65 protein-coding genes and 1 pseudogene (2 of these 66 only partly in view) are annotated in these 115,343 nt (G+C 73.2%); 22 read left to right on the plus strand and 44 right to left on the minus strand.

Annotation, left to right across the window (positions count from 1 at the left end; translation table 11 throughout):
• From ACQP17_RS01825 to ACQP17_RS01835, 3 genes are all read right to left on the minus strand, one after another.
• Positions 1-112: the start of a hypothetical protein gene (locus ACQP17_RS01825; protein WP_364881857.1), read on the minus strand. 818 nt of this gene lie to the left of the window's left edge; 112 of the gene's 930 nt are visible here — the first part of the coding sequence; the start codon lies at positions 110-112; the stop codon falls past the left edge of the window.
• Positions 113-115: 3 nt separating this feature from the next.
• Positions 116-1,171, minus strand: coding sequence for a 3-oxoacyl-ACP synthase III family protein (locus ACQP17_RS01830; protein WP_433854601.1), 1,056 nt, complete (start codon positions 1,169-1,171; stop codon positions 116-118).
• Between the two features lie 487 nt (positions 1,172-1,658).
• Positions 1,659-2,408: a thioesterase II family protein gene (locus tag ACQP17_RS01835; protein ID WP_433854602.1), complete on the minus strand. Its 750-nt coding sequence runs from the start codon at positions 2,406-2,408 to the stop codon at positions 1,659-1,661.
• A 951-nt stretch (positions 2,409-3,359) separates the two neighbouring features.
• Between ACQP17_RS01835 and ACQP17_RS01840 the strand changes: the two genes are divergently transcribed.
• Positions 3,360-3,797, plus strand: a complete 438-nt coding sequence (locus tag ACQP17_RS01840; RefSeq protein WP_433859809.1) for a VOC family protein — start codon at positions 3,360-3,362, stop codon at positions 3,795-3,797.
• 48 nt (positions 3,798-3,845) lie between these two features.
• Here the strand turns inward: ACQP17_RS01840 and ACQP17_RS01845 are convergent, their stop codons facing one another.
• Positions 3,846-4,838 carry an amidohydrolase family protein gene (locus ACQP17_RS01845; RefSeq protein WP_433854603.1) on the minus strand — a complete coding sequence of 331 codons (993 nt, stop codon included), beginning with the start codon at positions 4,836-4,838 and terminating at the stop codon, positions 3,846-3,848.
• Positions 4,839-4,908: 70 nt separating this feature from the next.
• Entirely contained in the window at positions 4,909-6,540 is a 1,632-nt protein-coding gene (locus ACQP17_RS01850) for an FAD-dependent monooxygenase (RefSeq protein WP_433854604.1), read from the minus strand.
• Positions 6,541-6,894: 354 nt separating this feature from the next.
• On the opposite strand from ACQP17_RS01850, the gene ACQP17_RS01855 reads away from it, so the two are divergent.
• A complete protein-coding gene (locus tag ACQP17_RS01855) occupies positions 6,895-8,148 on the plus strand; it encodes a cytochrome P450 family protein (protein WP_433854605.1) in 1,254 nt (417 codons plus the stop codon).
• A 106-nt stretch (positions 8,149-8,254) separates the two neighbouring features.
• Here the strand turns inward: ACQP17_RS01855 and ACQP17_RS01860 are convergent, their stop codons facing one another.
• From ACQP17_RS01860 to ACQP17_RS01885, 6 genes are all read right to left on the minus strand, one after another.
• Positions 8,255-8,767 carry a GNAT family N-acetyltransferase gene (locus tag ACQP17_RS01860; protein ID WP_433854606.1) on the minus strand — a complete coding sequence of 171 codons (513 nt, stop codon included), beginning with the start codon at positions 8,765-8,767 and terminating at the stop codon, positions 8,255-8,257.
• A gap of 804 nt (positions 8,768-9,571) precedes the next feature.
• Positions 9,572-9,775, minus strand: coding sequence for an MbtH family protein (locus ACQP17_RS01865; protein WP_093488359.1), 204 nt, complete (start codon positions 9,773-9,775; stop codon positions 9,572-9,574).
• Between the two features lie 260 nt (positions 9,776-10,035).
• Positions 10,036-30,048 (minus strand): non-ribosomal peptide synthase/polyketide synthase, encoded by a 20,013-nt coding sequence (locus tag ACQP17_RS01870; RefSeq protein ID WP_433854607.1) that lies wholly within the window; start codon positions 30,046-30,048, stop codon positions 10,036-10,038.
• An 11-nt stretch (positions 30,049-30,059) separates the two neighbouring features.
• A complete protein-coding gene (locus ACQP17_RS01875; protein ID WP_433854608.1) occupies positions 30,060-48,698 on the minus strand; it encodes a non-ribosomal peptide synthase/polyketide synthase in 18,639 nt (6,212 codons plus the stop codon).
• Positions 48,699-48,845: 147 nt separating this feature from the next.
• A complete protein-coding gene (locus ACQP17_RS01880) occupies positions 48,846-50,198 on the minus strand; it encodes a serine hydrolase domain-containing protein (protein WP_433854609.1) in 1,353 nt (450 codons plus the stop codon).
• A 178-nt stretch (positions 50,199-50,376) separates the two neighbouring features.
• Entirely contained in the window at positions 50,377-51,585 is a 1,209-nt protein-coding gene (locus tag ACQP17_RS01885; RefSeq protein WP_433854610.1) for a cytochrome P450, read from the minus strand.
• Between the two features lie 2,098 nt (positions 51,586-53,683).
• Between ACQP17_RS01885 and ACQP17_RS01890 the strand changes: the two genes are divergently transcribed.
• Entirely contained in the window at positions 53,684-55,621 is a 1,938-nt protein-coding gene (locus ACQP17_RS01890; protein WP_433854611.1) for a trypsin-like peptidase domain-containing protein, read from the plus strand.
• Positions 55,622-55,705: 84 nt separating this feature from the next.
• Here ACQP17_RS01890 and ACQP17_RS01895 read toward each other — a convergent pair whose 3' ends face one another.
• Positions 55,706-58,033 (minus strand): bifunctional glycosyltransferase/CDP-glycerol:glycerophosphate glycerophosphotransferase, encoded by a 2,328-nt coding sequence (locus tag ACQP17_RS01895; protein WP_433854612.1) that lies wholly within the window; start codon positions 58,031-58,033, stop codon positions 55,706-55,708.
• Positions 58,034-58,401: 368 nt separating this feature from the next.
• Between ACQP17_RS01895 and ACQP17_RS01900 the strand changes: the two genes are divergently transcribed.
• Both ACQP17_RS01900 and ACQP17_RS01905 read left to right on the plus strand, forming a co-directional pair.
• On the plus strand, positions 58,402-58,914 hold the full coding sequence (locus ACQP17_RS01900) for a VanZ family protein (RefSeq protein WP_433854613.1): 513 nt from the start codon (positions 58,402-58,404) through the stop codon (positions 58,912-58,914).
• Between the two features lie 98 nt (positions 58,915-59,012).
• Positions 59,013-60,098 (plus strand): hypothetical protein, encoded by a 1,086-nt coding sequence (locus ACQP17_RS01905; protein WP_433854614.1) that lies wholly within the window; start codon positions 59,013-59,015, stop codon positions 60,096-60,098.
• A 12-nt stretch (positions 60,099-60,110) separates the two neighbouring features.
• Here ACQP17_RS01905 and ACQP17_RS01910 read toward each other — a convergent pair whose 3' ends face one another.
• The 8 genes from ACQP17_RS01910 to gvpO form a co-directional block, all read right to left on the minus strand.
• Positions 60,111-60,428 carry a gas vesicle protein K gene (locus ACQP17_RS01910; RefSeq protein ID WP_364881817.1) on the minus strand — a complete coding sequence of 106 codons (318 nt, stop codon included), beginning with the start codon at positions 60,426-60,428 and terminating at the stop codon, positions 60,111-60,113.
• Positions 60,425-60,655, minus strand: a complete 231-nt coding sequence (locus ACQP17_RS01915; protein WP_364881814.1) for a gas vesicle protein — start codon at positions 60,653-60,655, stop codon at positions 60,425-60,427. The genes ACQP17_RS01910 and ACQP17_RS01915 overlap by 4 nt, the downstream gene beginning before the upstream one ends.
• A gap of 2 nt (positions 60,656-60,657) precedes the next feature.
• Complete coding sequence (locus ACQP17_RS01920) at positions 60,658-61,503, minus strand: GvpL/GvpF family gas vesicle protein (protein ID WP_433854615.1); 846 nt, start codon at positions 61,501-61,503, stop codon at positions 60,658-60,660.
• Complete coding sequence (locus ACQP17_RS01925; protein WP_433854616.1) at positions 61,500-61,862, minus strand: gas vesicle protein; 363 nt, start codon at positions 61,860-61,862, stop codon at positions 61,500-61,502. The genes ACQP17_RS01920 and ACQP17_RS01925 overlap by 4 nt, the downstream gene beginning before the upstream one ends.
• A gap of 103 nt (positions 61,863-61,965) precedes the next feature.
• Positions 61,966-62,214 (minus strand): gas vesicle protein GvpG, encoded by a 249-nt coding sequence (locus tag ACQP17_RS01930; protein ID WP_433854617.1) that lies wholly within the window; start codon positions 62,212-62,214, stop codon positions 61,966-61,968.
• The gene (locus ACQP17_RS01935; RefSeq protein ID WP_433854618.1) at positions 62,192-62,938 is read right to left on the minus strand and encodes a GvpL/GvpF family gas vesicle protein; all 747 of its coding nucleotides are present in this window, start codon (positions 62,936-62,938) and stop codon (positions 62,192-62,194) included. The genes ACQP17_RS01930 and ACQP17_RS01935 overlap by 23 nt, the downstream gene beginning before the upstream one ends.
• Before the next feature lie 5 nt (positions 62,939-62,943).
• The gene (gene gvpJ, locus ACQP17_RS01940) at positions 62,944-63,405 is read right to left on the minus strand and encodes a gas vesicle protein GvpJ (protein ID WP_433854619.1); all 462 of its coding nucleotides are present in this window, start codon (positions 63,403-63,405) and stop codon (positions 62,944-62,946) included.
• Between the two features lie 35 nt (positions 63,406-63,440).
• On the minus strand, positions 63,441-63,764 hold the full coding sequence (gene gvpO / locus ACQP17_RS01945) for a gas vesicle protein GvpO (protein WP_433854620.1): 324 nt from the start codon (positions 63,762-63,764) through the stop codon (positions 63,441-63,443).
• A 142-nt stretch (positions 63,765-63,906) separates the two neighbouring features.
• Here gvpO and ACQP17_RS01950 point away from each other — a divergent pair, with 142 nt between their 5' ends.
• Complete coding sequence (locus ACQP17_RS01950) at positions 63,907-64,527, plus strand: L-threonylcarbamoyladenylate synthase (RefSeq protein ID WP_433854621.1); 621 nt, start codon at positions 63,907-63,909, stop codon at positions 64,525-64,527.
• Positions 64,528-64,656: 129 nt separating this feature from the next.
• Here ACQP17_RS01950 and ACQP17_RS01955 read toward each other — a convergent pair.
• Positions 64,657-65,345 (minus strand): annotated as a pseudogene (locus ACQP17_RS01955) (peptidoglycan bridge formation glycyltransferase FemA/FemB family protein).
• A gap of 131 nt (positions 65,346-65,476) precedes the next feature.
• Here ACQP17_RS01955 and ACQP17_RS01960 point away from each other — a divergent pair.
• Complete coding sequence (locus ACQP17_RS01960) at positions 65,477-66,664, plus strand: glycosyltransferase (protein ID WP_433854622.1); 1,188 nt, start codon at positions 65,477-65,479, stop codon at positions 66,662-66,664.
• A gap of 86 nt (positions 66,665-66,750) precedes the next feature.
• Positions 66,751-67,395 (plus strand): TetR family transcriptional regulator, encoded by a 645-nt coding sequence (locus tag ACQP17_RS01965; RefSeq protein WP_433854623.1) that lies wholly within the window; start codon positions 66,751-66,753, stop codon positions 67,393-67,395.
• Between the two features lie 23 nt (positions 67,396-67,418).
• Here ACQP17_RS01965 and ACQP17_RS01970 read toward each other — a convergent pair whose 3' ends face one another.
• Positions 67,419-67,598, minus strand: coding sequence for a hypothetical protein (locus ACQP17_RS01970; RefSeq protein WP_433854624.1), 180 nt, complete (start codon positions 67,596-67,598; stop codon positions 67,419-67,421).
• 136 nt (positions 67,599-67,734) lie between these two features.
• Between ACQP17_RS01970 and ACQP17_RS01975 the strand changes: the two genes are divergently transcribed.
• Together ACQP17_RS01975 and ACQP17_RS01980 are read left to right on the plus strand one after the other, a co-directional pair.
• Positions 67,735-68,328 carry a carbonic anhydrase gene (locus ACQP17_RS01975; protein WP_433854625.1) on the plus strand — a complete coding sequence of 198 codons (594 nt, stop codon included), beginning with the start codon at positions 67,735-67,737 and terminating at the stop codon, positions 68,326-68,328.
• Between the two features lie 49 nt (positions 68,329-68,377).
• Entirely contained in the window at positions 68,378-69,841 is a 1,464-nt protein-coding gene (locus tag ACQP17_RS01980) for a SulP family inorganic anion transporter (RefSeq protein ID WP_433854626.1), read from the plus strand.
• Between the two features lie 89 nt (positions 69,842-69,930).
• On the opposite strand, the gene ACQP17_RS01985 is transcribed toward ACQP17_RS01980, so the two are convergent.
• From ACQP17_RS01985 to ggt, 5 genes are all read right to left on the minus strand, one after another.
• Entirely contained in the window at positions 69,931-71,181 is a 1,251-nt protein-coding gene (locus ACQP17_RS01985) for a GNAT family N-acetyltransferase (RefSeq protein ID WP_433854627.1), read from the minus strand.
• Between the two features lie 157 nt (positions 71,182-71,338).
• Entirely contained in the window at positions 71,339-72,016 is a 678-nt protein-coding gene (locus tag ACQP17_RS01990) for a DUF305 domain-containing protein (RefSeq protein WP_433854628.1), read from the minus strand.
• A 91-nt stretch (positions 72,017-72,107) separates the two neighbouring features.
• On the minus strand, positions 72,108-72,545 hold the full coding sequence (locus ACQP17_RS01995) for a DUF6153 family protein (RefSeq protein ID WP_433854629.1): 438 nt from the start codon (positions 72,543-72,545) through the stop codon (positions 72,108-72,110).
• Between the two features lie 79 nt (positions 72,546-72,624).
• Positions 72,625-73,428 carry an N-acyl homoserine lactonase family protein gene (locus tag ACQP17_RS02000; protein ID WP_433854630.1) on the minus strand — a complete coding sequence of 268 codons (804 nt, stop codon included), beginning with the start codon at positions 73,426-73,428 and terminating at the stop codon, positions 72,625-72,627.
• Positions 73,429-73,599: 171 nt separating this feature from the next.
• Positions 73,600-75,444 (minus strand): gamma-glutamyltransferase, encoded by a 1,845-nt coding sequence (gene ggt / locus ACQP17_RS02005; protein WP_433854631.1) that lies wholly within the window; start codon positions 75,442-75,444, stop codon positions 73,600-73,602.
• 433 nt (positions 75,445-75,877) lie between these two features.
• On the opposite strand from ggt, the gene ACQP17_RS02010 reads away from it, so the two are divergent.
• The 4 genes from ACQP17_RS02010 (at position 75,878) to ACQP17_RS02025 (ending at position 80,187) form a co-directional block, all read left to right on the plus strand.
• The gene (locus tag ACQP17_RS02010; RefSeq protein WP_433854632.1) at positions 75,878-77,839 is read left to right on the plus strand and encodes an amino acid transporter; all 1,962 of its coding nucleotides are present in this window, start codon (positions 75,878-75,880) and stop codon (positions 77,837-77,839) included.
• A gap of 179 nt (positions 77,840-78,018) precedes the next feature.
• Complete coding sequence (locus tag ACQP17_RS02015) at positions 78,019-78,546, plus strand: universal stress protein (RefSeq protein WP_433854633.1); 528 nt, start codon at positions 78,019-78,021, stop codon at positions 78,544-78,546.
• Positions 78,547-78,669: 123 nt separating this feature from the next.
• On the plus strand, positions 78,670-79,086 hold the full coding sequence (locus ACQP17_RS02020) for an STAS domain-containing protein (protein WP_433854634.1): 417 nt from the start codon (positions 78,670-78,672) through the stop codon (positions 79,084-79,086).
• Positions 79,087-79,329: 243 nt separating this feature from the next.
• Positions 79,330-80,187 (plus strand): RNA polymerase sigma factor SigF, encoded by an 858-nt coding sequence (locus ACQP17_RS02025; protein ID WP_433859810.1) that lies wholly within the window; start codon positions 79,330-79,332, stop codon positions 80,185-80,187.
• Positions 80,188-80,279: 92 nt separating this feature from the next.
• On the opposite strand, the gene ACQP17_RS02030 is transcribed toward ACQP17_RS02025, so the two are convergent.
• On the minus strand, positions 80,280-81,122 hold the full coding sequence (locus ACQP17_RS02030) for a DUF1206 domain-containing protein (protein ID WP_433854635.1): 843 nt from the start codon (positions 81,120-81,122) through the stop codon (positions 80,280-80,282).
• A gap of 190 nt (positions 81,123-81,312) precedes the next feature.
• Between ACQP17_RS02030 and ACQP17_RS02035 the strand changes: the two genes are divergently transcribed.
• Both ACQP17_RS02035 and ACQP17_RS02040 read left to right on the plus strand, forming a co-directional pair.
• Positions 81,313-82,014: a class I SAM-dependent DNA methyltransferase gene (locus ACQP17_RS02035; RefSeq protein WP_433854636.1), complete on the plus strand. Its 702-nt coding sequence runs from the start codon at positions 81,313-81,315 to the stop codon at positions 82,012-82,014.
• A gap of 47 nt (positions 82,015-82,061) precedes the next feature.
• On the plus strand, positions 82,062-83,855 hold the full coding sequence (locus tag ACQP17_RS02040; protein WP_433854637.1) for an ATP-binding SpoIIE family protein phosphatase: 1,794 nt from the start codon (positions 82,062-82,064) through the stop codon (positions 83,853-83,855).
• Between the two features lie 28 nt (positions 83,856-83,883).
• On the opposite strand, the gene ACQP17_RS02045 is transcribed toward ACQP17_RS02040, so the two are convergent.
• The 5 genes from ACQP17_RS02045 to ACQP17_RS02065 form a co-directional block, all read right to left on the minus strand.
• On the minus strand, positions 83,884-84,552 hold the full coding sequence (locus ACQP17_RS02045; protein ID WP_433854638.1) for a DUF5825 family protein: 669 nt from the start codon (positions 84,550-84,552) through the stop codon (positions 83,884-83,886).
• Between the two features lie 22 nt (positions 84,553-84,574).
• Positions 84,575-86,506: a RiPP maturation radical SAM C-methyltransferase gene (locus ACQP17_RS02050; RefSeq protein WP_433854639.1), complete on the minus strand. Its 1,932-nt coding sequence runs from the start codon at positions 86,504-86,506 to the stop codon at positions 84,575-84,577.
• A 249-nt stretch (positions 86,507-86,755) separates the two neighbouring features.
• Positions 86,756-88,624, minus strand: a complete 1,869-nt coding sequence (locus ACQP17_RS02055) for an alpha/beta fold hydrolase (RefSeq protein WP_433854640.1) — start codon at positions 88,622-88,624, stop codon at positions 86,756-86,758.
• Complete coding sequence (locus ACQP17_RS02060) at positions 88,621-89,832, minus strand: MFS transporter (RefSeq protein WP_433854641.1); 1,212 nt, start codon at positions 89,830-89,832, stop codon at positions 88,621-88,623. Before ACQP17_RS02060 ends, ACQP17_RS02055 begins: the two co-directional genes overlap by 4 nt.
• A gap of 453 nt (positions 89,833-90,285) precedes the next feature.
• A complete protein-coding gene (locus tag ACQP17_RS02065) occupies positions 90,286-92,346 on the minus strand; it encodes a SpoIIE family protein phosphatase (protein WP_433854642.1) in 2,061 nt (686 codons plus the stop codon).
• A 251-nt stretch (positions 92,347-92,597) separates the two neighbouring features.
• On the opposite strand from ACQP17_RS02065, the gene ACQP17_RS02070 reads away from it, so the two are divergent.
• A complete protein-coding gene (locus ACQP17_RS02070; protein WP_433854643.1) occupies positions 92,598-94,103 on the plus strand; it encodes a glutamate synthase subunit beta in 1,506 nt (501 codons plus the stop codon).
• A 71-nt stretch (positions 94,104-94,174) separates the two neighbouring features.
• Here the strand turns inward: ACQP17_RS02070 and ACQP17_RS02075 are convergent, their stop codons facing one another.
• The 3 genes from ACQP17_RS02075 to ACQP17_RS02085 form a co-directional block, all read right to left on the minus strand.
• Complete coding sequence (locus tag ACQP17_RS02075; RefSeq protein WP_433854644.1) at positions 94,175-94,420, minus strand: hypothetical protein; 246 nt, start codon at positions 94,418-94,420, stop codon at positions 94,175-94,177.
• 102 nt (positions 94,421-94,522) lie between these two features.
• The gene (locus tag ACQP17_RS02080) at positions 94,523-95,662 is read right to left on the minus strand and encodes an anion permease (RefSeq protein ID WP_433854645.1); all 1,140 of its coding nucleotides are present in this window, start codon (positions 95,660-95,662) and stop codon (positions 94,523-94,525) included.
• 230 nt (positions 95,663-95,892) lie between these two features.
• Positions 95,893-97,530, minus strand: a complete 1,638-nt coding sequence (locus ACQP17_RS02085; RefSeq protein WP_433854646.1) for an APC family permease — start codon at positions 97,528-97,530, stop codon at positions 95,893-95,895.
• A gap of 1,159 nt (positions 97,531-98,689) precedes the next feature.
• On the opposite strand from ACQP17_RS02085, the gene ACQP17_RS02090 reads away from it, so the two are divergent.
• On the plus strand, positions 98,690-101,449 hold the full coding sequence (locus tag ACQP17_RS02090; protein WP_433854647.1) for a SpoIIE family protein phosphatase: 2,760 nt from the start codon (positions 98,690-98,692) through the stop codon (positions 101,447-101,449).
• A 195-nt stretch (positions 101,450-101,644) separates the two neighbouring features.
• Here the strand turns inward: ACQP17_RS02090 and ACQP17_RS02095 are convergent, their stop codons facing one another.
• From ACQP17_RS02095 to ACQP17_RS02110, 4 genes are all read right to left on the minus strand, one after another.
• Positions 101,645-103,003: an LCP family protein gene (locus ACQP17_RS02095; RefSeq protein WP_433854648.1), complete on the minus strand. Its 1,359-nt coding sequence runs from the start codon at positions 103,001-103,003 to the stop codon at positions 101,645-101,647.
• Positions 103,004-103,020: 17 nt separating this feature from the next.
• Positions 103,021-105,120, minus strand: coding sequence for a bifunctional polysaccharide deacetylase/glycosyltransferase family 2 protein (locus ACQP17_RS02100; protein WP_433854649.1), 2,100 nt, complete (start codon positions 105,118-105,120; stop codon positions 103,021-103,023).
• 147 nt (positions 105,121-105,267) lie between these two features.
• Entirely contained in the window at positions 105,268-105,498 is a 231-nt protein-coding gene (locus ACQP17_RS02105; RefSeq protein ID WP_433854650.1) for a hypothetical protein, read from the minus strand.
• A gap of 1,491 nt (positions 105,499-106,989) precedes the next feature.
• Positions 106,990-107,529 (minus strand): hypothetical protein, encoded by a 540-nt coding sequence (locus ACQP17_RS02110; protein WP_433854651.1) that lies wholly within the window; start codon positions 107,527-107,529, stop codon positions 106,990-106,992.
• 18 nt (positions 107,530-107,547) lie between these two features.
• On the opposite strand from ACQP17_RS02110, the gene ACQP17_RS02115 reads away from it, so the two are divergent.
• The 3 genes from ACQP17_RS02115 (at position 107,548) to ACQP17_RS02125 (ending at position 110,617) form a co-directional block, all read left to right on the plus strand.
• Positions 107,548-107,694, plus strand: a complete 147-nt coding sequence (locus ACQP17_RS02115; RefSeq protein ID WP_433854652.1) for a hypothetical protein — start codon at positions 107,548-107,550, stop codon at positions 107,692-107,694.
• A gap of 143 nt (positions 107,695-107,837) precedes the next feature.
• The gene (locus tag ACQP17_RS02120) at positions 107,838-109,082 is read left to right on the plus strand and encodes a PP2C family protein-serine/threonine phosphatase (RefSeq protein WP_433854653.1); all 1,245 of its coding nucleotides are present in this window, start codon (positions 107,838-107,840) and stop codon (positions 109,080-109,082) included.
• 161 nt (positions 109,083-109,243) lie between these two features.
• Positions 109,244-110,617, plus strand: coding sequence for a hypothetical protein (locus tag ACQP17_RS02125; RefSeq protein WP_433854654.1), 1,374 nt, complete (start codon positions 109,244-109,246; stop codon positions 110,615-110,617).
• 15 nt (positions 110,618-110,632) lie between these two features.
• Here ACQP17_RS02125 and ACQP17_RS02130 read toward each other — a convergent pair whose 3' ends face one another.
• Together ACQP17_RS02130 and ACQP17_RS02135 are read right to left on the minus strand one after the other, a co-directional pair.
• Positions 110,633-111,256: a CBS domain-containing protein gene (locus ACQP17_RS02130; protein WP_433854655.1), complete on the minus strand. Its 624-nt coding sequence runs from the start codon at positions 111,254-111,256 to the stop codon at positions 110,633-110,635.
• A 204-nt stretch (positions 111,257-111,460) separates the two neighbouring features.
• The gene (locus tag ACQP17_RS02135) at positions 111,461-112,357 is read right to left on the minus strand and encodes a universal stress protein (RefSeq protein ID WP_433854656.1); all 897 of its coding nucleotides are present in this window, start codon (positions 112,355-112,357) and stop codon (positions 111,461-111,463) included.
• Between the two features lie 416 nt (positions 112,358-112,773).
• Here ACQP17_RS02135 and ACQP17_RS02140 point away from each other — a divergent pair, with 416 nt between their 5' ends.
• Positions 112,774-113,178: a VOC family protein gene (locus ACQP17_RS02140; protein ID WP_364882174.1), complete on the plus strand. Its 405-nt coding sequence runs from the start codon at positions 112,774-112,776 to the stop codon at positions 113,176-113,178.
• A gap of 125 nt (positions 113,179-113,303) precedes the next feature.
• Here ACQP17_RS02140 and ACQP17_RS02145 read toward each other — a convergent pair whose 3' ends face one another.
• Positions 113,304-115,145, minus strand: a complete 1,842-nt coding sequence (locus ACQP17_RS02145; protein WP_433854657.1) for a phospholipase C — start codon at positions 115,143-115,145, stop codon at positions 113,304-113,306.
• A 168-nt stretch (positions 115,146-115,313) separates the two neighbouring features.
• On the minus strand, positions 115,314-115,343 hold the final stretch of the coding sequence (efeB, locus tag ACQP17_RS02150) for an iron uptake transporter deferrochelatase/peroxidase subunit (protein WP_433854658.1). It continues 1,227 nt past the right edge of the window; only the last 30 of its 1,257 coding nucleotides appear in the window; the start codon falls outside the window, past its right edge; its stop codon occupies positions 115,314-115,316.

The following is a 115,343-nucleotide window of genomic DNA, read 5'->3' on the forward strand; positions in this document are numbered from 1 at the left end:
CGGTCCCGGTCAGGCAGTCACGGGCGGCCCGCCCGGCGAGTTGCACCGTGGTGGCGCGGGCGTCGGTGGGTCGCGGCAGCGCGACCGAGGCAGCGGCGATGACGGTACCCATGGTTCACACCCCCATCGTGGAGATCGTGGCGGACAGGGCCCCGGCGACCACGCCCGAGGCGGCGGGCACCAACAGGAACTTGCCGCCCTGCCGGGCCGTCCCGGCCTTCAGGTGCTCGCGCAGCGTCAGGAAGTGTGAGGTGGTGGCGGTGTTGCCGAAGCGTTCGACCACCGACAGCGACTGCGGCATGTCCGTACCGAACATCTCCTCGCCGGTGCGGTTGACGAACTCGACGAAGCGGGTGCCGACCTGGTGCTGCACGATGTAGTCGAACTCCTCACCGGCGAAGGAGCGGCCCTGCTTGGCCAGCACGTCCCCGTGGAAACTGGGCCAGAGCCGGAGCCGGTCCCGTTTGTGCATCTGCTTGTTGTCCGTGTAGAGGGCGATGCCGTCCGTGCGGTCGCTGGGCATGCCCAGGCACAGATGCGAGTACTCCGAGCAGGTCATCATCTCCACGTAGTGGATGCGGTCGGCCTCGTCGACCGACTCGTCGAGGATGACGGCCGCCGCGGAGTCGCCCACCGAGAGGGAGGCGAACTGCGGATCGTAGGAGTCGGTGATCTCGGCGGCCGCGGTCTGCGCCACCTTGGTGGCCTGTTCGCCGCTCACCACCATGCCGTTCCTCGCCACACCGGCCCGGATGAGCCGGTCCAGCAGATACACGCCGGTCAGCATCCCGGCGCAGGCGTTGGACACATCGAAGTGGATGGCCCTGCGCGCCCCCAGCTCGCCGGCCAGCTGCCGGGCGAAGGACGGCTCGAAGGCGAAGCGCCCGCCGTCCTGGAAGCGGGTGATGGACGCGGAGATCACCACATCCAGCTCACCGCCGGTGTAACGGGAGTTGCCCAGGCAGTCCCGGGCGGCCCGCAGCGCCAGGCCGTAGGAGTCCTCACCCGCCTCCGGACGGGGGTCGTGGACCCTCCGCTCGGCCACCCCCGTGATGCGCTCCAGGTCGAATTCCTGCGTGCCGGACACCTGCGCCACCAACTCCGCGGTCGTCTGCACGGCGGGCGGCAGATAGGCGCCGAGCGCCTCTAATCGACTGCTCCTGCTGGTCATGTCCTCACTCCTTTTCCTTGCCCCTGTGACGGGTGCCGACGGCGAGCCGGCGGGCACCGCAGGGGCCGCACGGCGGGAGCGTGCTCCCGCACCGCCACCGAGGCAGCGCGAAGCGGGTGCCGGCCGTCGCACGACCGGGCACCGGCGTACGGCGCGGCGATTCTCGGTGGAGGCCCTGCCCGGGGTCATGGCCCCGTTACGGCAGGAAGACTGCTGATTCCTACGGAGGCGGCGTCAGCGGCGCACCCCGCGATGCCGCGGCCGGAGGGGACCGTCGGGTCCTGCCTCGCCGCGGCGTCGATATTTACCGTATCCCGTGATCTGACGGCATGACCTGACATGACGCATGACGATGATCACTGGGGAGATGTATGGACATCCGGAACCAAAACCCCGCGCCGAACGACGTGGGGGCGCGCCGCACCTCGCGCCGTCAGCGGGGCGAGATGCGGGACAGGGGGTCACCGGGGCGACGGGCTCCAGGTGTTCACAGGAAGTCCGAGACGAGTCCGGTCACGTCACCGGCCCGGTCGTCCACGAAGAAGTGGCCGCCCCGGACCTGGTGCAGGGCGAACGACGCGGTCGTCCGGTCGGCCCAGCCCGCCATCTGTGCGGCGGTGGCCCGGTCGTCCTCGGTGCCCGCCAGCGCGAGGATCGGCAGGTCGAGCGGCGGCTCGTCGCGGTGGCGGTAGGACTCGACGATCGCGAAGTCGGCACGCAGGGCCGGCAGCAGCAGGCTCATCAGATCCGGCTGGGTGAGCACCGCTTCGGGCGTCCCGCCCAGCTCACGCAGCGCCTCGGTGAACTCCTCGTCGGGCAGTCCGCTGACCGGCCTGAACCGCCACGGCAGACCCGGCGCCTGACGGGCGGACACCACCAGCCCCTGCGGCATCGGCAGACCGCGCCGTCTGATCTCCAGGCACAGTTCATAGGCGACGGTGGCTCCGAGGCTGTGGCCGAACAGGACGTACGGCCGCTGCGGGATCCGCGGCAGGGCGTCCACCAGCGGCGTCAGCAGCGCGGGCAGATCGTGGCAGGGCTCCTCGGAGAAGCGGCGGCCGCGGCCGGGCGGCGTCATGGCGAGCACCTCGACCGAGGGGCCGAGCAGCTCGCCCCAGCGCCGGTAGGTCTGGGGACCGCCGCCGGCATAGGGGAGACACAGGAGGGACCGCTCGGCGAGCGGGGCGGGCTCCCCGGTCCACCAGGGAGCGGCCAGGGAACCTGTGATGCCGAACATCTGCGCGTCCTCGTTCCGACGGCGGCGGACCGGCCGCCAAGTGGACTACTGCTCGTCGTGGTGCACCACGAGGAGGAAGCCGGCAACGCTTCGCGCCCGAACACTTCGGCCAGCACTTTACACGTCAGGGAAGCGCGCGACGGGGTCAAAGACGCCTGGGGGAAAGGGACTCGGGGACCTCGAACCTGCGGGTGAGGCGCACCCGCGGCGGGTCAGGGGCGGTGTGCGTCCCGCGTCGTCAGCCGGTAGGGGTTGACGTGGAGATGGTCGCCGCGGTGGCGCGCCAGTGCCTCGCACGGGTTCCCACGCGCGCACGGGGCGACCGGTCCAAGGCCGTACGGGATTTCTCGTGGTATGCCCGTGGGGAGGGAGCGGTCCGTACGAGGCGGAGGTGGGGTTGTGCGAGAGAGTCGGGCATCCGGGGTGCGGGGTCTGCTGAGAATCCGTCCGACGCCACGGTGGATCGTGCCGCTTTTCACCGGGCTGGGTCTGGCACTCGTTCCCTGGACGCTCTATCTGGCGCTCACCCTTCCCCGACGGGCCACGCTGGATTCCTACGACGCCCCCTGGGTGGGATTCGACATCGGCCTGTCCGGGCTCATTCTGCTCACGGCCGTGCTCGCCCACCGCCGACACCGGCAGGTGAGTCTCGCGGCCGTGGCGGTCTCGACCATGCTGGTGGCCGATGCCTGGTTCGATGTGACGACCACCCCCGGCGGGGAAACGCGGGGCATCGCGGTGGCCCTGGCCATCGCCTTCATCGTCGAACTCCCCCTCGCGGGGCTGTCGTTGTGGCTCGCGCTGACCGCCGGTGATCTGATCGGCGGGCCGCTCCCGGACCGCCCCACGGCGGCAGCGGCCCCCGGCGGGGCGCGGCCCGCGCTCCGCCGGACCGACGACGAGACCGGGCGCCTGCGCGGCGGCGGCCGCCGCTCACGGCACAGTGGGGGCATGAACGCAGACGACAGGGAGATGCTGGCCCGGGGACGTGTGGCGACCCGGCTGCCGGCCCAGGACCTGGACCGGGCGCGGCGCTTCTACGCCGAGCGGCTCGGGCTGGAGCCCGTCGACGAACGGCCCGGTGGGCTGCTGTACCGGTGCGGGGGCGTCGACTTCGTGCTGTTCCGGTCGACGGGCGCCTCACCCGGCACGTTCACCCAGATGGCCTGGGAGGTCGAGGACATCGAGCGCGTCGTGTCGGCGCTCGAACGGCGCGGTGTGGTCTTCGAGGAGGTCGACCTGCCCGGTCTGCTGGGCGGCGGTCGGACGACGGACGGCATCGCCGAGATCGACGGGAACTACCCGAGCAAGGGCGCGCGCGGTGAACGCGGCGCCTGGTTCCGGGACAGCGAGGGAAACCTGCTGGGCATCGGCCAGCTCGTCCTCTGAGCGGGCGGCCGTGCCAGGGCCCGCCGGTGTGCCGGAACCGCCGGCGGGTCAGAGCTGCGCGAGGCCCGGCATCAGGTGCAGCGCGTTGTCCCGGTTGATGCCGCGCCGCTGCTCGTCGGTGAGTGCCGGATCGCGGTCCAGGGCCGGGGCCACGACGTCGGTGATGATGTCGGCCGAGGTGGGCGGCCAGTCGGTGCCGTAGAGGATCCGGTCGGGAGCGACGGTGGAGATCAGGGTGGGAGTGGCCGCGGGGGACATCGGTGCGGCGGTGTCGTAGTAGAAGCGGTGCAGGTAGTCGCGGACCCGGGCGGGTTCGATCTTCGGGGTGAGCATGTGCCCGAAGAGTTCCAGGCGGGTGGCCATGTAGGGCAGGAAGCCGCCGCCGTGGGGAAGGATGAACGAGAGGTTCGGGTAGCGGTCCAGGGTCCCGTTCAGGATGAGGCTGACGGCCGCGCGGGTGGTGTCCAGCAGGAAGTCGCAGAGGAAGGGCGGCAGCCCCGGCATCACCGGGCCGGAGGGCATCTCCATGGGGTGGGTGCTGACGACCGCCGACCGTTCGTTGAGTTCGGCGAGCAGCGGTTCCTGGGCCGGGTTGCCGAGGTATTCGCCCTTCATGCTGGTGCGGGTGCTCACGCCGACGGCGCCGTAGTCGTCGAGGCCCTTGCGCACGGACCAGCTCGACGTCTCCAGGTCGTCGAGGAAGACCGGGGTGAAGAAGGCGAAGCGCCGGGGGTGGGCCCGGGCGAGGTCGGACATCGCCTGCAGCGAGATCTGCAGGCCTTCCTTGCGCTGGTGGGGGTCCTGTGCGGGGCTGCCCGGCATGGCGGCGGTCAGCACGCTGGTGCTGATCTGCGCCTTGCTCATCATGGCCAGCGTGGTGTCCTGGTCCCAGTGCGCCCACCAGGGCAGCTTCTCGCGTCGCGTCACCCCCTTGCTCTCGGCCCAGTCGATCCAGGCCGGTGCCGTGAAGTGGTGGTGGACGTCCACCCGGCCGTGCGCGGTGCCGTGGTCGGTGTGCTGCTCGGGCGAGGTCACGTGCATCTCCCTGCTCTGAACGGTCCGGTGGGCGGGGTGGGGCGTGGCTGCCGGGGCGTGGTGCGCGCCCGGGGCGCTAGGCGCGGTGCAGGACCGTGGTGAGCACGTCCGTCAGCGCCTGCTGCGGATCGGCGGCACCGCCCTCCGACTTCCATGCCACGAAGCCGTCGGGGCGGACGAGCACCGCACCGTCGTCGTGCGTGCCGTGCAACTGCGCCCAGTCCACTCCGGGTTCCGGGAGCAGGTCGCAGTCCGCGGCGGTGCCGATGAGGTGGGCGGCGAGCGGCACGTCCAGCTCTTCCGCCACGGTGCGCGCAGCGGCCCGCCACGGGCCGCCCGCGGCACCGCCGAGGAGCGTCAGGGACGTCTCGTAGAGGTCCAGCGTGGAGATCCGCTTGCCGCGGTGCTCGACCCACATGTGGGGTGCCCGGCTGCCGAGCGCTCCGCCCAGTGCGAACGTGCGGGGGACGACCTCGGCGGCCGGGTCGCTGCCCGGAACGGCGTCCGAGGCGTAGCGGTAGCACAGGGCGACGGTGAGCAGGTCGGCCGGGTCGTTGTTCCGGGAGGCCGCCGCGGTGTAGCCGGGGTGCTGTTCCTCCACGGCCTGCTGGGAGGCGCGCAGGGTGGTGGCCAGGGCGACCGACCGGCGTTCCGGCTGATAGGTGTCCAGCAGTGCGGGGCCGGCCCAGCCCTGCAGGACGGCGGCCATTTTCCAGGCCAGATTGTGTGCGTCCTGAATTCCGGTGTTCGAGCCGAACGCGCCCGTCGGGGGCATCTCGTGGGCCGAGTCGCCGGCCAGGAAGACCCGGCCCCTGCCGTAGCTGTCGGCCACTCTGTTCGCCGCGTGCCAGGGGGCCTTGCCGGTGATTTCCACATCGATGTCGGGGTCGCCGGCCGCGGCACGGATATGGGCGGTCAGGCGCTGGTCGGTGAAGGCGTCCAGGGTCTCACCGCGGTCGTATGCCCAGGGGACGTGGAATACCCACTGCTCGTCATTGTCGACCGGCAGCAACGCGCCCTCGCCGTCCGGGTTGGTGATGTAGCAGACGACGAACCGGCGGTCACCCACGACGTTTTTGAGGTTCTTGCTGCGGAAGGTGACGCTGACATTGTGGAACAGGGTTCCCGGGCCGGAATGCGTGATACCGAGAGTGCCGCGCACCGGACTGCGGGGGCCGTCGGCGGCAATGAGGTATTGGGCGTGCACCGCTTGCGACTCGCCGGTCTCCCGGTTGTGCAATTGGGCGTGGATGCCGCCGCCGTCCTCGGTGTAGGAGGTGAGTTCGGTGCCGAACCGGATGTCGCCGCCCTGGCCCCGGGCGTACTTCAGCAGCACCGGCTCCAGGTCGTTCTGGCTGCACAGACACCATCCGGAGGGGGTGATGCTGGACAGTGTGGAATCCGGGTCGATGCGCGGGATGATCCAGCGCTGCTCGTCGCCGGCGAGTCTTTCCGTCTGCAATACCCCGTCGTTCCCCGACAGCGCGGAGGCCGCCCTGCGGATCTCCGGCTCGACGCCCGCGGTGCGGAACAGCTCCATGGTGCGGATATTGTTGCCGCGGCCCCGCGGGTGAATGGACGTCTCCGCGTGCCGCTCGACCAGGAGGTGTTTCACCCCCAGACGGCCGAGGAACACCGAGGCGGACAGCCCGACCAGGGAACCTCCCGCAATGAGTACCGGCACGGATTCTGCGGCACTGTCACTCATGTTCGTTCCTCTGGTCGGCGTCCTGAAGGCCAGGGCTGACGGGTGCGGTCCCTGTGGGCTCAACTCTCGATCGGCGGCCTTTTGACGCGCGAGTTCTGCTGGTCCGATCGGGACCCCGACACGCCGGGTCCCGCTTTCCCTTACGGGCCCGGATAAGGCAGCCCGGTAAGTCGCTGGAGAGCCTCGAACGGGCTAATGCCGATGTTTCGTACGTGACGGCCCCGGGAACTTTTCGAACGGCCCTCAGCATTCCTTCCGCGGGTTCTTCCGCGGCGCATGCGAGGCCCGATCTCTCCGAATGCAGCATTCCTCCCGGCTGCAGTTCCAGCGGCAGCCCCTACTCCAGGATGAGCCGTGACAGACGTACATGAGTCCTCAGACGCCGCAGCTGCCGCCTCCGCGTGCACACCGGAGTTCCGCACGAACCCGCACCCCGTCTACGCGCAGTTGCGGGAGGACACTCCGGTCTGTCCGCTGCTCCCCCCGCACGGCGTGGAGACGTACCTGATCACCCGGTACGACGACGCGCGGGCCGCGCTGGCGGACCCCCGGTTCAGCAAGGACATGTACGGGGCCATGGACGCCTACCAGCGGATCTTCGGCGACTCCTCGGTGGCGCTGGACGACAACATGCTGTTCTCCGACCCGCCCAAGCACACGCGGCTGCGCCGGGTCGTCAACGGCGCGCTCACCCCGCGCCGGGTGGAGGCACTGCGTCCGCGGGTGCAGGAGATCGCGGACGCGCTGCTCGACCGGTGCTCGACCACCGAACCGGTGGACCTGCTGCCCTCCTTCGCCTTCCCGCTGCCGCTGAACGTGATCTGTGAACTGCTCGGCGTGCCGGAGCACGAGCGCGAGCAGGCCCACACCTGGTCCGTGACGGTGGCCAAGACCGGATTCGGTCCCGAGGCGAAGAAGGCGCTGGAGGAAGCGGAGGGGAATCTGCGCAATTACCTGGTGGAACTCATCGCCCGCAAGCGGCGCAACCCCGGTGAGGATCTGCTGAGCGCGCTGATCACCGCGCAGGACCAGGACGGGGCGCTGACCGACAGCGAATTGGTCTCGACCGCCTGGGTTCTGCTCTTCGCCGGCCACAAGACCACGGCCTACCTGATCGGGAACTCCGTCTACCATCTGCTCACCCAGCAGGACCAGCTGCGCATGATGAAGCAGGATCCGGCTCTTTTCCCGCAGGCCATCGAGGAATTGCTGCGGTATGAGGGGTCCGTCGAGAACTCGACCTTCCGCTACGCCACCGAAGACGTCAAGATGCGCAACGTGCTCATCCCCAAGGGCGCGCTCGTGCAGATCGCCATCTCTTCCGCGAACCGGGACCCGGAGGCATTCGCCGAACCGGACCGGCTCGATCTGATGCGCGAGGGTGTGCAGAGCACCCACATCGCCTTCGGCCACGGTCCGCACTATTGCGTGGGCGCCCCGTTGGCCCGGCTCGAAATGCAGATCGCGCTCACCACGCTGTTCCGCCGGTATCCCGACATCTCCCTGGCCGTTCCGCCGGGGGACGTGCAATGGCTCACCGTGCCGTTCCCGGCGTTCCGCGGACTGGTCGAACTGCCCGTCTCACTGGAGCCGGGCCGCACCCGCTGACGGACACAGGGAGGCGTGGCGCGGGCTGCTCGTGGCGGCCGCCGGCCGAAGCGGGCCGGCGGGCGAGGTCACGGCAGCCCGGCCACGGGGGCGGGACGGCCGGGCGTCAGGTGCGGACACCGACCGGTATCACCACCATCTTGGTCACCGTGCCGTCGTCCCCGACGACATCGCGGAGGTGGCGGGAGCCCATCTTGCCGGCCAGTCCCAGGCAGGCGGAGTTCTCGGCGCCGACCATGCCGTAGACCTCGCCGACCTTCAGGGTGTCGGCCGCGTAGTCCAGCAGCCCCTGCACGAGTTCGGTTCCCAGGCCCTGGCCCCAGTGTTCCCTGACGAGCGCGGCGACGGCCTCGTAGCCGTCGACATTGCCGGTCTTCTTGATCTCCGCGTGGCCCACATACACGCCGCCGGACCACACCGCCCATACGTCGAACATGTTCTTCGCGTAGACCTCGGTGAGGATGGACCGGAATATCGAACGGATCTCCTTTTCCGGTGCTCTCTCCTGACCCATCCAGCGACAGACGACCTCATCTCTGAGCAGGGCCACGAAGACCTCCTCGTCCTCGGGCCGGTAGGGGGCGAACACCAGACGGTCGGTGTGCAGGGTAGGAGTCATGGCGGAGTCCTTCGCATTCGTGGGTGCCGGGAGATCCCGGAGGCGTGAGAAGTGATGCCGAGCCAGTGGGGGGCCGGCGGAAGTTCGGGAAGTGCACCGTCGCGGAGCGGTCAGGGACCGTTCACCGGGGATGAGCGTGGGGGTGTGAGTCCTTCTTCACCGGCCGGTGGCAGAACTGCTCCGCGTTCACCGCAGCCCCCTCACCCCGTCAACGTCCTGAATTCCGCACTCAGGTACGTGTTCTGCGCGTGATGCACTCCACTGGTATAGCGCAAGAGGCCATCTTTCGTCACTAGCCAGCACCTAAGCGGAATGCCCGCCAATTTGGACGTACGTCAGCATCAGTAGGCGATCACTTACAGGGGTGGTAGGAGAGCGGTATTCAGCGGAACTTCGCCACTCACTTCGCGGGAACGAGAAACGTCCGGGCGGAGGTTGTGCTAGGGGGTGTCTTCAAAGTCCCGTCGTTCGCCCGTAGGCGGGACTTTGAAGACACCCCCTTAGCGCGGGCGCGGCACTCGTGGGGCCGACACAAGGGCAGGAGCGAGCCCGGCGCGGCGCCCATGGGTGTGGGGGCAGCCAGGGCGGAACAACTCCCGTAGGTGGCTCCTGAGTTCGCTGACGGGCCGCTCATGTGCGGTCCTCGGCAGGGCGGGGCGCGCACGGGGCCTCCGGGGCACGGTGGCTCTCCGGGGCGTGGGGGCGTGGGCGCGTGCCTTCGGGGCCGGGCGGAGTCGCGGGGCCCGCAAGGAGGGGGTGGAGAACGCGCGGGGCGCGGCGGGTTGCCGCGCCCCGCGGGGCGGTTCAGGAGCCGGCGTTCTCCATGCGCTCACGCAGGCTGCGCGGCCGCATGTCGGTCCAGACCTCGTCGACGTAGGCGGAGCACTCGTCCTGGGTTCCCTCCTTGCCGACGGCCTGCCAGCCGGCAGGGATCTCCAGGTCGGCCAGCCACAGCGAGTACTGGTCCTCGTCGTTGCGCAGCACCTGGTAGCGGGCGTTCTCGTCCATGTCGTGCTCTCCGATCGTTGGTTGCTTCACGGGGTGGATTCATCTGGTGGATTCACTCGGTGGTCTCGCACGGGCGCGCAACGGGTGGTTGCCGCGCTCGTGCAAGGCACCGGGCGTCTCATCGTGCGGCCGCGCGGCCAGGGCCGGTTCGCCGGGTGCGCGATCGACGACGTTCTGGGGGTCTCCGGCAGCCGGTGCACGAAGACGGGTGCGGGAGACCGGCGGGCGGCGCGAGGGGCAGCCCGCCGGCCTCCCCCGGGTCACACGCTGTCCCGGGCATGCCGGGCGATCTGACGGAGCGCTTCGGCGAAGTCCTCGGCGACCGCTGCCACGGTCGCCTCGTCGTGGACGCCGGGGCGGTAGTGCCAGGTGAAGGCGAGTCGGCCGTCCTGCACGGCGCCGACCGCCTCCAGCAGATGGGAGCCACCGTCGCGCGGATCGTGGTCCTGGCCGAAGGAACCGTGCTCGGCGCGGACGAGTCCGCCGCCGGACCCGTCCGACCGGGCATCCCACTGGCCGAGGTAGTTGAACACGACCTGCCCGCGGCCGGTGCGCTCCAGCCGCTCGCGCACCTCGGCGGGGCCGTGGGTGCGCAGGGCGCCGAAGCCCAGGCCGTTGCCGGGCACGGCGCGCAGCTGCCGCCGGACCGACTTGACCAGGGCCCGCCAGTCCCGTGCCGGACCGAGGTCGTCGCGGTCGGACACCGTGAGGCCCACCGGGTAGACGGTGGTGAACCAGCCGACCGTGCGGGAGAGGTCCACGCCCTCCAGGAGGTCCTCACGGCCGTGTCCTTCCAGGTCCACGCAGACCCGGTCGCGGCCGGTCCAGCGGGCCAGCGCCAGGGCCAGCGCGGCCAGCAGCACGTCGTTGATGCGGGTGCGGTAGGCGGTGGGGGCCGCGCGCAGCAGCGCGGTGGTGTCCGCCTCGTCCAGCGTCACGGTCACCGTGCGGGCCTGCGCGGCGGGCGCGGCGCCATCGTGGTCGACCGGGATCGGGGCGGGGGCCACCGCGTCCTGCCAGTACGGCAGTTCGTGGTCCAGGCCGCCTTCGGCGACGTAGGCGGCGAGGCCCCGTGACCAGTCCCGGAAGGCGGTGGTGCGCTCACCGAGGGACACGGTCGTGCCCGCTACGGCCTGCTGGTAGGCGGTCTCCAGGTCGTCCTGGAGGATGCGCCAGGAGACACCGTCGATGACCAGGTGGTGGGCCACCAGGAACAGGAAGGCGGGGCGGTCCGGGCCGCCGGTGAAGAGCGCCGCCCGCAGCAGGGGGCCCCGGGCGATGTCGAAGCCCGCGTGGAGGCCGTCGGCGGCCTTCTCCATGGCCGCGTCGGCCGCCTCGGGCGGCAGACCGGTCAGGTCGTGGCGGGTCAGCACGCCCGGGTCGGCGGCCGGCGGCGGGTTGTGCTGGCGCCGGTGGCCGTCATCCTCGGTGAAGCACATCCGCAGCGCGTCATGGTAGGTCAGCAGCGCGGCCAGGGCGGTCTGCAGAGCCGGGACATCGGGCACGCCGTCGAGTTCGAGGAGCACCGACTGGTTGAAGTGGTGGGGGTTGGCCCGGGGGGTGGCGAAGAACCAGTCCTGGATGGGGGTGAGCGGCAGGTCGCCGGTCACCGGGCCGTGGTCGGCGCGCTCGGGTTCGGTGGTGACCACGGTCGCCAGCGTGGCCACCGTCTGGTGGGTGAACAAGTCCTTGGTGGCCAGGTGCAGTCCGGCCCGGCGCAGCCGGGAGACCACCTGCATGCTGAGGATCGAGTCACCGCCGAGGTCGAAGAAGTTGTCGTCGGCCCCCACGCCGTCGAGGCCGAGGACATCGGCCCAGATCTGGGCGATCCGGCGTTCGGTGTCGGTGCGCGGGGCGACATGGGGGGCGGTGGAGCCGGACACCGGCTCGGGGTCGGGCAGGGCGCGCCGGTCGGTCTTTCCGTTGGGGGTGAGCGGGAGGGCGGCCAGCGGGACGAACACCGACGGCACCATGTGCGGCGGGAGGCTCGCGGCCAGGAAGTCGCGCAGCGCAGGGACGGGCAGCGGCTCCGCCGTCCCGGCGGCCGGGACGACGTAGGCGACCAGGCGGGCGGGGCCGGCCGGGCCGGTGGCGCGGACGGCGACCACGGCGTCGCGCACCTGCGGGCTGCGCCGCAGTGCGCTCTCGATCTCGCCGGGCTCGATCCGGAAGCCGCGCACCTTGACCTGGTCGTCGGCGCGTCCGGCGTAGCGCAGTTCGCCGTCGGCGCCCCAGCGCACCAGGTCGCCGGTGCGGTACATCCGGCTGCCCGGGGCGGCGAACGGGTCGGCGACGAAGCGGGCCGCGGTCAGGCCCGGGCGGGCCAGATAGCCGCGGGCGAGTCCGGCGCCGGCCACGTACAACTCACCGGTCACCCCGACGGGTACCGGGCGCAGAGCCGCGTCCAGGACGTAGGCCCGCGTGTTGTCGACGGGGCGGCCGATGGAGGGTGCGCCGGCCTCGGGGGTCAGCGGGCCGGTCCAGGTGGCGACCACGGTGGCCTCGGTGGGGCCATAGGAGTTGATCATGCGGCGGCCCGGGGCCCAGCGCTCCACCAGATCGGCGGGGCAGGCCTCGGCGCCGACGATCAGGGTGCGCAGGCCGGGCAGGTCGCCGGCGGTCTCGGGCGGCACGGTGGCCAGTGCCGCGGGCGGGATCAGGGTATGGGTGATGCGCCGTTCGGCGAGCACCCGGGCGAGGCGTTCGCCGAGCAGCGGTCCCTCCTCCCCCGCGATCAGGGTCGCCCCCGCGAGCAGCGAGATGCTCAGCTCCAGGAAGGAGGCGTCGAAGCTGGGCGAGGCGAACTGCAGGACGCGGTCGCCGGGCCGGACGTCGTAGCGGGCCGCGGCGGCCGAGACGAAGCCGGCCAGTCCGGCGTGGGTGACGACCACCGCCTTGGGGGTGCCGGTCGAGCCGGAGGTGTAGATGACGTAGGCGGGGTGGCCGGTGTCCAGCGGTGCACGGCGGTCCCGGTCGGTGGGTGCCGTATCGGGGCCGTCGGTGCTCCAGACGGCCTGCGGGTCGTCGAGGACGACGGCCGCCGCGGAGTCGCGGACCATGAAGTCCCGCCGCTCGGCGGGGTAGGCCGGGTCCACGGGCAGGAACGCGCCGCCGGCCTTGGCCACGGCCAGCTGTGCCACGGTCATCTCCGCCGAGCGGGGCAGCGCCAGGGCCACCAGGCTCTCGGGGCCGACGCCCCGGCCGATCAGCCGGTGGGCCAGTCGGTTGGCCGCGCGCTCCACCTCGGCGAAGGTCAGCTCGCGTGCGCCCTGGACGAGCGCCACCGCGTCGGGCGTCCGGTCGGCCTGCCGCCGGAACAGCTCGGGCAGGGTGGCCGGGGGCACCGGGCGGACGGCGCCCTGCCCCTCGGTGAGCACGCGCCGCAGGGTGTCAGGGGGTGCCAGCGGCAGGGCGCCGAGCGGACGGTGGGGGTCGTCGGCGATGCCGGTCAGCAGGGTGGTGAGCTGGTCGGCCATCCGCTGGGCGGTGTCGGGGTCGAAGAGGTCGGTGTTGTAGGTGAGCAGACCGTGGAGGGCGCCGGAGTCCGTCTCGGCGAATTCCAGGGTGAGGTCGAACGCGGCGTCGTCGCGGTCCGCCTCGATGTCGCTCACCTGGAGACCGGGCAGGTCCATCGCCTCGCCGGGCGCGTTCTGGAGCACCACCATGGCCTGGAAGAGCGGGGTGCGGCTGGTGTCGCGGGCGGGCTGGACCTCGTCCACCACCCGCTCGAACGGCACGTCCTGGTGCGCGAAGGCGTCCAGCACGGTGGTGCGGACGTCCGCGAGGAACGCGGGGAAGTCCTGGGCGGCATCGACCGTGGAGCGCAGGACCAGGGTGTTGACGAAGAAGCCGATCAGCCGCTGGGTCTCGGCGCGGTCGCGGCCCGAGGTGACGGTGCCGACCGCGATGTCCTGCTGTCCGGACAGCCGCGCGAAGAGCGTCTGGGCCGCGGCGAGAAGCGTCATGAACAGGGTGGTGCGCCGGGAGCGGCCGAACTCCCGCAACCGGTCGGCGGTCTCCGGCGGCAGGACCAGGCCCGTGGTCGCGCCGTTTCTGCTCTGCACGGCCGGGCGCGGCCGGTCGGCGGGCAGCTGGAGGGGTTCGGCGCCGGTCAACCGCTGCTTCCAGTAGTGGAGTTGACTGTCGGCCGCCGGGCCGGTGCGGGCGGTCCGCTGCCAGTGCGCGACATCGGCGTACTGCACCGGCAGCGGGGGCAGCGCGTCGGGTGTGCCGTCCAGCGCGGCCCGGTAGAGGTGGGCGAGGTCGCCGGTGAGGACGCCGGTCGACCAGCCGTCGGTGATGATGTGATGGAGCGTCAGGGTCAGGACGTGGTGGTCGGCGGCGAGCCGGACCAGTCCGGCGCGCAGCAGGGGGCCGACGCGCAGGTCGAAGGGGCGGGTGCGCTCCTCGGTCAGCAGCCGCTCCAGGGCGGCCGGGCGGTCGGCGGCGGGCAGTGCGGTCAGGTCGTGCAGCGGCAGGGGCACCTGTGCCGGGGCGTGCACGATCTGGACGCCCTGGCCTTCCACGCTGTCGAAGGTGGTCCGCAGCGACTCGTGCCGGGCCACCAGCGCCGTCAGGGCGGCGGCGAGCGCGGCGGCATCGAGCCGGCCGCGCAGCCGCAGGGCGAGCGGGGTGATGTACTCGGTGCTCTCCGGGGTGAACGCGTCGAGGAACCACAGGCGTTGCTGGGCGAAGGACAGCGGCAGCGGGGTGCTCCGGTCCACGGGGAGCAGAGCGCCGCCGTCCTCGGCGGGGGCGTCCCCCGCGGTGAGCAGCGCGGCGAGGGCGGCCGGGGTCGGGTGGGTGAAGACGGCCCGCGGGGTCAGCTCGGTGCCGAAGGCCTCCGCCAGCCGGGACGTGAGCCGGATGCTCAGGATGGAGTCGCCGCCCAGCGCGAAGAAGTCGTCCTCCACCCCGACCCGTGCCAGGCCGAGGACCTCGGCCCAGATCTCGGCGGTGCGGCGTTCGGCCTCGGTGCGCGGGGCGACCTGTTCCGGACGGTCCGTGGCGTCGGTGGGGGCCGGCAGCGCCGAGCGGTCCACCTTGCCGTTGGTGCTCAGCGGCAGCGCGGTCAGCGGCACGAACGCCGTCGGGACGAGGTAGTCGGGCAGGGTGCCGCGGGCGTGCTCGCGCAGCTCCTGGAGGTCGAGCCCCTCGTGGCCGACCACGTAGGCGACCAGGTGACGGACTCCGGGCCGGTCCTCGCGGGCCACGACGGCGAGGTCCGTGACGCCCGGGTGGGCGGCGAGTGCCGCTTCCACCTCGCCGGGCTCGACCCGGAAGCCGCGGATCTTGACCTGATCGTCGGCGCGGCCGAGGAACTCCACGGTGCCGTCGGGGCGTCGGCGGGCGAGGTCGCCGGTGCGGTACATCCGGGCGCCGGGGGGTCCGGACGGGTCCGCGACGAAGCGGTCCGCGGTGGCTCCGGCGCGGCCGAGGTAGCCGCGGGCCACACCCTCGCCGGCCAGGAAGAGTTCGCCCGCGGTGCCCGGCGGGACCGGACGCATCCGGGCGTCGAGGACGTGCACGCGCATGTCGTCCAGCGGGTGGCCGATGGGGACCGTGGCGGGTACCGCGGCGGCGTCGGTCATGGCGAAGGACGTGGCGAAGGTCGTGGTCTCGGTCGGGCCGTAGCCGTCCACCACGCTCAGGCCGGGGCAGGCGGTCAGCACCCGGCGCACGGCGGCGGCCGGTACCACGTCACCGCCGGTCCACACCTGGCGCAGCCCCGCGAAGCAGTCCGGCGCGTCCTGGGACAGCAGCCGGAACAGCCCGGCCGTCAGCCACAGCGCCGTCAGCTCTCCCCCGGCGGCCAGCCGCCGCAGGAGCGGGGCGTCCACCGGCCCGGGCGGCGCGACCACGATCCGGCCGCCGTTCAGCAGCGGCGCCCAGACCTCGAAGGTCGAGGCGTCGAAGGCCACCGGCGAGTGCAGCAGCACCCGGGCGAAGTCGGGTCCGGTGAACCGGCTGTCGGTGGCCAGCGCCGCCACGTCGCGGTGGCGCACCCCGACCGGCTTGGGGGTGCCGGTCGAGCCGGACGTGAACATCACGTACGCCAGCCGGTCCGGGTCGGCGGGCGGCAGTGGCCGCTCCCCGACCGGGTCGTCGGTGCGGGCCGCGGTGACGTCCTCGGTGGTGAGCCGTGCCACCACCGCCGCCTGGTCGAGCAGCATCCGGCGGCGTTCCGCGGGCGCCCGGCCGTCCACGGGCAGATAGGCGCCGCCCGCCTTGAGCACGGCCAGCTGGGCGACCACGAGCGCGGCCGAGCGGTCCATGAGCAGGGCGACCCGGTCCTCGGCGGCCAGGCCGCCGGCGAGCAGCCGGTGGGCCACCCGGTCCGACCAGTCGGCGAGCTGACGGTAGGTCAGTGGAGTGCCGTCGTGGTCGGTGAGGGCGGGTGCGTCCGGGGTGCGGAGCGCCTGTGCGGCGAAGCGCTCCACGGGGGAGCCGCCCGGGACCCGGCGCGCGGGGGTGTTCCAGCGTCGCAGCACCGCGCGGTCGGCGTCGGTGAGCAGTTCGAGGTCGTCCAGGGACCCGTCGGCGCCGTCGGCGACCGCGGTCAGCAGGGTCTCCAGACGGCCGGCGGCCCGCTCCACCGTCGACCGGTCGAACAGCGCCCCGTCGTAGGCGAGGTCGAAGCCGAGGCGGTCGGCGAGGTAGGCGCGCAGGCACAGCGGGAAGGTGGTGGCGTCCTCGGCGCGCACGTCCTGGATGCGGATGCCCGCACCGGTGGCGGCCGCCTCGTCGAAGGGGTAGTTCTCGAAGACCACCATGCTGTCGAACAGCGCCTCGCCCGGCGGGAGTTCGCCGAGGGACCGGATGCGGGCGAGCGAGACGAAGTCGAAGCGCCGCGAGTCGCTCTGCTGCTCCTGCAGGCCGCGCAGCCAGGGCAGCACGCCCTGGGCCCCGTCGAGCACGGCGCGGGTGGGGACGGTGTTGATGAACATGCCGACCATGGCCTCCACGCCCGGCAGTTCGGCCGGGCGGCCGGAGACGGTGGTGCCGAACACCACGTCCTGGCGGCCGCTGTAGCGGGCCAGCAGCAGCGCCCAGGCGCCCTGGACCACGGTGTTGACGGTCAGTCCGCTGCGCCGGGCCGTCTCGCGCAGCCGCTCGGAGACCTCGGGGCTCAGCTCCAGGTGCACCAGGTCGCCGGAGCGGGCCCGGTGCGCCTCGACGGGCTGCCGGTCGTAGGGCAGCGGGGTGCGGGCGGTGAACCCGGCGAGGGTGTCCCGCCAGTGCCGCTCGGCCTCCTCCTGGTCCTGGCCGGCCAGCCACTGGAGGAAGTCCCGGAACGGGCGGCGGGCCGGCGGCCGGACGGTGCGGCCCTCGACGGCCGCCGCGTACTGCGTGCACACGTCGGCGAAGAGCTGGCCGGTGCTCCAGCCGTCGAGCATCAGGTGGTGCGAGGACCACACCAGCACGATCTCGTCTCCGGGGAGCGCCGCCACCGCGATCCGGCTCAGCGGCGCGCGGGTCACGTCCAGGCCGCCCGCCCGGTCCTCGGCGAGCAGCTCGCGCAGCGCGCGGTCGCGGGCGTCGGGGGTCAGGTTCCGCCAGTCGTGGTGGGTGACGGGCAGGACGGCGTGCCGGTGCACGACCTGGACCGGGTCGGGCAGGCCCTGCCAGTGGACGCTGCTGCGCAGCGCCGGGGTGTGGTCGGCGACGGTCTGCCAGGCCGCGGCGAACGCCCGCGGGTCGGCGACTCCGGCGATCCGCAGGGCGATCTGGTCGAAGTAGGCGCCCGCGTCGTCGACCAGCCCGTGGAAGAGCATGCCGGCCTGCAGCGGGGTGAGCGGGTGGATGTCCGCCACGTGCCGGCCGTCGCCCGCGACCAGGTCCACCTGGTGCTGGTCGAGCCCGGCGAGCGGGAAGTCGGACGGGGTGCGGCCGCCGGTGTCCGGGCGGGCGCAGTGCGCGACGATCTCGGTGAGCGCGGCGAGGGTGTCCTCGGCGAGGCGGCGCACGGTGGACTCGTCGTAGCGTGCGGGCGGGTAGGTCCAGCCGAGTTCGAGCCGGCCGTCCTGGACGACGCCCGTCACGTCGAGCAGGTAGGTGCGCTCCTCGCCGGGGTCGGTGTCCGCTCCGGCGGGCGGCAGGGCGGCGCGGTAGAGCCCGTCGCCGGCCGGCCCGTCGCCCGCGGAGATGTCCCACTGGCCGTGGTAGTTGAAGCCGATCTGCGGGGACGGCGCGCCGGGCAGGGTGCCCGGCCGGGCGAGGTGGCGCAGCGCGCCGTAGCTCAGGCCCTTCAGCGGTACCGCGCGCAGCTGTTCCTTGACGGACCGCACGGTCTCGCGCCAGTCGGCGTCCGGGGCGACGGTCAGGGCGAGCGGGAACTCGGCGGTGAACCAGCCGACGGTCCGCGAGAGGTCCAGGTCGTCGAAGAGGTCCTCGCGGCCGTGGCCCTCGACGCCCAGGAGCACGGTGTCCCGGCCGTTCCAGCGGGCCAGGGTGCGGCCGAGGGCGCTCAGCAGGACGTCGTTGACCTGGGTGCGGTAGACGTCCGGGACCCGGCGCAGCAGGGCGTCGGTCTCGGCACGGCCCAGGCTCACGGTGAGCGTGGCGGCCTCGCCGTGGGTGTTGGCACCCTCCCGGTCGGTGGGCAGGCCGGCGGGTGCCGCGCAGACGTCGGTCCAGTACGCCAGGTCGCCGTCCAGGGCGCCGGAGCGGGTGTGCTGGGCGAGGCGGGCGGCCCAGTGTCCGTAGCCGGTGCTCGCCGGGGGCAGGCCGGCCGGACGCCCGGCGGCGGTGTTGCGGTAGGCGGTCTCCAGGTCGCCCAGCAGGATGCGCCAGGACACTCCGTCGACCGTCAAGTGGTGGACCGTGAGCAGGAGTTGGGACGTGCGGTCGGGTCCGCGGTCGAAGTACAGGACCTGTACGACGCGGCCCTCGGTGACGTCGAGGGAGGCCTGGGCCGCGGCGGCGGCGCGCTGGACGGCCTCCTCCTGGTCCGCCTCGCCGAGGCCGGTCAGGTCGTGGCGGGCGAAGACGTCGCCGGGGGCGGCGGGCAGCACCTCCTGGTGCCAGGCGCCGTCCGTGCGGCGGAAGCGGGTGCGCAGCGCCTCGTGGTGGGCCACCAGGGCGTCGGTGGCCTGCCGCAGCGCCGCCTCCGCGCAGCCGGGGGCCAGCTCCAGGCGGTGGGTCATGGTGAAGCGCAGCGCGTCGCCGGGGCGGCGGCCGTCGAGGTACCAGTGCTGGATGGGGGTGAGCGGGGCCGGTCCGGTGGGGGCCGGGGCGGCCCCGTCGGGCGGCGCGGTCACCGAGCCGGTGCGCAGGGCGAGTTCCGCGATGGTCTGGTGGCGGAAGACGTCCTTGGAGGTGAGGGCGAGTCCGGCCCGGCGGGCCCGGGAGACGATCTGGATGCTGAGGATCGAGTCGCCGCCCAGGGCGAAGAAGTTGTCCTCGACGCCGACGCGGGGGATGCCGAGCACCTCCGCCCAGATGCCGGCGAGGCGGCTCTCGGTGTCGTTGCGCGGGGCCACGTGGTCCGTCGCGGTGTCCGGCTGGGCCGGGGGCTCGGGCAGGGCGCGCCGGTCGGTCTTGCCGCTGCTGGTCCGCGGGACCCGCGCCAGCGCGACGAACGCCGCGGGGACCATGTAGTCGGGCAGGCTGCGGCGCAGATGGACGCGCAGCTCCTCGGCCGGGGGCGTCCGCTCCCCGGCGGGGACCACATAGGCCACCAGCCTTGCCCGGCCGTCGTGTTCCCGCGCGACCACCACGGTGTCGGTGACCTCGGGGTGGGCCAGGAGGGCCGCCTCGATCTCACCGGGCTCGATGCGGAAGCCCCGGATCTTGACCTGTTCGTCGGCGCGGCCCAGGAACTCCAGCAGCCCCCGGTCGTCGTGGCGGGCGCGGTCACCCGTGCGGTACATCCGGGTGCCGGGTGCGCCGAAGGGGTCGGCGAGGAAGCGGCCGGCGGTGAGGCCGGGCCGGCCCAGGTAGCCGCGGGTGACCTGGGCACCGGCGAGGTACAGCTCGCCGGGCACTCCGGCCGGCACCGGCCGCAACTGCCCGTCGAGCACATAGGCGCGCAGGTTGCGGCCCGGCCGGCCGATGACCGGACGCTCGTCGTGGTCGGTGAAGCGGCCGTAGACGGCGTCGACGGTGCACTCGGTGGGGCCGTAGACGTTGTACGCGGTGACGCCGTCGGTCTCCCGCAGCTCCCGCCACAGCGGCGTGCCGACGGCCTCGCCGCCCACCATGACGAGGCGGGGTCGGTGCTCGGGGCGGGTGAACAGGCCCGCGGCCATCAGCTCGTGCAGGAAGGACGGTGTCACGTTCACGCCGTCCAGGCGGTGCGCGACGACCTGGGCGACGAACGCGGCCGGGTCCAGGCGGACGTCCTCGTCGACGAGGTAGACCTGTTGGCCCAGCGCCAGCAGCAGCGGGCCCTCCCACGAGGTGTCGAAGGAGAAGGCGGCGCTCAGCGCGAAGCGCAGCTGTCGTCCGCCGGTGGTGTGCGGTGCGACGAGCCCGGCCCGGTGGTCGTGGACGAGGTTGACCAGCTGACGGTGTTCGACGGCGACGCCCTTGGGCCGACCGGTGGAGCCGGAGGTGTAGTTGACGTAGGCGGTGTGGGCGGCGCACAGCGGCGCGAGGCGGTCGGCGTCGGTGGGGTTGTGGGCGGGCAGTCCGTCGAGGGGCGCCTCGCGCAGCGCGTCGGGCGTCAGGACGGTCTGCGGCGCGGCGTCGTCGAGCAGGAACGCGAGACGCTCCGCGGGCAGTTCCGGGTCGAGGGAGAGCTGGGTGCCGCCCGCCTTGAGGACGGCGAGGAGGGCCACCAGCATGTCGGAGGTGCGCGGCAGCCGGACGGCCACCACCCGCTCCGGTCCGACGCCGAGGCCGATGAGGTGGTGGGCGAGCCGGTTGGCGCGGGTGTTCAGGGTGGCGAAGTCGAGGGTGGCGTCCCGCGCCACCAGGGCCGTGGCGTGCGGGGTCCGGGCCGCCTGCTCCTCGAACAGCGCGACGAAGGTGGTGTCGGGTACGGGCAGTCGCGCGCCCTGCCACTCCTGGAGCACCTGCCGGCGCTCCGCGTCGGTCTGCAGCGGCAGGGCGCCCACGGTCCGTCCGGGGTCGTCCGCGACCGCCTCCAGCAGCAGCCGCAGCCGGCCGGACATCCGCTCGATGGTGGCCGCGTCGAAGAGGTCGGTGTTGTACTCCACGAACGCGGTGAGGCCGCCGTCGCGCTCGACGAAGTCGAAGCCGAGGTCGAAGGTGGCGTTGCGGACCGGCGGCTGGATCGTCTCGACGTCGAGGCCGGGCAGCCGCGGCGCCTCGCCGCCGAGGTTGTGCAGCGCCACCATGACCTGGAACAGGGGGGTGCGGCTGGTGTCGCGCTCCGGCTGGAGGGCGTCGACGAGCCGCTCGAAGGGCACGTCCTGGTGGGCGAAGGCGTCCAGGACGGTGCCGCGCACGTCCGCGAGCAGCGCGCTGAACGGCCGGTCGGCGGGCACGCTGCTGCGCAGCACCAGGGTGTTCACGAACATCCCGGTCAGGTGCTCCAGTTCGGGGCGCTCCCGTCCGGAGGCGACGGTGCCGACCGTGATGTCCTCCTGGCCGGCCCAGCGGGCGAGGAGGACCTTGCAGGCCGCGAGCAGCGTCATGTACAGGGTGGCGTCGGCGCCGCGGCCGGTCTCCCGCAGCCGCTCGGTCAGCCCGGCGGGCAGCGAGAACTCCCGCAGCGCGCCGTTCTTGGTGCGCACGGCGGGGCGCGGCCGGTCGGTGGGCAGTTCCAGCGGGGCCACGTCAGCCAACTGCTGCGTCCAGTAAGTGAGTTGTTCCTCTGCCTCGGCGGTGCGGGCGCGCTGCCAGACCGCGTAGTCGGCGTACTGGACGGGCAGCGGGGGCAGGTCGGGCCGGCGGTCGTCCAGGGCCGCCGCGTACAGCTCGCCCAGGTCCCGGCCGAGCACGGCGGTGGACCAGCCGTCGGTGACGATGTGGTGCATGGCCAGGGTCAGCACGTGCTCGTCGCCGTCGAGGCGGATCAGCCGGGTGCGCAGCAGCGGTCCGGTGCCCAGGTCGAAGGGGGTCGCGCCCTCGCGTGCCAGCAGCGCGTCGAGCGCGGCGCCGCGGGCCTGCGGCGAAGTGGCCGACAGGTCGTCCAGCGGAAGGTCCACCGGGGCGGGGGCGTGCACCTGCTGGTGGGCGCGGCCGTCCTGTTCGGCGAAGGTGGTGCGCAGCGGTTCGTGCCGGGCCACCAGGGCGTCCAGGGCGGTGCGCAGGGCGGCCTCGTCGAGGCTGCCGCGCAGCCGCAGGACGAAGAAGGTCAGGTACTCGGTGCTGTCCGGCTCGAAGCGGTCCAGGAACCACAGGCGCTGCTGGGCGTAGGACAGCGGCACCTCGGCGGTGCGGTCGGCCACCGCAATTCCGGCGGCCGGCGCCGGGTGGTCCGCCGCCGGAGCGGGCAGGGCGGCGGCGAGCGCGGCCAGCGTGGGGCAGGTGAACAGCAGGCGGGGCGAGACCTCGGCGCCGAGGGCGGCGCGCAGCCGGGAGGTGACGCGGATGGCGAGGATCGAATCGCCGCCCAGCGCGAAGAAGTTGTCCTCCGCACCCGCCTCCCCGGCCTCCAGCACCTCGGCCCACACCCGGGCGACCAGGCGTTCGGCCTCGGTGCGCGGGGCGGTGCGGTCCTCACCGGCGGCGTAACCGTCGCGGCCGGGGGCGGGCAGCGCCCGGCGGTCCAGCTTGCCGTTGACGGTCAGCGGCAGCGCGTCCAGGGGGACATAGGCGGCCGGCACCATGTGCGAGGGGAGGGTGCGCTCCAGGTGGGCACGGAGCGCGGCGGCGGGCGGCGGGGCGTCCTGGCCGGTGCCCACGACGTGGGCGACCAGCCGCTTCACGCCGGGGGTGTCCTCGCGGACGTCGACCACGGCGGCGCCGATGCCGGGGTGAGCGTGCAACGCGGCCTCGATCTCGCCGAGTTCGATGCGGAAGCCGCGGATCTTGACCTGCTGGTCGGCCCGGCCGAGGTACTCCAGGGTGCCGTCGGGCCGCCACCGCGCGCGGTCACCGGTGCGGTACATCCGGGTGCCGGGCGCGCCGAAGGGGTTGGCGACGAAACGGGCGGCGGTCAGGCCGGGGCGGTGCAGGTAGCCGCGGGCCAGCCCCTCCCCCGCGACGTACAACTCGCCGACGGCGCCGTGCGGCACCGGGGCGAGGTCGCCGTCCAGGACGTGGACGCGCAGGTCGGGGATGCCGGAGCCGATGGTGCCGGCGGTGGCCCCGGTCACCGTGGCGCGGTCGAGCGGGGCGTAGGAGACATGCACGGTGGTCTCGGTGATGCCGTACATGTTGACCAGGACGGGTGCGGTGTCGGGGTGGCGCGTGTACCAGTCGGTCAGCCGTGCCAGGTCCAGCGCCTCGCCGCCGAAGATCACCGTCCGCAGGGCCAGGCGCGCGCCGGTGGCGGGGTCTTCGGCGTCCGCGCGCATCAGGGGGTGGAACGCGGAGGGCGTCTGGTTGAGGACCGTGACCCCTTCGTCCGCCAGCAGACGCAGGAACTCCCCGGGGGCCCGGGCGGTGTGGTGCGGGACGACGACGAGCCGGCCGCCGTGCAGCAGCGCGCCCCAGATCTCCCAGACGGAGAAGTCGAAGGCGTAGGAGTGGAAGAGCGTCCACACGTCGTGCTCGTCGAAGGTGAACCACTGGCGGGTGCGGGAGAACAGCCGGACCACGTTGGCGTGCGGGACCACCACGCCCTTGGGCAGGCCGGTGGAGCCCGAGGTGTAGATGACGTAGGCGGGGGTCTCCGGCAGTGGGCGGCGGGCCGTCTGCGGGCCGGTGGCCGGGCGTCCGGCCAGGTCGTCGCGGACCGCGGGGTCGTCGAGCAGCAGCCGGGGGGCGGTGGTGTCGGTGAGCCGGCCGGCCACGGCGGCGGTGGTCACCAGCAGGGCCGGGTCGGCATCGGTGAGCAGGTGGGCGATGCGGGCGCCGGGCAGCTCGGGGTCGACGGGGAGGTAGGCGGCGCCGGTCTTCAGCACCGCCACGATCGCGACGAGCAGCTCCGCCGAGCGGGGCAGGGCGAGCGCCACGAAGCGCTCGGGGCCGGCTCCGTACTCGGCCAGCCGGTGGGCCAGCCGGCCCGCCCGTGCGTCGAGTTCGGCGTAGGACAGGGCGGTGCCCTCGCAGGTCACGGCGGTGGCGTCGGGGGTGCGGGCGGCCTGCGCCTCGAAGAGGTCCACCAGGGTCTCGGCGGGCCGGCCGTGCTCGGTGCCGTTCCAGTCGACCAGCATCCGCCGGCGTTCCCCGGCGGTCGTCCACGCCAGGTCGCGCAGCGGGCGGTCCGTGCCGTCGGCCAGCTCCGTGAGCAGCAGACACAGCCGGTCGGCGAGCGTGCGGACGGTGGCGGCGTCGAAGAGGTCGGGGTCGTAGGCGAGGTCGAAGCCGAGGCGGTCGCTGTGGTGGGCGCGCAGCACCAGCGGGAAGTTGGTCGCGTCCCGGGAGGTGACCTGCGCCAGGCGTACCCCGGCGCCGGAGGTCCGGGCCTCGTCGAAGGGGTAGTTCTCGAAGGCGACCATGCTGTCGAACAGGGCGGTGCCGGCCGGTACGTCGCTGAACGAGGTGAGCTGCGCCAGCGAGACGGCCTCGAAGCGCCGGGACTCGGACTGGGCGTCCTGCAGTTCGCGCAGCCAGGCGGCGGCGGTGCGCCGTCCGTCGACCCGTACCCGGGTGGGCAGGGTGTTGATGAACATTCCCACCATCGACTCGACACCGGGCAGGGTGTCCGGGCGGCCGGAGACGGTGGTGCCGAACACCACGTCCGGCTCACCGCTGTAGCGGGCCAGCAGCAGTGCCCAGGCGCCCTGGACCACCGTGTTGAGGGTGAGTCCGCCGCGCCGGGCGGTGTGCAGCAGCTCCGCGGAGCGCTCGGCGGACAGGCTCACCGCCAGCACCTCGGCGGAGCGGGCCCGGTGGGCCTCGCGGGGCGGGCGGTCGCAGGGCAGCGGCGTCGGGGTGGCGAAGCCGGCGAGGGTGGCGCGCCAGTGCTCCTCGGCCTCGCGGCCGTCGGCGCCGGCCAGCCAGCGGACGTAGTCACCGAAGGGGCGGCGGACCGGCGGCGCCGGTTCGCGACCGGCGACCAGCGCGGCGTACTCCTCGCAGACCTCGGTCAGCACCTGGGCCAGGCTCCAGCCGTCCAGGATCAGATGGTGTGAGGTCCACAGCAGCCGCAGCGCGGAGCCGGGCAGCTGGATCAGGGTGAGCCGCATCAGCGGGGACGTGCCGAGGTCCAGGCCGCGGGCCAGGTCCTCGGCCTGGAGCCGGGCGAGTTCGGCGCTCTGCCGCTCCGCGTCCGCCGTGCGCAGGTCGACGTGGACGACGGGCACGGTCGCCCGGCGGTGCACCACCTGCAGCGGTACGGGCACGCCTTCCCAGACGACCGAGGTGCGCAGCACCGGCGTCCGGTCGGCCACCCGCTGCCAGGCCAGGGCGAACGCCCGCGGGTCGGACACCCCTTCCAGCAGCAGGCAGGCCTGGTCGAGGTAGACGTCGTCCGCGCCGCCCATCAGGCGGTGGAAGAGCATGCCCTCCTGGAGCGGGGTGAGCGGGTAGAGGTCCTCGATGCCGCGGCCGTCGCCGGCCAGCCGGTCCACACCGGCCTGGTCGAGGCGGGCCAGCGGGAAGTCGGAGGGGGTGCGGCCGCCGGCGTCCGGCAGCGCGCAGTGGGTGGCGATCGCGGTCAGGGCGCGGACCGTGCCGTCCGCCAGCTTCTCCACCGTGCGCGCGTCGTGCACCTGGTCGCTGTAGTGCCAGGTGAGTTCCAGGGCGCCGTCGGCCACCACGGCGGAGATGTCCAGCAGGTGGTCGAGGACCTCCCCGTCGGCCAGGTCACGGCCGGGGACCTCGCCGGCGGGGGTGAAGTCGCCGCCGTCCGCGCTGTCCCATTGGCCGTGGTAGTTGAAGCAGACCTGGGGCAGCGGCACCGCGCCGAGGGCGCGGGCGGCCGGGTCCGGCGAGCCGAGGCGGCCGAGCGCCTCGTAGCCGAGACCGCGCCGGGGGACGGCGCGCAGCTGTTCCTTGACCGCCTTGAGCGTGGCGCCCCAGTCCGGCTCGTGCGACGGCCCGGCCGGGGTGAGCGTGACGGGGTACTGGGTGGTGAACCAGCCGACGGTCCGGGACAGATCGGTGGAGTCGCCGGCCGCGGCGGCCGCCTCGTCGGTGTCGTGGAGCTCCTCGCGCCCGTGCCCCTCCAGGGCCATGGTGACCCGGTCACTGCCCGCCCAGTCGGCGAGCACCCGGCCCACCGCGCTGAGCAGCACATCGTTGATCTGGGTCCGGTAGACGCCGGGCACCCGGCGCAGCAGGGCCTCGGTGGTGTCGCGGTCGAGGCGGGTGCGGACGGTGCGGACCGATCCGGCCAGCGGGGTGCCGGGGCGGTCGGCCGGCAGCGGGGTGCGTACCGCCTCGGTCTCGGCCCGCCAGTACGGCAGGTCGTCGTCCAGACCACCGTCCCGGACGTGGCGGGAGAGGGTGGTGGCCCAGGTGGTGAACGGGGTGGTGGCGGGCTCCGGTTGGATCTGCTCGCCGGCGGCCGCCTGGTGGTAGGCGCGCTCCAGGTCGGTGAGCAGGATGCGCCAGGAGACGCTGTCCACGGCGAGGTGATGGACCGTCAGGAAGAGCTGGGGCCGGTCACCGGGGCCGGGCAGGAACAGCGCGGCGCGCAGCAGCGTGCCGGTGGTGAGGTCGAGGGCGGCGCGGGCGGCGTCGGCGGCCGCGGTGCGCGTGGCGTCCCGGGCGGCGCCGGTGGTCCCGGTCAGGTCGTGCCGGGTCAGCAGACCGGGGGCGACGGACGCGCCGGGGTGCTGCTGCCAGGAGTCGCCGGTGCGGACGAACCGGGTGTGCAGCGCCGGATGGTGGGCGGTCACGGCGTGCAGGGCCCGCTCCAGGGCGTCCGCGTCGAGGTCGCGGGGCAGGTCGAGCAGCATCGACATGGTGAAGTGCCGCAGCGGACCGTGGGTGGCGAAGAACCACTCCTGGATGGGGGTGAGCGGGGCCGGGCCGGTGTCCTCGGGCTGCCGCTGCGCGGGCAGCGGGGCGCTGCGCCGGTCCACGGCGGCGGCCAGTTCGGCGACGGTCTGGTGCTGGAAGACGTCCCGGCTGGTCAGGTGCAGTCCGGCGGCGCGGGCCCGGGAGACCGCCTGGATGCTGAGGATCGAATCGCCGCCCAGCTCGAAGAAGTTGTCGCCGACGCCGACCTTCGCGAGGCCGAGCACCGCGGACCAGATGTCGGCCAGGGTCCGTTCGGCGGGGGTGCGCGGGGCCACGAACTCCTGTGCGCGGGGCGCCGCGTCGAGGTCGGGGGCGGGCAGCGCGCGGCGGTCCAGCTTGCCGCTGCTGTTCAGCGGCAGGACGTCGAGGACGACGAGGGCGGCGGGGACCATGTGGCCGGGCAGCGTGCGCCGGAGGGCGGCCCGCAGCTCGGCGGCGTCGGGCGGCCCGTCCAGGGCGGCGGGGGTCACATAGGCGGCGAGCCGGGCGTGGCCGTGCATGTCGTCCACGGCGACGACGGCCGCCCCGGCGACGGTCGGCAGGGCCAGCAGGGCCGCCTCGATCTCGCCGGGTTCGATGCGGAAGCCGCGGATCTTGACCTGGTCGTCGGCGCGGCCGAGGTAGTCCAGCTGTCCGTCGGCGGTCCAGCGGGCGAGGTCGCCGGTGCGGTACATCCGGCTGCCGGGGGGACCGTAGGGGTCCGCCACGAAGCGGGCGGCGGTCAGGCCCGGGCGGTGGAGGTAGCCGCGCGCGAGCTGGTCGCCGGCGAGGTAGAGCTCTCCGCCGACGCCGGGCGGCACCGGCTGGAGCCGGTGGTCGAGGACATGGGCGCGGACGTTGGCCAGCGGCCGTCCCACCAGGGGCCGTCCGGTGCCCTCGATGCGGCAGGCCAGCGCGTCGACGGTGCACTCGGTGGGCCCGTAGAAGTTGTACGCGGCGACCTCGGGAAGCTCGCCCAGTTCCCGCCACAGCGCGGAGCCGACCGCCTCGCCGCCCAGCATCAGCAGCCGGGGGTGGTGGCGGGTGTCGGTGAGCAGCCCGGCCGGCAGCAGCTGGCGCAGGTAGGAGGGGGTCAGGTCGAGGAAGTCGATGCGGTGGGTGACGACGTACTCGACCAGGGCGGCCGGGTCGAGGCGGGTCGCCTCGTCGACCAGGTGCAGCCGGTGGCCGTCGGCCATCAGCAGCACGCCCTCCAGCGAGGTGTCGAAGGAGAACGACGCGGTCAGGGCGACCCGCAGCGGGCCGCCACCCGCCGCGGCGACGAAGCCGTCGCGGTGGCCGGCGAGCAGGTTCATCAGGGACCGGTGGGCCACGGCGACGCCCTTGGGGCGGCCGGTGGAGCCGGAGGTGTAGATGACGTAGGCGGTGTGCTCGGGCAGCAGCGGGGCGCGGCGGTCGGCGTCGGTGGGGTCGGTCGCGGGCGCCGAGGCGGGCACCTCGCGCAGCGCGGCCTCGTCGAGCACCAGCAGCGGCCGGGCGTCGGTCAGCAGGAACTCCAGCCGGTCCGCGGGGAGTTCGGGGTCGACCGGCAGGTATCCGGCGCCGGACTTGAGGACGGCGAGGATCGCCACGACCATGTCCGCGGTGCGCGGCAGCCGCAGCGCGACGAGCTGCTCGGGGCCCGCGCCGCGGCCGATGAGGTGGTGGGCCAGCCGGTTGGCGCGGGCGTTGAGCGTGGCGTGGTCGAGGGTGATGTCCCCGGCGACCAGTGCCGTGGCCTCGGGGGTGGCGGCCGCCCGTGCCTGGAACACCTCGGGGTAGGTGGTGGGCTCCACGAGCAGCGCGGTGTCGTTCCACTCGGTGGTCAGCCGCTGCCGCTCGCGCGCCGAGAGCAGCGACAGCTCACCCAGCGGGCGGTCCGGCTCGGCGGCCACGCCGTCGAGCAGGAGCAGCAGTTGCTCCGCCATCCGTGCCGCCGTCGAGGCGTCGAACAGATCGGTGCGGTACTCCAGCAGGCCGGTGAGCGCCTCGCCGTCGGGGACGAACTCGACGCTCAGGTCGAAGGTGGCGGCCTGCCGCGGCACGGTGACGTTCTGCGCGGTCAGCCCCCGCAGGCCGGGGGCCGCGGGCGGGGCGGGGTGCAGCAGCACCATGACGTCGAAGAGCGGGTTACGGCCCGCCTGGCGTACCGCCCCCACGGCCTCCACCAGCCGCTCGAAGGGGGTGTCGTCGTGGGCGAAGGCGTCCAGGACGGTGCCGGCGGCGGTATCCAGCAGCTCGCGGTAGGGGCGTGCGGTGTCGACGGGGCAGCGCAGCACGACGGTGTTGACGAAGAAGCCGACCGCGCGCTCCAGTTCGGTGCGCCCGCGGCCGGGGGTCAGCGACCCGACGGCGATGTCGTCCTGCCCCGACCAGCGGGCGAAGAGCGCCTGGCAGGCCGCGATCAGCGCGGTGAACAGGGTGGTGTGCTGCTCGGCCGCCAGCTCCCGCAGCCGGGCCGCGGTGCGCGGCGGGACCCGGAACTCGTGGATCGCGCCGCTTCCGGACTCCGCGCCGCTGCGGTGGCGGTCGAGCGGCAGCTCCAGCGGCGCGGCGTGGTCCAGCTGCTTGGTCCAGTAGGACAGCTGCTCGGCCAGCAGGGCGCCGGTGAGCCGGCCGCGCTGCCAGACGGCGAAGTCCGGGTACTGGGTCGCCACCGGCGCGAGCGCGGGCGTCTCGCCGTGCGCCAGCGCGTCGTAGGACGTGCACAGTTCGTCCAGCAGCACGCCCATGGACCAGCCGTCGGTGACGATGTGGTGCGCGGTGAGCAGCAGGACGTGTTCCCCGTCGGCCAGGCGCACCAGCAGGGCCCGCAGCAGCGGTCCGGTGCGCAGGTCGAACGGGCGGGAGTACTCGGCCTGCAGCAGCGTGTCCAATGAGCCGGGGCCGTCGTTCCCGGGCGCCTCGTGCTGATCATCCGTCAGATCGCGGACCGGCAGCGGCACCGGGGCGGCGGGGCGCACGGTCTGCACGGGGCGGCCGTCGATGTCGTCGAACGTGGTCCGCAGCGCCTCGTGGCGCTCCAGTACGGCGTCCAGCGCCCCGGACAGCGCGGCCCGGTCCAGGCTCCCGGTCAGCCGCAGCGCGACCGCGCTGTTGTAGCGGCAGTCGCCGGGGCGGAGCTGGTCGAGGAACCACAGGCGCTGCTGGGCGAAGGAGAGCGGCAGCGGCTCGGCGCGGTCCGCCCGCGGGATGGCCTCCCGGGCCTTGGCGGCCGCCGGGCCGCCCTTGCCCGCCAGACGGCGGCGCAGCGCTTCCTGGAGTTCCTGCGGCAGGGCCGCGGCGCGGCCCTTCTTCGAAGACGTCATGGGGTCGGTCCTCACCGTTCGTCGTGGTCGCTGTCGCCGTGTACGGCGTCTTCGAGTTCGCGCAGGATGTGTTCCTCCACCAGGTCCGCGAGGGCGGCGACCGTTCGGGAGGCCAGCACGTCGCGGGGTGTGAGGGCCACCCCGAAGGTCTCGTTGGTCCGGGAGGCGATGAGCAGGCTGCGCAGCGAGTCGCCGCCCCGTGCGAAGAAGTCGTCCTCCACGCCCACGGCCGCCTCCAGGGCCGTGGACCAGATGTCGGCGAGGACTTCCTCGGTGGGGGTGCGCGGCGCGACGTGCCCGGCCGGCTCCTCCTCGTCCCGTCCGGGTGCGGGCAGGGCCGCGCGGTCGGTCTTGCCGTTCTCGGTGAGCGGGAAGCGCTCCAGGGCGACGAACGCCGAGGGCACCATGTGGCCGGGCAGGCTGCGGGCGGCGAAGGCGCGCAGCTCCGGTCCGGCCGGCGCGTGGGAGCCGGGCGCCGCGAGCAGGTGGGCCACCAGCCGCGGCAGCCCGGGCTCGTCCTCGCGCACGGTCACCACCGCGTCCAGCACGGCCGGGTGCCGGGTCAGGACGGCCTCGACCTCGCCCGCCTCGATGCGGTGGCCGCGCAGCTTGATCTGGTGGTCGGTGCGCCCGAGGTGGTGGAGTTCGCCCCGCGCGTCGCGCCGGACCAGGTCGCCGGTGCGGTACATCCGGGTGCCCGGCGGGCCGTACGGGTCGGCGGTGAAGCGGGTGGCGGTCAGGCCGGGGCGGTGCAGATAGCCGCGGGCCAGCGAGGGTCCGCTGATCCAGAGTTCGCCGGGGACGCCGTCGGCGACCGGGCGCAGCCGCCCGTCGAGGACGTACACCCCGGTGGCGGGCAGCGGGCGGCCGATGGGGGGCGCGCTGCCGTCGGGCCGGAGCGGGCCGGACCAGGTGGCGACCACCGTGGTCTCGGTCGGGCCATAGGAGTTGATCATCCGGTGGTGCGGGGCCCAGCGGGTGACCAGGTCGGCGCCGCAGGCGTCCGCGCCGACGATGAGCGTGCGCAGGTCCGGCAGGGTGCCCGCGGTGGCGGGCGGCACGGTACCGAGCGCGGCGGGCGGCAGCAGGGTGTGGGTGATGCGCTCCTCGCGCAGCACCGCGGCCAGCTGGTCACCGAGCAGCGGGCCGGGCGGGGGGACCACCAGGGCCGCGCCGGCCGGCAGGGACATGCACAGCTCCAGCACCGAGGCGTCGAAGCTGGGCGTGGCGAAGGCCAGCACCCGGTCGCCGGGCCGGACCTGGTAGTGGTCCGCCTCCGCGGCGGCGAAGTCCGCGAGGCCGCGGTGGGTGACGACGACGCCCTTGGGGGTGCCGGTGGAACCGGACGTGTAGATCACATAGGCCGGGTCGTCCACGTCCAGCGGGCGGACGCGGTCGCGGTCGGTGGGCCGGTGGGCGGGTGCGGTGTCCTCCGCGTCCGCCAGGAGACGGCCGACCTCCGCGGCGTCCAGGGTGAGCGCCGGGGAGGCGTCGCGCAGCATCAGCGCGATCCGCTCCTCGGGGTAGCCGGGGTCCACCGGCAGGTACGCGGCGCCCGTCTTGGCGGTCGCGAGCTGGGCGACGGTCATCTCGGCCGATCTCGGCAGGACCAGGGCGACGAGGTCACCGGGGCCCGTCCCGCGGGCCATGAGCCGGTGCGCGAGGCGGTTGGCCCGCGCCTCCAGCCGCGCGAAGGACAGGGTCCCTTCCGGCCCGCACACGGCGGGCGCGTCGGGCCGGCGGTCCACCGCCGCCTCGACGAGTGCGGCGAGGGTGACCGGCGCGGCCGCCGCCCGGGCCGGACCGCCCGTGAGGCGGGCGCGTGCGTCCGGGGGCAGGACGTCGATCCCGTCCACGCACGCGGCGGCGTCGGGCGCCGCGAGGGCGGCGAGGGTGTGCACCAGCTGGGCGGCGAGGGACTGCGCGGTGGCGTCCTCGAAGTACCGTGGGTCGTAGCCGAGTTCGACGCTGAGTTCGTCGCCGGGCGAGATCACCACGGTGAGCGGGTAGTTGGTGGCCTCCAGGGCGTGCAGATCGCGTACCCGCAGGCCGTGTGCGTCGGCCGCGGCGTTGTTGATCGGGTAGTTCTCGAAGACCACCAGGCTCTCGAACAGCGCTGTCCCGGCGTCCAGTGCACTCCAGCCGTGCAGGTCGGACAGCGGGACGTGGTCGTAGCCGCGGGCGTCGGCCTGGCTGGACTGCAGGCCCCGCAGCCAGTCGGCCGGGGCGGCGCCGCCGTCCACGTCGACGCGTACCGGCAGGGTGTTGATGAACAGGCCGGTGATGGCGTCGGCGCCGGGCAGGTCCGTGGGCCGGCCGGAGACCGTGCTGCCGAAGCACACCTCGCGCTCCCCGCTCCAGCGCGAGAGCAGCAGGCCCCAGACCCCCTGGACGACGGTGTTGAGCGTGAGGTGGTGGCGCCGGGCGAAGTCGGTCAGCGCGGTGCTCCGCCCGGCGTCGAGCCGCTGGGAGTGCCAGGTGCCGGCCCGGGTGGCCGCGCCCTGCGCCGGACGCCGGTCGTAGGGCAGCGGGGTGGGGGCGGTCAGCCCGGCCAGCACCCGGCGCCAGTGCGCCTCGGCCGGGGCGGTGTCATGGGCGGCGAGCCAGCCGGCGTAGTCCGCGAACGGCCTGCGGTCCGGCAGCCGGGGCTCGGTGCCCGAGGCGAGCGCCGCGTGGCAGGCGAAGACGTCCGAGAGGACCTGGAAGACGCTCCACCCGTCGAGCAGTACGTGGTGGAAGGTCCACACCACCCGTACCTCGGCCGGGGCGAGCCGGATGAGGGCGACCCGCAGCAGCGGCGCCCGGTCCAGGGCGATCCCGCGGGCCCGGTCCTCGGCGAGCAGCCGCTCCAGCGCGGCCTCCCGCTCCCGCGGTGTCAGGTCGCTCCAGTCGTGCTCCGTCACGGGCAGGGTGACCGCGCGGTGCACGGTCTGGAGCGGCACCGGCACCTCGCGCAGCACCACCGCGCTGCGCAGCACGGGGGTCCGGTCCACGACCTGCTGCCAGGCGGCGGCCAGCACCCGCGGATCGCGCACGCCGTCCACGACGAAGGTGGCCTGCTCCACGTAGAGTCCCTGGTCGGGCTCGTCCATGCCGTGGAAGACCATGCCGGTCTGGGTGGGGGTCAGCGGATAGATGTCGGTGACGTCCCGGCCGTTGCCGGCGAGCCGGTCGACGCCGTCCTGGTCCAGGCCGGCCAGCGGGAAGTCGGAGGGGGTGCGGCCGCCGGCGTCCGGCAGGGCGCAGTGCCGCACGATGCCGCGCAGTTCGGCGGCCGTCTCCTCGGCCAGGCGGGCCACGGTCTCCCGCCGGTGCAGGTTCTTCGAGAACGACCAGGTGAACTCCAGCCGCTTGTCCGCGACCAGGCCGACGACATCGATCAAATGGGGCCGCCCGGCCGCCGGGTCCATGCCGCCCTCCAGGGCGCCGTACGGCGCGTGCAGCAGCCCGTCACCGGCCGCGGCGCTCCAGTCCTGCTGGCCGAGGTAGTTGAAGCCGATCTGCGGCAGGGGCGGGAGGCCGTCGGCCGCCGGGGTGCGCAGATGGCGCAGCGCGCCGTACCCCAGGCCGTGCCGGGGCAGCCTGCGCAGTCCCTCCTTCGCGGCCTTCAGCGCCGCCCCGAGGCCGGCCTGCGGCGGCAGGTCCAGGGCGAGCGGGAAAATGGTGGTGAACCAGCCGACGGTACGGGAGAGATCGACGTCGTCGAAGATCTCCTCCCGGCCGTGGCCCTCCAGCCCGATCAGCACCCGGTCGTGCCCGGTCCAGCGGGCCAGTACCCGGCCCAGGGCGCACAGCAGGACGTCGTTGATCCGGGTGCGGTAGGTGTCCGGCACCTCCTGGAGCAGCCGGCGGGTCTCCTCGGCCTCCAGGCGGACGGTGACCGTGTCCTCGGAGTCCGCGGTGTTGCGGCCCTCGCCGTCGGTGGGCAGCTCGGCGTGGCCCTGCGGCCCGTGCCAGTACGGGAGTTCGTCGTCGAAGCCGCCGGCGGCGGTGTGCTCGTGCAGCCGCTGTGCCCAGGCGCGGAAGGAGGTGGTCTTGGGGCCGAGTGCGACCCGGCCGCCGGTGCGTGCCGCGCGGTAGGCCGTGTCGAGGTCCTCCAGGACGATGCGCCAGGACACCGCGTCGATGACGAGGTGGTGGGCCGCCAGCAGCAGCACCGGGCGCTCCTCGTCGCCGAGCCGGCACAGTACGGGCTTCAGCAGCGGCCCGTCGGCCAGGTCGAAGCCGGCGTCGAGGTCGCGGGCCAGCGCGCGCAGCGCCTCGGCCCGCTCCCCCGGTGCCCGGTGGGACAGGTCGTACACCTCCAGCGCGGGCGCCGCGGAGGGCGCCGTGCCGATCTGGCGCCGGTGGCCCTCGCCGGCGTGCTCGTAGCGCATCCGCAGGGCGTCGTGGTGTTCCCAGACCGCGGCCAGGGCGGCGCGCAGCGCCTCCTCGTCGACCTCGGCGGCCAGCTGGAAGGACACCGACTGGGTGAAGTGCCAGGGGCTGTCGGGGACGGTGTCGAACAGCCAGTGCTGGACGGGGGTGAGCGGCACCTCGCCCACCACGGGGCCCTGTTCGGCGGCGGTCGCCGCGGCCGGCAGGCCCTCGGCGGCCGCGGCCAGGGCGACGACCGTCTGGTGGACGAACAGATGCCGCGGGGTCAGCTCGATGCCGGCGCGGCGGGCCGCGGAGACGATCTGGATGCTGAGGATCGAATCGCCGCCCAGGGCGAAGTAGTTGTCCTCGGCGCCCACCCGGTCCACGCCCAGTACCTGGGCCCAGATGCCGGCGAGCGTCTTCTCGGTGTCCGTGCGCGGCGCGACGTGGCCGCCGGCCGGGGCCGCCCAGTCGGGCGCCGGCAGGGCGCGCCGGTCGAGTTTGCCGGTCGCGCCCAGCGGCAGCCGCTCCAGCGGGACGATGACCGAGGGCACCAGGTGTCCGGGCAGGCTCTCCGCGAGGAAGGCGCGCAGCGCGGCGGGGTCGAGGCTCCCCGCGCCGCGGCCGACCGCATAGCCCACCAGCCGCTTGTGGCCGTCGGTCTCGACGACCCGGGCGGCGGCCTCGGCCACCTCCGGGTGGCGGGCCAGCGCGGCCTCCACCTCGCCCAGCTCGATCCGGAAGCCGCGCACCTTGACCTGGTCGTCGGTGCGGCCGAGGTACTCCAGTTGCCCCTCGGCGTCCCAGCGCACGAGGTCGCCGGTGCGGTACATCCGCTCGCCCGCGGGTCCGAACGGGTCGGCGAGGAAGCGCCGGGCGGTCAGGCCGGGCCGGGCGAAGTACCCGCGGGCCACGCCCGTTCCGGCGAGGTAGAGCTCACCGGGCACCCCGACGGGCACCGGCTGGAGGTGCGGGTCGAGGACGTAGGCGCGGGCGCCGGTGACGGGGCTGCCGATCGGCGGGGTGCGGCCGGGGTCGTCGGGGTCGCAGTGCCAGGCGGTGGCGTAGACGGTGGCCTCGGTGGGGCCGTAGATGTTCACGACCCGGCAGCCGGGCACGGCCGCGCGGACCTCTCCCACGGTGCGGACGGCGAGCCCCTCACCGGCCAGCACGACGGTGTCCGCGCCGACGTGGACGGTGTCCTCGGCGAGGAGCTGGCCCAGGGCGGAGGGGACTGCGCTGAGCAGGCCGGCGGTCCAGGGGCCGCGGCGTTCGGCCAGGGCGAGCAGGTCGGCGACCAGCTCGACGCAACCGCCGGACAGCAGCGGGCAGATGATCTCGAAGACCGACACGTCGAAGTTGAGCGAGGTGGACGCGACGACGTGGGACAGCCCGTGGTCGCCGAACTCGGCGGCCGCCCACTCGGCCAGCGCCACCACCGAACCGTGGGTGACCACCACGCCCTTGGGCAGGCCCGTCGACCCCGAGGTGTGGATGACGTACGCGGGGTGGGCGGGCAGCAGCGCGCCGGTCCGCTCGGCGTCGCCGAGGTCGGCGGCGGAGCGCACCGCGAGCCGCTCCGCGATCCCGGCGTCGTCCAGCACCAGACGCGTGGCGGGCCCCTCGGGCAGCCGGCCGGCCAGCGCGGTGGTGGTGAGCACGATGTCCGGGCCGATGTCGTCGAAGAGGAAGGAGATCCGCTCGGCCGGATAGGAGGGGTCGACCGGCAGATAGCCGGCGCCGCTCTTGAGGACCGCCAGCAGCGCCACCATCAGGTCGGCGGTGCGCGGCAGCGCGAGCGCCACGAAGCGCTCCGGGCCCGCGCCGGAGTCGATCAGCACCCGGGCCAGCCGGTTGGCGCGCTCGTTCAGCTCGCGGTAGGTCAGCCGGTCCGCGCCGGCCCGAACGGCCGGGGCGTCGGGGGTACGGGCCGCCTGCTCCTCGAAGACCACGGGCAGCACCCGCTGCGGCGCGCGCAGCGCCGCTCCGCCGAACCGCGTGAGGATGCGGCCGCGTTCGTCCCCGGTGAGCAGGGGCAGCTCGGCCAGCCGGCGGTCCGGGTCGTGCGACATCGCCGTCAGCAGGACGCGCAGGCACTCCCCCAGCCGCTCGACGGTGGCGGCGTCGAAGGCCGCCGGGTCGTAGTCGAGGGTGATGGCGAGGCGCTCGCCGGGGGCGACGACCACGCTGAGCGCGTAGTTGGTCGGCTCCAGGTCGCGTTCCTGCTGGATGCCCAGGCCGTGCCGGGCGAGCCCGTCGCTGTCGAAGGGGTAGTTCTCGAAGACCACGATGCTGTCGAACAGGCCGGTGCCGCCGGGGAGTTCGCTCCAGGTCTGGAGCTGGGCCAGCGAGACGAAGTCGTACCGCCGGGACTCCGACTGGGACGTCTGGAGCGCGCGCAGCCACTCCAGCAGCGGACGCTGTCCGTCGATCCGCACCCGGGTGGGCAGGGTGTTGATGAACACGCCGACCATGGACTCGACGCCCGGCAGGGCGGCGGGCCGGCCGGAGACGGTGGTGCCGAAGACCACGTCGTCGCTGTGGCCGTAGCGGGACAGCAGCAGGCCCCAGGCGCCCTGGAGGACGGTGTTCATGGTCAGCCCGGCCTGCTGGGCGGTCGCGCGCAGGCGGGCGGACTCCTCGGCGCCGAGGGTGACGCCGACCGAGCCGGACGAGGCGGTGCGGTGAGCCTCCCTCGGCACCCGGTCGCGGGGCAGTTCGGTGGGCGAGGTGAAGCCGGCCAGGGCGGTGCGCCAGTGGCGCTCGGCCTGGGTGGTGTCCTGCTCGGCCAGCCAGCCCAGATAGCTGCCGAAGGGGGCACGGGCGGGGAGTTCGGGGCGGCGGCCCGTGGTGAGGGCCGCGTAGCGCTCGCAGATCTCGTCGAAGACCTGGGCCGCGCTCCAGCCGTCGAGCAGGGTGTGGTGGAAGGTCCAGACAAGGCGGACCCGGTCGGCGGACAGGGTGATCAGGTTCAGCCGCATCAGCGGGGCGCGGGTCAGGTCGAGGCCGGCCGCCCGGTCCTCGGCGAGCAGCGTCTCCAGGGCGTGGGCGCACCGGTCGGGCGCCCACCCGGTCCAGTCGTGGTGGGTGACGGGAACGGTGGCCCGGGTCTGGACGATCTGCAGCGGCCGGTCGGTCTCCTCCCACTCCAGGCGGGTGCGGAGCATCGGGTTGGCGTCGGAGGCCTGCTGCCAGGCCGTGGCGAGCGCCGCGGGGTCCCGGACGCCGGTCAGCACCAGCTGGACCTGGTTGAAGTAGGCCTGGGAGGAGGGGTCCATCAGGCCGTGGAAGAGCATGCCCGCCTGCATCGGGGTCAGCGGGTAGATGTCCTCGACGGCGTGCCCGTCCGCCGCGATCCGGTCCACGCCCGCCTGGTCGAGGCCGGCCAGCGGGAAGTCGGAGGGGGTGCGGCCGCCGGCGTCGGGGGCGGCGCAGTGGGCGACGATGTCCTCCAGCGCCGTGCGCATGCCCGTGGCCAGCGCGGAGACGGTCTCCTCGCGGTGCACACCGCCGCTGTAGTACCAGGTGAGTTCCAGCTGCCGGTCCTCGACCCGGCCCACCACGTCCAGCAGGTGGGGGCGGGCCGACTCGGGCGCGGCGGCGCCGTCCAGTCCACCGCGCACCCCGCGGATCAGGCCGTCGCCCTCGGTGGACCAGTCGAACCGGCCGAGGTAGTTGAAGCTGATCCGGGGCTGCGGTGCGGCGGCGAGTTCCCGGGCTCCCGCGAGGTGGCGCAGTGCCCCGTGCCCCAGGCCGCGGCCGGGTACGGCGCGCAGCTGCTCCTTGACGGACTTCAGCGCCGTGCCCCAGTCGCCGTCCGGGACGTCGAGGGCGACGGGGAACAGGGTGGTGAACCAGCCGACCGTGCGGGACAGGTCGACGTCGTCGAAGAGGTGGTCCTCACGGCCGTGCCCTTCCAGGCCGACGGCGACGGTGCGGCGGCCGGTCCACTCGGCCAGCACCCGGCCGAGGGCGGTGAGCAGCACGTCGTTGATCCGGGTGCGGTAGACGCCGGGGACCTGCTGCAACAGGGCGTCGGTGCGCTGCCGGTCGAGGCGGACGGTGACCGAACGCAGGTCCGCGATGGTGTTGGTCCCGGCGGAGTCGTCGACGGGCAGCGCGGACGCGCAGTGTGCGGCCACCGCGTCCCAGTGGGCACGCTCCTCGTCGAAGCCGCCGGCCTCGGTGCGGGCGCGCAGCCGGTCGGCCCATTCCTGGACGGAGGTGGTCCGGGCGGGCGGGGTCACCGTCTCCCCGGCCTGTGCCTGCCGGTAGGCGCTCTCCAGGTCCTCCAGCAGCACCCGCCAGGAGACGCCGTCGACCACGAGGTGGTGCACGGTCAGGAACAGTCGTGGCGGCCGGCCCTGGGCGCCGGTGAAGAGCCGGGCGGCGAGCAGCGGTCCGGTCGCCAGCCGGAAGCCCGCGTGGGCCTCGGCGGTGGCGGCTGCCACCGCGGCCTCGCACGCGTCCCCGGTCAGTCCGGTCAGGTCGTGCGTCCGCAGCAGGTGCGGTTGCGCCGCGTCCGGTGCCGGGCAGTGCTGGTGCCAGCTGCCGTCCGCCCGCTGCACGAAGCGGGCGCGCAGGGCGTCGTGGTGCGACCACAGGGCGTGCAGGGCCGCTTCCAGGGCCGGCGGGTCGGGGTCCTCGGCCAGTTCGATGACCACGGACTGGTTGAAGAACTCCGGCCGCTCGGGGCCGGCGTCCAGGAACCAGTGCTGGATCGGCAGCAGGCCGACGTCCCCGGTGACCGGGCCGACGCCGGTGACCTGCGCGGTGGCGCCGGTGGCGGCGGCCAGCGCGGCGATGGTGGGGTGGCGGAACAGGTCCCTGGGGGTGAGGGTCAGGCCCGCCCGGCGGGCGCGCGAGACGACCTGGATGCTCAGGATCGAATCGCCGCCCAGCATGAAGAAGTTGTCCTCCACGCCCACCCGGTCGATGCCGAGGAGGGCGCACCAGATCCCGGCGAGGATCCGCTCGGCCTCGGTGCGCGGCGCCCGGTGCTCGGCCGTGGTGGCGGCCGTCCAGTCGGGGGCGGGCAGCCGGCGCCGGTCGACCTTCCCGTTGCGCGTCAGGGGCAGCGCGTCCAGGGTGACGAACGCGGCGGGCAGCATGTAGTCGGGCAGCACCTCGGCGAGGAAGGCGCGCAGCTCGGCCGCCGGCGGCACGCTCGCCCCGGGGGCGGGCACGAGGTGGGCGACCAGGCGCTTGCGGCCGCCCTCGGCGAGGACGGTCAGTACCGCTTCGGCGACGGTGTCGTGGCGGGTCAGCGCGGCCTCGATCTCGGCCGGTTCGACGCGGAAGCCCCGGATCTTGATCTGGTCGTCGGCGCGCCCCACGAAGTGGAGTTCGCCGTCCGCGCCCCAGCGCACGATGTCGCCGGTGCGGTACATCCGGGTGCCGGCCGGGCCGAACGGGTCGGCGAGGTAGCGTTCGGCGGTCGCGCCGGGGCGGCCGCCGTAGCCGCGGGCGACGCCGGCCCCGGCGAGGTAGAGCTCTCCGGGGATGCCCGGCGGCTGCGGCTGGAGCGCGTCGTCCAGCACGTAGACCCGCATGTTGTCGAGCGGACGCCCGATGGGTAGCGCGGCGGGCAGCGTCTCGCCGGCGCGGAAGGCCCGCCGGGTGGCGAAGGTGGTGGTCTCGGTGGGGCCGTAGCCGTCGACGACGGTGAGGTCCGGGCAGGCGTCGAGCACCCGGCGGACCACGGCGCCCGGTACGGCCTCGCCGCCGGTCCACACCTCGCGGGCGCCGCGCAGGCACCCGGGGTCCTCCTGGGCCAGCAGGCGGAACAGTCCGGCGGTCAGCCACAGGCAGCTGACGCCCTGTTCGGTGATCGCCCGGCGCACGGTGGCGGCGTCCACCTCCGCGGGCGGAGCCAGCACCGCCGTGCCGCCGCGCAGCAGCGGCACCCACAGTTCGTAGGTCGCGGCGTCGAAGGCCTGCGGGGAGTGCACCAGGACCCGGTCGTGTGCGGCGAAGGCGCGGTCGAAGGCGAGCGCGACGACGTCCCGGTGGCGCACCGCGACGCCCTTGGGGCGCCCGGTGGAGCCGGAGGTGAACATCAGGTACAGCGCGTTGTCGGGGTGGACGGCGGGCAGCGGCGCGCCGGCCGGGGCGGGAGTCTCGTCGGCTCCGGGCGGCGCCGCGGCCGTGCCGTCGCCGGTGAGCAGCAGGGTGCGCCCGCCGGCCGCCGCCTCCCGGGCGCTCTCCTCCCAGGAGGCGTCGGTCAGGACGAGGTCCGCCGCGCTCTCCGCCAGGACCTGCCGCAGCCGCTCGCGCGGGGCCCGGCCGTCCAGCGGGACGTACACCCCGCCGGTTCGGGCGAGCGCCAGCTGGGCGACGACCAGCGCGGTCGAGCGGTCCATGAGGACGGCGACCGGCCGCTCGGGCCGGATGCCGAGACCGTACAGTCGACGGGCCAACGTATCGGCCCTGTCATCGAGTTGACGGTATGTCATCGTCAGCTCGCCGGCGTCCAGCGCGGTCGCGTCGGGGGTGCGCCGGACCTGGTCGGCGAACAGCCCGGCCACCGTACCCTCGGGCAGTGCGGTGGCGGTGTCGTTCCACTCCTCGACGACCTGGCGGCGGTGTGCGGCGCCGAGCACCGGCAGCCGCGCGGGCGGGCGTTCGGCGTCCGCGGCCATGCCCGCCAGCAGCACCGTGAGGTACTCCCCCATCCGCTCGACGGTGGCGGCGTCGAACAGCTCCGGGTCGTAGCCCAGCCGCAGCGCCAGCTCCGCGCCCGGGTAGGCGACCAGGCTCAGCGGGTAGTTGGTGGTCTCGATGCCGTCGAGGCCGCTGAGCCGCAGGCCGTGCGCGGCGGCGAGGTCGCCGCCGACCGGGTAGTTCTCGAAGACCACGATGCTGTCGAACAGGGCCACCCGCTCGGGCAGTTCGGCGTACGCCGTCAGCCGGGTGAGCGGGACGAAGTCGAAGCGCCGGTCGTCGGTCTGGATCTCCTGCACGCCGCGCAGCCAGTCCCGCAGGGTGCCGTCGGCGGGGACGGTCAGCCGGGTCGGCACGGTCGCGATGAACAGGCCGTTCATCGCCTCGACGCCGGGCAGCTCGGGCGGCCGTCCGGAGACGGTGGTGCCGAAGACGACCTCGCGGCGGCCCGTCTGGCGGGCCAGCAGCAGCGCCCAGGCGCCCTGCACCAGGGTGTTCACGGTCACGCCGGTGCTCTTGGCCAGCTCGTCCAGCGCGCGGGTGGTGTCCGCGGACAGAGTGCGGCGCACCGCCGCGGTGGATTCGGCGCGATGGGTCTCGCGGGGCTCGCGGTCGTAGGGCAGTGCGGTGGGCTCGCTCAGGCCGTCGAGCCGGTCGCGCCAGTGCCGTTCGGCCTCCGCCCAGTCGCGGTCGCCCAGCCACGCCACGTAGTCACGGAAGGGGCGGCGCATCGGCAGGGCCGCCTCGGCGCCCGCGCCGGCCGGCAGCGCGTGAGCGCGGAAGACGTCGGACAGCACCTGGAACAGGCTCCAGCCGTCGAGCACCAAGTGGTGGAAGGACCACACCACCTGCACCTCGGTGTCCGACAGCCGGGCCAGTGCCAGCCGCTGGAGGGGGGCGGTCTCCAGGTCGATGCCGCGCCGCCGGTCGGCGTCGAGCAGCTCTTGCAGCCGGGTGGCGCGCTCCTCGTCCGGCAGGGCGCGCCAGTCCAGGTGGGTGACCGGCAGGGCGGCCTCGCGCGCGACGACGAGCAGCGGCTCGGGCACGTCCTGCCACACCACCCGGCCGCGCAGCACCGGGGTGCGGTCGGTCACCCGCTGCCAGGCCGCGGCGAGGGCCCCGGGGTCGGGCACGCCGTCCAGCACGAAGGTCAGCTGCTGGAAGTAGACGCCCTGGTCGTCCTGTGACAGCCGGTGGAAGAGCATGCCGGACTGGGTGGGGGTGAGCGGGTGGATGTCCTCGACCGCGGCGGCGTCCGCGCCCACCAGCCGGTCGACGGTCGGCTGGTCGAGCGCGGCCAGCGGGAAGTCGGAGGGGGTGCGCCCGCCGGCGTCCGACCGGGCGCCGTGCCGGGCGATGTCGCCCAGCGCCGTGGCGAACTGCCCGGCCAGCGCGGTGACGGTCGCCTCGTGGTGGAGCTGCGACGAGTAGAACCAGGTGAACTCCAGCGCGTCGCCGTCGAGCCGGCCGACGACCTCCAGCGCGTGCGGGCGTGCCGCCGCCGGGTCGGCGTCCAGCGACAGTTCGCGGTGCGGGCCGCGGTAGAGGGCGCCGTCGCCGCCGGGCAGGCCGAACTGGCCCAGGTAGTTGAAGCTGATGCCGGCGCTGGGGGTGTCCGGCAGGCCCTCGGGCCGGAGCAGATGGCGCTGGACGCCGTAGCCCAGACCGCGGCGCGGCACGGCCCGCAGCTGCTCCTTGACCGACTTGAGCACGGTGCCCCAGTCCGCCTCCGGTGCCACGGTCAGGGCGACCGGGTAGCGGGTGGTGAACCAGCCGACCGTACGGCTGAGGTCCACGTCGGCGAAGAGCTCCTCGCGGCCGTGGCCCTCCAGGTCCACCGGGACCCGGTCGCGGCCGGTCCATGCGTGCAGCACCCGGCCCAGCGCGCTCAGCAGCACGTCGTTGACCTGGGTGCGGTAGGCGCCGGGGAGGGTGTGCAGCAGGACGGCGGTGTCCTGCGGGGTCAGGCGCACGGTCACCGAGCGGGCCGAGGCGTAGGTGTTGGCGCCGTCGAGGTCGGTGGGCAGTGCCGGGTCGCAGGAGCGGGCCAGCGCGGTCCAGTACGCCGTCTCGTCCTGGAAGCCGCCGGCGGCCGCGTGCTCGGTGAGCCGCCGGGCCCAGTGCCGCAGCGGGGAGGACTTCGCCGGCAGTCCGGCGGTCCGCTCGCCGCGCGTCCCGGCGCGGTAGGCCCGGTCCAGGTCCTCCAGCAGGATGCGCCAGGAGACGCCGTCGACCACCAGATGATGAACCGTCAGGTGCAGTACGCGGGGCCGTCCGTCGCCCCGGTCGTGGAGCACGGCGCGCAGCAGGGGGCCGTGGCCCAGGTCGAACGGGCCGAGGTGCGGGGTGTCGTCGTCGGGGCCCGCGTGGTGGTGCAGCACGGCGGCGGGCGCGTCGGCGTCGATGTGCTGGAGCCGGTGGCCGTCGCCGTCGGGCGCGAAGCGGGAGCGCAGCGCGTCGTGGTGGGTGACGACGGCGCGCAGGGCGGCGTCCAGCAGCGCGGCGTCCACGTCGTCGGACAGCTCGACGGACAGCGTCTGGCCGAAGTGTCCGGCCCGTTCGGCGTCGGTCTCGAACAGCCAGTGCTGGATGGGGGTCAGCGGCGCGGTGCCGGTGGCGGCCGCCTCGACGGCCGGGGCGGCGGCCGGGCGCCCGGCGGCGTCCACGCACTGCGCGAGGGCGCCGACCGTCTGGTGGCGGTAGACGTCACGGGAGGTGACGGCCAGGCCCGCCTGGCGTGCCTGGGCCACCACCTGGATGCTGAGGATGGAATCCCCGCCCAGCGTGAAGAAGTTGTCCTCCAGACCGACCCGCTCCACCCGCAGGACATCGGCCCACACGGCGGCGAGCGCCCGCTCGGTGGCGGTGCGCGGCGCCACGTACTCCGTGGTGCCGCTCGCCGTGCGGTCGGGAGCGGGCAGCCGGGCCCGGTCCAGCTTGCCGTTGGGGTTGAGGGGCAGCGCCGGCAGCACGACGATCGACGCGGGCACCATGTAGTCGGGCACGCTGCGGCCCAGTTCCCGGCGCAGCGCGCCCGGGTCGAGCTCCGTCCCGGGCGCCGGCACGACATAGCCGATCAGACGCTTGTGGCCGTCGCTCTCACGGGTGGCGGCGGCCGCCTGGGCCACCCCCGCACAGCGCAGCAGCGCCTCCTCGACCTCGCCCAGCTCGATGCGGAAGCCGCGCACCTTGACCTGCTGGTCGGCCCGGCCGACGTACTCCAGCTCGCCCCCGGCGGTCCACCGCACCAGGTCGCCGGTGCGGTACATCCGGCTGCCGGGCCCGGCGAACGGGTCGGCGACGAACCGGGTGGCGGTCAGGCCGGGCCGTCGCAGGTAGCCACGGGCCAGGCCGCCACCGCCGAGGTACAACTCACCCGTCACACCCGGGGGCTGGGGTCGCAGCATGCCGTCCAGGACGTAGGCGCGGGTGCGGGCGACGGGCCGGCCGATCGGCGGGGCCTGCTCGGGGGTGCCGTCCCCGGAGCAGAACCACGCGGTGGCGTACACGGTGGCCTCGGTCGGGCCGTAGATGTTGGCGACCCGGCAGGACGGCATGGTGCGGCGGAGGTCGCGCACGGTCTGCGCGGGCAGCGCCTCGCCGGCCAGCACCACCGTCTCGGCCTGCACGGGTGCGGCATCCGTGGTGAGCATCCGGGAGACCACCGAGGGCACCCCGCTGATGAGTCCGGCCTGCCGCGGGGCGCCGTCCGCCCGGTCGGCGAGGGCCGGCAGGTCGGCCACCACCTCGATGCTGCCGCCGGACAGCAGCGGGCACAGCAGCTCGAAGACGGACACATCGAAGTTGAGCGAGGTGGAGGCCACCACATGGGTCAGCTGCTGGCGCCCGAACTGCTCGCCCGCCCACACCGCCAGGTCGGCCACGCTGGCGTGCGAGACCACCACGCCCTTGGGCCGGCCGGTCGAGCCCGAGGTGTAGATGACATAGGCCGGGTGGCGGGGGTCGAGCGGCCGCGCCCGTTCGGCGTCGGTGAGGTCGTGCTCCGGGTGGCCGGACAGCGCGGCCAGCGTCTCCGGGTCGTCCAGCACCAGCCGCTCGGTGTCCGCGGGCAGGCAGCCGGCCGTGTCACGGGTGGTCAGGACGGTGGCCGGCGCGGCGTCGGCGAGCATGAACCGGATGCGCTCGGCCGGGTAGCCGGGGTCCACGGGCAGATATCCGGCGCCCGCCTTGAGCACCGCCCACAGGACGGCGACCAGGTCGGCCGAGCGCGGCAGCGCCAGCGCCACCAGGGACTCCGGGCCCACCCCCCGGCCGGTCAGCAGCCGGGCGAGGCGGTTGGCCCGGCGGTTGACCTCGTCGTAGGTGAGCTGGGTGTCACCGCAGACCACGGCGGTCCGGTCGGGCGTGCCCAGGGTCTGCGCCTCGAAGAGCGCGGGCAGCGTCGTCGGGGCGGCCTCCTCCTGCTGCGGCGCGTTCCAGGCGTCGAGCATGGTGCGGCGCTCGTCGTCGGTCAGCAGCGGGAGTTCGGCCACGGTGCGGTGCGGGCCGTCCGCCATGCCCTCCAGCAGGAGGTGCAGATGACGGCTCATCCGGGCCACGGTCGCGGCGTCGAACAGGTCGGTGTTGTACTCGACGGTCAACCCGAAGGAGCCGTCGGCGCGCGGCAGGAACTCCAGCACCAGGTCGAACCGTGCGGCCGGACGCGGCAGCGGATGCTCCTCGATCCGGACCCCGCCGGCCTCCTGCGGGTGCACCATGGCGGTCTGCTGGACGACCAGGACCTGCACCAGCGGCGTGCGGCTGGGGTCGCGCGGCGGGGCCAGCTCCTCGACGACCCGGGCGAACGGCACGCCGTCATGGCTGAAGGCGTCCATCAGCGTCGCCCGCACGCCGTCCAGGAACCGGTCGACGGTCGCCGTGCCGTCGACCTCGCTCCGCAGGACCACGGTGTTGACGAAGAAGCCGGCCACGTCCTCGAGTTCGCGGCGGTGGCGTCCGTTGGTGACGGTGCCGAACGCGATGTCCCGCTGGCCGGTGTAGCGGGAGAACAGCACCGCGGCCGCACCGGAGAACAGCGTGAAGGGGGTGGTGCCCTTGGCGCGGGCGAGTCTGCCCAGCCGCGCCACCAGGTCCGCGGGCAGCTCGTGGCGGTGGGCCGCGCCGGCCGTGGTGCGCACCGGCGGCCGGGGCCGGTCGGTGGGCAGGTCCAGCTGCGGGGCCCCGGACAGGTGCCGCTTCCAGTACGCGAGGTCCTCGGCCTGCCGGGCCGGCGTCGGACGGTCGTGCTCCCAGACGGCGAAGTCCGGGTACTGCAGGGCCGGTTGCGGCAGTCCGTCCGGCTCCCCGGTGACCTCGGCGGCGTACAGCGCGGCCAGTTCCCGCACCAGGATGCCGACCGACCAGCCGTCGGTGACGAGGTGGTGCTGGGCCAGCAGCAGCAGCTGCTCGTCGTCGGCGCACCGGATCAGCAGCGCGCGGGTCAGCGGGCCCTCACCCAGGTCGAAGCGGCGCTCCAGCTCCTCGGTCAGCAGGCGCTCGGTCTCCGCCGCGTGCCGGTCGGCCGGCAGCGGACGCAGGTCGGCGGTGCGCAGCGGCAGCGCGGCGGTGGTGTCGATCCGCTGCACGCCGTGCCCGTCGACCGTGGTGAAGGTGGTGCGCAGCGCGTCGTGGCGGGCCGCGAGCCGGTCCAGGGCGCGGCCGAGCGCGGCGTGGTCCAGTCGGCCGCGCAGCCGCACCCCGACGCCGGTGTTGTACTCGCCGGAGCCGGCGGTCAGGTCGTCGAGGAACCACAGCCGCTGCTGGGCGGCGGAGAGCGGCAGCGGCTGCTCGCGCGGGGCGGGCGGGATCGGCGTCGCGGGGTCCGCGGCGGCCGCCCCGTCGAGCAGTGCGGCCACATCGGCGACCGTCCGGGCGGTGAACAGGTCCCGGACGGTCAGCCGGACCCCCCGCTCCTCGCGGATCCGGGACAGCACCCGCACGGCGAGCACGGAGTCGCCGCCGAGCGCGAAGAAGTCGTCCTCGGCACCGACGGGGTGCACGTCCAGCACGCCCGACCAGATCCCGGCCACGGTCCGCTCGGCGGGCGTGCGGGGCGCGAGGTGGCCGGCGGTGCGCTCGGGGCCGGGCGCGGGCAGGGCCTGCCGGTCGATCTTGTGGCTGGCGGTGAGCGGGAACGCCGCCAGGACCACGACGGCGGACGGCACCATGTGCGCCGGCAGGCTGCGCGCGACCGCCGCGCGCAACTCGGCGGGCTGCGGCGGCCGGGCGGGGTCCGCCGGGGTCACGTAGGCGACCAGCCGTTGCCGTCCGGGCTCGTCCTCACGCACCAGGACGACCGCTTCGGCGACGTCGGAGTGGCCCGCCAACACCGCCTCGATCTCACCGAGTTCGACCCGGAAACCACGGATCTTGACCTGCCGGTCGAGCCGCCCGAGGAACTCCAGCTCGCCGTCGGCACTCCAGCGCGCCAGGTCGCCGGTGCGGTAGAGCCGGCTGCCGGGCGGCCCGTAGGGGTCCGCCACGAAGCGCGCGGCGGTCAGGCCCGGGCGGTTGAGGTAGCCGCGGGCCACGCCGTCACCGCCCACGTACAGCTCGCCGTCGGCGCCCTCCACGACCGGCCGCATCGCCGCGTCGAGCACCCGCAGCCGGGTGTACGGCAGCGGCCCGCCGATGGTGGGGGTGCCGCCGCCGACGGCCAGGGGTCCGGTCCAGGAGGCGACGACCGTGGCCTCGGTGGGCCCGTAGGAGTTGATCATCCGGCGGCCGGCGGCCCAGCGGTCGACCAGGTCGGCCGGGCAAGCCTCGGCCCCCACGATCAGGGTCCGCAGGTCGGGCAGGCCGCGGTCGCCGTCCGGGGCGGGCAGCGTGGCGAGCGCGGCGGGCGGGATGAGGGCGTGGGTGATGCGGTGCGCGGTCAGGACGTCGGTGAGTTCGTCGCCCAGCCACGGGCCGTCCGGCGGCACCACGAGGGTGGCGCCGGACAGCAGGGAGGTGCACAGCTCCAGGACGGCGGCGTCGAAGCTCGGGGAGGAGAACTGCAGGACGCGGTCCCCGGGTTCGACGGCGTAGCGGTCGGCCGCCGCCGCCGCGAAGCCGGCCAGTCCGGTGTGGGTGACCGTCACCCCCTTGGGGACGCCGGTCGACCCGGAGGTGTAGATGACGTACGCCGGGTGCCCGGTGTGCAGCGGCGCGCACCGGTCCGCGTCCTGCGGAGGGTGCTCGGGGCCGCCGGCGGGCCGGGTGTCGGCCACGTCGTCGAGGACCACGGCCGGGGCGGCGTCGGCGAGCATCATCGCCCGGCGCTCGGCGGGGTAGGCCGGGTCGACGGGCAGGAAAGCGGCGCCCGCCTTGGCCACGGCCAGCTCCGCCACGATCAGTTCGACCGAGCGGGGCAGCACCAGCGCCACCGTGCGTTCGGGTCCCGCCCCGCGTGCGAGGAGGTCGTGCGCGAGGCGGTTGGCCCAGGTGTCGAGTGCGCGGTAGGACCAGGTCCGCCGCCCGTCCGTGACGGCGGGTGCCTCCGGGGTGCGCGCCACCCATGCGGCGAAGAGGTCGCCGAGCGAGCACGGGGGCACCGGACGGACGCCGCCGGACCCGCGGACCGGCGATGCGGTCCGGGTCTGCGCCGATGCGGACGCGGGTGCGGGGTTCTCGTGCGGGTCCGTCATGGAGGTCAGTCCTTCGAAACGGGGACGGGCAGGACAGCAGGACGTGCAGCCCGGGGCGAGCGGTCCGGGCGGGGCAGGGCGAAGGTCCGGTCGGTCCGGGCGCGAAGGAGCGGGGAGGCGCGCGGGCCGCCGGGGGCGGTGCCGGGGTCAGGCGGTGTGGGTGCGGCGGGCGGTGCGCCCGGAGATCTGCAGCCGGTCGATCGCGCCGGTGTCCGGATCCCGTACGAAGCTTCCGCCGGGGACCCGGCGGCCGTTCGCGGGGTCCACCAGATCGCAGCTCAGATCCGCGTAGCAGACCAGCGGCGCCGGGGTGTCGCCGTTCACGGACAGCGCCAGGGAGCCCGCCGCGTCGGCCGTGACGCGGTACTCGACGGTGCCGTTGTGATAGGTCCCGGCGCACTGGGGAAGCGCGAGGGGACGGCCGGCCTCGCGCGGGCCCGGAGCCGCGGGCACGCCGATGCCGGTGATCTCGGCGAGGTCGTCGGCGAGGGCCTGCCACAGGGCCGTGCCGCTGTTGGCGTTGCTGGTGAAGGCGACCACGGTGCCGCTCTCGGGCTCGGCCCGCAGATGGCAGGAGGTGCCCTGGGCGTTGCCGTCGTGGCCGCACCACTGCGCGGTGCCCTGCTGGAAGAGGGCAAGTCCCAGGCCCCAGGCGTCCGCCAGCACTCCCGGCACGGCGCCGGGAACGGGGCGGCGCATCTCCTCGGCGGCGTCGTGCGGCAGCACCGCGCGGGGGCCGTGCCCGATCAGGTCCCGGCCGAGGGCGACCAGGTCGAGCGCGCTCGCCAGGAGGGCACCCGCGGGGGCCTCCACCGGCGCCAGGGTCTGCTGCACCGGCCGGACGCGGCCCGAGAGCGCGTTGGCGGAGTGACCGCTCGCCACCGGCCGGGCCGTCGTGAGGTCGCCGAGGAAGGCGGGGGCGGTGCCCAGGGGTTCGAGCAGGAAGGCGCGCACCGCTTCCTGCCAGGTCATGCCCGTCACCGATTCGATCAGCCGGCCGGCGGCTATGAACCCGGCGTTGGAGTAGGAGAAGCCGGTCCCGGGCGCGCAGACGGCGTCCCGCTCGGCGCAGTGCGCGGACAGGTAGCGCGACGGCGTCAGCGTCGCCACGTGGTCCGAGTCGGGTCCGGTGGGCAGCCCCGCGGTGTGGCTGAGCAGCTGGCGCACGGTGGCCCGCGAGGTGCGCAGCTCGGGCACGTATGTGGCGACCCGGTCGGTCAGCGCGAGGTCGCCGTCGGCGGCGAGCAGCATGACCACGGCGGCGGTGGCGCACTTGGTGACGGAGCCCAGCGGCACGGCGGTGTCCGCGGTGAACGGCCGGCCCGTGGCGGCGTCCGCCTCGCCGGTGTGGACGGCGTACGTGACCCCGTCGAGGTGCACGGCGAGCTGGGCCCCGGGGACCTGGTGGGCGCGGGCGAGCGTGTGCAGGCGCTCTTGTAAGAGGGGACGTATCTCCGTCTGCTGCCGGCTGACGACCGGAGCGCTCGTGACATACGGCATGAGAAAACTACTCCCGGATCTCGAAACTCACGAGGCATGGATGTGCCGGCTCAGGGTGAACCGGCCGCGGTCACGGCGTCGGCGCACCGACCTCCGGACCTTTCGCCGAGGCGGGCTCGGCGACTCAACTCCTCGCGCGCACACGGCCGTTGCCGGGCGCGCTCGCCTGGGGACGGCGCTAGGGCCTCCGCACCTCCAGCGGCAGTCGGCGCACGCTGACGATGACGGCGGGATTCTGGATCTCGACCTCGCCACGGTGGGCGACGGTGAGGTCACGGAAACGTTCCAGCACCAGCCGGAGCGCGATCCGGGCCTCGAGCCTGGCCAGCGGGGCACCGAAACAGAAGTGGATGCCGTGGCCGAAGGTCAGATGGGGGTTGGGGCTGCGGGTCACGTCGAAGTCGTCGGGGTGGGCGAACCGGGACGGATCACGGTTGGCGGCGGCCAGGTTGGCCATCACCACCGACTCGGCGGGAATGAGCTGCCCCCCGAGCGTGACGTCACGAGTGGTGCGGCGCCCGAGTTCGGGGAAAGGCGGCAGCCAGCGCAGCACCTCTTCGAGGGCGTCCGGCAGCCGGCCGGGCTCGGCGCGCAGCAGCGCGGCCTCGTCGGGGTACTGGTCCAGGCTGAGCACGGCGTTGCCCAGCAGGGCGGTGGTGGTGATGTGCCCGGCGACCAGCAGCAGGGCCACGAAACCGACGATCTCCTGGTCCTCCAGGCGCATCCCGTCCACCTCGGCCTGCACCAGCTTGCCGGTGAGCCCCTCGCCCGGGTTCTTCCGGTGGTGGCGGATGTGCTCGAGGATGTAGCCGTTCATCTCGCGGACGGTGGGCGCGATGGACTCCAGCGCGCGCTCGATGTCCGCCATGTCCAGCGAGTCGCCGATCTCGTCCCCGCCGAAGAGGGTGGCCGCCCACTCCTGGAACAGCGCCCGGTCGGCGGCCGGGATGCCCAGCAGTTCGGCGATGACGATGATGGGCAGCGGGTAGGCCAGCGCGTCGACCAGATCGAAGCGGTCGCGGTCCTCGACGGCGTCCAGCAGCTCTGTCGTGATGGCGTGGATCCGCGGTTCGAGTGCGGCCACGACGCGCGGGGTGAAGGCCTGGCTGACCAGGGTGCGCAGCTTGCGGTGCGCCGGCGGGTCCATGCCGACGAAGTTGCCCTGGCGGAAGGTCTCGAAGTCCGGCTGGGTGGGGGCCAGTCCGGAGAAATCGGAGGAGTAGGTGGCCGGGTCGGCGAGCACGGCGGCCACGCTCTCGTGGTCGAGCACCTGCCATAACTTCTGCTGCCCGTCGTAGCGGACGGGCCCGGCCTGCCGTGCGGTGCGCCACCCTTCGACGAGTTCGTCGAAGGCGAAGGGCGCCTGTATCAGTTCGTTGCTGGTCACCGGTTCTCCCTGAAGAGCGGGTCCGGGAGGAAGCGGTCCTCACCGGCAATCGTGCACAGGACCGGTAGGCGGTCCGGTGCCCCGGAACAATGGTTCACCCAATGGCACAACGGACTCACGTCACCGCCTTTTCCTGACCTTGGTTGGTTTCTTGCATTGTTTTTCCGGTGCAGGCGAAATCGCCGCCCGGAACTCCGCACCCATGGCGCGTGTGGTGTCGCGGTTACCCCGGGGGGCTCGGCACCTTGAGCGGTGCGACGGCACGGCCGCTGACGGGGACGCGCGGACGTGAACACCGGCTCACGGCATGCCGAAACGGCCGCATGCCGGGTCGCACCACAGGGCGACAGCACAGGGCACCGCAGGGACCTTCCGGATCGGCACGGACGAGAGCGACACCGAGCCCCACGTCACGGCGTGCGGCACGGGCGAGAGCCCGGTACCGCCGCGGCGTGCCGCGGACAGCGGCGAGAGGACTGCCTCGGCGGCCGGCCGGATCCCCATCCGGGCCGCGCTGCCGGCCGTTCACGGACGACGGACGGCCCGACACGGCACCGGCCCGGCCCGGGTATCCCCCGGCGTATCCCGCCACGGAAACACCGTCGCTTTCACCTGCCCACTCGGTGAACAAGTCCGCGAGAACCCTCCCTCGCCCTCCCGCACTGCACGGACAAACGGTAGCAACCGCACAGCTGACCTTCCCGATATCACTGATCCCCCACCGAAAGACCCTTCGCACATGACACGAATGAGACTTCCCCGCCCGAGCAAAAGTGGCTGATCCAAGACTTCAGCCACCGCTGCCGAAAAAGAGAACGAGAGAAGAGTACGCATTACTGGCAGGTATCGCTTGCGGTTGTCAGTGATCCGTACCCCTGGAAGCTTTCGCGCCAGTTCGGCGTGGCCACAGTCTTCACTCCCAGTCATACGATAGCAACCCCCCAAGGCTTCACTGAGCGTAATTTTGAACCTCAATTGCCTTAACGCGGGCGTACGTTGCGCGGGGCTCCTGTTACTCCTGGGGCCAGTGATTCGACTTTCCGTTCGATCTCGATGCGGTGAATCGGAGGTCACCGCACACGGAAAGCCGCAAAACCTCTCCCGGGACACCCGTCGCCACCGCGCGGACGGCACCCACACCGCTCCGACATCCGGGCTGCCCAGGGTTTGGATTTTGCTGACGGAACGTCAATTCAGTGTATCCAGAGCTGACTTGTTCACACCCCTCGGCGGGATGCGGGCGCCATGGAGCCACCGGCCCGCGTCACGCCGGAGCCCGGCGGGCCGCGACGCCTTCACGGCCTCCGCCCGCCCGGTCCGCCTACCCTCGGTCGGCCAGGGAGCACCTCCGCGCGATGTCCGACTTTCGACGGTCGCATGATTGGCTGGAATTGACGCCTCGTGGCCGATGCACGCACCTCGTTAATTAACCCTGCGTCAAAGAGTCGGGGATAGAACGGCCATGAGCCCCGCCGGAATCGCGCCCACGCACCCCGACGACTTCCCGTCGCGGACCCGCCCGGCGCGGCCGGGCGCGACTTCTTCCGGCCCGCCCGCACAGCACACCCGCATATGCAGACGCGAAGTGACACCTTCCGCGAGCCGACGCGAGGCCGCACCGATCGAGCACTGCGCCATAACGGGCCAATGCAGAAGGAATCGGGAGCAGTAGGGAGATCGCGACCGGGAGGCGAGACCGGCAGACAGGCGCGAATCGGGCAGCTCTCGCACATCGAGGCCGAAAATGACGCACATGTGTGCGACTGAGGCATGCCGCGCGATATCGTGTCCGTGATTCAGCGCGTGCGGACGAAGCCGGAAAGGAAGTGCTCCCCGACAGCGCGAACGCACCGCGGGTGCGTAGTGCGAGGGAACCGGCCGAGGTCGTCCGCGTCTGTGTCAGGGGCCGAGGTGCCCCGGGCGGTCCGCGGGCAGCGACGCACGACGGCGGCACGACCGTCGGCCGAGGCGTCCCGCGCCGAAGGTTCCTCCGCGCCCGGCCGCATGGGTTCCCCATTCTCGCCCCTCCCTTCTTTCCTCATCCGCCTGACCACCCCGGCCGGTTCCGGCCGGGGTCACGACGACAACAGAAGAGTTCATGAGACGCATACCCGGTACGCGCACCGCCACCATGGGCGTGTGTGCCTCCCTTGCTTCGTTCGCCGTGGCCGCTCCGGCGGCCGCGGTCCCCGACCGTGCCGACCGCACCACCGCCTCCGCCACCCGGAGCGTCGCACCGACGGCGTCGAAGCCCACCTCTCCCGCGCCCTCGGCCGGACCGACCCCGCCGCCCCCGTCGGGCGCACCGGTGCGGCCCTCGAAGGACGTGACGCCGGAGGAGATCCGCAAGGCCCAGGAGATCGAGCGGTATTGGACGCCCGAGCGCATCCGCAGCGCCGTCCCCGTCGAGGCCGCGGACACCGGCGGGCCGGCCCCGGACGGGCAGCGTGCTCCGGTGGCGCGCGGCAACGCGTCGTTGCGGGAGCCGAGTCATGAGGTCGGCGCGGGGATCCGCACGGTCGGGGTGTTCCTGATCCGCAACGACGACGGATCGCCGACCCCCAACCAGTTCTGCACCGCCGACTCCGTGACCTCGCCGACCAGGAGTCTGATCATCACGGCCGCGCACTGCCTCAAGGGCAACCGGTCCGCCAGCAAGGTCGCCTATGTCCCCGGCTACCGCGCCGGTGCCTCGGCGACCGGCCAGGCCGGGGAGGCCCCGTACGGGATCTTCCCGCTGGTGGCGGGCAAGGTCTGGATCGACGGGCGGTACCTCGCGCCGACGCCCGACGACGATGTGGACTTCGCCTTCCTGCGGGTCGGGCCGAACTCGAACGGCCAGCTCCTGGAGGACGCCACCGGCACCGGCAACACGCTGACCACCTCCACGTCCGCGAGCCTCGCGCGCAAGAACGTGACCCTCATCGGTTACCCCGGGGGCCAGAAGACCCCGCTGCAGTGCACGAACGACACCAGCGCCGTCATGAAGCGGTTCATGGAAATCAAGTGCGACCGCTTCCGTACGGGCGTCAGCGGGGGCCCTTTCCTGGACCACTTCGACGGCAGCCGCGGCAACCTGGTCGGGGTGATCGGCGGGTGGCACACCGGTGGCCTCTCCGACGACATCTCCTACTCCTCGCAGTTCGACGAGGACGCCGTCCGGCTCTACCAGCAGGCGGTCGCCGACGCGGAGCCGGACGAGCCCAACCTCCTGGGCAGCGGCGGCACCTGGCAGCACGCCACCGTCATGACCTCCGGCAGCTTCCACACCGCCTCGGTGCGCGACCACGTCGGCGACCTGATCGTGCGCTGGTCCGACGGCGAGGTCTCGCTCTACCCGGGCAACGGCACATACGGGTTCCGCAAGGACGTCCAGCTCGCCAAGAAGAGCAAGGAGTGGCAGCAGGCGCAGGTCGTCACCGCCGGCGACTTCACCGGCGACGGCACCGACGACCTGATCGTCCGCTGGGCCAACGGCAAGCTGACCCTCTACAAGGACGTCAACGAGACCCGCAAGCTCACCGGCGGGATCACCCTGCGCGGCCCCAACACCACCTGGACGCACGCCACCCGGATCACGGCCGGCCGCTTCGCCGGCGCCGACGGCCGCAGGAACGACCTGGTGGTGCGCTGGGCCGGTGGTGGGGTGAGCCTCTACCCCGACGTCGACGCGGCCGGTATCCACACCGAGAAGAAGCTCGCCAAGAACAGCACGACCTGGACCCACGCCGCGGACCTCGCCGCCGGCGACTTCACCCACTCCTCGGGAAACCAGGATCTGTTCGTCCGCTGGAGCGACGGCGAAGTCACCGTCTACGAGAACATCGGGGCCGCCGGACTCAAGAAGGAGCACCGGCTCCTCCCCGCGAAGTCCCCCTGGCGCACCGGTCTGCTGACCACGGCCGGCGCGTTCGGCGACGGCGCCCGGCAGGACGACCTGATCACCCTGTGGCCCAAGGGCAAGCTGAGCCTGTACGCCGACACCACCGCCGGCTCCCTGGGCCGGGAGCGCAAGCTCGTCTCGCCGGCCGGCTGACCGGGCCGTCGAAGATGCCGCGGCGCCGGCCGGGAGGTCCCGGCCGGCGCCGTGCCGTGCGGTCGGCCGGGCGGTGGGGCCCGGTCAGCCGGTCAGTTGGGCGCCGGGGCGGTCGGGGGCGCCGTCCCCGGCGGACACGGGGGCGACGTCCGTCACGATCCGGGCGGCCTCCCGCGGGGCGGGCGCGGGCGTGCGCGCGGCGAGCGGCAGAGGGGCGGGGGCCAGTTGCTGGTCGCCGAGGAAGACCCGGCGGACGACCCGCTCGGCGGCGTGCCCGTCGTCCCACATGCAGAAGCGCGCACGGAACGCGGCGCGCAGCCCGGCGGCCGCCTCGTCGTCCCAGCGGCCGCTGCGGAACACCTCGATCAGCTCGTCCTCGCCGGTGGCGATCGCCCCCGGGGTGTCGCCCGGATTGCCGGAGAGCAGGTCGAAGGTGACGCCGCGGGAGCGCACATAGGTCTCCCAGTCGTCGGCGTAGGTGACGATCGGCCGGTCGAGATCGGCGTAGTCGAACATGATCGACGAATAGTCGGTGACCAGGGCGTCCGCGGCGAGGCACAGCTCCTCGACCGAGCGGTGCCGGGAGACGTCGATCAGCGCCCCGCGCTCCTGGAGTTCCTGCAGGTGCGGGTCCTGGCCGTAGAAGTAGTGGGTCCGCACCAGGAGGACGAACTCCGGGCCGAGTTCCCTGGTGACCCGCTCCAGGTCCAGCTGCGGCACATAGCCGACCTGGTAGTCACGGACGGTCGGGGCGTAGAGGACCGCGGTGGCGCCGGGTGCGATGCCCAGGCGTGCACGGATGTCGAGGACGTCCCGGGCGCCGGTCCGGAAGAAGACGTCATTGCGGGGATAGCCGGCGTCGACGGACTCGAAGTCGCAGGGGTAGACCCGCTCCCACTGCTCGGTGGTGTGCTGGTTGGCGGAGAGCGACAAGTCCCAGCGGTCGGCGCGGGCCAGCAGCCTGCGCATGCTCATACCCTTGGCGGCCGCCGGGTACTGCTGCTGGTCGGTTCCCATCCGCTTGAGCGGGGTGCCGTGGTGGGTCTGGAGATGGATCTGCCCCGGGCGCTTGACCACGGCGTCCGCGAAATTGACGTTGTTCACGAAGTACGTCGCGCGCGCCATCACCTCCCAGTAGCGCGGCGAATTGACGACGACATGGTCCATGCCGTCCGGCACGGTGTCCGCGAGGTCCTCGCGCACGACCCATACGCCGTGGAGGTGGGGCGCCAGTTCCTTCGCCTTCTCGTAGACGGCGAGCGGATTGCAGGACGGGGTGCGGTTCCAATAGGCGCTGAAGACGGCCAGGTGCGGGTCGAGAGGGCGCTTCAGCTGCTTCCGGTAAAAGCTGTCGGATGCCCGCTTGTTCAGTGCGCCGCGTGTCCTGCGCAGCCGCTCCTGGCCGTTCTTCCGGGTACGGCTCATCAGGTTCACGGCCTGGAAGAGACGGTACGAGCCGCGTTCCAGCGCGTGGAACTGCCGGGCGTCGACCTCCGCGGGCGGAGTGAATCCGGCGGGCTTGTGGCGCCGGTACATCGCCGCGGCACGGCGGAAGAACTCCGGCCGGTCCTGGACCGGGACACGGCTCTCGCGGGCGCCGGTGAACAGGAAATGGCTGATCATTCGCTCGAAGAACAGCGGCCGCAGCTCCGCGAGGTCGGGCCGGCCGTCGAGGAAGTCGAAGAGCCTCTGATACTGCTCGAATATCGTGAAGTGCTTCCGGCCGGGCGTCTTCATGGAATTGCCGTGGCGGCGCTGGCGGTAGTCCACACAGGCGTGGTCCAGACACACCGCGCGCTCGGCGGTGAGCATGGTCGTGTAGACCATGAGGGCGTCCTCGTAGAGCCCGTCCGTGTACCGGAAATGGTGGTCGACGAAGAAGCGGCGACGGAACGCCCGGTTCCATACGACGGCGAACATCTGGAAGAACTCGGTGCGCTCGGCGGGCCGGAACACCTCCGCCCCGGCCTCGGCGAGGAGTTCGCGGGCGGCACTGGGCTGGACCGCGTGCCACCAGTAGCTGCGCACATGGTCGAAGAGCAGCAGGTCCGGGTCGGCGGCGCCGGCCAGGCGGTCGGCCATCGCCCGCAGCGCCCCCGCGGTGAGGGTGTCATCGCTGTCGAGGAACAGCAGGTAGTCCCCGCTCGCCCGCTCCACGCCGGTGTTGCGGGCCGCGCCGATGCCGCGGTTCTCCTCGTGGCGCACGGTGAGCACCCGCGGGTCGCGGGCCGCGTACTCCGCCAGGATGCCGCTGCTGCCGTCCGGCGAGCAGTCGTCGACCGCGATGACCTCGAAATCGGTGAAGTCCTGCGCCAGCAACGAGTCCAGGCACTCGCGGAGGTAGCCCTGCACGTTGTACACGGGGACGACGATGCTGAAGCGCGGGGCGGATCTGAGGCCCGTTTCGGGCATGGCGGGGTTACTCCTAGAAGCGGTCGGCCGCGTCACGCGGGCCGGAATTCCTGTTGACTGTGGGTGTGACAAGCGAAAGGACCCGCGGGTTGCACCCGGCCGGGGTGCCCCTTCTGTTGTGTCCATCACACCCGGGTCGCCCGCGCGGCAGCGTCGGCAGTACCGCATGCCGCGCCGCGGCACCACGCGCCGGCCGCCGGTGACGTATTTCACGGCACACAAATGAACGCGCCACTCGCGTCGCGCGTCCCTCCATATACACCCTTATGTGCCTGGAATGCCGATGAATACCTCCCGCGCACCGGCTTGTGAGCGCCGCTGCCGCGAGCGGTTTTTGGGAGGTGAAAACCCGGAAGGACGGTCTGCGCGTGTCGCTTTCCCTCGCAATTGCTGCCGGCGTCCTCGGCAGCGTGCTGATCGCCGTATGGACCACGCTGGCCGACCGCCCCCGCCGTATCGCTCACCGCGTGGTGGCTTCTCTGGGATGGCTGTGGGCCGCCTGCGTCATCGGGCTCACCTTCGGCACCCGGTCCGGCGGCGGCCAGGCGGTGAATCTGGCGTTGCTCGATCTGGGCAACCCCGCGGACCTCGTCGATTTCCTGCTGAACATGGCGATGTTCGCGCCCGGCGGCATTCTGTTCGGCGTGCTGCGCACGGGGCTGTGGCAGGCCGGTGCGTTCGTCTTTCTCGGTTCCCTGGCCATCGAGGTCACGCAGTATCTGACCGCGTCCGGCCGCACCGCCGATCTCAACGACCTCCTCTCCAATACCGTGGGTGGCATGGCCGGTTATGTGTGCGCGGCGGCCGTCGGAAAGGTCACGCACGAAATCGGGCGGCGGCACCGCTATGCGCATGAGGTCGAGCGGCTTTCCCGTCTTTAGTCCACGGCCGCCGGGTCGGCCGCCTCGCGCGCAGCGCGCCCCGTACGCTTCCCCCGTCGGCGCCGCCGGGGCGGCGTGCGCGAGAGGAGCGGACTGCGGTGCGCGTACTGCTGGGCATCGCGGGTGCGGTGATCGTGCTCGGGATCTTTTCCTCGGTGCTGCACGCGCTGGTGATTCCGCGGCCGACGCGGCACGGCTTCAGCCGCTCCGTCCAGCGGCTGGTGCAGTGGCCGTTCCGGCTGCTCGCCGACCGTCTGTCGAGCGTCGAGGCCAAGGACCGGGTGCTCGCTCCCATGGCGCCGCTGGTCATCGTCGCCACCCTGATCAGCTGGCTGCTGGCGTTCCTCGCCGGCTATGCGCTGCTGGAGGCGGCGGTGAGCCGGCTCGGTCTCCGGGAGGCGCTGATCGAGGCGGGTTCCTCGCTCTTCACGCTCGGCTTCGCCAGTGGAAACCGCGTGACGCTGAACGTCATCGACTTCTGCGCCGCCGCGACCGGCCCCATCGTGATCGGCCTGCAGGTGGGTTATCTGCCCACCCTCTACGCCGCCTATCAGCGCAGGGAAACCGAGGTGACGCTGTTGCAGGCGCGGACCGGGAGCCCGCCGTGGGGGCCGGAGATCCTCGCCCGCTACGCGCAGGTCGACCTGCTGGACCGGCTCACCGAACTCTTCCGGAACTGGGAGCGCTGGAGCGCCGAGGTGAGCGAGAGTCACACCACCTACCCGATCCTGATCCACTTCCGCTCCCCCAAGGTGTCCCGCAACTGGCTGATCGCGCTGCTGGCCGTCATGGACGCCGCGGCCCTGCAGCTGGCGTTCCACCCCTCCCGGCCGCAGGCCGAGGTGCGGATGGCGCTGCGGGCGGGCTTTGTGTGCCTGCGCGAGATCGCCGACACCGAGGGCATCTCCTACGACCGTGATCCCCACCCGGACGATCCGCTGCGGCTGGACTACGAGGACTTCCTGCGGGGCGTGGAACGGATGCGGGCCCAGGGCTACCCCATGGAGCGCACGCCGCTGGAGGCCTGGCCGCACTTCCGCGGCTGGCGGGTCAACTACGAGCCGCTCGTGCACCGGCTGGCGCGCGACATCGAGGCGGTGCCGGCGCCGTGGTCCGGAACGCGCCGCACGACGACGGACACCTACGCCCCGCGCACCCCGGTCGACCGCCGCCCCGTCGGGTAGGGCGGTGCGGCCTCAGTCGCGGGGCAGCAGCGAACCGAGCGGCCCGAGGTCGAGGTTGAGGTCCTCCAGCCGCAGTCCGTGCTGGTCGCACAGTTCGGTCATCCGCGCTTCGAGGTGCATCAGCGTCTCCCCGATCCGCTCCACCTGCGCCTCGCTCAGGTCGCCCTGTTCCACCCGGCGGATCGCCTGACGCTCCATCAGCTGTCGGAGGAGTTCGACGACGGTGAGCACCAAGGACGCCAGATCGCGGCCGACCTGGTCCCGGTCGATGTCGAACCGGCCCGGGGCGCGGTCCGTGCTGCCGGGGGCGAGGTCCGTCCGCGCGCTCACAGCGGGCCCCCGTCCGCCCACGGCGCGGGCATCCGCTCGCTGACCGACGACAGCAGCGCGTGCAGCGAGAGCCGCACCAGGGGCACATCCGCGATGGCGATGACCAGATCGCCGCTCACCACGACCCCCGTGGACAGCAGGCGGTCCAGCAGGTCGACGAGGGGGACGCCGAGCGGGCCCGCGAGCGGTTCGGGCGTCTCCCAGGGCACGGGCTCGTGCGGGGACACACTCACACCTCCCCGACGAAGGAGTACGGCACCCAGGGTCCGGACAGCTCGATCTCGGCTCCGGTCCGGGCGCGCCAGGCCCCGACCTCCGCCGCGAGGTCCGCGGCGCGTTCGTGCGGAAGCAGGTACGCGGCGTTGAGGATCTGCCGCCGGGCCGCCGTCCCCGTCAGCTCCTGGCCGTGCGTGCGCAGCCGGCGGGCCGCGGTGGCCAGGCGGCTCAGCGCGGCGTCGATGTCCTCGGCGGTCCGCAGGGCCTGGTCGTGGCGGTGTTCGCGGGCCCGGTGGAGTCCCCGCTTGCGTTCCAGATAGGCGCGGCCCGCGCCGGGGGCGGCCTTCGCACCGGACTGCGGGGCGTCCGGGCCCGGGGCCTCCGGGGCCGGGTCGGCGGGCGGCCGGGGGGATCCGGCGGGCAGCGAGACCTTCACGCCCCACTCGGCGTGTCCCGCGATGCGGTCCAGCACCGCGGTGAAACGGGCCGCGTCCGCCCCGAGGGCCTCGCGCGCTCGCTCGTCGCTGCGGTAGAGGGTGGCGAGCGCCAGCGGTGCCGTGGGCCCGCCCGCGGCGGCCGCGACCACCACCTCGTGGTGGGCCCGTGCGCACCGTTCGAGTTCCGTACGGTCCGACAGCCGCTGCTCCCAGGCCTCCTGGGTGAACTCCGCCGCGGGGACGTGCTGGACGACCGCCGTGAGCGGGCCGCACCGCAGAGCCCGTACGGGAAAGCCGTCGGCGAGCCCCGGCAGCGCGGACAGCCCGGCCGGGGCGATCTGCCGGCACACGGCGTAGACGTAGGTGGCGGTCTCGGGGATCGGCCCGTTCGCCTGCGGTGCGGTGTGCTGCGTCGTCGTCATGTGCCGACCGTGTCCCCGGTGCGTGCGGAGTGCGCCGGGCCATTGCCGTCGGCGGACTCCAGCGCGGCCACCCGCTCGCGCAACTCGCGGTTCTCCGCGCGCAGTTCGCTGTCCATGGCCCGGGAGCTGAGCGCGGGATCCGTCTCCCACCAGTCGATGCCGGCCTTCCTGGCCGTCTCCACCGAGGACACGAACAGCCGCAGTCTGATCGTGAGGAGTTCGATGTCCAACAGGTCGATCTTGATGTCGCCGGCGATGACGATGCCCTTGTCCAGGACGCGTTCGAGGATGTCGGCGAGGTTGGTGGTGCCCGGTCCGTTGGCGGGCGGGGCACCCGGCCGGTGGTCGACAGCGGTCATCGGGTCACCCGCCTCCCCGGCTCCCGGCCACGGCCCGGAGCGGCGGCGCGGGATTCCTCGGTCGGCCTCACGGTCTGTCCCCTCTCCTTCGGCAGTCGGCCGCTCAGCACCCGTGCAACAGGTCGAGCAGCTGCTCCTCTTCGCGTTCGAAGGCCTCGGCGCTGAGGTGGCCGGCTTCGAATTCATGGTTCAGGGCGGCGAGCCGGGCGCGGACCAGCGACGGGTCGTGCAGCTCGTGGTCGGCCGCCTGGGCGAGCTGATCGGCCACCCAGACCACTCCGCGCACGGGTGCGAGCGGCAGCGTGAGCACCGCGCCGAGCAGCCCCATGTCAGACGCCGAGCGGCGCGGCACAGGGCAGCGGCTCCAGGAAGCTGTAGCACGGCAGGGGCCCGGCCACCCGCAGCACGACGCGGTCCTGCCGTCCCCGGGCGAGGTGCTCGGCCGCCGCGACGAATCCGGCGCTGTCACCGCGGTCCACCAGGAACGACACGTTCACCTGGCAGCCGGGGACCTCCGGGCCGGCGCACACGGCGTGCGCCGTGGACGACAGTTCCCGCACGATCTCCCGGCCCGCTTCGGCCGCCCGGCGCGCCAGCGCGGTGGCCACCGCCTCGCCCAGCCGGACGTTCGCCTCGTAGCTGGGCCGCCGGCGTACCGCCTCGCGCAGCCGGCGGATCGTGGCGTCGCCCTTGACGAGCGCGGGCAGTGCCTCGTCGGCCTGCAGTGCCTTGACGTTGATCTCGACGCGGCCCGCGACGCCGTCCAGCGCGGCCAGATGGCGGTCCTCGGCCTCGCTCAGCTGCCGGCGGACGACCGCCTCGTCCGGTGCGACCATGCCGAAGCGCATCGGCAGGACCGGCCCGTCGGCCGCCAGCGCCAGCAGCAGCTCCTGGTGTGCGAGCAGGTCGCGGCGGCGGGCCCGCAGCTGTGGCGGGGCCGGGCTGACGACCGCGGCGAGCCGCCCCGCCGTGACCGTTCCCACGGTCCCGGGAGGGTCCCCGACTCCGCCCGGGGCGGCGGCCAGGGGGTGTCCGGCGCGGACGATGCCGTAGACGTAGATGCCCTCGTCGCTCACGGTGTTCAGTCCTCCTCTGCGCGCCGCCGGCGGGAGGCGGCGCCCGTGCGGGCGGTGCTGCGGCGGCGCTGCGGCTTCTTCTCGGCGTCCTCGTCCGAGTCGTCGCCCGCGCCCACCGCGGAGCGGACGGTCTCGCCCACGGATTTGGCGGCGTCCTTGACCTTGCGCTTTCCGATGCCCTTGGCGGCCTGGCCGCTGAACAGCTCGGGCACGGTGACACTGCCCGAATCCCGCTCCAGATCGAGCCGGTTGCACGCCTCGGCGAACCGCAGATACGTGTCGACGCTGGCGACCACGATGCGGGCGTCGATCTTGAGGATCTCGATCCCCACCAGGGACACCCGTATGAAGACGTCGATCACCATGCCCCGGTCGAGGATCAGCTCCATGACGTCGTACAACGTGCCTGCCCTGGGCGGGCAGGGGACCACCTCACCGGACAGTCCGGCATACGTCGTGGTGCCCATCCGAGGTGTCCTTTCAGCAGGTGGCGGCGGGGTGCTCACTCATCTGCCGCACCGCGCCGGTAGCGGCGGGTGCGGTAGTACTCGAGCAGCTCGCCGTCGGCGTCGAGCCGCACCTCGTACGTCGCGAGGAGACTGGTGGTGTCGGGGATGCGGAGCAGCTCCAGCACGTCCACCTCGACGCACCAGCCGTGATCGGTCCGGCGCACCGCGGTGACGCCCTCGGCCTGATGGCTGATCAGGCCCTGGAGGAGTTCGGCGGCGCGGCGGGCCATCTCCCCGGGCGCGTTGCCGGAGTCCTCGGTGCGCTTGCGGGCAGCCGGCGACGATGACCGAGTCCGCGTGCGGGATTGCTCTGCCATGCCCCTCAGTCTCGTCGTCCTCCGGGCCCGCGCATCCTGAGCGCGGCCGGACGGTGACAGGGGGTGGTGACCGGCGTGGCCGCCCCGGAAACCCCGTGGTCGCCCCAGGGGCACGACGGCGCTGATCACCTACACTCGGCGGATGGCAAAGTATTTCGACGTGCACCCGGAAAACCCGCAGCGCCGCACCATCAGCAATGTGGCGGACAGCATCCGCTCCGGCGCGCTCGTCGTGTACCCGACGGACTCCTGTTTCGCTCTGGGATGCCAGCTGGGCAGCCGGGACGGCATCGCCCGGATCCGGTCGATCCGCAATCTCGACGACCGTCACCACTTCACCCTCGTGTGCCAGAACTTCGCCCAGCTGGGGCAGTTCGTGCACATCGACAACGACGTGTTCCGCACGATCAAGGCGTCGACCCCCGGCAGCTACACCTTCATCCTCCCCGCGACGAAGGAGGTGCCGCGCCAGCTGATGCACCCGAAGAAGAAGACGGTCGGGGTCCGGATTCCCGACCATGCCGTCGCCCAGGCCCTGCTCGCCGAACTCGGCGAGCCGCTGCTCTCCAGCACCCTGCTCCTGCCCGACGAGGAGGAGCCGATGACCCAGGGCTGGGAGATCAAGGAGCGGCTCGACCACGTGGTGGACGCGGTGCTCGACTCGGGTGACTGCGGCACGGAGCCGACCACGGTCCTCGACTTCTCCGGCGGCGTCCTCGACATCGTCCGCCGGGGCGCGGGCGACGTCACGCGCTTCGAGTAGGCATCCCGGAGGGGCCCGTCCCCCCGAGGGCGGCGCGCCGTCCGTGACGCCGGCACCCGTGGGCAGGCCCGTCCGTGACGCCGGCACCCGTGCGCGGGCCCCGCGCCCCGGCCGTCGGCGGGGGGCGCCTCAGCGCCTGGACAGGTAACGGCCGACGGCCTTGTGCAGGAGCTTGTGGAGCGAGCGGGTGGTCCCACTCGCCGAGGTATTCCACGGCCTGGCCGCCGGTGCCGACCTTGAAGCGGGGCAGCCCCAGGAGGGGGTTCGCCTCGTCGAGGGTGCCGGTGATGCCGCGGAAGTCGCAGAGTTCCGCGCCGAGTTCGCACGCGTCGGTCATCATCCGCCACTGCAGCGCGTTGTGCGGCTGGACCTCGCGCCTGCGGCTGGTGGAAGCGCCGTAGCGGTTCGTGCGAGGTCGCCTCGACGTCGCCCGGCCGCCGCGTCCGCGGGTCGGCGATCGCCGCCTTGACCACGTCGGCGCTCCAGCGGCGTGTCACCACCGGCGGCCCCATCCTGACCGAGAAGGCACACCGCGACTTCAGTCGCGCGAGCAGCGGCTCCCGCCACCGTTCGAGGTCCGGTGCGTGCCAGTCGATGGCCCGCCGCCGACAGGCGAGGGAGCGCCGCAGCTTCGGCACAGCGCGTCACAGCTCCCAGCACCGGTCCGGCCCCGGCGAGGCGGCCGCTCTCGTCGAACCGGCCCAGGCTCTCCGCCCGCCGGTCCGGCTTCACCGCGCCCACGCGGGCACGTGAAGCTCGCCGGCTGTCACGCCCCTCCCCCGGATGTGCCGCGTGCCCTCAAAGGGCCTTTTCCACAGGGGCGTTGGCCGTCTTGTCAGTCCTGGGTGATAGATTCTCAACACTTGTTGAGTTTCTTGGAATCGGCCGTGGAGACCGCGGCGGGGCGCCGCGCGCGGCGCTCGGGTCCGCATCGTGGAGAGCGAGCATCATGCGCATTCTCATCACCGCACAGGCGAGTTATTCGCATCTGGCCCCGCTGGTGCTGCCCGTGGCGGAAGCCGCCCGGCGGGCGGGTCATAAGGTGGCCGTCGCCACCGGGGCCGCCGTCGTCGAGCACATAGAGAAGCGGGGAATCACCGCGTTCACGCTGCCCGACGTCAAGGCGCTGGGGGACGTGATGCAGGCGGGCAGGCTCCAGCGTCCGGAGGGCATGGAGAACATCGGTTCGGTGACGGTGGAACTGCAGCCGGAGTTCTTCGCGGCGGCCTTCATCGGGGAGCTGGCCGGCCCCTGCGCACAGGGCGTTCTCGACCTGGCGCGGGACTGGCGGCCGGACCTGATCCTGCACGAGTCGACGGAGTACGGCGGCTATCTGGCGGCCGAGCGCCTCGGCATTCCGCACGGGGCGCTGGACATCGCCCCGATGGCGCCCTACGCCCACCCGGCCGTCAAGGACGCCCTCAACCGGCAGCGCACCGCACTCGGTCTGGAGCCGGTCGCCGACTCCTGGCACCCCTTCCGCGCCTTCCGCGCCGGGGTCGTTCCGGAGGACTTCTACCCCACGGTCAGCCGGCTGCCCGGCGCCCGCCACTACCGGGTGCCCGCCCAGGCGTCGCGGGGCGCCCTCGACCCGGACATCGCCCGGCTCCCCGTCGACCGGCCGCTCGTCCTCGCCACCCTCGGCTCGAACGCGCCGCGGCTGCCCGGCGGCGCCTCCACCCTGCTGCACACCATCATCGAGGCCCTCTCGGAGCTGCCGGTCACCGGTGTCGTGGCGCTGGGCGCGGAACGCGATCCGCAGCAGTGGGAGGGACCGCGCGCCGACAACGTCCATCTGACGTCGTTCGTCCAGCAGGAACTCCTGCTCCAGTCCAGCGATCTGTTCCTGACGCACGCGGGCTTCAACGGGACCCGGGAGGCGCTGTCGGCCGGAGTGCCGATGGTGGCCGTGCCGCTGTTCGCCGAGCAGTCGCACAACGCCGCCCGGCTCCAGGAGCTGGGTGTCGGCGTCCGGCTCAAGGCCGAGGACGTCACCCGCGAGACGCTGTCCACGGCCCTGCGCACCGTGCTGCAGGACGACTCCTACCGCTCCCGCGCCCAGGGCTTCCAGCGCCGGGCGCATGCACTGCCGGACCTCGACCGGCTGGTGGAGGACGCGGCGGCGCTGGCCGGCTGAGCCGGGCGGCCGTCGCGGCACGAGACCCCGGTGCCGCGCGGAGGTGCTTGTAGCATCAGGGCCCGGCACCGGAAAGGGGACCGATTGTGACCTGCGCCGATGCAGCGGCGAACGCGTCCGGACAGGCCGCGCCGCACCACACCGGCGCGGACGGCCCGTGCGCGGAGGCGGCGCTTCCGGAGCGCAAGGGCGAGCGCACCCGTCGGCGCATCCTGGCGGCCGCGCGGCGCAGGTTCGCGGAGGTCGGCTACGAGCGGGCCACCATCCGTGCCATCGCGGCCGAGGCCGAGGTCGACAAGTCCTCCGTCATCCAGTATTTCGGCAGCAAGCAGGAGCTGTTCCGCGAGGCCGTGCGCTGGCGCCTCCCGCCCGACGCCCTCACCACCGGCGACCCCGGCCAGGTGGTGGAGAACCGGCTGCGCGGCATGCTGGACCACTGGGCGGCGGATCAGGACACGCCCATGGCGGTGCTGCTGCGGACCAGCATGACGAGCGAGGAGGCCGCGGAGCTGCTGCGCCGCCATGTCACCACGGAGGTGACCGATCATCTCGCCGCCGCCATCGACGGCCCCGAAGCGCGGCTGCGCGCCGCGCTGTTCGGCGCGATGATGATGGGCATCGCCTCGCAGCGGCATCTGCTGCACCTGCCCGACCTGGCCGAGGCCGACGTGGAGGACATCGTGCGGCTCGCGGCTCCCCTGCTCCGCGGCCTGATCGCCCCGGAGGCTTAGCCCCGGGGCGCCGACCGGCCCGCTCACACCGGCGCGTCGAGTGTGCGGGGCAGGGAGCGCAGGCGCGTGCCCGTGGCGTGGTGGACGCCGTTGGCCACCGCGGCCGCGATGTCGACGAGGCCGACCCCGCCGACGGTGCCGCCGGCGATCTGGCTGGATAGGCGCCGCAGCGGCACAGGTCCGGCCGCGCACCGCGGCACCATGGGCGCGAGCCGCCCCGGCACCAGCAGGAACGGACTTCAGCTTGGCTTCAGGTGGGCTCTGACACGGTCTTGGAATACGGCCGCCGGACCAGCGGCGGCCCGTCCACGAGTCGACAGACCGAAGGAGCCGGCCGACGTGCAACTGCTCATGGAGAACGCCAGGAGATTCGGCGAGCGGGCCGAGGAATTCCGCCGTTTCGCGGACGGACAGGCACCGCAGGCCCTCTTCATCACCTGCTCGGATTCCCGGGTCATTCCGTCGCTGTTCACCGGCGCCGGGCCGGGGGAATTGTTCGAACTCCGCACCGCCGGCGGCATTGTGCCGGCCTACGACGCCGAGCGGTGCTCGGGCGAGGCCGCGACGATCGAGTACGCCGTCGAGGTCCTCGGCGTCGAGCACATCGTGGTGTGCGGCCATTCGCACTGCGGGGCCGTCGGCGCACTGCTGCGCGGCGAGGACCTGACCGCCGTACCGGCCCTGCGCACGCTGCTGGACAACGAGCCTCCGCCGCGCGCCGCCGACGCGGTCGCCGGCCGCGATCCCGGCGATCCGATCGTCGAGGCCGTCCAGGCCCATGTGCGGACCCAGATCGAGCGGCTGCGCGGCTACCCGTGCGTGGCGGCCCGTGCCGCGGACCGTCCGCTGCACCTTCACGGCTGGTGCTACGAGGTCCACACCGGCCGGGTCACCGCCCGCCGCGCCGGCCAGGACGGCTTCGGGCCCCTCTGAGCCCGGCGCAGCATCGTCTCTCTCCCTGACCCACCGACGAAAGGTTCTGATGCTTCCCCCTGTTCTCGGACGCGACCTCGGCGCATCCGTGGTCGTCCTTCTGGTCGCCCTCCCCATGAGTGTCGGTGTGGCGGTGGCCTCCGGCCTGCCCGCCGAGGCCGGTCTGCTCACCGGCATCGTCGGCGGCCTCGTCGTCGGGCTGCTGCCCGGCAGCACCCTCCAGGTCAGCGGCCCGACCGCCTCACTGACCGTCCTGGTCCTCGAAGCCGTCAAGACCTACGGCGTCGCGACGCTCGGTGTCATCGTCATCGCCGCCGGCCTGCTGCAGGTGCTGCTGGGCGCGCTGCGGTGGGGGCGGTGGTTCCGAGCGGTGTCGGTTTCCGTGGTGGAGGGGATGCTCGCCGGTGTGGGCCTGGTCATCATCGCGGGCCAGGTGTACGCCCTGGCCGACCGGACGGCCCCGTCGAGCGGAACGGGCAAGATCACCGGCATACCGGGCCTGGTGACCGGGGCTTTCCAGTCCCCGCAGTCGCTGTCCGCGCTGGCGATCGGTGTCGCGACGATCGCGGTCATGGTGCTGTGGCGCAAGGCGCCGCGGGCCCTGCGCACGGTGCCCGGCCCCCTGGTGGCCGTCGCCCTGGCCACCGGCGCCACCGCGCTCCTCGGTCTGAACGTGCAGAAGGTGCAGGTCAGCGGACTCCTGAAGGCCGTGCACCTGGTCAATCCGGGGGACTTCGGGCAGCTGGCGCAGGTCGGGGTCCTGGGAAGTGTGATCGCCATCGCCCTGATCGCCTCGGCGGAGACCCTCTTCAGCGCCGCGGCCGTGGACCGGATGGACCGCGGCCCGCGCACCGACTACGACAAGGAGCTGATGGCTCAGGGAGCGGGCAACGCCCTGTGCGGCGCCCTGGGCGCGCTTCCGATGGCGGCGGTCATCGTCCGCAGCTCGGCCAATGTCGACGCCGGCGCACGCACCAAGGCGTCCCGGGTCCTGCACGGCGTGTGGCTGCTGCTGTTCGCCGCGCTGCTGCCCTTCGTCCTGTCCGTCATCCCCATGGCGGCGCTCGCCGGGGTGCTGGTCCACGCGGGCTGGAAGCTGCTGCCGCTGGACCGGATCCCCGCCCTGTGGCGCGAGCACCGCTCCGAGGCGGTCGTGCTGGTCGCCACCGCGCTGGCGATCCTCCTGGTGAACATGTTCGAGGGGGTGCTGATCGGTCTCGCCCTCTCCGTGGCCAAGTCGGCCTGGGAGGCCTCGCACCTGCGGATCCGCACACGGGACACCGGCACCGGCCCGATCACCGTGTCGCTGAGCGGCAACCCCACCTTCCTCCGGCTGCCGCGGATCCTCGACACCCTGGAGGAGCTGCCGTCGGACCGTCCGGTGGAACTCGACCTGTCCGGCGTCCGCCACCTCGACCACGCCTGCGCCACGGCCCTGACGGCCTGGACCGAGCGGCACAACCGGTCGGGCCCGGAAGCGCACATCATCAAGGAACCGGTGAACTCCGCATGAAGTGAGACGAGTTGGCACAGGGGCCCGGCGTCATCCGACGCCGGGCCCGTCGTTGTCGCGCGCCGCGTTCGTCGCCCTTGGCGCGGGGCTCAGTACGCGGGGAAGGCCCAGCCGCCGGGGTAGAAGGGCTCCCGGGCACCGCGGAAGGCGGTGGAGGCGTGGGCCAGTGCGCCTGGCCGGAGTTCTTCCACCAGGCCCGCGGCGGCGAGAGCGGTGAGGGTGGTACCGCCGAGGTAGGCCGCCCCCAACTCAGCTGCGGTGAGCCGAAGTTCGGGGGCTGCGGAGGTGCGTGCACAGCGGGCTGCTTCGCCGTCCGCCTGCAGCCGGTAGCGGCCGGTGTTCCAGGGGCAGAAGCGGTCCTCGACGTCCAGGACCACGTCCAGCGCCGTGGTGTACCGGCGCCCCGCCAGCGCGCGGTCGACGTCGACGAGCCGTACCCACAGGCGATCCACCTCGCCGGAACGCACCGCCCGGGGGTCGGTCAGCAGATGCGGCAGGGGCTCATCCACCGCCGCCTCGTAGGCGATCCACGGCACCAGGTCGATCCCGGCGAGGAAGCGCCACAGCGCGGCGTACGCCGTCCGGGAGACCGCCGTCAGCTCCATGACCTGCACGACGCCGGCGTTCGCGCCGAAGATGTCCCGTTCGCTCTTGAGCCGGTAGAGGGCGTACCCGGTGGCCCGGCCGTCCGGTTCCCGGTGCACGGCGTACCGCAGGGCACCGGCGCCGTCCCGCGCCTGCGGCTCGTCGTGGAGGCGGACGTCCCACAGGCGGGCGGTACGGGCGGGCCAGCCGACCGCGCCGAGACGCACCCGCTCGTACACCGCCTCGATCATCGGACGGGCCTGCGCACGGTCCAGCAGCCGGATGTGTCCCGCCCCGAAATCCGTGCCGGGGCGGAAGACCATGGCGCGTTTGTCGCCGCGCAGCGGGGCTCCGCGCGACGACGGGCCGTAGCCGTACCGCCCGTAGATCCCGGCCTCGGCGGGACGGAGGACGGCGATCGGCTCCCGGCAGCCCTCGTGCAGTGCGGTGAGCTGTCTGCGCATCATCGCGGTGAGGATGCCGCGGCGGCGGTGGGTGGGGGCCACACCGACCCAGGTGACACCCGCCACGGGCAGCACGGCCCCGGGCACCGTCAGCGAACGGGTGCAGGCCGCTGCCCCGGCCACGGGAGTGTCACCGTCGAATGCCGCGAGGGTCCGGTCGAGTTCGACGGTGTCGCGTTCGCGGGCGAGGTCTTCGTCGGACCGGTCCTCGCCATAGGTGTCGGCGATGACGCGGGCCCAGATCGCGAACTCGGCATCGGTGACGGGGCGAAGCGGAAAGGAATCAGGCACGGACGCCTGTGTAGTCGATGTCGCGGCACGGGCGCGAGGGAGTTTCCCGGGCGGCGGGCCGGAGCCGGGCCGGCCGACGGACCCGGCCCGGCCGCCGCGCACCCCCGTGCGGGCCTGCCGGCGACAGGCCCGCAACGGGGTTGCGTACGGAGCGGGTTCAGAGTCGGTCGAGGAGCCTGCGCAGCATGGCGACCTCGGCGGTCTGGTGCTCGATGACGTCACCGGCGAGCTTCTTGGCGGTCGCGTTGCGGCCGTTGCGCCGCTCGTCCCTGGCCATGGTGACCGCACCGTTGTGGTGGCCGATCATCATCCGCGCGAACTTCTTGTCGAAGTCCTTGCCGCGGGCGGCCTTGAGGTCCGTCATGTCCTTCGCGGACATCATCCCGGCCATGCCGGGCATGCCGTCCATGTCGCCGCTGCCGTGGTCCATGCCCGGCATGCCGTGCGCGGACGGCGCCGGCGCGCCCCACGCCTTGAGCCATGCCCGCATGGTCGTGATCTCGGGTCCCTGGGCCTTGGCGATCGCCGCCGCCAGTGACGTGATCTCCGGGTCGGAGGCCCTGCCGTCGGCCAGCCGGGCCATGGCGACGGCCTGTTGGTGGTGCGGGATCATGCTCTGCGCGAAGGTGACGTCCGCGTCGTTGGACGCCCCCGGGGCCGGGTTCGACGCGGACTTCCGCGCGGTGGTGGGTGCGTCGCCGCTCCCTGGGGCCGTGTTCTTCGCGTCGTCACTGCCGCATCCGGCGAGCAGCAGGGCTCCCGTGGCGAGGATCCCGACGGCCGCGAGACGGCGGCGGTGGCGGGGACGAGGGACGGCGCGCTGGACGGAGTTCATGGAAAGACACCTCGTGTGGTCGGTGCTGCGGATTTCTGGCGTGCGCGGCGTCGCGGACCGCGCGCAGTGCGCGGCCGCGAGTCGGGTCGGCCTAGATCCGCAGGACGGACAACCGGGTGAGATCGGGAGGGGCGGGCGGCGGGGCGGGCCGCGGCAGGACGACGGCCTTCGCGAGAAGGTCCGCCGGCCATCCGGGGGTCCGGGTGAGCGCCGCGCCCAGCAGCATCATGAGCGCCCCACCGCCGAGCACCGCCAGGCACAGCGAGGCCATGTTCATCCCCGTGCCGGGCCCCGGGGTGTAGTGGGAGGACGGCTCGCCGGACGTTCCCCGGCCCGCGGAGTGGGCGGGCGCGCCCTGCCGCATCGGGGTGCCGGAGACGGCGGGCGCCCCGGACATCGCCGCCGTGCCGGTGGTGTGGCCCGCGGCCATGGCATGTTCACCGGCCGCCGCGGCCCCGTCGGGATGGCCGACGGTATGCATCACGAAGACGCCGACCGCGAGCACCACGACCAACAGCAGACGCGCCATGGCGCCCCCTGCTCGCACGCACCGTCCCGTATGCACCGCCGCCGGACCTCCCGGGTGGGAGCGTACCCAACCCGGCGGATCAGGCGGCGCGTCGGGGCCTGCGGACGCGGTCGACCGCCCGCCGGACTCGACCGGGAGCCTGACCCGACCGGGCAGCAGTCTCCCGCACGTGGGGGCGCCAGGGGGCGGCCGGCGGTTCCCACAGGGCGCCGTCATGGGCGAAGAGCACCCGCCGTGGGTCGAAGCCGGTGAGACGGTCCCACCACGGGTGGGCGGGAGGTTGCACGTCCGCGCCGTCCCGGGCGGCGCGATGGGCGAGGTGGTCCGTGGCGAAGTCGGACGCGCGGTCGTAGGCCTGGCCGGCGAGGAGCACGGTGCCGTCGCCCCGGCGGACCACGAGGGACTGGTGTCCTGCGGTGTGGCCGGGCGTCGGGACGATCCAGATGCCGGGCAGGACCTCGGCCTCGCCGGTGAGTTCCTCGTAGCGGGCGCCGGGGAAGTCGATGAGGGCGTCGATCGTGTAGTCACCTTGGCGGGCGGTGGCCAGCTCCGTCTCCTGGACCAGGATCGGCTTGCCGCCCAGCAGGGGGTTACCTCCGCAGTGATCGAAGTGGAGGTGGCAGTTCACCACCAGCGAGATGTCGGAGAGGGTGACACCGGCCGCCGTGAGGGCGTCTTGCAGCGGGCGCCGCCGGGGGCGGTAGTGGGCTTCGGTCCCGGGGTCGGCGTGGCCGATGCCGGTGTCGAAGAGGAGCAGACCCCGCGCGTGGCGGACCAGGTAGGCCAGCACGGGCTCCACGCGCGGGAGCGGGCCCCCGGTCTCCGAGGCGGGCCGGATGAAGTACCCGAGGTCGAGGCGGCGTACCGCCGAATCGTGCGCCATCGGGTCATCCTGACAGCCCGTCACGTCGGACAGCGGGCGTTCCGCCGACGGCGGACAGGAGCGCCGCACGGGGTGGCGGAACGCGGCCGACGCCCCCGAACGCGGCCTCGTCCCCCGCCGCTCGAAGGCGCGACGGGGGACGACGGGGGTTCAGCGGGGAGCGGTCGGGCGTCAGCGGGAGTCGTGGAGGACCATGGCCGACCCGCCGCCGCGGCGCTCGGGTTCGGCCACCGCTGTCATCTTGCCCTTGGGCAGGAACTCCAGCGCGGCCACCGCCCCGATCTCCGGTGACGGCGTGAAGGCCTTCGGGGCCAGGACGAACCGGTGGCCCATCGCCTCCAGCTTCTTGCGTTCGGGGGTGTCGAAGAAGGCGGGTTCGGCTTCCGTCTGCGCCGCGTTGCGCTGCGACAGGCGCGGCGCGGCGACCGCCGCCGGCAGTGACATGCCGAGGTCGAGCCGGTTGACCAGGGTCTGCAGCACGGTCGTGATGATCGTGGCGCCGCCCGGCGAGCCGACGGCGATCATCGGCTTGCCGTCCCGCAGGATGATCGTCGGCGACATGCTGCTGCGCGGGCGCTTGCCCGGGCCCGGCAGGTTCGGGTCCGGCGTCCCCTTGGTCAGGGGCGCGAAGTCGAAGTCGGTCAGCTCGTTGTTGAGCAGGAAGCCGCGGCCGGGCACGGTGATGGCCGAGCCGCCGGTCTGCTCGATGGTCAGGGTGTAGGAGACGACGTTGCCCCAGCGGTCCGCGGTGACCAGGTGGGTGGTCGACGGTCCCTCATGAGGTTGCTTGCTGCCGGTCTTCTGCGTGCAGCCGGAGTCCGGGTGGCGGGGGTCGGCGGGGGCCAGCGGGCTCTTCAGCGCCTTGTCGGAACGGATCAGGCAGGCCCGGCTCTTGGCGAACTCCTTGGAGAGCAGCGGCTTGGTGGGCACGTCCGACGCCGCCGGGTCGCCCACCCAGCGATTGCGGTCGGCGAAGGAGATCCGGCTGGCCTCCAGGTAGTGGTGCAGCGCCTGGGTCTTGTCGGCCTTGGAGAGGTGGAAGTTCTCCAGGATGTTCAGCGCCTCACCGACCGTGGTGCCGCCCGCCGAGGACGGGGCCATGGAGTAGACGTCCAGGCCGTGGTACTTCGTCCGGGTCGGGTCGCGGCGCTCGGTGGTGTAGCGGTCGAGGTCGCTCTGCTTCATCAGGCCGGGCCGGTCCTTGTGCTCGGCGCCGGGGGCCACCGGAGGCTTCTGGACGGTGCGCACCACATCACGGCCGATGCCGCCGTGGTAGAGCGCGCCGACGCCCTCATCGGCGAGTTGCCGGTAGGTCTTGGCGAGGTCCGGATTGCGGAAGCGGGAGCCGACGACCGGGAGCTCGCCCTTGGGCAGGAACAGGTCCGTGGTGGACTTGATGTTGCGGAAGCGCTTCTCGTTCATGGCCGTCTGGGCCCGGAACTCCTTGTTGACCACGAAGCCGTCGTCGGCGATCCGGGTGGCCGGGCTCAGCGCCTTGGACAGGGAGACCGTGCCCCAGTCCTTGAGTGCCGTGTCCCAGGTGGCCGGCGTGCCGGGGATGCCGACCGACAGCCCCGAATTGATCACGTCGTCGGTGGGCAGCGGCTTGCCGGTCTTGGGGTCGCGGAAGGAGTCCGCGCGCATGGTGGCCGGTGCGGTCTCCCGCCCGTCGATGGTGCGTACCTTCTTGGCCTTGGCGTCGTAGTAGACCATGTAGCCGCCGCCCCCCACTCCCGCGGAGTAGGGCTCGACCACGCCGAGGGCCGCGGCGGTGGCCACCGCCGCGTCCACGGCGTTGCCCCCCTTGCGCAGCACCTCCAGCCCCGCACGGGAGGCATAGGGATTGACGCTGGACACCGCGCCGCCGCTGCCGGTGGCGACCGCCTTCTTCGCGGGCGCCGAGGGCGCTGATGCGGCGGCGGCCGCGGTCCCATTGGTGGTGCAGGACGTGGCCAGCAGGGAAAGACTGAGCGCTGCCGCGGACGCGGCGGCGACAGCGGCACGACGGACAGCCATATGGCCTCCAGGATTCGCTGAGGTGGCGTGCAGGAGAATTCCCGAAACCCTGGCACCGTTCGGGTGGCGGATCAACGCTGAGCTGCAAGGTTTGTGTGAGATCTGAGGTTTCCCCTCAGTAACCGGCCAGCGCGGGAGAAGGCCCGCGAGGCGGGGACGGAGGCGCGGGCGGAGGCGCACGGACAGGCAACTGGTGCCCTGGGAGAGGGCGTTGACGGCTCCCCCGGCCCGCGGCCGACCATCACGTCCCGTGGGCGGCTCCGTCAGGCGCTCACCCGGGCCGCCACAGCCCTGCCCCCACTCCGGTGGACACGGGCGCCGCCACGGCGGCGACTCCCCGGCGAGCAGGCCGTGGATGCGTAGCCTGACCTGGCCGTCGCGTCGATGGCTCGATCCTTTCGCGGTACGCCAGCGCTACGACAGGAGCTCAACGATGGCCGCCTCCGCCGGTTCACCGAGGACAGCGGTGCGCCCTCGCCTCCGGGCGTGGATGCTGGAGGGGCTGGCCGACATGGCCAAGAACCATCCCGGGCCGCACGCCACCCCGCAGAGCACCGCCCGCGGACAGCGGTGGTGGCGCGTGATGTGCCTGACCGGTGTGGACTACTTCTCCACCCTCGGCTATCAGCCGGGCATCGCCGCGCTGGCCGCCGGGTTGCTGTCGCCGGTCGCCACCCTCGTCCTGGTCGTGGTGACGCTCGCCGGGGCGCTGCCGGTGTACCGGCGGGTGGCCAGGGAGAGCCCGCACGGCCAGGGTTCGATCGCGATGCTGGAGCGGCTGCTGTCCTTCTGGAAGGGCAAGCTGTTCGTCCTGACGCTCCTGGGCTTCGCCGCCACCGACTTCCTCATCACGATCACCCTGTCGGCGGCCGACGCGGCCACGCACCTGGTGGAGAACCCGCACGTCAGCACGGCCCTGCACGGCCGGGAGCTGGTGATCACGCTGGTCCTGATCGCCCTGCTCGGCGCGGTGTTCCTCAAGGGGTTCCTGGAGGCGATCGGGGTGGCGGTCGCCCTCGTCGCCCTCTACCTGGGGCTCAACGCCGTCGTGGTCGGCGTGGGGCTGTGGCACGTGGTCACCGCGGCACACCTCGTCCCCGACTGGGCCCGGGCGCTGACCGCCGAGCACGGCAACGTGCCGGCGATGGTCGGTGTGGCGCTGCTGGTCTTCCCGAAGCTGGCGCTGGGCCTGTCCGGGTTCGAGACCGGGGTGGCGGTGATGCCCCACATCGAGGGCGACCCCGACGACACCGAGGAACGGCCGGCGGGGCGGATCCGCGGCGCGAAGAAGCTGCTCACGACCGCTGCCGTGATCATGAGCGTCTTCCTGATCATCACGAGTTTCGTGACCACCCTGCTCATCCCCAAGGAGGCCTTCCAGCCCGGGGGTTCGGCCAATGGGCGCGCCCTGGCCTACCTCGCCCACGAGTATCTGGGTTCCGCCTTCGGCACCGTGTACGACGTGTCCACCATCGCCATCCTGTGGTTCGCCGGTGCCTCGGCCATGGCCGGACTGCTCAATCTGATGCCGCAGTATCTGCCGCGCTACGGGATGGCGCCCCACTGGGCGCGGGCGGTGCGGCCGATGGTGCTGGTCTTCACCCTGGTGGCGTTCCTCGTGACCTGGCTCTTCGACGCCGATGTGGACGCCCAGGGCGGCGCGTACGCCACCGGGGTACTGGTCCTGATCAGCTCCGCGGCCATCGCCGTGACCCTCGCCGCCCGGCGGGCCGGCGAGCACGGCTGGTGGATCGGCTTCGCCGTGATCGCCGTGGTGTTCCTCTACACCACCGTCGCGAACGTCATCGAGCGCCCCGACGGCGTCAAGATCGGCGCCTGCTTCATCACCGGCATCATCCTGCTGTCGTTCCTCTCGCGCCTCGCCCGGGCCTTCGAGCTGCGGGTGACCAGCGTCGTGCTCGACGGGATCGCCGAGCGGTTCATCCGCGACATCGCCCAGCGCAGGATCCGCTTCATCGCCAACGAGCCCGACCGGCGCGATGTCGCCGAGTACCGCGACAAGCTCCAGCAGATCCGCGCGGACAACGACATCCCGGCGTCCGAGGACTTCGTCTTCGTCGAGGTCACCGTGGGCGACCCGTCCGAGTTCGAGAGCGAACTGCGGGTCCGCGGCGAGGTGCTGCACGGCCGCTACCGCGTGCTCTGCCTGGAGAGCCCGGCCGTCTCCAACGCGCTGGCCGCGCTGCTGCTGCACGTCCGCGAGGTCACCGGCGACCGGCCGCACATCTACTTCGAGTGGACCGAGGGCAACCCCTTCGCCCAGTTCCTGCGCTACTTCCTCTTCGGCCAGGGGGAGGTCGCCCCCGTCACCCGCGAGGTCCTCCGCGAGGCCGAACCCGACCGGGACCGGCGCCCGCGCGTCCACGTCGGCTGACCACCCGCGCCCGTCGGCCGTCGGCCGTCGCCCCACCCGACGGCCACGGCCGTCATGGCGGCGTCAGGGTCCCCGGTCCCCGCGTAAGGAAGGCGCCAAGGACGCGGCTGCGCCCCGCCGGCGGTCGTTCGATGAAGGCGAGGGAGCAGGCAGGACACCGAGCACGAGGAGCATGACCGATGGAGCGACCGGGCGTTCGACGCGTGGTGGCCGGGGTGAGTGGTTCGCTGGGGAGTCTGACGGCGCTGCACCGGGCCGCCGACGAGGCCCGGCTCCGCGGCGGCGATCTGCGGACCGTCCTGGCCTGGGAGCCGCCCGGCGGCGACATCGCCCACCGCGGCGGACCGTGCCCGGCGCCGTTGGCCGCCTGGCGCCGGATGGCCTGCACACGGCTGCTGACCGCGCTGGAGGACGCCTTCGGCGAGGCCGGGCCCGGTGTGCCCCTGGAGTGTCTGGTGGTGCTCGGGAAGCCGGGCACGGTACTGCTGGCGGCCGCCGACCGGAGGGACGATCTGCTGGTGGTCGGAGCCGGCGCCCGCGGCAGGCTGCGGCGCGCCGTGTGGCCCTCCGTCGCCCGCCACTGCCTCGCCCGCGCCCGCTGCCCGGTACTGGCCGTACCGCCCTCTCCCCTGCACCACGCCTTCGAGGCCGCACACCGCCGCAACACCTGGAAACTCCCGCTCGACACACGGGAGTTGGCGGAGTGACGAGCGGGCCCCCGACCTGCGCCGGCACCGCGTGCCACCGCGTCGTGCGCCGTCCCGACTGAAGGGAGGACGAGTGGGTACACGACCGCCACCGTTGATCAGTGGCGAAGGGATGAGGCACGCATGGTGAGCACCGATGAGTTGAGCGTCGAAGTGTCCGTCATCGATCCGCAGGTGGCGCTCGTGGTCGTGCAGGGCGACCTCGACGCGGAGACCGGCACCATGCTGCACCACCAGCTCGCCAATCAGCTGGTGCACGGCCGGCAGCATCTCGTACTCGATCTGCGGGCGGTGCCGTTCATGGACTCCTCCGGCCTGAACGTCCTGATCCGGGCGTGCAACGACACCAAGCGGGTGGACGGCAGCCTGCGGCTGGCCGCGGTCTCCCCCGTGGTCCTGCGGCTGCTCGACCTCACCGGACTCAGTGTCTCCATGCCGGTCCACGCCAGCCCCGAGGAGGCCCTCTTCGCGCTGGCGGCGGCCTCGCTGCCGCGGGGTGCGGAGGACGGGACGGAGGGCGGCCCGGACCCGGTGGGGTGAGCGGGGCACCGGCGCCGGTGCGCGGTGGTCCGGTCGTACGAAGCGCTCCACGACCGGCCACGCCCCGGCGAGTTGCCTGCCGGCCCACCGCAGGAGGCAGCCGCGAACCGAGAGGCGGCCGGCCCCCGGCCGCCTCGGGTGACGAGATGCGATCATGAGGCGCAGGTCACTTGCATGGAAGTGTTCATGGTGGGTAGGCGGGCGCTGTGCGTCCGCGTGGGCCGGGCGCGCGGGGAGGGCATGATGACCACCGTCGTGAACGACACCATGACCGAGCAGCACTCCGAGCTGGCCACCGCACTGCCGGAGGTCGAGTGCCCGAGCGCGGTGGCGCCGAGGGACGCGCGGGAGTTGTCGCGGCAGTTCTTCGACCGGCTGCGGTTTCTCGAAGAGGGCACGCACGAGTACCAGTACGCGCGGAACACCCTCATCGAGATGAACATGTCGATGGTGCGCTACGTCGCGCGCCGCTACCGCAATCGCGGCGACGACATGGAAGACATCATCCAGGTCGGCACGATCGGGCTGATCAAGGCGATCGACCGCTTCGACCTCTCCCGTGAGGTCGAGTTCTCCACGTTCGCCGTGCCGTACATCCTCGGCGAGATCAAGCGGTTCTTCCGTGACACCGGCTGGGCGGTGCACGTCCCGCGCCGGCTCCAGGAGCTGCGCAGCGACCTGGCGAAGGCCAAGGAAGCGCTCCACCTCCGCCTCGACCGCGACCCCACGGTCCACGAGCTGGCCGCCCATCTCCAGCTGTCCGAGGAAGAGGTCATCGAGGGGATCGTCGCGGCGAACGGCTACTCCGCCGGCTCGCTGGACACCCCCACCGACCCCGACCCCTCCCACCAGCGCCGCGCCCTGGCCGACGTGCTGGGCGAGGAGGACCCGGCCATGGGGGCCGTCGAGGACCTCCACACCCTCGCGCCGCTGCTGCAGCAGCTCGACGCGCGCGAGCGCCAGCTGATCGAGCTGCGCTTCGGCCAGGAGATGACCCAGTCGCAGATCGGCGAGGAGCTGGGCGTCTCCCAGATGCATGTCTCGCGGCTGCTCACCCGCACCCTGACCAAGCTGCGCACCGGCATGCTCAGCGACCGCTGACCGGAAGCGTTGTTCCGCGGGCGGGCCCCGGCCATCTGGCCGGGGCCCGCCCGCGGTCGTCGGTGCGGCGGGTCCGCACCCGCCGCGTCCCCTCAGAGCCGGCGCCACCGGGCCATGGCGAGGGAGAACGCGCCGAACAGGGCGAGGCCCACCGCGATCGCGACCAGCAGCCAGGGGCCGGCGGCGGTGTCGGCGAAGGAGCGGAGCGTGTCGTCCATGCCCTTGGCGCTCCCCGGGTCGTGGTGGGCCGCGGCGCGCACGGCGAACACCCCGGCCGCGGCGAACACACAGCCCCGGGCCGCGCCGCCCCCGACACCGAGCACATCGACGACCTGCCGAACGCGCCGCGGCATCTCCTCCCGCCGGAGGTCCTTGTGGAACCGGCGGCGGACGGCGCGCACCGCGATCCACGCCCCGGCGGCGGCGATGCCCACTCCGGCGGCCGCCACCAGCCACGGTCCGGCGGGGAGTTCGAGCGCCCGGGCGGTCGCGTCCCGGGACTGCCGGTCGCTGGCCCCGCTTCCGTCGCCCTTGCGGCCCGCGGCGAACGCCAGGACGGAGAACGAGACGGTGGCGTAGAAGAAGAAGCGGGCCAGGGACAGCAGCCGCTTGTGGGGCTTGTGCCCGTCGGGTCCCGAGGCGCCGATCAGCGCCTCGGTGAGGCGCCACAGGGCCATTCCCGCCAGTCCGAGGCCGAGTGCCCAGATCAGCGGGCTGCCGAAGGGCCGGGTGGCGAGTTCCGCCAGCGCCCCGCCCCGGTCCGCCTGTTCGTGGGAGTCGCCGAAGGCGATCCGCAGCGCCAGTACGCCGACGAGGAGGTAGATCACGCCCCGTGCGGCGAATCCGCAGCGTGCCGCGGTACGGATCGCGGTGCTGCGCGCACCGCGCCGGACCAGCCGGCCGCCCGCACCGGGTATCGCGGTTGTTGCGTCCATGTCGCCTCCTGAGTGCCTCGGCCCCGCCGTCGAGGATGTACTGCCGTCTGCCCCGGGCCCGCCGCACGAATCCCGGCCGCGCACCAGCCGGATGCGGCCGGGCCCGGCCCGCCGTCCGTACGGGCGGGGGCGCGGCGAGGGGGTGCATGATGGAGGTAATCGAATAGACGCACGTGAAGAGGCGTAATTCGTGAGCGAAGGATTCCTGGAGACCGGTTTCGAGGACGACGGGACCGGCACCGAGGGCGCGCGGCCCGACCGCGAGGGCCAGGCCGAGGCGTTCGATGCGATCGGTGACCGCTACGACGAGGCGTTCCCGTCCAAGGAGGGGCAGCTGGCGGCCGGCGCCTGGCTGATCGGCGCGCTGCCCGGCGGCTCCCGGGTACTGGACCTGGGCTGCGGGACGGGCCTGCCGTCCGCGCAGCAGCTGGTGGACGCGGAGTGCGAGGTGGTCGGTGTCGACCTGTCCCGCGGGATGATCGACCTCGCCCACAAGTACGTGCCCGACGCAACGTTCCACCGCCGTGACATCGCCGGCCTGACGCCCGGCGGCCCCGACGGGCTGGGCCGCTTCGACGCCGTCGCGGCCTTCTTCTCCCTGCTGATGCTGCCGCGGGCCGAGATCCCCGTCGTGCTGCACGAGGTCCACGACCTGCTGGTTCCCGGCGGCCTGTTCGCCCTGTCGATGGTGGAGGCCGACGTGGACCACTTCACGATCCCGTTCCTCGGCAACACCATCCGGGTGACCGGCTATCTGCGGGAGGACCTGCGCAAGGTCATCGAGGAGGCGGAGTTCGAGGTCGTCGAGGAGTCCTCGTACACCTACGCCCCGGCGATCTCGGACGTCCCGCCCGAGGAACAGCTCTTCCTCCACTGCCGGCGGCGCGACTGAGCCCGCCGCGCACGTCTCGGCCCCCACCGGACGGACACCCACGAGTGATGGAGCCCCCCACCCCCCACCGAGGACCCGGCAGGCTCACCGCCGGGCCCGGGGGCGAGTCCGCCGAGGGTGCCCGCGGGGATGCGGAGCGTGATCCCGAGGCGCGGACCGACCGGCTGCGCTACCTCGAATCGGCGACCCGGCGGATCGCCTGGGGCAGCGAACGGGACGACACGCTCGGGGAACTGTGCCGGGCCGCGATCCCCGCGTTCGCCGACACCCTCCTCGTCCATCTGCGCGATCCGCTGCCGACCGGGGAGACGCCCCCGGCCGAGCCGATCGTCCTGCGGCTGCACAGCATCGCCCAGGGTCCCGAAGCCACGGTCACCGGGGCGCCCGCGGGGGACGCCGAGTTCGCGCCCCTGACGGTGACGGGACGGCTCGTCCGGATCCTGCCGGCCGGGCGGCCCGTCTTCGGCGACGCCCCCGGGCTGGAGCCCGCGGTGACCGCGCTGCTGGCGCCGGTGACGAGCCCGCCGGCGACTCCGGCGCCGGGCCGGCGGCTGATCGTCGCCCCGCTGTACGGCCGCCGGCACGTCCTGGGCACCGTCGCCCTGCTGCGCGGGGCCGGCCGCTCCGCCTTCACGGACGAGGATCTGCTCATCGCCTCCCAGCTGGCCACCCACACCGCGCTCGGCATGGACAAGGCGATCGACTACGACCGCGAGGCCTCCGTGGCGGACGCGCTCCAGCTGACCATGCTGCCCTCCTCGCTCCCCACCACCACCGGCGTCCGGCTGGCCAGCCGGTACCTTCCGGCTGCCGCCGCCTCCCAGGTGGGCGGCGACTGGTACGACGCGATCCCGCTGCCCGGCAACCGCGTCGCGCTGGTCGTCGGCGACGTCATGGGGCACTCCATGGCCGCCGCCGCGATCATGGGCCAGCTGCGCACCACCGTGCAGACCCTCGCCGGGCTCGACCTGCCGCCGGAGGAGGTGCTGCACCATCTCGACGAGCAGGCCCGGCGACTGGGCAGCGCGCACCTGGCGACCGTGCTCTACGCCGTCTACGACCCGATCGCGCAGCGGCTGCTGATGGCCGACGCCGGTCATCCGCCTCCGCTGCTGCTGCACCCGGACGGGTTCGGGGAGGTGCTCCAGCTGCCGCCCGGGGCGCCGATCGGGGTGGGCGGGGTGCCCTTCGAGGCGGTGGAGATGCCCGCGCCCACCGGAGCGACGCTGGTGCTCTACACCGACGGCCTGGTCGAGTCCCGGGGACGGGATGTCCGGGCCGGGGTGGAACTGCTGCGTGCCCGTCTCCAGGCCGCCGCCGACGTGCTCGGCTCGCCGCCGCTGGACGTGCTCTGCGACGCGGTGCTGAACGTCGTGGACCCGGAGAGCCTGGACGACGATGTGGCGCTGCTCGCCGCCCGGTTCGACGGGTTCCCGCCGCGCAACGTCGCGTACTGGTTCCTCAGCCCCCAGCCGCAGACGGCCGGCCGGGCCCGGCAGCTGACCCGCCGGGCACTGCGCCGCTGGGACCTGGACCCGCTGCTCGACGCGACCGAGCTGATGGTCAGCGAGGTGGTGACGAACGCGGTGCGCTACGCCTCCCGGCCGATCGCACTGCGGCTGCTGCGCACCGATGTGCTGCGGTGCGAAGTGGGCGACGACTCCCCGCAGGTGCCCCGGATGCGGCGCGCCCAGTCGGGCGACGAGGGCGGGCGCGGCCTGTTCCTGGTCGACCAGCTGGCGCAGCGCTGGGGCGCGACGCGGCTGAGCACCGGCAAGGTCGTCTGGTTCGAGCAGCGGATGCCCGAGGGGCGCGGGCGGCCGGAGCCCGGTACGCCGTGACGTCCGGCCACCGGCCCGCCCCCGGGCCTCAGATGGCCATCGCCTCCTGGATCCACCGGTTCACCCGGTACGGCAGCCACCACAGCAGCGGTCCGGTGCGGGCGATCAGCCGTTCCGCCAGGAAGTCGGCGGCGATGGACTCGGGCACCGCCGACAGCGGGGCGCCGTACGCCAGCCTGCCGATCGCCTCCCGGTAGTCGGGCTCGTCCGCGGTGAAGCGCCGCAGGTCGCCCCAGCGCCGGTCCCGGATCTGGACGAAGCCCGGACCCTGGCGCCAGAGGCATTTGCAGAGGTAGTGCTCGTCACGCCAGCGGGCGAGGGCGGCGGCCGGGTCGGCGGGGCCGGTGAGGGTGCGGGGCGGCTGGAGGTGGCTGAGGTCGCGCCAGCCGTCGTCGGGCTCGGCCGGCAGCCGCAGCTGCCACTGCACCAGGACCGCACGGGCCGTCAGATCCCGTATCAGGCACAGGCGTTGGACCGCGTTCGCGGCGGCGCCGGGCTCGTCGACGGCGGTCAGGTCGATCTCCTGGGCGAACCGCACCCGACGTACCCCGAGATCCCACAGCCGGCCGGCCTGCTCCTCCGGCGGGCCGTCCGGATCGAGGAGGCCCAGGCTCATGCCCGGCAGGGTGCAGGCGGCCTCGTCGTAGTCGCGCCAGGCGCTGAGCACGGGACCGGTGGGGGTGGCGGTGGTGTGCATGGTGTCTCCTCGGGGACCTGCGTCAGACGTGGGCGACGGTGCGGGCGGTGTCGTCCGGCTGTTCCTGCGGGGCGGCGGCGGCATGGCTGTGGCGCATGAAGTCCAGGCGCAGCAGGTCCTCGTTGACGGCCGCGGGGGCCAGGTGGACGTACTGACCGCCGTCGGTGAAGACCAGCCCGAGCGTCAACCAGTGCTGGAGGAGGGCGTGGACGGCGGACTCGTCGACGGCGCGGTCCGGCAGCCGCGCGGCGAGTTTGCGGGTCAGGGCGGCGGGGGCGTGCGGCTGGTCGAGGAGGCGGAAGGCCGCGGTCTCCAGGGGGTCGGTGAGTTCCCGTGCGCCCCAGCCGAAGGCGCGCCGGCGGCTGACCAGCACGATGCGGTCGCCGAGGTCGGCGTGGGTGAGCCGGGCGTCCGCGTGGTGCTTCTTCCAGGCGCCGAGGGCGTCGTTGAGCGCGGTGACGGTGGGCTCGGTGATGCCGCGTTCGGGCGCCTCGAAGACGTAGGCCAGATCGAGCAGTTCGGACTCGGGCAGGTCGTAGGTGAAGCGGTAGTGCTCCTCGGGGCGCAGTCCGGTGAAGCCGAGTTCGGGGCGGTTGAAGTAGGGGCTGAAGCGTTCGATGGCGATGCGGGCGGACAGGTCGACCGGTGGGTTGAGGTGTTCCAGGGCCGGTATCTGGGCGATGACGGGCTCGTAGTCGGCGGCGGTCTCGCCGGGGAAGCCGTGCAGGTAGTTCCAGGAGACGGACAGGCCGGTCTCGGCTCCGTCGCGGAGCATCCGGACGTTCTGGCAGCCGCTCACGCCCTTGTCCATCAGGTCGAGCACCCGGCTGTTGAGGCTTTCGATGCCGGGCTGGACGTAGATCATTCCGGCCTCGGCGAGGGTGCGCAGCTGGGCCCGGCGCATATTGGCCTTGATCTCGATGTGCATCCGCAGGTCGTAGCCGCTGTCGATGATGCGGGGCAGGACGGTGGTGAGGTAGCCCATGTCGAGGATGTTGTCGACGAGGTACATGTCCAGCACCCGGTGGCGGCGGGCCATGTCCATGATCTCTTCGTAGAAGGTCTCCGGGCTCTTGCTGCGGAACTGCATGAAGGAGCCGTTGAGGCCGCAGAAGGTGCAGTGGTGCTTCTCGCCCCACCAGCAGCCGCGGGCCCCCTCGACGACGAGCTTGGGCTCCACCCAGTTGCGCGCCACCGACGACGCCAGCCGCTCGAAGTAGCCGCTGTAGTCGGGCGGGAGGATGGTGGCGGGCGGCAGCGGACTGGTGCTCATCGCGTTCGCGGTGCCGGTGCCGTCGGGCCGCCGGTGGCAGAGCCCGGGGACGGCGGACAGGTCGGTGCCCTCGTCGAGGGCGGTCAGCAGCTGCGGGAAGGCGGCCTCGCCCTCGCCGCGGACCACGAAGTCCAGGAAGGGGAAGTTGCGGTGCGCGGCGGCGCCCTGCTCGGCGTCGCAGTTGGCGCCGCCCATGACGGTCTTGATGTGCGGGGCGAGGCGCTTGACGTACTTGGCGGCGGCCAGCGCGGCGGTGTTCTGCTGGAAGGTGGAGGTGAAGCCGACGACATCGGGACCGGCCGCCACGATCCGCTCCGCGATCTGCTGCACGAACTCCGGTACCACGCGGTGCAGTTCATGGGACATCCGCAGCCGTTCGGCCCGCAGTTTGCCCTTCATGGAGGTGGCGAACTCCTCGGCGCGCCACTCGGGATCGTCGTAGAGGGCGGAGGAGAACACCCAGTCTCCGCAGCCCATGAAGTACGAGGAGAGCGCGTAGAACTGGTAGTCGTCCCCGGTGAAGGTGCAGCGCCGGGTGATCCAGTCGGTGAACTCCAGGTTGGCGTGCAGGACCTCGGCGTGCCCGGAGGTGCGCTCGTCGACGCTTCTTCGCAGGATTCCCAGGGCGAGCGAGGGCAGATCGATCGGGGACCAGGGCATGTTGACCAGCAGGACGCGCATAGCGGCTCCACGGACGACGGCGGATGGGGCGGGAGACGGCCGGCGGCCGGCCGGTGCGGTACACGGGTCCGGCCGGCCCGGGTGGCGCCGGGCCGGCCGGGGAGGGTCAGTCCTCCTCGGTGTCCTCAGCGGTGCGGAACGGCACGGTCACCGTGATGCCGATGCCCGGCCGGCGGTTCTCCTCGTCGCCCTCGAGCGGGTCGTTGTGGATGATGTCCTTCTGCATGACTGTGCTCCTCTTCTGGCGGATTACGGAACGTGCGTCGTGCACTCCGGGGCACCGGATGGTGAGGTGTCCCCGAAGACCCCGTCCACTGGGGAACGGGGAGTTCGTCGGGCCGCGGGGGCGCGGCGCAGATGCCGGTCCAGGAAGCCCATGGCGCGCCGCAGGACGGCGACATGGTGGGCGCCGGTGTATCCGTCGTGGCCGGTCTCCAGCCACTCGGACTCGTGCGGCACGCCGGCCTCCCGCAGGGCCGCGAGATAGCCGCGTACCTGGCCGGGCGGGCATTTGGCATCGAGGGTGGCGGCGATCACCAGCAGCGGGGCGCGGACCTCGGCGGCGTGGTGCAGGGGTGAGCTGCGGGCGTAGCGTTCGGGCACCTCGTCGGGGGTGCCGCCGAACAGCCGCTCGTCCAGGGCCCGCAGCGCGGGGGTGCCGGTGCGGTGTGCCGCCGCGCAGTCGGCGACCGGTTTGACGGCGACCCCGGCCTGCCACAGGTCCGGCCGGGTGCCGAGCGCCAGCAGCGTCAGATAGCCGCCCCAGGAGGTGCCCCACAGTCCGATGGCGTCCGCGCGGGCCAGTTGGCGGCGCAGCAGGTCGGCGCGGACCGCGACGAGGTCGGCGACCTGGGTGAGCCCGACGCCCTCGCGGTAGGCGGCACGCCAGCGGGGCCCGTATCCGGTGGAGCCGCGGTAGTTGACCCGGGCGACCGCGAATCCGGAGGCGACCAGGGAGTGCACCTCCGGGTCGTAGGCGTCGCGGTCGTGGTCGGCGGGGCCGCCGTGCACCAGGAACACCAGCGGGGGCCGCCGCCCTGCGCCGGCGGTGTCCGGCTCGCTGAACAGGGTGTGCACGGGCCCGTCCGGGCCGGGGGTCCACAGCTCGCGGTGCCGGCCGGGGGCGCGGGCGGGCAGGGTGGCGAGCGCCGGGAGCCGGGTGCCCGCGGTGGAGATCATCTGCGGCGGGGTGGCCGTATCGGTCCAGAGGCAGTGCACGTCGTCACCGGGGCGGGGGGCGGCGTCGAGCAGGGTGCCGGGCGGCGAGGGCACCGGGGTCAGGGTGCGCCGGTCGAGGTCGGCGGCGGCGAGGGTGGAGCGGCCGTGGCGATCCTGGCGGACCAGGACCCGGCGCCCTTCGGGGTACCAGCGTGCGGTGATCTCGGTGTCGAAGCGGCACCAGTCCTGGGCCCGCAGGCCCGCGCCGGGCCGCCAGGTGGCGAGCCGGTAGTGGTCGTCGAGCTCCTGGACCAGCAGCAGTTCGGTGGCCGCCGGGGACGGCGCGAAGCCGAGTGCCCACAGCCGGCCGGTGCGTCCCGACAGGGTGTCCAGCGGTGTTCCGGCGCAGGTGAGGAGGGTGACCGCGCGTTCGGAGGCGGCCGCTGCGGTCAGCGCCAGCAGTCCGCCGGACGGTGCGATGCCCGCCAGCAGCGCATGGCCGTCGACGGTGTGCACCGCCCTGGCCGGGCCGCCCGCGGTGCCGAGGTGGACGGTCATGCCGTGGCCGTCTCCGAGGCCGATGGCCACCGTTCCGGCGTGGCTGACGGCGAGTCCGTGCGGCAGGCCCGGGGGCAGGCCGGTCAGTCCGGGCCGGTGCGGTCCGCCGTCGAACTCCCGGAAGTGCCACCGGCCGGTGCCGCGCCGGTCCTCGGCGAACCACCACACCCGGGCGTCGGCGTCCAGGGCGCAGTGCAGGGTGCCGTCCGGGCTGTCGGTGACCTGCCGGGTGGTGCCGGTGGCGGCGTCCCAGGTGAAGATCTCGCAGCGGCCGCCGGCGTCCGCGGCCAGCGCCATCCGGGCCGGGTCGCGCGGGCAGACCTCGGGCAGCGCCGGCCGGTAGACCCGGAAGCCGGTGACGGCGGGCGGGGCCGCGGCGGGGCGCGGCGTGTGCGGGCTCATGCGGGCTCCTCCCCCGGGCCGCGGGTGGGTGCCGGTGCCGACCGCGTCACGTGGAGCGCGAGCACGGCCAGCAGGGCGGCGCAGCCGACGACGGTGGTGCCGGGTCCGGCCCGGTCGGCGGCCAGTCCGGCGAGGGCCGGTGCCAGGGCCGCGGCCGCGCCGGACACGGTGGCCAGGACGGTGCCGGTGCGCGCCTGGAGTCCGGGCGGCGTCACCTGGATGACGCGGGCCTGCAGGGCCACCGTGGCCAGCGGGGTGAGCAGGCACAACAGGCCGAAGAGCAGGCCGAATTGCCAGGCGTCGCGGGCCGCGGCCAGCCCCGCGGCGGGCGGCACCAGCAGCCAGGACACCGCCACCAGTACACGCTCCGGGGAGCGCCGCCCGGCCAGCCGGGGGGCGAGCAGCGCACCGGCCAGTCCGGCCGCCCCGGCGAGGGCGAGGACGAGTCCCAGCCCGGCGGCGCCGCGGCCGTGGTCCTCCAGGGCGAAGACCGTCGTGTAATACAGCGCGACCAGCAGCGCGTTGACGGCCGAGAGCCAGATCAGCGCCAGCCGCAGGAAGGGGTCGCGGCGGATCAGGGCCACCCCCGCTCCGGCTTCCGCGGACAGCGTGCGCCAGGTCCGGCGCGGGCCGCGGGCCGGCGGCCGCCGGTCCCGGGGCGCGGACAACTCGGTGCGCAGGGCCCGGATGCAGAGCGCGGCGACGGCGTACGAGAGGGCATCGGCGAGGAACGGCAGCCAGCGCCCGGCCTGGAAGAGCAGGCCGCCGAGCGCGGGCCCGAGCACCAGGGCGCCCCGCTCCCCCGCCTGCAGTCGCGCCAGCACCCGCCGGTGCTCCGTGGCGGGGCACACCAGGGCGACGGTGCCGAGCGACGCCGACTCGTAGCAGGACGTGGCCGCCCGCTCGACGAGGACGGCACCGAGGAGCACGGCCATCGGCACGGTGCCGGACCGGACGGCCAGCGCGACGCCGGTCATCGCGGCGGCGGACACCAGCGCGGCACCCACCATCACCTGTTTCCGCGCGCCGCGGTCGGCGGGCACCGCGGCGAGGGGGCCGAGGAGCAGGGTGGCGGCCGCGCCGAGCCCGGCGACGGCCCCGACCTCGGCGGGGGTCCGGCCCAGGCTCAGCAGCAACAGCGGCAGGACGAGTCCGGAGGTCTGGCTGCCCAGCGCGTCACAGGTGCCCGCCCACCAGAACAGCCTCATGTCGCGGCGTACTTGGGGCAGCGGCACGGCGGCCGCCGCGACCGGGGCGGGCCCGGTCACCGGACCCGGCGCGGGGCCGGTCTCACGCCGCCGGGGCCGGAGGTGACGCGGCCGTCCGCCGGAGCCGGCCGTGCCGACGCCGGGGGTAAGCCGTGCGGTGTGTCGTCCGCGGGGAGTGCCGATGTGCGCCGTTCCATGCGAAGCCACCCCATATCCGTGGGCCGATCACACAGGCGGCCTCACCAAAAGGTCAACTTACGGAGGAAGTGTGTCCGAAGTGTGCCGGAGCTTAGCCAGAGGGTGACACAGGCCACAAGGTGTCGGACAAGGAACAGATTTCGACGTCTGAGCACCCGCCCCCGACGGTCAGCGGGCGGGGCCGCGGCGGTCGTCCCGTACCCCAGGACCGGGTCGCGGGCGAGCGCGCCGCTCGGCGGCACACGGGCGTGCCCGTTACTCCCGGCGGTGCACCCGTGCGAGCAGCAGAACGGTGTCGTCGGCCGGGGCGCTCGGCACCAGGCGGGCCAGGATGCGGTCGGCGCCGGCCTCCAACGAGCCGGGAATCCGGGTGAGTTCGTCATGGAGCGCGTGCAGGCCCTCGTCGATGTCATGGCCGCGCGCCTCGATGAGGCCGTCGGTGTACAGGGCGAGGACGGCGTCGTCGGGCAGCTGGACCTCCACCGTGCGGAAGCCGCCGCCACCGACCCCGAGGGGGACTCCCAGCACGTCGTCGAGGAGTTGGACCCGGCCGTCGGGGTGCCGCACGAGGGGCGGCGGATGGCCGGCGCTGGCCAGCCGGGCGCGCCCCGTGGTGGGGTCGTAGCGGATGTAGAGGCAGGTCGCGAGCTCGATGCCGGCCTCCTGGGCGCACTGGTCGAGTTCGCCGAGCAGCGCGGCCGGTTCCTGGTCGTGCCGGGCCAGCGCCTTGGCCGTGATCCGCAGCCGGCCCATCGCGGCGGCGGCCGAGACGCCGTGCCCCATCACATCGCCGACGACCAGCGCGACCCGGTGATCGGGCAGCGCGATCACGTCGTACCAGTCGCCGCCGACCTCGGTGACGCGGCTGCCGGGCAGATAGCGGTGCGCGAGGTGGAGATAGGGGCTGGGCGCCAGGAAGCTGGGCAGCAGGGCCCGTTGGAGGGTGAGCGCGATGTCCCGCTCCCTGCTGTACAGCCGGGCGTTGTCCAGGCACAGCGCGGCACGCGAGGCCAGTTCGCCGGCCAGGCTGAGGTCCTGCTCGGTGAAGGCGGTGCGGCGGGTGGACCGGCCGAAGATGGCGAGCCCCTGGACCGTTCCCCGCGCGATGAGCGGGGCGAGGAGGAGGACACTCAGCCCGCTGTCGGCCATCAGCCGGGCGCGCGAGGCGTCGAGCATGGTCCGCGCCAGAAAGTCGTCGTTGACCGGTACACAGACCGCACGGCCGGACCGCAGCATCCGGTGGATGGCCGAGCCCGGCGGGTAGCGCACCTCCCGCCGCCCGCTGACCAGCTCCGTCGCGGGGGCGGGCAGCACGGTGCCGGAGGCGATGCGGCGGGTGTCCACGGGCAGCGCCGGGTCGAACACCTCACTCTCGCCGGGCCAGTCGACGAGTTCGACGACGGCCGCCTCGCAGAAGTCCGGCACCGCGGCGTCGACCAGTTCCTGGGCGGTGACCTCCACGTCCAGGGTGGTGCCGATGCGGGCCGAGGCACGGTCGAGCAGGGCCAGCCGCTGACGGCTGGCGGTGGCCTCCACGACGGCCTGCTCCTGGTCGGTCACGTCCACCAGTAGCCCGCCGACGCCGGGCCGGCTGCCGACGGCCTGGGTGAGCGGGAAGAAGCTCACCGACAGCACCGTGTCCCGGTCGGGGTGGCCCCGGGTGCGCATCCCCACCCGGACCCCACGGACGGTCCTGCCCTCCGTGGCGACCGAGCGGAGCATCCGCTCGTACTCCCCGTCGTCGGAGGTGATCATGATGTCGGCGAGGCGGCGCCCGAGGTGGTCCTCGATGGGCAGCCCGTTCATGTCGGCGAGCGCCTGGTTGAGGTGGCGGTAGCGCAGCTCCTCGTCGAGCATCACCAAGCCGATGGGGCAGGTCGCGAAGAGGGCGTCGAGGAAGGCGAGGTTGGTCTTGACCCGGTCCAGCTCGTCGCCCCGGCTCGCCAGCGCCATCACCACCGTGCGGCCCGCCTCGCCGGTCACCGGGAAGACCCGGAATCCGCAGTCGAAGTCGGCGCCGTTCCGGTGGGTGACGCGCTGGCGACCGCGCCAGTAGCCCTCGGTGCGGCCGCGGTCGGCCATGCGGGCGCAGGCCTCGGCGCCGCGGGCGGATCCGCCGAAGAGGATTGCGCCGGGCCGGGTCAGCGCCTCGGCGGAGTGGTAGCCGAAGAGGTCGTGGGCGCCCGGCCCCCAGTAGCAGATCCGGTTGTCGTCGTCGATGCCGCACACGGCCACCGCCACGTGTTCCAGCAGCGACCCGGGCTCGGACCAGAGCGGACCGCGGGCCTTCGCGAAGCTCGGCCGATCTGTTGGCACCGGCTTTCCTTCCCGGCCGCCGCACAGGGAGGCTGGTCCGCTCTGCGCGGCGGAGCGGCTCTCTCAATTCTGCGCCCGTCCGCCGCCAACGGGCACCTCGGCCCCGGCGGGGCCGCGCCGGACCGCCCCGCACCGACCCCCGGACACCCACTGACGACAAAGTTAAGCAAAGGCCTGTAAAGCCATACAAACCGGGCGTAGGCTGACCGCGACGCCGCAGTGCACCGCGAGCGAGCGATGGAGGCGTCGTCATGACCGACCCTTTCGGCTTCCTCAAGACCCCCCGCCGGCCGGTCCCGGGCCGCCCCGTCCAGGAACGGCTGCACGACTGGCACGAGGTCTACGCGGGCCAGGCGCTGCTGCCGCTCGTCTCGGAGCAGGCGGGGCGCTGCATGGACTGCGGCATACCGTTCTGCCACAACGGCTGCCCGCTGGGGAACCTCATCCCCGAGTGGAACGCGTACGCGCGGCGGGGCGACTGGCGGGCCGCGGCCGAGCGGCTGCACGCGACGAACAACTTCCCCGAGTTCACCGGCCGGCTGTGCCCGGCGCCGTGCGAGGACGCCTGTGTGCTGGCCCTCAACGCCGATCCCGTGACGATCAAGAACGTCGAGCAGGCCATCGCCGACGAGAGCTGGGAGCGCGGCTTCACGGTGCCGCATCCCCCGCAGCGGCTCAGCGGCAAGACCGTGGCCGTCATCGGCTCGGGGCCCGCGGGACTGGCGGCGGCCCAGCAGCTCACCCGGATCGGGCACACCGTCGCGGTGTACGAGCGCGCCGATCGCGCCGGCGGGCTGCTGCGCTACGGCATCCCCGAGTTCAAGCTGGAGAAGTGGCATCTGGAGCGGCGCCTCGCGCAGATGCGGGCGGAGGGCACCAAGTTCCGCACCGGCGTGGACATCGGCCGCGATCTCGACGCCGGCGAGCTGCGCAGGCGGTTCGACGCCCTGGTCGTCGCCGTCGGTGCCACGGAGCCGCGGGAGTTGCCCGTCCCGGGCCGTGAACTGCGCGGCATCCACCAGGCGATGGAGTATCTGACGCTCGCCAACCGCGTCCGGGAGGGCGACATCGCCTCGACACCGCTGACCGCCGAGGGACGCCATGTGGTGATCGTCGGCGGCGGGGACACCGGCTCGGACTGTCTGGGCACCGCGCTGCGGCAGGGCGCGGCCTCGGTGGTGCAGCTCGACATCAACCCGGAGCCGGGCGACGGCCGGCCGGACACCGAACCCTGGCCCGTCTACCCGAAGGTGTACCGGATCTCGCACGCCCACGAGGAGGCCCGGGGCAGGGCGGGCACCGACCCCCGGCTCTTCGCCTCCGCCACCCTCCGCTTCGAAGGGGACGTGTCCGGCCGGGTGCGCGCCCTGCATCTGACGGAGGTGGAGCCCACGGCGCGCCGGCCGCGGCCGGACACCGAGCGGGAGATCCCGGCGGAACTGGTGCTGCTCGCCCTCGGCTTCTCCGGTCCCGAGCACGGCGGACTGATGCACCAGCTCGGGCTCGCGCGGGACGTCCGGGGGAACTTCGCCCGGGACGCCGCCTTCGCCGCCGAGGCGGCGCAGCACGACGCGTGGCCCGTCCGCAGCAGGACGGACGGGGTGTTCGTGGCGGGTGACGCGGGACGCGGGCAGTCGCTGGTGGTGTGGGCCATCGCGGAGGGCCGGTCCGCCGCGGCGGCCGCCGACCGCTACCTCACCGGGGACAGCGAACTCCCCTCCCCCGTCTCCGCCGGGGACCGGCCGATGGTGGCGTGAGCGGCCCGGCCCGGTCCCGCGGGGGCGGCGCGGGCGCGTCGAGACCTGCGGCTTCCCGCACCGGCGCGCGGCTACGGGGAGTGCGAGACGATCAGGTGGATCCCGTAGCCGCCGAGGGCGGCGCAGAGCGCGAAGCACAGGACCGCGGTGCCCATCGCCAGCGGCGGCGCCACACCGCCGCGTCCGGCCACTTCCGTCCGCAGCCTGCGGGAACGGGTCAGCGCGACGATCCCGAGCGAGAAGACCACCACGAGCAGGGTGACCACGACCAGGCTGATGACGCAGACCTCGACGAGGCCGTGCCAGTCGATGTGCATGTCCTTACGCCTCCTTCTGGGCTGCCGCGACGGTGAGGTGCGCCGCCCCGGCGGGGCACCGCGCGTGCTCCCGGCCGCGCGGCCCGGCCGCCGGTGGCACGGTCACGCCATGAGGTCGTCGGGCTGCTCCTGCGGCGTCTCGGGGCTGTCGTTGACGTTCTTGGCGTGCACGGGGTGACGCCGGGACAGCGCGTACATCACGCCGACCGCGGCCAGGGCCATCCCCGCCGCCAGCACGAGACCGATGGTGCCGTGCCCGGCCAGCCACGCCGAGCTGCCCCCGACCGCGGCGGCCGCCGGCAGCGTCAGGACCCAGGACACCGCGATCCGGCCGGCGATCCCCCACCGGATCTCGGCCAGCTTGCGGCCCAGGCCCGCGCCGAGGATCCCGCCCGCGCACACCTGCGTGGTCGACAGCGGGAACCCCATGTGCGAGGACGTCAGGATGACGGTGGTGGCCGTGGTCTCCGCGGTGAACCCCTGGGGCGTCTGGATCTCGGTGAGCCCCCGGCCCATGGTCCGGATGATCCGCCAGCCGCCCGCGTACGTGCCCAGCGAGATCGCCAGCCCCGCGCTGAGGATCACCCACCACGGCGGTCCCGCACCCGGGTCCAGCACATCGGCGGAGATCAGGGCCAGGGTGATCACGCCCATGGTCTTCTGGGCGTCGTTCGTCCCGTGCGCCAGTGCGACCAGCGAGGCGGAGCCGATCTGCCCCGTCCGGTAGGCGCGGGTGACGGGCCCGGTCGGCGCATGACGGGTGATCACATAGGCGAGGTAGGTCGCCAGCAGGGCCACCACGCACGCCAGGGCCGGGGAGATCAGGGCGGGGAGCACGATCTTCTCCACCACTTCCCCGAAGTGCACCGCACCGGCCCCCGCCGCGACCCACACCGCCCCGATCAGCCCGCCGAACAGCGCGTGCGAGGAGCTCGACGGCAGCCCGGCGAGCCAGGTGAGCATGTTCCACAGGATCGCGCCGAGCAGCCCGGCGAAGATCATCGTGAGACTGACCTTGCTGTCGTTCACGATCCCGCCGGAGATCGTCTTGGCGACGGTGGTGGACAGGAACGCGCCCGCGAGGTTGAGGGCTCCCGCGATCAGCACGGCGACCCGCGGAGCCAGCGCCCCGGTGGCGATGGACGTGGCCATCGAGTTGGCCGTGTCGTGGAACCCGTTGGTGAAGTCGAAGGCGAGCGCCGTGACGATCACCGCGATGAGCAGGAGCGAGGCGCCGTCCACCGATACCTCCAGTCCAGGAACGTACCTTGCCGGAGGCGCGACGTTACGGGACGTGACAACCGGGAATCGTCCAGCCTCGCCGGGGGCGGCGGCCGACCACCGCATCAGCCGTCACGCTGCGGCCCGCACCCGGGCGCGGGGACGCCGATGGGCCCGGCCGGGGTTTCCGGCCGGGCCCATCGGCGCTTCGGGCGTCGGTGCGGTTCAGTCGTTCCGCTCAGGACGCGGGATCAGTGACCGCCCTCGTCGACGACGGCGACCTCCTCGATGTTCTGCTCGATCGCCTCCTGCGACACCGCGGTGCTGCGGGCCCAGTAGTAGATCCCCAGCGAGAACGCGGTGACGATCACCATGTCCCACCACAGCGGGAGGGTGCCCCGGCCGCCGAAGCCGCCGAGCCAGGAGATCAGACCCATGCCGATCAGGTACACCGGAAGCCACTGGGCGGCCTTCCAGTCCAGACGCGGGGCGTTCGGCAGGCGCTTCTTCGTCGCGTACCAGGCGTAGCTGCCGAGCAGCACATAGCCGATGATGATCGCCCAGCCGAGCCGCTGGAGGGTCTCCCAGCCGGCCCAGTAGATGATCAGGCTCGCGACGATGAAGGACAGCGGCGAGATCACGTTGCCGCCGGGCAGGCGGTAGGGACGCGCGTGGTTCGGCAGCCGGTTGCGGAACACCCCGAAGGCCAGCGGGGCGCCGGCGTACATCAGCACGCTCGCCGAGGTGATGAAGGAGACCAGCTCCTGCCAGCTGGGGAACGGCAGGAAGCAGATCACGCCGGTCACGAACGAGATGATCAGGCCGAACCACGGCACGCCGCGGCCGTCGGTCTTCTCGAAGAGCCGGGGCGCGTAGCCGTTCTTGCTCAGGCCGTAGGAGATGCGCGAGGTCGAGGTGGTGTAGATCAGGCCGGTGCCACCGGGAGAGATGATCGCGTCCGCGTACAGCACCCAGCCCAGCCAGCCCAGGCCCACGACGGTGGCCAGTCCGGCCCACGGGCCGGAGATGCCGGCGTAGTCCAGCTTGGCCCAGCCGTGCACGAAGGACGCCACCGGCAGGGCGCCGATGTAGACCACCTGGAGAAGGATGTAGATGACCGCGCCGATCAGGACCGACCCGATCGTGGCGCGCGGCAGGTCCCGCTTGGGGTTGCGGCTCTCGCCCGCGAGCTGGATGGCCTGCTCGAAGCCGAGGAGCGCGAAGATGATGCCGCTGGTGCTGATGGCGCTGAGCACGCCCTTGGCGCCGAACGGGGCGAAGCCGTGCGAGGTGAAGTTGTGCGGGTGGAAGTTGGTGGCCGCGATGACGAAGATCGCCCCGAGCGGGACGGCGATCTTCCACCAGGTCGCCGCACTGTTGGTGTGCGCCAGCACCTTCACGCCGAGGAAGTTCACCGCGACGAAGATCGCCATCAGGAAGACGGCCACGATGAATCCGCTCGTGGTGAGCGTCCCGTTCGCGTGCAGGAAGCCCTGGGCCCAGGACCAGTGACCGGCGTAGCCGATCATCGCCTCGACCTCGATGGGGGCCACCGTCGCCGCCTGGAGCCAGGAGAACCAGCCGAACGACATGCCGGCCAGGCCGCCGAAGGCGTAGTGCGGGTAGCGCGCCGTGCCGCCGGCCACCGGGAACAGACCGCCGAGCTCGGCGTGCACCAGTGCCAGCAGGACGATGGCGACCGCACCGATACACCAGGAGATCAGCGCCGCCGGGCCTGCCACCACGACGGCCTTCTGGGCTCCGTACAGCCAGCCGGACCCGATGATGGAACCGACCGACGCCCACATCAGCCCGATGAGTCCCACATCCCGGCGGAGGGAGCCGGATTCACGTGGCCTGACGGGAGCGATCTCGTCAACGCTTGCCATAAGAGGCCTTTCAAGACAGGACTGGCTCAAAATTTGCCTCAGAGTAGGGAGCATTCAGAGCCCTGCAAAGAGCCATTGACTGAATAGTTATATTCCATGACGTTCCTTTGGAAAGTCATTACCTAACACTCGACTCGACACGGTGGACATTCCGGGGAATGTGCGCAGAGACGGGCCCAGCGGGTCGATTTCGTAGCACTCAGCAACGACCCGGTCACCGATCCGCCCCCGCCACCGCCGCCATTTGAGGAAATCTTGAGCTTTCTCTTCCGGGCAATGCCGAAACCCGGAAAAGCCCTGCTCCAGCGGCCGGGAATTCGTCACGGATCTTCGCCGGACCGGTTCCGCACGCCCCTCCCGCCCTCGCGACCGACCTCGTGGCCGGCCAGCCGGGGACCCCTCCCATCTCGGACATAACGGGAGGTCGGACGGCCGCGACGGACCCGGCCACGCGGCCCGCACCCCCGGATCCACCCCGCACACCCGCTCCCCCCATGCCCGGCACGCCGCCCCTCCCGGCAAATAGGAGGACGAGAGACCCAGGAGGGGAAGTAACACCGAAGAAGGGGGGACTTCGCCCGGCCGGACCCGCCCGGCGGCCACACCCGTCCGCCTCCGGAATTCCTCGCATCCGGACCCTCTCCCTCGGACGAAGGTTTCCGAGTTCCGGCCGGCCGAAGGGACGGACAAGTTCTCCGGCGACCTCCCGATAAACGATGTAGATGCCATCAAGACTTTCTCCGTGCACCCGATTCACGGAAACATTCACCGGAGCGCGCGAAAGCCCCGGGCCGCACGCAACGACCGCCCACGCACAGCCGAGTGGCCGGAAAAATTCCCGCGACCCACAACTGGGCGTCCCCACAGGCGACTTGGCGCACTTCCCGCCACGGCACCCGTCACACGCCCCGCACGACATCCCCGCACACTCCTCGCCGGATCCGGATACCGGTCGCCTCGGGCGCGGTACAACTTCGCCGGACCCGGCGCCCGTTGCCCTCGACGTGGACCCGTGTTCGATATCCGGGCACGGAGCGTGGCGACCCCGCCGTCACACCCGCCCGACGCGGCACCGGCGGCCAAAATGAGCGTCGCACAGCCATGCGATATCCCGGCGTGGTGTTGTCAGGTGCCAGAGTGGTCGGGGTACATATGAAGCATGGCCCGAATCTCCGGCCGCTTCCCGTGGCTAACCTCGGAGCGCAGGTTCACCGGTCGGCACCCGGACGATGACGGTCGGCGTGGCGGCTCGCCGACGGCATCGGCGGGACGTCTGCGCGCGCTGGCGAGCACCCGCAGCGTCGCCGGTCAGATGTTCCTCCTCCAGGTCCTGATCGTGCTGCTGCTCATCGTGGCGTCGGTGACCGCGCTGCTGCTCCAGTCCCGCAGCGACCGCTTCCAGGGGGCACGGGACCGTTCGGTGGCCGCGGCCGAGGCCTTCGCGCACAGCCCGGGGCTGGTGCCCGTGCTGCGCGGCCCCGACCCCAGCGCGGTGCTCCAGCCGCTGACCGAGGCGGCCCGCAAACGCGCCGGCGTCGACTTCATCGTCGTCATGAACCGTGCCGGAATCCGCTATACGCACCCCAAGCCGCAGGAGATCGGCAAGCACTTCATCGGCACCATCGGGCCCTCGCTCGCCGGCCACGTCACCGTCGAGAGCGTCGTCGGCCCGCTCGGCCACGAGGTGCAGGCGGTCGTCCCGGTGACCGACGCCCGGGGCAGGGTGGTGGGCCTGGTGTCGGCCGGGATGCGGGTCAGCCGGGTGAGCAGCGCGGTGGACCGGCAGCTGCCGGTCGTTCTCGGTGCCGGCGCCGCCGCGCTCGCGCTGACGACGGCCGGCACCGCACTGGTGACCCGCCGGCTGCGGCGCCAGACCCACGGGCTCGGCCCCGTGGAGATGACCCGGATGTACGAGCACCACGACGCGGTGCTGCACGCGGTGCGTGAGGGCGTGCTGATCCTCGACGGCGACGGGCGCGTCCTGCTGGCGAACGACGAGGCGCGCCGGCTCCTGGACATGCCCTCCGAGGCGGAAGGGCAGCGCGTCACCGCCCTCGGGCTCGCCCCCCGGGCCGCCGAACTGCTGGCCTCCGGGACCGTGGTCACCGACGAGGTCCTGGAGGTCAGGGACCGGCTGCTGGCGGTGAACATCCGGCTCACGGACCCGCGCGGCGGACCGGCCGGGACGGTGGCCACGCTGCGGGACTCCACCGATCTGCTGGCCCTCGCGGGGAAGGCGGAGGCCGCCCAGAGCCGGCTGCGGCTGCTGTACGAGGCGACCGTCGCCATCGGCACCACCCTCGATGTGCAGCAGACCGCCGAGGAACTGACCCGGGTCGCGGTGGACTGGTTCGCCGACTACGCCACGGTCGATCTCGCCGAGCCGGTGCTGGCGGGTGAGGAGCCGCCGGCCGGGGCGTACAGCGAGGCGCCGGAGCTGCGCCGGGTGGCACTGTCCGGCCTGCCCCAGGACCACCCGCTCTACCGCGTGGGCGAGCTGCACCGCTACGCCGTGCCCAATCCGATGGCCACCGGGTTCGTCACCGGACGGTCCGTACTGGTCCCCGATCTGCGGGAGGCCGAGGAGTGGCGCGCCCAGGAGCCGGAGCGCTTCCAGCTCGCCCTGGACCACGGCGTCCGCTCCCTGCTCACCGTCCCGCTCCGGGCACGCGGGGTGCTCATGGGGGTCGCCAACTTCTGGCGCTCGTCCGACAACGCGCCGTTCGAGGAGGGTGACCTCTCCCTGGCCGACGAGATGGCGGCCCGGGCCGCCGTGTCCATCGACAACGCGCGCCGCTTCACCCGCGAGCACGCCATGGCCGTCACCCTTCAGGAGAGCCTGCTCCCCCGCGGCCTGCCCGAACAGGACGCCCTCGACCTCGCCCACCGCTACCTGCCCGCGCAGACCGGGGTGGGCGGCGACTGGTTCGACGTGATCCCGCTGCCGGGAGCCCGGGTCGCGCTGGTCGTCGGTGATGTGGTCGGTCACGGCCTGCACGCCGCCGCCACGATGGGCCGGCTGCGGACCGCGGTGCAGAATTTCTCCAGCCTCGACCTGCCGCCGGACGAGCTGCTCAGCTACCTGGACGAGTTGGTCCACCGCATCGACCACGAGGCGATCGCGGCGGAGGACGAGGCCACGGTCGCGGGCGCCACCTGTCTGTACGCCATCTACGATCCGGCCTCCGGCCGCTGCACGATGGCCCGTGCCGGCCACCTCCCGCCGGCGCTGGTGCACCCCGACGGCAGCGTGGAGTTCCCCGAGCTCCCGGCGGGGCCGCCGCTGGGCGTCGGGAGCCTGCCGTTCGAGGCGCTGGATCTGCACCTGCCCGAGGGCAGCAGCCTCGTCCTCTACACCGACGGCCTGGTCGAGGGCCGCAACCACGACATCGACACCGGCATGCAGAACCTCGCCGCGACCCTGGCGCAGCCCGGCCGGACCCCGGACGAGATCTGCGAAACCGTGCTCAGCGGCCTGCCCCCGGCCCGGCAGCGTGATGACATCGCCCTGCTCGCGGCGCGTACCCATCGGATGGACCCGGACCGCATCGCGGAGTGGGAGATCCCCTCCGACCCCGCGGCGGTGGCCGAGGCCCGCGCGAACATCACCCGGCAACTGGCGCAGTGGGACCTGGAAGAGATGGCCTTCGCCACCGAACTCGTGCTCAGCGAACTCATCACCAACGCCATCGTCTACGCCACCGGTCCGATCCGGGTGCGCCTGGTCCGCGACCGCACCCTGATCTGCGAGGTCTCCGACACCAGCAGCACGTCCCCGCACCTGCGCTACGCCGCCGAGGAGGACGAGGGCGGCCGCGGTCTCTTCCTCGTCGCCCAGCTGACCCAGCGCTGGGGCACCCGGTACACGCCGGAGGGCAAAATCATCTGGGCGGAACAGGCCCTGCACGAGCTGTTCTAGCCTCGGCGCACCGACCACCGAGGGGCGCACCGGTCACCGGCAGCAGCCGGGGCATCGGGCGGGGGCATGGACGGGGCTCACGCGGCTCCCGACCTTGCCTGCGGATCACGCCAGTTGGGGCCGTGGGCGGGCGGCCGCGCGTCGTCCGGGGACGTCCGCGGCGGCGCCCGCCCTGCTCGTGTCAGCGGGCTCCCGTCACCGGGTCTTCGGCCGCCGCGGGCCGCCCTTGACGTCCACCGGGCGGTCGTCGTTCAGCTCGCTGAAGAGCTTGCGTGCCTGCGGCTCGTCCCAGAGCACGGCGCTGCCCTTGGAGGTGGGGAAGCCGAGGTTCGCCACCGGGACGTTGATCTGCTTGCCGTGCCCGCTCGTGACGCCCTGGACCGCGCGGAACATCGTCGCGAGATCCAGCAGGCTGGTGTCCCGGTCGACGATCAGCGTGTCCAGCCCGGCGTTCAGCGCGCCGTAGAGGGAGAACGGGTTGAGCACGGTGCCCGGCTTGCCCGCCCGGTGCGCGAGGGCGGAGAGGAACTTCCGCTGGTTCTTGCTGCGTCCCAGGTCGCCCTCGGCCTCCTGGTGGCGCTGGCGGACGAAGGCGAGCGCCGCCCTGCCGTCGAGGGTGTGGCAGCCCTTGGTGAAATCGGCCCCCGACTTCTTGTCCCGCAGGTCCCGGTCCAGGCAGATCGGGACGCCGCCGACCGCGTTGACGAGGTTCACGAAGCCCGCGAAGCCGACCTCCACGTAGTGCTGGATCGTCACGCCGGTGTTGCGCTCGATGGTGCGGACGAGCATCTTGGGGCCGCCGAGGGCGAACGCCGCGTTCAGCTTGTTCTTGACCGGGCCGTAGTGCTTGCCGGTCATGGGGCTGGTGTGGCCCGGCACGGTCAGCCAGGAGTCACGGGGCAGGCTCACCATGCTGGTGCCGCCCGCGCCGGTGTGCAGCAGGATCATCGAGTCGGTGCGCCGGCCGCCGGCCGATCCGGTGTGCAGATCGTGCTTCTCCTGGTCGGTGAGGCCTTCGCGGCTGTCGGAGCCCACGATGAGGTAGTTGGTGCCCTTGCCGGCCCGCTGCCCCTGCCCGGGTGTGCCGAGGTCGACCTCGCTGTTGAGCTTGCTGTCGGCCCAGGCGAAGGTGCCGGCGGGGACGCCGAGGAGCACGACGAGCACCCCGATGACGACCCGCCGTACCGGCCGCCGGCGCCGGGAGCGGTGCGCGCGCCGCCCGCCACCGGGAGCACCGCCGCCCCCTCCGCCTCCCCGCTCCGTACGGCCCTCGTCGTGCCACGGCGGGGGCGGGGCCGGGTGGTCGTCGTACCCGTCCGGGAGGGTGGCGGCGGGGTGCGGATGCCGGGGCGGGTCCTCGCGCCACAGGGGTTGCCGCATGTCCACCACCTCCCCGGCCACGTTGCGGCGGCGGTCCCGGGGCCGGCGCGGCTGCCACACGTCGTCCAGCGTGTCCGGCCCGTCCTCCGCTCCGTACGGCGCGGGCCCGTCCGGACCGAACGGGCCCGCGCCGGGTATCTCGCTGCCGGCCCGAGGGCCTGGCGAGTTGCTCATGTGTGCACTCTCCTCGGTCACTTCGACGACAGACTGGTCGGCTGCGGAACGGGCTCCTTGAGCAGGTGCTGGTTGGCGGTGCCGGAGCGCTGCATGCGGTGCCACTTCAGGCGGGTGCCGAGCAGCGCGGTGACGACGGACTGGATGACGACGAGGTACAGCAGCTGCCGGTAGAAGAACAGCTGGAGCGGCAGGGCCCACAGCTCCCGGAGCTTCTCGTGGTCCAGCCGCAGCGCGTACGCGGCCGTGATCAGCTGGATGACGAGGAAGCCGAGCCAGACCCCGACGGCCTGCGCGGTGTCCCCGAAGCACAGGCCGTACAGGGCGAAGACATCCACGACCGGCGCGAACAGCGGCAGCACGATCTGGAACAGGGCGAGATAGGCGAGCCCCCGGCGGCCGAAGCGTCCGGCCGGGCCGACCTCCACCACGGCGTGGCGGTGCTTCCACATCGACTGCAGCGTGCCGTAGCACCAGCGGTAGCGCTGCCGCCACAACTGGCTCAGACTGCTGGGCACTTCGGTCCAGGCGATGGCCGTCTCCTCGTAGACCACCCGCCGGCCCACCCGCCACAGGGCCATGGTGAGATCGGTGTCCTCGGCGAGGGTGTCGTCGCTGACCCCGCCGATGGCCAGCAGCGCGTCCCGGCGGAAGGCACCGATCGCGCCGGGGACCGTGGGCATGCACTCCAGCACCTCGAACATGCGCCGGTCCAGGTTGAACCCGAGGACGTATTCCAGGTGCTGCCACCTGCCCAGCAGCCGGCGGCGGTTGCCCACCTTGGTGTTGCCGCTGACCGCGCCGACGGTCGGATCGGCGAGCGGCTGGATGAGGCGGTACAGGGCCTCCGGCTCGAAGACCGTGTCCGCGTCGATCATCACGATGATCTCGCAACGCGCGTAGCGCAGGCCCGTGCTGAGCGCCCCGGGCTTACCGGAGTTGGGCTGTTCCACCACGGTCACCCGCGGATCGGTGATGCCGCGGGCGATCTCCACGGTCCGGTCCGTCGACCCGTCGTCGATGACGATGATCTGGAGGTCGCGGTGGGTGGAGGCGAGCAGGGAACGCACCGTGGCCTCGATGCCGGCCTCCTCGTTGAACGCGGGGACCAGCACCGTCACCGGATCGGTCACCTCGCGCAGCCAGGGCGCGCCGGACCGGTGCCGGCGACGGCGCCGCACATGCACCCGGGCGAGGAAGGCGAGCAGCACCAGCCGGAGCATGCCCAGCCCGCCCGCGATGCCCAGCGCCCAGGTCATCGAGCGCGCGAAGGTGTGCCCGACGGACTGCGTCCACATCAGCGCCTGGCCCTGGGCCCGTTCGGTCAGGGAGGCCGTGGAGGTGAGCGGGGCCCGCCCCAGTCCGCCCGTGACGGTGGTGAACTGGCCGATGTCGGGGTTGTCGAGCAGCTTCTTGGCCTCCCGGTAGCCCAGCGCGGTGTGGCTGTACTGCCGCACCACCCCCTGCGGGGGCTTGCGCGACCGGGCGGTGGCGGCCACCACGACGTACCCCTGGTCGGTGGCGCGCCGGGCGGCGGACCACTCGGCGCCGCACAGCGTGTCGGCGGTGGTGGTGTGGGGCAGGCGCAGCAGCCGGGTGTTGACGTCCGCCGCGCCCGCCAGGACGGTCTGGGTGAGGGAGAGTTCCAGCTGCGCGCGGACGTGCGAGGCACTGCCCAGGTCGCCGCCGGTGTAGGTGTACGAGCCGATCTCGTGGCCCTCGTCGCGGATCCGCCGCACCAGCTCCGGGTAGCGGGCCGCCTGGTCGCCGTAGAGGAAGAAGGTCGCCCGCGCGTGCCGTGCACGCAGCAGGTCGAGCAGACGCGGCGTCCACACCGGGTCGGGCCCGCCGTCGAAGGTGAGCGCGGCGGTGCGGAACGGCATCTGCGCCGTCTCGGCTCCGTTGCGGGTGACCCGGAGCACCGGGTCGCCGTTGTCCGCGGACTTCGGGATGGGGCTCGTGCAGGCTCGTCTGTTCCGGGCTCCGTCGACCTCGTGGGTCGTCCAGCCCTCGAACAGCAGTGAAGCGGCGACGATGGGGAGGATCAGCAGCAGCAGTAACCAGTGCCAGCGTGGGGGGCGACGCAACGCGTGCCGTCCCTGCCCTGACAACGCCACAATGAGCCCTTTCTGTCGAGCGGACGTGCCACGTGAGAGGCGTGCGTCCGCGCAGGCGGCCATGGCGCCTGCGCGGACGGACACGCCTCGGGTCGGTGCCGGGGCGGCGTCACACCCGTGGGGGGATGCGCGCCGCTCCGGCAGTGGTCACGGGGCAGGGATGGTGCGGGAAGGGGCCCTGGAGGTGTGGTGACCGACGGGAACGGCCCGTCCGGAGGTGTCGGACGTCCGCGCCGGTCCGGCGCCGCCCTGAGCACTGGGCACCGGGTGCGCGGTGTGGTCCGGGAGTGGGTCGGCCTTTCCCGGAGCCGGCTTGGCGCCGGGCTGCAGGAGGCCGCCGAACACCACGGCGAGGAGGACGAGATATCCGGTGCACATGCACCCTACGGTCAACGCTGCATGCCCCAGGAAGCGTCTGCGCCGACCTGAGTTGTCGACAAATACGGGACGATTCCCTTGCTTACCGGGGCGACTGCTGTGGGGGGTAGCGGTTCGCATGGAGCGTGAGTGTAACCAGTTATCAGCGAATGAGAATAGGCAAGGTCAGCCAGCGTCTTCGATCCTCTGATGACGGCGGCAAAGGCCACCGGGCGAGCCGGGACTCCAGCTCCCCCTTATGATCGCACTCGTCAACATACCTATTCACGCGTGCCGACGGTTCACCGCGAGCCCGATCGGCGCCCTCGCGGTGCCCGGCACACCCCGTCCGGGACGGTTCATACTGTGAAGTAACTCACGCCGGACAGTGCGGCGGAAAGTAATTGAACTGCTTACTGAGCGCCGGGTTCGTTTTGCTCCCCGCTGACCGGGAACGAGCCTCTTGTGCCGTCCGGCGCCGCACCGCCGCCCGGCCTCCCGCACGACGGCCGCGCCACCGCACCCGCCGCCCCAGGGGCGCTGCGCGCGGCCTTCGGCACGCCCCGCAGCAGGCGCGATGGCGCCGGCACACCGCACCGGCCGGACACCGGACCGCACCCGCGGCCGGCCCGCGGATCACTCCATTCCGCACAAAGGTGAAATACCCTGAGATGCGCCGGACCCAGACGCGCCGACAACCCTCCCTACCCACACCTCAAACCAAGCACAAAAACGAACACGAGAATCCCTCGACAGCTCGTCCCATTCTTCTTCCGCGAGACTTCCCGTATCCCTTTACGGTTGAGAAGTGATGAAAGGAAAACGCAGCACTTCTTCTCGCGCATGACCTGTGCCGATCATGGCCGGAATGCGTATGCCGTACGCCCTGCCGTTTCCTCCCGGAGTCCCGCAAATCTCCACCGGAGATCAACGGAGTTCTCACCGCCGTCCCGGGCGCTCCGGCATCGACGGAGTGTTACGGGAGAATTTCCCGGCCGCGTCGGCGGGGTCCGCCGGCCGGCCGCTCCGACGAGGTGCCGCACACTCGCCCGCGGAGGCCGATCACCTCTCTCACCTGCCCGCACCGATCAGCGGGGCGGGTGCGCAGAACGCGCAGGTACCCGGCCCGTGGGCGGCCGCGACGTCGACCGCCGTTTACCTGCCGTATCCCCCATGTTTCGTACGAGGTCATGGCAGGGACGGAAGAATGGGCTCCTAAGCAGCCCGGATACGGCCCGTTCGCCCGCCTTTCCCGCCTTCCGCCGGCCGCGCACGGCGCTCCGCGGGAAGTCACCGGAAGTCGCCGGCAACAGTGCGGACCGGACTTCGCACGACCTCCCGGCCGCTTCCGCAGAACCGGGGCACTCCCACCATCCGGCCCGCGGAAACCAGCAATCCCGGCGCGGCACAATGTCGTTGGCGGGGGAACTGGGGACGGAGTTCTCCGGGGGCGCGCCGACCCGGTACCGGGCAGCGGAGGAAGATCGCGGGAGAACCGCGAATTCCTGTCACTCAGTGCCTCTCGGCCGCCGCGTCCCGCTCGGCGAACTTCTTGAGCGTCAGCAGCTGTTTGCGCATCATGACCAAGTCGCCCCAGGCGAGGAGCCGCCGCTGGAGCCGGCGGAGCGGCGGGCGCCGCGATTCGCTGTCGACCTTCACCAGCAGCCGGCAGCCGTCGCCGTGCGGAAGGACGACATAGCTGACGGCCATCTGCCCGTGCCGCCGCGCCGGTTCGGCGGGCAGCACTCCGGTGACGTGCTTGTCGGTGGCGACGTCCACGATGTCGAAGACCAGGAACCGCTGCCCGACCTCCAGGGGTTCCAGCCCCGGGGTGAGCCGGTCGGGGCTCCTGCGGCCGCGGAAGTCGATCCAGTCGTAACTGTACGGCGCGACCGTCAGCTGGTGGACCCAGCGGAAGACCGTGGCGCACGGCGCCGCCACGTCCACGGCCCGGATCCAGCCCTCATGGGGGACCGTCAGCAGCCCGTCGCACGGATAGCGCGCCTGCCGCTCGGCGGCGGTCGCACCCCAAGCCCTCCCGGAAAAGTCCATGTCAGGACAATACGCCATGTGGTGGGTTGGGGACAGGCCGCGGACCAGCACCGGCGGCTGGAGCTGCGGGGGTTCGCGGCCTGGGTCGTCGTCATGGCCGTCGCCCCGCCCGCCCACCGTTCGGGTGACAGTCCCGGACCGGCCGGTTCCGTGGCCGCCCCGTAGCGGGCACGCCCCGGGAACGGCCGGAGCGCGTGGGCGCGTTCCGCGCGCGATGGCCCGGCGTCATCCCGGCAGGCAAAGGAGCCGGGCCTCTCTTAGATTGGCCGGGTGGGGGTCCGGAGCCGGCCGAGAGGGGGCAGGAGCGCGTGCGGAGACCGGACCTCGACCATGCGGCGCTGTTCGCCGCGACCCCCAGCGCGTGCCTGGTCCTCGACCCCGATCTGATGATCGTGGACGTCAACCAGGCCTACCTCCAGGCGACCGGGCGCACCCGGGACGAGCTGGTGGGGCAGTTCGTCTTCGACGCCTTCCCGGACAACCCCGCGGACCCCGACGCCGAGGGGGTGCAGAACCTGTCCCCCTCGCTGCGCCGCGTCCTGGCCACGGGCGAGCCGGACACGATGGCGGTCCAGCGCTACGACATCCCCCTGGCGAACCGGCCGGGGGACTTCGAGGAGCGCTGGTGGTCCACGATCAACACCCCGGTCATCGGCCCGGACGGCACGGTGGCGTGGGTCATCCACCGGGTGGAGGACGTGACCGCGTTCGTGCTCTCCCGCCGTTCGCGCGGGCTGCCGGGCGGGCGGCTGAGCGAGCGTGAGGAGGCGATGGAGGCGGAGCTGTACGTCCGGGCCCGGGCGCTGCAGCACCTCAACGAGGAGCTGCGCCGGGCACACGCCCGGGAACGGCAGGTGGCGCTCACCCTGCAGGACGCGATGCTCCACTCCCCCGACCTCGCCCGGCACCACGATGTCGCCGTGCGCTATCTGCCCGCCATCGGGTCGCTGAACATCTGCGGCGACTGGTACGACGTCGTCGACCTCCCCACCCATGGCTTCGCCGTCTCGGTCGGGGATGTCGTCGGCCACGGGCTGGAGGCCGCCGCCGTCATGGGCATGCTCCGCAGCGCCCTCAGCGCCGCCGCCCGCTCGGTCAACGGCCCCGCCCAGGCGCTGAAGGTGCTGGGACTGTACGCCCGGTCCGTCGACAAGGCCCTGGCCACCACCGTGGTGCAGGCGCTGATCGACGTCGCCGGCCGCCACCTGACCTACAGCTGCGCCGGCCACCCCCCGCCCGTCCTGCTGCACCCCGACGGCAGCCACGACCTCCTCGACCAGGCCACCGACCCGCCCCTGGGCGCCCACCCCGAGCAGGTGCCCCGCGTCCAGGCCCATGTGCCGTACACCCCCGGCGACACCCTCGTGCTCTACACGGACGGGCTGATCGAGCGCCGCGACGAGGACATCGACGTCAGCCTCGGCCGCCTTACCGACGCCCTCGCCCCGTTCAGCAGATTCAGCCCGGAGCGCCTCGCCGACGCGCTGCTGGCCCGCCTGGGCGTCAGCGCCGGCGCCACCGACGACATCGCCCTCGTCGTCGTCCGGCTGTAGCCCGGTGCCGGATAAACCCAGCTGCGGGAAGGGCAGTTGAGGTCTCGGCCAGGCGGCTCCGGCTCGTCCTCGGTCCGGTCCGGGCCCCCGCACCGCCGTGGCCGTGCAGGTTCCCGGTGGCGGTCGCCGTTCCGGCCGCTCGGCCGGACTACGGTGTGCCGGTGACAGCGAGTGCGGACAAGCGGGAATGCCGGCGCGATCTGTGGGCGGTTGCCGGTGCGGTCGCGCTGTTCGTGCTGGCGGCGGTGGCCGGACGGGTCCTCAACCGGACGGTGTACGGGTCCGAGGGCATTCTGCGGCTGCCGTGGCCGCCGCTGGACGCGTGGTGGCTGCCGCACCTGGGGCCCGGTACCCCGGCGGCGCTGGTCGTGGCCGCGCTGATGGTGGTGTGGGGGCCGGCGGCCGCGCGGCGGCTGCCGTGGCGGGTGCTGCCGGTGGCCGGGTGGGGCGCGGCGATGGCCTGGACCTGGTCGCTGGCGCTGGTCGACGGCTGGAACCGCGGCGTCGCCGGGCGGCTGACCACCGGCCTGGAGTACCTGCAGTCGGTGCACCGGGTCCATGACCCGGTCGCCTTTCTGCGTGACTTCACCCATCACATCCTGGTCGGCTCGCCGGGCCTCTGGCCGGCGCATGTGGCCGGTCATCCGCCGGGCGCGCTGCTGACGTTCGTGGGGCTGGACCGGATCGGGCTGGGCGGCGGCGCCTGGGCGGCCGCGTGGTGCATCACCGTCGGCTCCTCGTGCACCGCGGCCCTCCTGGTGACCGTCCGGGCGCTGTGCGGTGAGGCACCGGCGCGCCGGGCCGCCCCGTTCCTGGCGCTCGCCCCGGCGGCGGTGTGGATCGGGGTCAGCGCCGACGGCTACTTCGCGGGCGTCGTCGCCTGGGCCGTCGCGCTGCTGGCCCTGGCCGCCACCCACCGCACCCGCGCGCCCCGGCTCACCGCCCTGGGCGCGGGGCTGCTGCTGGGCTGGGCCTGGTATCTGTCCTACGGCCTGACGGTGTGCGTCGTGCTCGTGGCCGCGGTGCTGCTGCTCGCGCGCTCGGCCCGCCCGCTGCCGTACCTGGCAGTGGGCGTCCTGGTGTGGGTGGTGGCCTTCACCGCGGGCGGATTCTGGTGGCCGGAGGGCTATACGACGCTGGTGGAGCGGTACTACCAAGGTGCCGCGAAGGTCCGCCCGTACGGCTATTTCGTGTGGGCGAATCTCGCGGCCCAGGTGGTGAGCGTGGGTCCGGCGGCCGTGGCCGGGCTGCGCCGGGCCACGGTGGTGGTGTGGCCGGCGCTGCGCGGGGTGCGGCACACGGCCCCGGCCGGGCGTGCCGCCCTCGCCGTCCTGGTCGCGGCGGGGCTGTGCATGGTGCTGCTCGCGGATGTGTCCGGGATGAGCAAGGCGGAGACCGAGCGGATCTGGCTGGCCTTCGCGGTGTGGCTGCTGCCGGGGTGCGCCCTGCTGCCGGCCCGTACCCACCGCGGGTGGCTGGCCGCGCAGGCGGTGGTCGCCCTGCTGGTCAACCATCTGCTGCTGACCGCCTGGTGAGCGGGCTCGGGCGGACTACTCCGGGGCCTTCTGCGGCTCCAGCGGGATGTCGTCCCGTTCGGCGGTGAGCCGGTCGATCACCTCGACGACGCCGTCGACGCCCTCGCACATCCGCACCGCGATGGGCACCAGGCTGGTGCGCTCCAGGGTGCCGGTGAGGGTCACCGAGCCGTTGGAGACGTCGACGGTGACCGTGGACGGTGACACACCCAGGGTGCGCGTGAGCACCTCCTCCAGCACCTCTTCCTGGATGGCGCGGTCGCGGCGCAGGAAGAGCCGCACGAGGTCGCTGCGGCTGATCACGCCGATCAGCCGGCCCGCGTCGTCGACCACGGGCAGCCGCTTGACCTTCTTCTGCTCCATGAGCTTGGCCGCCTCCACCACGCTCCACGCCGGCCGCGCCACCACGGCGGGGCTGGTCATGATCGCCTCGGCGGTGGTCGCCCCGAGCTTGGCGATCTGCCGGCGCAGCAGATCGGCTTCGGAGACCACCCCGACCACTTCCTCGTTCTCGCCGAGGACGGGGACGGCGGTGATCTCGTAGTCGTCGAGCAGCCGGGCGATCTCCTTGAAGGTCGTGCCCCGTTGGGCGACGACGGCATGGGGGGTCATCAGGTCTGCCACACAGCGGTGCGTCATTTTCGGCAAGTCCCTCCGGGGTCTGCCCGGGCCGCCTGCGAAGGCGCCACGGGCGGGAAGTCCGGTACCGGCAAGCCTGTCCAGCGAGGGACGGGCGCGCCGCGCACCGGTCGTCATGAGTGGGGTGAACGGGGCCCGGGGAGCCGTCCCGGGGCCGGGGTGAGGCCGGGGCCGGCGGTGGGGGCCGGCGGCCCGGTGCCGGGCTCAGTCATCGGGGACCACGGCGACCGGGCAGGCCACGTGGTGGAGGGCGGCGTGGGCCACCGGTCCGACGCGCGGTGCGAGCAGCGGACGGTGCAACCGGCGGCCGACGACGAGGAGTTCGGCCCCGAAGACCGTCTGGACCAGGGCCCGGGTCGGGCTCTCCGGGAGGACGGTCTGCTGGACCGGCACCCCGGGAAACCGCTCGCACCACGGGCGCAGGGCCTCGCTCATCTCGGCCTCCGCCTCCTTGGTCAGTTCCTTCTCGGCGTCCGGGTCGAGCCCCCAGGGGGTGTAGGCGTGCAAGGGCAGCGGGCGTCCGTGCACGGCCTGGAGGGGCACGCCGCGGCTCGCCGCGGCGTCGAAGGCGAAGGCGAGCAGCCGCTCGCAGGGCACGCGCAGGCCGAGGCCGACGACCACCCGTGCGTCGTGTCCGGGCGTCGAGCCGCTCTCGCGGTCGTGACCGGGTGTCGCCGCCCGGTCACCGGCCCGAACGAGGACGACCGGCCCCCGCGCCCGGCCCACCACGTCCAGACTCACATCGCCGAGCACATAGCTCTCCCAGACCCCCAGGGCCCGCGACCCGAGCACCAGCAGATCCGAGGCGGCGGCCGCCCGCAGCAGGGCGTCCTCGGCCTCGGATCCCACCAGATCCTCGACGATCCGCAGCCCCGGGTGACGCTCCTGCACCTCGTCGCGGGCCCGGCGCACCAGCTGCCGGGCGCCGGCGTTGCGGTCCCGGTCCGGCGGCGTGTCCGGCGCCTCGGCGGCCAGCAGGATCCAGGCATGGAGCAGCCGCAGCACCGACTGCCGCCGGTCCGCCTCATCAGCCGCCCAGTGCGCGGCCGCCAGGCTCTCCGGCGAGCCGTCGAGCCCGGCGGTGATGATTTCCGGCTCCATGGCTGTCCTTCTTTCGCACTCCGGGTCCGGCCGCACCGACGGGTCGGGAGCGTCTGTCGGTGTTCCTCCTCGGCTGCTGCCCGCGGGGCCGGGCGAGGTGCCCGCCCCGGCTACCGAGCCTGCTCGATGCCCCGGCCCGCACCAAGGGCCGATGGGCGCCGCGCCCGGACCGAACGGCCCGGCGCCGACCTGCCGTAAGTCCCTTGACCGCAGGAGCGTGCTCGTGATCGCCGCCGGCCCGCGGGAACGAGGTCCGTTCCTGCCCCCATCCTGGCCCCTCGCGCGGGGGCCTGCCAGGCCAGGCGGTGCCGGGGCGGCGGGACGGGCGCCGGCGCGGTGCGCGGAGTGCCGGCGCCGACACGGGGTAACCGGTCCGGGGAGGGCGGGCGCAGGCCCGTCGGCAGGAGGGGAAACGCATGGCCGTCGACAAGGCAACTGTCCTGGTACTGGATTGCACGGAGCCCGCGCCACTGGCGGACTTCTACGCACAGTTCCTCGGCGGGGAAGCCCGGATCGAGAACACCCCGGACTACATCGAAGTCGTCGCGGGCGGCCGGGTCCACCTCGCGATCCGGCGCGACCCGGGCGCGGCGCCGCCGAGTTGGCCCCGCCCCGACGACTCACAGCAGGCGCATCTGCACTTCCTCATCCCGCAGGACGACATGGACGAGGCCGAGCGCGAGGCCGTCGCCCTGGGCGCGCGGCCGCTCGAGACGCGCGAGAACCGCGGGCCGTACGACGCGCGCCGCTACTCGGACCCCGCGGGTCACCCCTTCGTGCTGGCCGCGAGCGAGGGGCACGCCATGGGGCAGGCGATCTGAACCGCCGGCCGGCCATGGACCACGACGGCCCGCAGCGGCCGAGCGCGCGTCCCCGCAGCGGCACGGCCCGGTGGCTCACCGTTTCGGTGAGCCACCGGGCCGTGGCCGTTCGCCGGTCCGTCAGGTCAGGCGGTGCGCTGCTCCTTGCGGCGGCGCAGCACCAGGATCGTGGCGGTGACGCCGCCCGCCACCACGGCCGCGCCGATGCCGATCGGCAGCAGCTCGGAGTCGGAGGAGTCGCTCGTGGCGGCGGTGGCCTGCATCGCGGGGCCCGGGTCGATCGTCGTGGCGACCGGGGCGACGTGCCGGATCGGGCCGACCGACTTGACCGAACCGTTGGCGTTGAGGAGCACCTGCTTGTTGTTCGGGTGCCGGAAGTCGAACATGCCGTTCAGTGAGCCCGCCCGGGCGTCGAAGGACGCGTCGCCGATCCGGCCGGTGTGCCAGTTGTTCTCGATGAACTTGATGATCGAGGTCTGCTCGGTCGGAGTGTGGTCGATCTTGTTGACCTTGCTGTACGGGGAGATCACCAGCAGCGGCTGCCGGGTGCCGGGGCCACAGCGGTCCTTGTAGCCGCCGGCGGCCGCGGGGCCCGCCTGGCAGGCCGGGCTGTCGGTGGCCTTGCCGTTGGACCCGGTGCTGGTGTCCTTGGAGCCGTTGCGCGGGGCAGTGAAGGCGTGGTCGTACCAGCCGTCGGAGTCGTCATAGGCGATGACGACGGCGGTGTCCTTCCACTGCGGGGACTGCTGGATGTGGTTGATCTGGTTGACGAGGAAGTGCTGCTCGTCGATCGGGTCGGAGTAGGCGGCGTGCGCGTCCTGGTAGGCGGGGGCCTTGAGGAAGCTGACGGCGGGCAGCTTGCCCGCCTTGAGCACGGCGTCGAAGTCGCTCAGGTCGTAGTTGTGGTTGGCCTGTCCGGCGTGGCCGACCTCGTTGACGCTCTTCGGCGGCAGGTGGTGCGGGTTGGCCGTCGACTTGTAGTACTGGAACGGCGCGTGGTGCGGGCTGTAGTCGACGGCCTGCGCTCCCCCGACGTTCGCGTGGGTGGTGCCGCCGCACTTGGCGTAGTGCCCCGAGTCGCCGTCCCAGGCGGTGCTGGGCCGGAAGCCGCCCTGGAACCAACCCCAGCTGACGTGCCGGGCGTTGAGGAGGTCACCGATGTTGCGCCCCTGCATCGAGGCCAGCGCGTCCTTGCTCGTGTGGTCCTTGTTGGAGCAGTCGTCGTAGGCCGGGTCCGGGTCGCGGACCATCGTGCCGACGCCCTTGGCGTCCGGCGACTGCACGGTGTGCGGATCGGGCGCGTCGGTCCGCCGGGGGTTCTCCGTGCTCGACGCCGGATCCGTGGACACCACACCGTGGGTCTGCCCGGAGACCAGGTTGAGGGCGCCCGGTGTGGAGGGGCCGTAGGTCGAGCTGAAGGAGCGGTCGTTGAGGGAGTAGTGCTGGGCGTAGTTCCACATGCCGGTGACGGTGTTGCCGTCGTAGTAGTCCATCACCAGGCCGGGCTCGCCGTAGAGCCCGCCGGAGCACTTGCCGGAGTCGGTGTTCTCGACGAACTTGTCGGCCTTGCCGCCGTGGTAGGCGTACTGCTCGGGCCCGTAGTCGTGGTTCTGGTCGCAGGTGACGGCCTGCTCGGGGGTCAGCCGCTTGGGGGCGTACTGGTTGGGGTTGTGCTTGAGCAGCCCCGCGGTGCGCAGGTTGTCGATGTCCCGGGGAGTGCGCGGTGAGGGGGTGAACTTGGTGCCGTCGGTGTTGGCGGCCTTCGGGTACGTCGCGAAGTAGTGGTCGAACGAGATGTTCTCGTCGAAGAGCACGACCACGTGCTTGATGGGGGTGGCCGTCCGGGACGAGGCGGTCCCGTCGGCTGCCGCCCATGCGGGCCCGCCCGCGCCCAGGGCCGCGAGGGCCGCGGCGCCCGTGAGGGCCCCCAGGCTCCGGATCGTTGCTCGTTTTCCCCTACTGGCCATGCTTTTTCACCCTCCGGGCAGGGACGTGTTCGGTGCGGTACGGCCGGATGTTCTGCCGGTCGGACGGCGGTGCGGCAGAGCCATGATGACCCGAGAGTGAACACTGGGTCAGGTAACCCAGGCCAAAACTTGACCCGGTGTTGACCCTTTGGGCCGAACCTCCGCCGCTCATGCGAGCAACGCCCGGCCGTACCAGTC

The sequence above is a fragment of the Streptomyces kronopolitis genome (assembly GCF_050953795.1).
Lineage (GTDB): Bacteria > Actinomycetota > Actinomycetes > Streptomycetales > Streptomycetaceae > Streptomyces > Streptomyces kronopolitis_A.

Bases quoted from the DNA above. Each gene is read 5' to 3' on its own strand.
- ACQP17_RS01830 (WP_433854601.1), bottom strand. From the start codon at position 1,171: ATGACCAGCAGGAGCAGTCGATTAGAGGCGCTCGGCGCCTATCTGCCG.
- ACQP17_RS01835 (WP_433854602.1), bottom strand. From the start codon at position 2,408: ATGTTCGGCATCACAGGTTCCCTGGCCGCTCCCTGGTGGACCGGGGAG.
- ACQP17_RS01840 (WP_433859809.1), top strand. From the start codon at position 3,360: ATGAACGCAGACGACAGGGAGATGCTGGCCCGGGGACGTGTGGCGACC.
- ACQP17_RS01845 (WP_433854603.1), bottom strand. From the start codon at position 4,838: ATGCACGTGACCTCGCCCGAGCAGCACACCGACCACGGCACCGCGCAC.
- ACQP17_RS01850 (WP_433854604.1), bottom strand. From the start codon at position 6,540: ATGAGTGACAGTGCCGCAGAATCCGTGCCGGTACTCATTGCGGGAGGT.
- ACQP17_RS01860 (WP_433854606.1), bottom strand. From the start codon at position 8,767: ATGACTCCTACCCTGCACACCGACCGTCTGGTGTTCGCCCCCTACCGG.
- ACQP17_RS01865 (WP_093488359.1), bottom strand. From the start codon at position 9,775: ATGGACGAGAACGCCCGCTACCAGGTGCTGCGCAACGACGAGGACCAG.
- ACQP17_RS01870 (WP_433854607.1), bottom strand. From the start codon at position 30,048: ATGACGTCTTCGAAGAAGGGCCGCGCCGCGGCCCTGCCGCAGGAACTC.
- ACQP17_RS01875 (WP_433854608.1), bottom strand. From the start codon at position 48,698: ATGACGGACCCGCACGAGAACCCCGCACCCGCGTCCGCATCGGCGCAG.
- ACQP17_RS01880 (WP_433854609.1), bottom strand. From the start codon at position 50,198: ATGCCGTATGTCACGAGCGCTCCGGTCGTCAGCCGGCAGCAGACGGAG.
- ACQP17_RS01890 (WP_433854611.1), top strand. From the start codon at position 53,684: ATGAGACGCATACCCGGTACGCGCACCGCCACCATGGGCGTGTGTGCC.
- ACQP17_RS01895 (WP_433854612.1), bottom strand. From the start codon at position 58,033: ATGCCCGAAACGGGCCTCAGATCCGCCCCGCGCTTCAGCATCGTCGTC.
- ACQP17_RS01920 (WP_433854615.1), bottom strand. From the start codon at position 61,503: ATGACGACGACGCAGCACACCGCACCGCAGGCGAACGGGCCGATCCCC.
- ACQP17_RS01925 (WP_433854616.1), bottom strand. From the start codon at position 61,862: ATGACCGCTGTCGACCACCGGCCGGGTGCCCCGCCCGCCAACGGACCG.
- gvpJ (WP_433854619.1), bottom strand. From the start codon at position 63,405: ATGGGCACCACGACGTATGCCGGACTGTCCGGTGAGGTGGTCCCCTGC.
- gvpO (WP_433854620.1), bottom strand. From the start codon at position 63,764: ATGGCAGAGCAATCCCGCACGCGGACTCGGTCATCGTCGCCGGCTGCC.
- ACQP17_RS01950 (WP_433854621.1), top strand. From the start codon at position 63,907: ATGGCAAAGTATTTCGACGTGCACCCGGAAAACCCGCAGCGCCGCACC.
- ACQP17_RS01960 (WP_433854622.1), top strand. From the start codon at position 65,477: ATGCGCATTCTCATCACCGCACAGGCGAGTTATTCGCATCTGGCCCCG.
- ACQP17_RS01970 (WP_433854624.1), bottom strand. From the start codon at position 67,598: ATGGTGCCGCGGTGCGCGGCCGGACCTGTGCCGCTGCGGCGCCTATCC.
- ACQP17_RS01980 (WP_433854626.1), top strand. From the start codon at position 68,378: ATGCTTCCCCCTGTTCTCGGACGCGACCTCGGCGCATCCGTGGTCGTC.
- ACQP17_RS01990 (WP_433854628.1), bottom strand. From the start codon at position 72,016: ATGAACTCCGTCCAGCGCGCCGTCCCTCGTCCCCGCCACCGCCGCCGT.
- ACQP17_RS01995 (WP_433854629.1), bottom strand. From the start codon at position 72,545: ATGGCGCGTCTGCTGTTGGTCGTGGTGCTCGCGGTCGGCGTCTTCGTG.
- ACQP17_RS02000 (WP_433854630.1), bottom strand. From the start codon at position 73,428: ATGGCGCACGATTCGGCGGTACGCCGCCTCGACCTCGGGTACTTCATC.
- ggt (WP_433854631.1), bottom strand. From the start codon at position 75,444: ATGGCTGTCCGTCGTGCCGCTGTCGCCGCCGCGTCCGCGGCAGCGCTC.
- ACQP17_RS02010 (WP_433854632.1), top strand. From the start codon at position 75,878: ATGGCCGCCTCCGCCGGTTCACCGAGGACAGCGGTGCGCCCTCGCCTC.
- ACQP17_RS02015 (WP_433854633.1), top strand. From the start codon at position 78,019: ATGGAGCGACCGGGCGTTCGACGCGTGGTGGCCGGGGTGAGTGGTTCG.
- ACQP17_RS02020 (WP_433854634.1), top strand. From the start codon at position 78,670: ATGGTGAGCACCGATGAGTTGAGCGTCGAAGTGTCCGTCATCGATCCG.
- ACQP17_RS02025 (WP_433859810.1), top strand. From the start codon at position 79,330: ATGACCACCGTCGTGAACGACACCATGACCGAGCAGCACTCCGAGCTG.
- ACQP17_RS02030 (WP_433854635.1), bottom strand. From the start codon at position 81,122: ATGGACGCAACAACCGCGATACCCGGTGCGGGCGGCCGGCTGGTCCGG.
- ACQP17_RS02040 (WP_433854637.1), top strand. From the start codon at position 82,062: ATGGAGCCCCCCACCCCCCACCGAGGACCCGGCAGGCTCACCGCCGGG.
- ACQP17_RS02045 (WP_433854638.1), bottom strand. From the start codon at position 84,552: ATGCACACCACCGCCACCCCCACCGGTCCCGTGCTCAGCGCCTGGCGC.
- ACQP17_RS02050 (WP_433854639.1), bottom strand. From the start codon at position 86,506: ATGCGCGTCCTGCTGGTCAACATGCCCTGGTCCCCGATCGATCTGCCC.
- ACQP17_RS02055 (WP_433854640.1), bottom strand. From the start codon at position 88,624: ATGAGCCCGCACACGCCGCGCCCCGCCGCGGCCCCGCCCGCCGTCACC.
- ACQP17_RS02060 (WP_433854641.1), bottom strand. From the start codon at position 89,832: ATGAGGCTGTTCTGGTGGGCGGGCACCTGTGACGCGCTGGGCAGCCAG.
- ACQP17_RS02070 (WP_433854643.1), top strand. From the start codon at position 92,598: ATGACCGACCCTTTCGGCTTCCTCAAGACCCCCCGCCGGCCGGTCCCG.
- ACQP17_RS02075 (WP_433854644.1), bottom strand. From the start codon at position 94,420: ATGCACATCGACTGGCACGGCCTCGTCGAGGTCTGCGTCATCAGCCTG.
- ACQP17_RS02085 (WP_433854646.1), bottom strand. From the start codon at position 97,530: ATGGCAAGCGTTGACGAGATCGCTCCCGTCAGGCCACGTGAATCCGGC.
- ACQP17_RS02090 (WP_433854647.1), top strand. From the start codon at position 98,690: ATGGCCCGAATCTCCGGCCGCTTCCCGTGGCTAACCTCGGAGCGCAGG.
- ACQP17_RS02095 (WP_433854648.1), bottom strand. From the start codon at position 103,003: ATGAGCAACTCGCCAGGCCCTCGGGCCGGCAGCGAGATACCCGGCGCG.
- ACQP17_RS02105 (WP_433854650.1), bottom strand. From the start codon at position 105,498: ATGTGCACCGGATATCTCGTCCTCCTCGCCGTGGTGTTCGGCGGCCTC.
- ACQP17_RS02110 (WP_433854651.1), bottom strand. From the start codon at position 107,529: ATGGACTTTTCCGGGAGGGCTTGGGGTGCGACCGCCGCCGAGCGGCAG.
- ACQP17_RS02130 (WP_433854655.1), bottom strand. From the start codon at position 111,256: ATGACGCACCGCTGTGTGGCAGACCTGATGACCCCCCATGCCGTCGTC.
- ACQP17_RS02135 (WP_433854656.1), bottom strand. From the start codon at position 112,357: ATGGAGCCGGAAATCATCACCGCCGGGCTCGACGGCTCGCCGGAGAGC.
- ACQP17_RS02140 (WP_364882174.1), top strand. From the start codon at position 112,774: ATGGCCGTCGACAAGGCAACTGTCCTGGTACTGGATTGCACGGAGCCC.
- ACQP17_RS02145 (WP_433854657.1), bottom strand. From the start codon at position 115,145: ATGGCCAGTAGGGGAAAACGAGCAACGATCCGGAGCCTGGGGGCCCTC.